We start from the raw sequence: 115,343 nt of genomic DNA on the forward strand, positions 1-115,343 counted from the left end.
GATAACCGCCCTCCTGCACGATCACCGTCGGCAACCCGAGCGCGCCGATCGCACCGCCGAGCCGCCCGAACCCGTCGGTCGTGACCGCCACCTGCGACTGCGGGTCGTCCTTGTAGATGTCGAAGCCGAGCGCGAGCACGAGCGCATCGGGCTGGAACCGGTCGAGCGCGCGCAGCGCGTCGTCGAGCCGCTCGAAGAACGCCGACTCCGGCGCGCCGTGCGGCATCGGCAGGTTGAGGTTGAAGCCGTCGCCGGCGCCCGCCCCCGTCTCTTCCTCGTAACCGGCGACGACCGGGTAGAAGTTGGTCGGGTCGCCGTGGATCGACACGTACAGCACATCGTCGCGGCCGTAGAAAATCTCCTGCACGCCCTGCCCGTGATGCATGTCGGTATCGAGGATCGCGACGCGGCGATGGCGGCCGAGCAGCGCCTGCGCGGCAATCGCCGCGTTGTTCAGGTAGCAGAAGCCGCCCGCCGCGTCGCGGCGCGCATGATGGCCGGGCGGCCGGCACAGCGCATAGGCTTCGCGGGCGCCGTCGTTGACGTCGGCCGCGGCCGCCAGCGCGCCCTGCGCGGACCAGTACGCCGCGCGCCACGTGTTCGCGCCCACCGGGCAACTGCCGTCGGCGAGATAACGCGCGGCTTTCGCGAGCACGCCGCGCAGCGGGTTCGGATCGCGCACGAACACGTTCGACATCACTTCGTCGCCCCAGTCGTCGGGCATCTGCTTCCAGTCGCGGTGCGCGTCCTCGAGAAAGCGCAGGTAGTTCATGTCGTGCACGGCCGCGATCGGCGCGGTGCCGCGGTCGGCCGGCTCGCGCACGTCGAAGTCGAGCGACCGGACGGCCGCGACGAGCCGCGCCGCGCGCTCGGGCACTTCCTGCGGTTCGCGCATCTGGCCGCGCGACAGGTAGCTGCGCGGATGGTGCAGCAGTTGTTCGGGATGGAAATAGGTTTTCATGGGGTCCTCGTCGATTCGCCGGATCAGGCGCCGTGCGCGGCAGCCGCCGCGTCGACGCGCGCCGCGATGCCGGCCCGCGCCAGCACCGCATGGAGCAGCACGTTCGTGCCGCGCGTCACGTCGTCGGGCAACGCATCCTCGGCTTCGTTGTGCGACAGGCCGTCGACGCACGGAATGAACACCATCGCGGTCGGGAAGCGGCGTGCGAGCAGGATCGCGTCGTGGCCGGCGCCGCTCACGATCCGTTCGTGCGTGTAGCCGAATGCGGCCGCCGCCTGCGCGACCAGCCCGACGCAAGCGCGGTCGAACGGCGTCGCCGGGCTGCGCCAGCAGTTTTCGACCGCCACCTGCACGCCGCGCGCGGCGGCGACGCGTGCGCAGGCGTCGCGCAGGTCGCGCTCCATCGCATCGACTTCCGCATCGTCGTGATGACGCAGGTCGACCGTGAACGTCAGGTCGCCGGCAATCGTGTTGCGCGACGCATTGCGGATGCCGACCTGGCCGATCGTCGCGAGCCCGCGCGGCGCATAAGCGGCGACGATCCGTTCGAGTTCGAGCGCGATCTGCGCGCTCGCGAAATACGCGTCCTTGCGATACGGCATCGGCGTCGTGCCCGCGTGCGCGGCCACGCCCGTCACCGTCACGTCGAGCCAGCGGATCGCCTGGCCGCCCGTGACGATGCCGATCGTCGTGCCGTTCGCCTCGAGCACGGGGCCCTGTTCGATATGCGCCTCGAAATACGCGTCGACCGCACCGCCCGTCGCACGCGTGCCGCGATAGCCGCACGCGTCGAGCGCCGCGCCGAGCGTGACGCCGTCGGCGTCCTGCTTCGCGAGCGCGTCGTCGAGCGGCAACGCGCCCGTGAACACCGCCGAACCGAGCATCGCGGGCGCGAAGCGCGCCCCTTCCTCGTTGGTCCACGACACGATCTCGAGCGGCTTGTCGGTCCCGATGCCGGCGTCGTTCAGCGTGCGCACGAGTTCGAGCGCGGCGAGCACGCCATAGACGCCGTCGAAGCGGCCGCCTTCGGGCTGCGTGTCGAGATGGCTGCCGATCAGCACCGGCGCGGCGTGCGCATCAGCGCCGTCACGCCGGGCGAACAGGTTGCCGACCGTGTCGACGCTCACCGTCATCCCCGCGTCGCGGCACCATTGCGCGAACAGGTCGCGCCCGCGCCGGTCGTCATCGGTGAGGGCGAGACGCCGCACGCCGCCGCGCGGCGTCGCGCCGACGCGCGCCATGTCGGCCAGGCTCTGCCACAGGCGGGCGCCGTCGATTTCCAGCAGATCGTTCATATGCATTCCGGATCAATTCGTTCGTTGAGGGTCAATGCGAGCCGAGCGCTTCGGCGGCAGCCGGCTGCGCGGCGCGGCGCGCATCGAGCGCGACGATGCAGAGCAGCGAAATGCCGGCGAGACACGTGTAGAACACCGCGAGCGGCCACCACTGGCCCGCGAAGCGATGCGCGAGCCACGTGCCGACGAGCGGCGTCAGGCCACCCGCGATCGCGCCGCAAATCTGATAGGCGAGCGAGATCGCCGAATAACGCACGTGCGCGGGAAACACGTCGCTGACGAAGCCCGCGATCACCGAATAGAAGCCCGCCATGCACACCACGGCGAGCGCGATGCCGGCGACCAGCGACGCGGACGTGCCGCCCTGCACGAGCATGAACATCGGATACGGCGACAGCATCGCGAGCAGCGCCGCGAGCTTGAGGAAGCGCGCGCCGCCGATACGCTCGGCGATCCAGGCCGCGAGCGGCTGCGCGAAGAACTGGATGATCGCGACCGCGAACAGGCTGTCGAGGATCAGCGAACGCGAGACGCCGACGTACTGCGTCGTGTACGCGATCATGAACGTGTTCGTGAAATAGACGCCCGCGATGCCGATCGTGTTCGCGCCGATGCAGAGCAGCACGAGCCCCGACGCGGAACGGAACACTTCCGCGACCGGCAGCTTCACCGTGCGGTTGGCTTCCTTCACCCGCGCGAATTCCGGCGACTCGTTCACGCCGAGCCGGATCAGGATGCCGACCACGAGCAGCACCGAACTCGCGAGAAACGGCAGGCGCCAGCCCCATGCGAGGAAATCGGCCTTGTCCATCGACGTGACCGCGCGGAACGCGATCAACGACAGGATCAACCCGGCCGGACTGCCGAGCTGCGCGAACGACGCGAAAAACGTGCGGCGCCCCTGCGGCGCATGCTCGCCCGCCATCAGCACCGCGCCGCCCCATTCGCCGCCGACCGCGATCCCCTGCACGACGCGCAGCGCGACGAGCAACACCGGCGCGAGGATGCCGACCTTCGAATAATCGGGCAGCAGCCCGACGCACACGGTCGCGACGCCCATCATCATCAGCGTCGTCATCAGCGCCTTCTTGCGGCCGATGCGGTCGCCGAGATGGCCGAAGATCACGCCGCCGAGCGGACGCGCGAAGAAACCGACCGCGAACGTCGCGAACGACGCCATCGTGCTGACGAAGCGGTCATGCGACGGGAAATACAGTTCGCCGAACACGAGCGCGGCGGCGGTCGCGTAGATGTAGAAGTCGTACCACTCGATCATCGTGCCGATGAACGCGGCCGTCGCGGCGCGTCCCGGCTGGCGGGCGGAAGGAAGGGACTGGGTCATGCGGGCTCCTGACGCGCGCCGCGGCGGGGCGACGCGCAATATCGTGATGACGGCCGTCTGTCGCGGCCTCGCGCCGCACGCTGCGGCGCCCCTCCTTTATCGGTGACCGCAAATCATTAGTCAAATTTCAAGTTATTATTCACCGTATAAATTCAACTAATGACTTACCCCCCGCCCGTCCGGAGACCCGATGCGCCCCGACCTCGCCCCGTTCCTGAACGACCGTCTCGACTGGAACCTGCTGCGCACTTACCTGGTGATCATGCAGGAGCGCAGCGTGAGCCGCGCGGCCGCCCGCCTGCACGTCACGCAGCCGGCCGTGAGCCAGGCGTTGCGGCGGCTCGAGGAGACGCTCGAGCGCCGGCTGATCGAGCGGCGCGGCGCGCACTTCGCGCCGACGCCGGCGGGCGAGGCCGTGTACCGGATCGCGAGCGACATCTACGGCGGCATCTCGCGCCTCGAAACCGAAATCGACGACAGCACGGCCGATCTGACCGGTTCGATCCGGCTGCTGACGGTGAGCCGCATCGAATCGCCCGTCTACGACGAGTTCCTCGCGGATTTCCATCGCGCGTATCCGCGTATCGACCTGCAGATCGAGGTGATGCGTTCGTCGGACATCCTGTCGTCGCTGCTGCAGAAGACGGCCACAGCCGGGCTCGGCCTGTGCCGCACGCCGCACGACAAGCTGGAAATGCGCTGCTTCCTGCGCCAGCGCTATGCGATCTACTGCGGCCGCCATCACCGGTTGTTCGGGCAGACACAGTTACGGATGGACGACCTGCTCGCGGAGAATTTCGTGTCGTTCACGAGCGACCAGATCGGCGACAGCCTGTCGCCACTCACCGTGTTCCGCGACCAGAAGGGTTTCACGGGGCGCATCGTCGCGTCGTCGCCGAGCCTGGAGGAAGTGCGGCGGCTGATCTTCGCGGGCTACGGGATCGGCTGCCTGCCCGAGCACATCGTGCGCGACGACATCGCGCAGCAACGGCTGTGGCGGCTGCCGCCCGACGACGGGCTCGTCGACGTCGACGTGTTCCTGCTGTGGCATCGCGACCGCAAGATGAATGCGGCCGAGCACGCGTTTCTCGACGCGATGGAGCGCTGCATGCAGCGCTACTCGCTCGCGGAGCGGCTCGGCAAATGACGGCGCGGGCGCGCCCGGTGCACGCGCCGGGCACACGCGGCCCGGCGCGTTGCGTGCGTCAGAAGCGATGCACGATGCCGAGTTGCACGCCGCGCGCATTCGCGCCCGGGTACGCGAGCGGCAGGCCGGGGTTCGCCGCACCGGCGAGCGTGTAGCCGGCCTGGTTGCGGTTGCGCAGGTACGACAGCGCGCCGTAGAAGCTCGTGCGCTTCGACAGGTCGTATTCGTACATCAGCCCGAGCTGGTCCGCATGATTGCCTTGCGACGACTGGTCGTGCAGGTACGCATAACCGAGCGCGATGATGTTGGCAGGATTGAACTGATACTTGACCGACACTCCGTATACGCGCGAATCGATCCCGAGGTCGGCCCACTTCACCGCGGAAAAACCGCCATACACGGTGGCCTTGCCGATCGCGTACGACGCGCCGGCCATGATCGTGCGATCGGTCGTGGTGGCCGCGGCGTTCTTCAACCACTGCCCCGCGACGAATGCGCCGAACGGGCCGTGTTCGTAGGTCAGGTCGAACTGCCGGCTGGAGCCGGCCGAGCGCACGCCGCCCGCGTCGCCGAACCCGACGTACAGCCCGCCCTGGAAACCGGCGATCTCCGGGCTCTGGTACGACAGCGTATTGCTCGTGCGGAAGGCGAACACGGTCAGGTTGTCCATGCCGGACGCCTGCGTGACGCCGCCGAACGCATCCTGCCCGCCCTGGTCGTTGAACAGCGGCGAGTTCTGCCGGCCCGCGCGCACCTTGCCCCACTGCCCCGCGATGCCGACCCACGCCTGCCGGTTGAACATCGTGCCGGCACTCGCGAGCGAGCCGTCGTTCGGGTTGAAGCCGTTTTCCAGCGCGAACTCGATCTTCTGCCCGCCGCCGATATCCTCGCCGCCCTTCAAGCCGAACCGGCTGCCCCACTGCCCGCCCGAGTCGATCGCCGCCGTATAGCCGTTGCCCGTATTCACGACCTGCGCGAATTCGTCGATCACGCCATACAGCGTGACGCCATCCTGCGCGAGCGCAGCACCCGAAGCCGCGAGGCAGGCGACCGCCACCGTGAAGCGAAGACCGGCGTGCGCCGGCCGCGCGCGGCAACCGCTGCCGTGCGCTTCATTTCTCTTAGTCATACTATTCAATAGGTCGAGATTGAAGCGATGCCGGACGCGGCGTGATGCCGCTCCGGTATCGCGGGATACGGAATCGTGTTGACGGAGCCGGCGCAGGCCGCGCCCGGCTCGGCGCTCAGGCCGGCGGCTTGCCGGCCCGATGCGCGAGACGTGTGGTCAGTGGTGAACTTCGCCGCGTTCGAGCGGCAGGATCAGGCGTTCCGGAATGCTGCGTCGCGACGCGCGGGCACCGACGTAATACAGCACGGCCGGCACGGCGAGGCCGAGAATCCACGAGATGTCGGTGCCGCCGAGCGCGTCGACGAGCGGCCCGGTGTAGATGTGCGTCGACATGAACGGCAGTTGCACCAGGATGCCGACCACGTAGATCGTGATGGCCATCACGTTCCAGCGGCCATAGCGGCCGTCCGGATCGGACAGCGCCGGCACGTCGTAGCGCGAACGCGTGAAGCAGTAGTAATCGACCAGGTTGATCGCGCTCCACGGCGTGAAGAACGCGAGCAGGAACAGGATGAACGCGGTGAATTCCTTCAGGAATGAATGACGGCCCGCTAGCGCGATCAGCGTCGACACGCAGATCATCCCGAAGATGTACACGAGGCGGCTCTTCGACGATACCGCGCCCTTGCCGCGAAAGCCGCTGACGATCGTCGCCATCGACATGAAGCTGCCGTACGCGTTGAGCGCCGTCACCGTCACCTTGCCGAACGCGATGCTGAAATACAGGAGCGCGGCCACGGCGCCCGTCGAACCCAGGCCGACGATGTACGACACCTCATGGTGCGCGAACTGGCTGCCGGCCAATGCGGCCGCGAACACGCCGAACACCATCGCCGCCTGCGCGCCGATCACCGAGCCGAGGCCGACCGCGACAAACGTCGCGACCGACGACGTCGAGCGCGGCAGGTAGCGCGAATAGTCGGCCACGTACGGGCCGAACGCGATCTGCCACGACGCGGACAGCGACATCGCGAGCAGGAAGCTCGCCAGCGAGAAATGCCGGTTCGCGAGCAGCGCGCCGATGTCGTGGTTCGCGAACAACTGCGCGAACATGTAGACGAACGCGACGATGCCGATCACGCTCGCGATCCGGCCGACGAAGTGGATCGCGCGATAGCCGAACACGGTCAGCACGACGATCACGGCAGCGAACAGCAGGATGCCGGCCGCGTCGTCGACGTGCAGCAGTTGCGCGACGGCCTGCCCGGCCAGCACCGAGCCGCTGGCGGAAAAGCCGATGTACATCAGGCACACCAGCACGATCGGGATCATCGCGCCGTACACGCCGAACTGCACGCGGCTCGAGATCATCTGCGGCAACCCGAGCTGCGGCCCCTGCGCGCCGTGCAGCGCCATCACCGCGCCGCCGACGAACTGGCCGAGCAGCAGCGCGACCAGCGACCAGAACACGTCGCCGCCGAGCACGACCGCGAGCGCGCCCGTGACGATGGCGGTGATCTGCATGTTGGCCGACAGCCACAGCGTGAACTGGCTCAGCAGGCCGCCGTGGCGCTCGGCGTCGGGAATGAAGTCGATCGAGCGTACCTCGATCAGTCCGCCGGCTTTTCCACTGGAATTCGTTGACACGGGTCAATCTCCAAAATACTCAGGACCACATATGGTTTGAACGGGACAGGAAGCTGCGAGCCGCTCTTTCGGCTCTGCGGGTGCGGGGCGCCGTGGATCGCCGGCATGCGCCACGCACGCACGGTCTGCACGCTGGCGCGCAACCGGCACGACGCGTGCCGACATTGCCAGCGGATGATCTTGTATATACAACTTGCGAGATATCGGTGATTACCCGGTATCGATCGACTTTCGAAATTGTCCGAGCAATCGCGGTACACCCGCGCAGTATTGCCGCAAGCCGGATGTCGGAAAAATGAAAGCCCGATCGGCGAAAGTCGCCGATCGGGCGTAGACGTCATGCGTCGGCGGAGGGAGCCCGGCCGGTATGCGCGGCCTCGATGTCGACACGCAGCGTCACGACGTCGCGTCGTCGGCGCGTATGCTGCAATGCCGCGCGTGCCTGGTCTGGCCACGCGGTTGTCCGGACCGGCAGACGCCGAGATCCGAACCACACATGCGATCAACCGCGCTGCCCGACCTGAAACGTGAGAATCTCGTCCCCCGCGTCGTCCAGTTCCCCGGTCGGTATCCAGCCGAGATGGCGATAAAACCCGTACGAACGCGATGCCGGATCGGTCGAGCAGCCGAGAAACAGCGACGTGAAGCCGTTCGCCGCGAAATCGTCGATCACGCGCCGCAGCAGCCGCTTGCCGATCCCCGCTCCTTCATACTCGGGCAGCATCGCGAGCACGACGATCTCGCCGGAACCGGTGTCGCCGAAGCAGTAGCCGACCATGCGTCCGCGCACGCGGCAGACATGGCCCGAGAACAGGCCGTCGCGGATACCGTCGTCCCAGCTTTCGACGGTGATGCCGAGCGCGCGCAACTGCGCTTCGGTGAACGCATTCTCGCGTGTGCGCGCCCGCAGCGCGATGCATTCGGCCGCGTCGCCGGGAACGGCCTTGCGCCAGGTGAGGTCATCCATCGATCGACGCTTCCTTTTTCTGCCGCCGGCGCGACGCATACAGGCAGATCAGTTCCAGCGCGATCGTCGCACCGGCCAGCGACGTGATTTCCGCATGATCGTACGGCGGCGACACTTCGACCACGTCCATGCCGACCAGGTTGATGCCGTCGAGGTGGCGCAGGATCTCGAACGCCTGATGGCTCGACAGGCCGCCCGAGACCGGCGTCCCGGTGCCCGGCGCGAACGCCGGATCGAGACAGTCGATATCGAACGTCAGGTACACCGGGTGATCGCCGACGCGCTCGCGAATGCGCGCGGCGACCGCGGCGGGCGTCGACCCATGCACGTGGCGCGCATCCTGGATGTCGAAGCCCATCGGATCGTCGTTGGTCGTGCGAATGCCGATCTGGGCGGATCGTTCGGGCACGACCCACCCTTCCCGCGCCGCGTGATAGAACATCGTCCCGTGATCGATGCGCTTCACGTCGCGGTCGGGCCACGTGTCGGTATGTGCGTCGAAATGCACGAGCGACAGCGGCCCGTGCACCTTCGCATGCGCCTTGAGCAGCGGATACGTGATGAAGTGATCGCCGCCGAGCGTCAGCATCGCGCAGCCGCGCGCGAGGATCGCATCGGCATGCCGCTCGATCGCGCCCGGCACCGCTTCGGGCTGCCCGAGATCGAACGCGCAATCGCCGTAGTCGACCGCGGCCAGCACGTCGAACGGATCGAACGACCACGGCCACGGGCGCTCCCACGCGATGCCCGTCGACGCGATCCGCAACCCGCGCGGGCCGAACCGCGTGCCGGGCCGGTGCGAGGCGGCCGAATCGAACGGCACGCCGGTGATCGCGAGGTCGACGCCGTCGAGATCACGGCTGAAACGCCGGCGCATGAAGCTCGTCGCGCCCGCGAAACTGGGTTCGGCCTGGGTGCCGTAGAGGCTGTCGCGCGTGAACGCGAAATCGTTCTGGCTCATCGTCGGATTCCTGTCTGAAGAGGACACGGTCGCACGGCCGGCGACCTCGTGCCCGATTCTGCCGCCGCGGTACGCAACGAAAAATATGAACTAACATAAGCCAACTTCACAAACTGCGATGTATCGCCATGCTGACCCGACTCAGAGACATGGATATGCAGTTGCTGCGGCTCTTTCTGACGATCGTCGAAAGCGGCGGCTTCAGCGCCGCGCAGGGCACGCTCGGCATGGCGCCGTCGACGATCAGCACGCACATGGCCAAGCTCGAGACGCGGCTCGGATTCCGGCTGTGCGATCGCGGCAAAAGCGGCTTCCGGTTGACGCCGAAGGGGGAACGCGTGCTGCAGTCGACGCGCCGCCTCCTGCACGCGATGGACGTGTTCACGCGCGACACGCAGCACGTATCGGGCACGTTGCTTGGCGAATTGCGCATCGGCCTGTCCGAGCGGCTCTCGCCGGACGTCGTCGAGTCGATCGCGGCGGCCGTCGGCCGCTTTCGCGAGCGCGCGCCGGACGTGCTGATCGAAATGATCGCGGTGCCGCCCGACGAGTTGGAGCGCCGGCTGCTGAAAGGCGAACTGCAACTCGCGATCGGCTATTTCTCCGGCCATCAGGCCGGCCTGCACTACGCGCCGCTGTTCGTCGAGCACCAGTCGCTGCATTGCGGCGCCCGCCATCCGCTGTTCGCGAAGAAAACCGTGTCGGTCAACGACATCGCACGCGCGAGCAACGTCGCGCGGCTCTACAAGACGAATACGTCGGGGGCGGCGCTGCGCAATGCGCAGCCGACCGCGTTTTCGGAAAACGTCGATGCCGACGTGATCTTCATCCTGTCGGGCGCGCATGTCGGCTTCCTGCCCGACCACGTCGCGGCGCCGTGGGTCGCTGCCGGGAAGATGCGTCGGCTGCTGGCGAGCAAGCTGAGCCACACGGTCGAGTTCCAGCTCGCGACGCCGCGGAATTCCGACGGGAGCGAAGCGCTGGAGGCGTTCACGGCGGCGCTCGCCGAGCAGTTCGGCGCGCTCGACGCGAACGCGGACGAATAGCCTGGCGGGCGCGCCGCCCGCGCGGCGTCAGACGAGCTGGTCGGACGCGACGACCTGCACACCCGGCCGTGCGTCGATCGCCGCGTCGAGCATCGCACGCGCAATCCGCGACGCGGGATTCACGCGCCATTTCGCCGGCAGCACCGGCCCGACGGCGCTCAGCGCGAACACGAACAGCCGCTCGCCGAACCGGAACTCGTCGCGGCTGCCGCCGATCAGGCCCGGTCGCACGTACGTGAGCGAATCGAAGCCGACACCGGCGAGCGCCTGTTCGACCTCGCCCTTCACACGGTTGTAGAAGATGCGCGACGCAGCGTCCGCGCCGAGGGCGGAATTCAGCACGTAGGTCGGCGTGCCGTGCCGGTGCGCGCGCCGCGCGACCGCGAGCGGATAGTCGTGATCGACGCGCCGAAAGGCCGCCCGCGAGCCGGCCGCCCGCATCGTGGTGCCGAGCGTGCAGATCACGGCGTCCGCGCGCCACCAGTCGGCCGCATCGGGCAACTGGTCGAAATCGACTTCCAGCGCACGCATCTTCGGATGCGGCGACAACGGCCGGCGCGCGAGGACGATCACCTGATCGACCCGCGCATCGGCCAGCGCGACGTCGAGGACGTGGCGCCCGACGAGCCCGGTCGCGCCGACGAGCAGCAGTTTCATGTCCGGTTCTTCCGTATGGAGCCTGCGTTGGCGGGCCCGAGGCGGCCCGGTTTCCGGCTATCGACATGATCGCCGGCCAACGCGGCGCCGACAACCCTCCGCTCGTCTCGAAAAATTACGGCCTTGTCAGGTGGGTTCCGGGCGATTCGATGCACGGCCCGGCCGCGCCATGCCGTCGCGCCCGTTCCGCACGAGCATGCGGAACGTCGGCATTGCATCATTCCGGATCGAATGAAACGACATGACGTACCTCCGCCGCCGCAAGCGCCGCCGATGCGCGCATCCCGCACCGGCGGCGCCCTGTCGGGCTCGCACGTCAGACATGCAGCGCGTGTCCGAGCGCGCGCAACGCCGCTTCCTGAAGCGCTTCGCCGAGCGTCGGATGCGCATGGATCGTGCCGCCGATGTCTTCCAGCCGCGCGCCCATCTCCAGCGACTGCGAGAACGCCGCGGCCAGCTCCGACACGCCGCGCCCGACCGCCTGCCAGCCGACGATCAGGTGATTGTCGCGCCGCGCGACGACGCGCACGAATCCGTCGGTCGCCTGCAACGTCATCGCGCGACCGTTCGCCGCGAACGGGAACGATGCGCTCAGACAATCGACGCCGGCCGCATGTGCATCGTCCGGCGACCAGCCGGCCGTCACGATCTCGGGATCGGTGAAGCACACGGCCGGAATCGCCGCGGGCATGAACTGGCGGCGCCGGCCGGCGATCAGCTCGGCCACCATCTCGCCCTGCGCCATCGCGCGATGCGCGAGCATCGGCTCGCCCGCGACGTCGCCGATCGCCCAGACGTTGCGCATCGAGGTCCGGCATGTGTCGTCGATCCGCAGCGCGCGGCCGTTGCGATCGAGCATCAGCGTCTCGAGCCCGAAGCCGTCGACGCGCGGCCGGCGGCCGACGGCAACCAGCACGCGATCGGCCGGCAGCGTCTGCTCGGCGCCGTCGGCCGCCTGCACGCGCACCGCGCCATGCTTGTCGAGCCCGAGCACCTTGTGGCCGAGCCACAGCCGCACGCCGAGCCGCGCCAGCGAATCGGCAACCGGCCGCACGAGTTCGGCATCGTACGCAGGCAACACGCGCTCGGCCGCTTCGACGACGCTGACGTCGACGCCGAGCTTGCGATAGACGATCCCGAGTTCGAGCCCGATATACCCGGCCCCGACGACGACCAGCCGCTTCGGCAGCGTCGCGGGCGACAGCGCGTCGGTGGACGACACGACGTGCCCGCCGAACGGCATCGACGGCAATTCGACCGGTTCGGAACCGGTCGCGAGCAACAGGTGTTCGCAACCGATCCGCACCGCGTGGCCGGCGCTGACGACTTCGACGGTCTTGCCGTCGATCACGCGCGCTTCGCCGTGCAGCACGCGCACGCCGCTCTTCTTGAGCAGTGCGCCGACGCCGCGCGTCAGCCGGTCGACGATGCCGTCCTTCCACGCGACGCTTTTCGCGATGTCGATCTCGGGCGCGCGCACGCGGATCCCGAGCGCGCCTTCGCCGGCATGGCCGCACGCCTGTTCGAATGCGTCGGCCACATGGATCAACGCCTTCGAAGGAATGCAGCCGATGTTCAGGCAGGTGCCGCCGAGCCGGTCGCGTTCGACGAGCACGGTCGGAATGCCGAGCTGGCCGGCGCGGATCGCGGCGACGTAGCCGCCCGGGCCGCCGCCGATGACGAGCAGTGTGGTGTGTTCGTTCTTCATCGGCTCACTCCACGAACAGCAGTGCCGGGCGTTCGAGCGCCGCGCGCACGGCCTGGATGAATTCGGCCGCATCCGCGCCGTCGACGACGCGATGATCGAACGACGACGACAGGTTCATCATCTTGCGCGCGACGATCGCGCCGTCGCGAATCATCGGCCGCTCGACGATCCGGTTGACGCCGACGATGCCCACCTCCGGATGATTGATCACCGGCGTCGACACGATGCCGCCGAGCGCGCCGAGGCTCGAGATCGTGATCGTCGACCCGCTCAGCTCGTCGCGCTGCGCCCGGTTCGCGCGCACCGCGTCGGCAAGCCGCGCGATTTCCGCCGAGATCGACCACACGTCACGCGCCTCCGCATGACGCAGCACGGGCACCGTGAGGCCGCCGTCCGTCTGCGTCGCGACGCCCATGTGCACCGCGCCGTAGCGCGTGACGATGCCCGCTTCGTCGTCGAACCGCGCGTTGATCTGCGGGAAGTCGCGCAGCGCGATCACCATCGCGCGGATCAGCAGCGGCAGCGGCGTGAGCTTGCCGCGCGTGTCGCCGTGGCGGCGGTTCAGCTCCGTGCGCAACGATTCGAGCTCGGTGACGTCGATTTCCTCGACGTAGCTGAAGTGCGGGATGCGGCGCTTCGCTTCCTGCATCTTGCGCGCGATCGCGCGCCGCAAGCCGATCACCGGCACTTCGGTTTCGTCGTGGCGTTCGTCGTAGCCGCGCGGTTGTGCCCCGTGCGCCGAGCCGCCGCCGGTGCGCGCATATGCATCGAGATCCGCATGCAGGATCCGCCCGGCTTCACCGGTGCCGCGCACGTAGCGCAGCTCGATGCCCATGTCCCACGCACGCTGACGCACGGCCGGCGACGCGAGCGGCCGTTCGCCCGGTGCCAGCGCCGCGCGCGGCTGCGCGACCGGTTCCTCGCGGCGCGGTTTCGCCGGTGCACGAGGCGCCGCCGGCTGCGCAGACGACTCGACCGATGCGTCGGTTACCGGTTTCGACGGTGCCGCCACCGCGACCGGTGCGGTTTCTACCTTTGTTTCCCGCACCGGTGCCCCGGCCTTCAGGTTGCCGTCGCCTTCGACTTCCAGCCGAATCAGCTCGCTGCCGACCGCCATCATCTCGCCGATCCGGCCGCCCAGCTCGATCACCTTGCCCGTCACCGGCGACGGAATCTCGACCGCCGCCTTGTCGGTCATCACGTCGGCGAGCGGCTGGTCTTCCTTGATCGTCTGCCCGACTTCCACATGCCAGGCCACCAGCTCGACCTCGGCGATCCCTTCGCCGATATCCGGCATCTTGATGACATGAATCCCCATCTCACGCCTCCATCACGCGTCGCAACGCTTCACCGACCCGGGTCGGCCCCGGAAAATACGCCCATTCCTGCGCATGCGGATACGGCGTGTCCCAGCCCGTCGTGCGCTCGACCGGCGCCTCGAGGTGGTAGAAGCAGTGTTCCTGGACCAGCGACACGAGCTCCGCGCCATAGCCGCAGGTGCGCGTCGCCTCGTGCACCACGACGCAGCGCCCGGTCTTGCGCACCGACGCGACGATCGTGTCGAGGTCGAGCGGCCACAGCGTGCGCAGATCGATCACTTCCGCGTCGATGCCGGTCTCCTCGGCGGCGGCGAGCGATACGTGCACCGTCGTGCCGTACGTGAGCACCGTCACGTCGTTGCCGGGCCGCACGACGGCGGCCGTATCGAGCGGCACCGTGTAGTAGCCTTCGGGCACCGCGCTCGCCGGATGCTTGAGCCACGACGTGACGGGCCGTTCGTGATGGCCGTCGAACGGGCCGTTGTACAGCCGTTTCGGTTCGAGGAAGATCACCGGATCGTCGTTCTCGATCGACGCGATCAGCAGCCCTTTCGCGTCGTACGGATTCGACGGCATCACGGTGCGCAGCCCGCACACCTGCGTGAACATCGCCTCCGGGCTCTGGCTGTGCGTCTGCCCGCCGTAGATCCCGCCGCCGCACGGCATCCGGATCGTCATCGGCGCGGTAAACTGGCCGGCCGAACGGTAGCGCAGCCGCGCGCCTTCCGACACGATCTGGTCGGATGCCGGATAGAAATAGTCGGCGAACTGGATTTCGCAGACGGGGCGCAAGCCGTACGCGCCCATCCCGACCGCCGCGCCGACGATCCCGCCTTCCGAGATCGGCGCATCGAACACGCGCGACTTGCCGTACTTGTTCTGCAGTCCTTCGGTACAGCGGAACACGCCGCCGAAATAGCCGACGTCCTGCCCGAACACGACCACGTCGCTGTCGCGCCCGAGCATCACGTCCATCGCGGAGCGCAGCGCCTGGATCATCGTCATCGGCTGCGTCGCCGTCCCTGTCTCGTGTTGCGCCATGATCACGCTCCCAGTTCCTGGCGCTGACGGCGCAGGTGCGCGGGCAGCTCCTTGTACACGTCGTCGAACATCGAGGCCGGCGACGGAATCCGGTCGTCGGCGAGCGTCCCGTACTTCTCCGCTTCCTTCTGCGCGGCGATCACCTCGGCCTCGAGCTCGGCCGTCAACGCGTCGTGCGCGCTGTCCGACCAGATGCCCTTCACGATCAGGTGGCGCTTGAAGCGCTCGATCGGATCGCCGAGCGGGAAATGCGACCAGTCGTCGCTCGGCCGGTACTTGGTCGGATCGTCCGACGTCGAATGCGCGCCCGCGCGGTAGGTCACCCACTCGATCAGCGTCGGGCCGAGATTGCGGCGTGCGCGTTCGGCCGCCCAGCTCGACGCCGCGTAGATCGCGAGGAAGTCGTTGCCGTCGACGCGCAGCGATGCGATCCCGCAGCCGACGCCGCGCCCGGCGAAGGTCGTGCCCTCGCCGCCCGCGATCGCCTGGAACGTCGAGATCGCCCACTGGTTGTTGACGACGTTCAGCACGACCGGCGCGCGGTACACGTGCGCGAACGTGAGCGCGGTGTGGAAATCGGCTTCGGCCGTCGCGCCGTCGCCGATCCACGCGGACGCGATCTTCGTGTCGCCCTTGATCGCCGACGCCATCGCCCAGCCGACCGCCTGGATGAACTGCGTCGCGAGGTTGCCGGAAATCGAGAAGAAGCCGGCTTCGCGGTCCGAGTACATCACCGGGAGCTGGCGGCCCTTCAGCGGATCGCCTTCGTTCGACATCAGCTGGCAGATCATCCGCTCGAGCGGCACGTCGCGCGCGATCAGGATGCTCTGCTGCCGGTAGGTCGGAAAGCACATGTCGCCGTCGCGCAGCGCCATCGCGTGCGCGGTGCCGATCGCCTCTTCGCCGAGGCTCAACATGTAGAAGGAGATTTTCTTCTGGCGCTGCGCGATCATCATGCGCGCGTCGAAAATGCGGGTCTTGAGCATCGCGCGCAGCCCGGCGATCAGTCGCGCATCGTCGAGATCGGGTGCCCACGGGCCAACGGCCTTGCCGTTGTCGTCGAGCACGCGCACGAGGCTGCGGGCGAGATCGGCGGTGTCCGCCGCGGCAACGTCGATCGGCGGGCGGCGAACGGCGCCGGCCGGCGATAGATGCAGATAGGAAAAGTCCGTCTTGCAGCCCGGGCGCCCGGTGGGCTCCGGCACATGCAGACGCAATGGCTCTGACAGGCTCATCGTGTCGTCTCCACGCTCGATTGTGTCTCACGCTGTTTGGGAACGCGCGGGCCGGTTGCCGGCCTGCGCGCGAGCTGACGCGCGGATAAGCACGTCAACCTTGGAAATTTATGCCTGGCAGCGGCGGGCGTCGATGCCCAAGCCGCTCGTTCGTGGTGAGCAGATTTGCCATGGCGGAGGGAGGCGGCGTGTGAGTGCGGCGCACGGTGGCGGCGCGGGAGAGGTCTGCTGCGGTGCGGGGTCGCCGAGCCAGCGGCGATCGGGCATCGGGGGACGGACGAACGGCGCGCCCGCTTCCTCTGAGGGTACGAAGCAAAAGACCCCGCGAAATCCTCGATCTCCGCGGGGTCTTTTCGGATTCGGGCGCTTCTGCGCCGATTGCCGGCCTACTGCGGCGCGCGATCGATCACGCGTCGGGCCGGAAGATGTCGAAGCGGCTGTCGGGCGTCACGTGCGCATAGGCCGACGGCCCACCCGCACGAAGAATGATGCCCGCGCCGAACGTGTCGAACACGCCGTCCTTCAGCAGGTCATGGCGGATATGGACCGCGACGACCTCGCCCAGCACCAGCGTAGCCGGCGTCTCGACACCGCGATGATCGCGCAGCCGGATCACGTCGGTCACCTTGCATTCGAAGTTGACGCCGCTTTCCGCGACGCGCGGCACGTCGACGAGGCGCGACGGCACGGCGGTCAAGCCGCCGAGTTCGAATTCGTTCACGTCGTACGGCACGGCGGCGCAGGTCTGGTTCATCCGCTCGGCGAGATCGCGCGTCGCGAGGTTCCACACGAACTCGCCGGTTTCCTGCACGTTGCGCAGGCTGTCCTTCGCGGCGGTGCTCGAAAAGCCGATGATCGGCGGGCGATAGTTGAACGCGTTGAAGAAGCTGTACGGCGCGAGATTCAGCGTGCCGTCGCTGCCGCGGGATGAAATCCAGCCGATCGGGCGCGGACCCACGATCGCGTTCAATGGATCGTGCGGCAGGCCGTGGCCTTGCGACGGTTCGTAATAGTGGTGGGTCGAGTCGGTCATGACGGGTGGTCTTGCGAGAGGCGAACGATGACGGAAGCGGTCGGCGGCACGCGTTTGCCGGGGGCGACGAAGGTGTCCGCTGCGACGTGCGTGCCAGTATCACATGGCGCCGTTTTCGGCGCAGTGAAGCGCAGAGACGGTGCAGCGCTTCAGGCCTCCAGTTCGCCCGGACGCGTCAGATGGTCGATCAGCCACTGCGTCGCGGGCCCGCTCGCGCGATCGGCCCGCCGGATCAACGACATGCCGTATCGAAACACATCGCGATCCGACAAGCGCACGACGGCCAGTCGGCCTTGCCGCAGATCGTCCTCGATCAAATGCATCGGCATCGAACCCCAGCCGAGCCCTTCGAGCAACAGTCGATGCTTCGCGCCGAGGTCCGCGGTCCTCCATGTGCGCGTCGCATACACGCCGAACGACTGCCCTTCGGTCAGTTTGCTTCGGTCGGTCAGCACGAGCTGCGTATATTCGCGGGCGTCGGACAGCGGCACACGCCCGCGGCGCTGCGCGAGCGGATGTGTGGGCGCGGCGACGGTGACCAGTTCGATCGCGCCCATGGACGTCGCATCGATCACGTCCGGCCAGTTTTGCACGGGCCCGCTGATGCCGAGCGCGCAGCCGCCGTCGACCACCAGCTTCATCACCCCGCCGAGCGCTTCGATGGTCAGGTTGAGCGCGACCGTGGGAAATTCGTCGGCGAACGCACGCAGCCCCTCGACGAGTCTGGCCAGCGGAAACATCACGTCCACCGCCAGCGACAGCTCGGCTTCCACCCCGCCGCGCAGCCCGGCGGTTTTCGCCAGCAACTGGCCCGTCAGCATGTCGAGCCGCCGTGCGTCGGCCAGGACGATTTCGCCGGCCGCCGTCAGCGTCGGCCGCCGTTTGCCCCGTTCGAAAAGCGGCACGCCCAGCAACGACTCCAGATTGGCGATCGCGTAGCTGACGACGGATTGCGCGCGCTCGAGCCGCCGTGCCGCGCCGGAAAAGCTGCCGGCTTCGACCACCGCGATGAACGCGCGCAGTTGCTCCAGATTGGGGCTTCGCTCCATGATCCATCAAGAAAATCGATTTTAACGATCCATTTTAGACGATTGTTTCGATCACGGCATTCTCCTAAATTCGTGCTCAGCAGCGTTCGACGCGTGCACGCCGGGCATCCCGGCTCGCGCGTCGACGACCCATGAACACGACAGGAAAATGGAATCATGACGATCGACCACGCTTCACCCGACCGGGCGGCATCGACCCGCGCCACGTTGTTCGACCCGCTCGAATTCGGCGGGATCACACTCGGCAACCGCATCGTGATGGCGCCGATGACGCGCAGCCGGGCCGGCGCCGGCGATGCACCGGGCGCGATCAACGCCACCTACTACGCCCAACGCGCGTCGGCTGGCCTGATCGTCACGGAGGGCACGCAGATCTCGCCGCTCGGCAAGGGCTATCCGTTCACGCCGGGGATCTACAGCGATGCGCAAATCGACGGCTGGAAACGCGTGACCGATGCCGTGCATCGCGCAGGCGGCCGGATTTTCGTCCAACTCGCGCACGTCGGCCGCATCGGCCATCCCGATCTGCAGCCCGACGGCGCGCTGCCCGTCGCGCCGTCGGCCATTCAGCCTGACGGGCAGGCATTCACGCCGGACGGGCCGAAGCCGCACCCCGTGCCGCGCGCACTCGACACCGATGAAATCCCCGGCATCGTCGAGCAATACGCACATGCGGCGCAGGCCGCGTTGCAGGCCGGTTTCGACGGTGTCGAGATTCACGCGGGGAACGGCTATCTGCTCGATCAGTTCCTGCGCGACGGTACCAACCGGCGCACCGACCCGTACGGCGGGGAGATCGACAACCGGATCCGGCTGCCGCTCGACGTCGTGCGGGCGGTCGGACGCGTCGTGAGTCCCGCGCGCGTGGGCGTCCGCATTTCGCCGGTCACGCCGCATTTCGGCGGCATCGCGGACAGCCAGCCGCAGGCGCTGTTCGAGCGGTTCGCCGACCGGCTGACCGGGCTCGCCACCTATCTTCACGTCGTCGAAGGCATTCCGCAGGTCGCGGCCGATCAGGCGCCGCCGTTCGACTACCGCGCATTGCGCCGTGCCTTCGGCGGGTTCTACATCGCGAACGGCGGCTACACGAAAGCACGCGCGCAACAGGCACTCGCCGACGGCCATGCCGACCTCGTGTCGTTTGGCTACCCGTTCATCGCGAACCCCGATTTCGTCACGCGCATTCGACACGATCGCCCGCTCGCGCACGCGGACATGTCCACCGCTTACGGCGGCGGTGAAGCCGGCTACACCGACTACCCGACGCTCGACGCGTAAGCAGGCCGTCACCCGGCCGGATCGACCGACCGCCCACTCATTCATTATGGATTCCCAATGATCAATTCGATCAACCGCGCACTGTACAAGACGACCGTGCGGACGCCCGTCGTCAACCTCGTGCTGTCCGTCCTCGTGCGCCTCCTCATCGCCGGCGTGTATCTCGGCGCCGGGATCAGCAAGATCTTCAACTATGCGGGTACCCAGCAGTACATGGAACACATGGGCGTATCGGGCGCGCTGCTTCCGCTCGTGATCGTCGTCGAGATCGCCGGCGGCCTGGCGTTGATCACCGGTTTCATGACGCGGCTCGCGGCGCTCGGGCTCGCGATCTTCTCGATCATCGCCGCGGTGATCTTCCACGGCGGCGGCGACCAGACGCAGCAGACGTTCTTCATGATGAACCTGTCGATGGCAGGCGGCCTGCTCGCGCTGTTCCTGCATGGCGCCGGCCGTCTCGCGCTCGACCGCGCGCAACCGGACTGATCCGTCACGTCTGCGGCAACACCCCCACTTGCGCGGCCGCATCGCGTCCGCGCTTCATTCATCCCCCCGGGGCGAACGCCCCCTTTTCAAGCGAGATGTTTCCATGAGCAGCATGCATGCCATCCAGATCGAGCGGGTCGGCGATCCTTCCGTCCTGCGTCCCGTCGTGATCGAGCGTCCGACGCCTGCCGCCGACGAGGTCCTCGTCCGCGTCACGCGCGTCGGGCTGAATTTCGCGGAAACGCTGCAACGCGCCGGCACCTATCCGGGCCCGGCGCTGACGCTGCCCGCGGTGCCCGGCTCGGAAGTCGTCGGCACCGTCGCCGCGGTGGGCGCGAACGTCCGCGACATCCGGATCGGCGCACGCGTCGCGGCGCCGCTGTTCGGCGCGATGCGCGCGACCGGCGGCTACGCCGAATACGTGACGCTCGGCGCCGCGCTGATTACCGCGATTCCCGACGAAGTCTCCGACGACGATGCGGTCGCCGTGATGCTGCAGGGGCTGGTGGCCCGCGTGCTGCTGCGCGAGACGCCGGTGGCCGCACGCACGGTCGCGATCACCGCCGCGGCCGGCGGTGTCGGGTCGATGCTGATCCAGCTGGCGAGACTCGACGGAGCGCGCTCGATCACGGGCCTCGCCGGCGCGCCGGCCAAACTGCATGCGGTGCGAACGCTGGGCGCCGATCGGGCCATCAGCTATCGCGACGCGCACTGGGCCGATCAATTGAGCGATGCCACCGGCCGGGAGGGCCCGGACGTCGTGTTCGATTCGATCGGCGGGACGGTCGCGCGCACATTGGTATCGGGCCTTGCGATATACGGCCGGTTCGTCAGCTACGGTGCCGCGAGCGGTCAACTCCTGACGGTCGACGACGCGCTGATGAATGCGTTGATCTTCGGCTGCCGATCGGTGTCCGGCTTCGCGCTGCACGCGTTCCTCAACGACGACGTCGTGCGCCGGACACTCGGCGAACTGTTCGGACTGCTCGCGACCGGCAAGCTGAAGCCGCTGATCGGCGGCAGCTACGGATTCGACGCGATTGCCGACGCGCATCACGCGCTCGAAACCGGCCAGACGACCGGCAAGCTGATCCTGCGCGTCGAATGAACGCGATGTACCGGCGCGTGACGGCACCGTCGTCGCGCGCCGACGATTTCGCCGGCCGTACGGCGATCATCCGCTTTCGCGCGGACGGCACGGAACGCGACGCGCGATTTCGCTCACGGAGCATCTGTTGAAAGACGACGATAACGAAGCAGGCATGCGCGTGTCGCGCCGACAGGTCATCGGCAATCTTGGCGCACTGGCCGCGATGTCCGCACTCGGCCCGTCCACCGCGCATGCCGTCGACGCGCCGCCCGCCGCGCAGGGCCTGACGAATCCGGTCGATCTGTACCCGAAGCCGCCGTTCCCGCATCAGGTCCAGGCGCCGCCGGGACTCGCGAGCCGGATGCAGCCGCGCCCCGACCACGGCGAGCAAAGCTATCGCGGCCGTGGCCGGCTCGTCGGCCGCAAGACGCTCGTCACCGGCGGCGACTCCGGCATCGGCCGGGCAGCGGCCATCGCGTTCGCACGCGAAGGGGCGGATGTCGCGATCGGCTACCTGCCTGTGGAGGAATCCGACGCGCGGGAAGTCGTTGCGCTGATCCGGGCAGCGGGACGCCAAGCCGTCGCGCTGCCGGGCGACATCCGCGACGAAACGTTCTGCCAGCGACTGGTCGCACGCGCGGCGGAAGCACTCGGCGGCCTCGACATTCTCGTCAACAACGCCGCCCGACAACAGGCGCTCGATTCGATCGGCGAGATGACGACCGAGCACTTCGATGCGACGGTCAAGACCAATCTTTACGGGATGTTCTGGATCACGAAGGCGGCGATCCCGCATCTTCCGCCCGGCGCGTCGATCATCAACACCACGTCGGTCCAGGCGGTCAGGGCGAGCGCCAACCTGCTCGACTATGCGACGACGAAAGCCGGCATCATCGCGTTCACGCGATCGCTCGCGAAACAGCTCGGGCCGCGCGGCATTCGCGTCAATGCGGTCGCGCCCGGCCCTTACTGGACGCCGCTGCAATCGAGCGGCGGTCAGCCACCGGAGACGGTCGTCAACTATGCGGCGGGCTCGCCGTACGGCAGGCCCGGGCAACCGGCGGAAATCGCCCCGCTGTATGTCGCGCTCGCGGCGTCGGAAACGAGCTATGCGAACGGGCAGGTCTGGGGCGCGGACGGCGGGCTGGGGATTTTCTGACACGCGACAAGCGGCGACATTCTTCACGTCCCGGCCAGCGGCGCAGCCCTGCGTCGATGGCGACGCCGGACCAATAAAAAACCCGCGAGCGCTGTATTTCTCGCGGGTTTTTCACACCTTCATCGAATCGAATCGCATCAACGCAATCGATGGTGGGGACCGGAACAGAACAAAACAACCAATCCCACAGCGCACAAGGCCCTCCTAGATACGCGCTCAATCTTATGCCCCCAAAAGTGCCCCCAACAGATACTTGCTGCGAATCCTTCAATCGGGTGGACTCTCTTGTATCGTGCAGGACAGCAGCGGACACAACGCTTCTAGTATGGCTCATGTTCGTGTCCGCTCAGTTCACAATGTTGCAATCGGCGAATGACCGCCACCGGTCACAAAGCATTGCAGTCGATCCCAAGCCACCAGATAGCGATGCTTCAGGATTACAGCCTGTTGTTCGTCATGTCCCATTCATCCAAGGCTCCTGCGGCACGATAACGAACCGGCGGCGGCAACCGAGCATAGTTCGGTTCGTCCGCCGCAGATGTATCCCTCAGCGTCGCCTGTACGGAGATTGCAAGAAACCCTTCGGGATTGTGAAAGACAAATTGACGACCTGGGTCCACTTGGGCGCCTCAATGCATGCGTATTCAGCTCGAAACGATTGGAACCAGGATAGCAAATCTCCGGCCGGACGCTTTCGTCACTGTATCGAGCACACCTGCGCAACCGCCCGGAAAATGGCTTGGCGGTAGATCACAGCGACCATGTCGTCCCACATCCCCATCGATCAGTACAAGCGTAAAACCACTTTTTCTTCGCCGGGTTGTACTGCTTAAAACCCAACCCGTGGTCACACTGAGGGCACTGCGGCGGCAGTTCCTGCGTTCCATTGAACAATACCGTTCCGTCCCGATGAGTGTGCAAGAGCTCCAAAACATACGGCGATGGGTATTGTTGCTGAGTCAACAATGCAACACGATGTTTCGCACGAGTCAGCGCAACGTAGAAGAGGCGACGTTCGTCAGCGTCGGATAGTGCCTCCTTCGGCGGCAGCACAAGTTGCAGCAGTGGATCATCCTCACGCTCGCTCGGGAAACAAAAAAAGTCATGCTCAGCTCGATACATACCGACAATCAACACGTAGTCAGCCTGCAACCCCTTCGACGTATGCATCGTCGTATAGAGACTCGGCGGCTCCTTGTCCTTCGTTTTGAGCAGCTCGATTCGATCAGCCCATTTCTCGTCCAATTCCGCAAGCTGCTGTGCAGTCAACCCGCCGGCGTGGTACTTCCCGTAACGGCCCAATATGAATACCGACGGCTTGCGGCCAGGTGGATGTTGTGAAACCCAGCTCGTCAATATCTCATTGATGAGGGCTTCGGGCTCCCGCTCGGCTTTGTACGTCCGCACGTCGATGACCGCCTCGCGCGTTCGATCGTATGCCTCAACGGTCTTTGGCATCTGACTCCCGTTGCGCAACACAAACGTTCGGCCGACGTCGGCAATCCCTTGATTGCTTCGAAAAGTCTGCGTTAAGGCACATTGTTTGTCCGCCGCCGCCCGGCGATTGAACATCGAGCCAAATTCGCGGAAAAAACGCAGATCGGACCCGGCGAATCGGTTGATGGCCTGCCAGTCATCCCCCACTGCAAAGAACAAACTGTCCTCGCGCGCATGTAGCATCTTGCGAATCATGTCACCACGCCCCGGCGCAGTATCCTGAAACTCGTCAGCCAGAATAAACCGATACGGCAACAAATCCGGCCTGTCATGCAGATAGCCCAGAGCCCGACGAATCATCTCGTCGTAGTCGATGCACTTGTCCGCCTTGAGCAATTCGTTCACCGCCATGGCAACGGGCCACACCACCTGCAAAAACAGTCTCGCGCGAGCGGGTTCGCTTTGCTCGGCAAGTCGTTCAACCAACGTTTGATGGTCCCAGCCGTTCTGACGAATCTGCGAGACCGCCCGCGCAACAAGATCAAAGTCCTCGAGTACGCCGATGTCCTTGAGCTTCGCAAGCACCTCCTCTGAGGAACGAGGACGCAACACGATCCCCGCTGCCAGCAACCGGACCCGAAGCTTGTCAAACAGCGTCCCATCCCTGAACTCAGCACTCGTTGTCCAGAAATGACGGGCGTCGAGCCCGCTCAATATCCGCTTCTTTCTATCTGCTTCCTTGGCGTATCCCTTTGGATTCTTGAAGAACTTCGGCGCCTCCCCGTTCTCATCGAGCGCGAAATGCTCGTGAACAATCAGCGACACTCCGGCTGTACCCTGCACGCCATATGTGAAATCCGGTGTCCATGTTGCTCCGGGACACAGTTTTTCTGCGCCTTCTGCATATGCGGCTTCGTATTCGAAGTCAATTCCGTTGACGAATAGCCAATTAGAAATGGCAACTTCCTCGAAGGACCTGACCGGTTTTGTACACCCCATAGTGAGAATGCCGTCAGCGAATTCCTTGTCCTTGTAGCCAAGCTTGCGCTGACGCCACATGCCGCGCAGGTATTCCAAGTATTCGACTTCCGAATGGAAACGTGACACTGGGGGATTGGGGAACCGCGCAACCGATTGCAGAAGCAACCAGTCTGCTGCGAACTTCGGCTCCTTCTTGCATCGCTCAACCGCTCTTTTTAGACGAACGGCATTCTCGGCAGACTCCGACAGGCGTAGACCGCGACCCTCGACTTGCTCGACAATCTTGCGGCCAAGCGAGTGAAATGTGCGCGACTCTATCCTTACTCCACTATCGACCAACACCCTGACCCGATTCTTGATCGCCGGATCGATCGGACATACGTCCGCGATCATTGCACGAAGTCGCGCGTTGGTCCTCACGGCAATCTCTGCGGCAGCTTTGCCGTTAAACGCCAGACACAGGATCTCCTCCGGCCGCACAATGCCCTTCACCAAGGCATAGGCAACCTTACCCACAACCGTGGATGTCTTGCCCGAACCAGCAGCAGCAATGAGCAGCGTATTTTCTTCGAACGTGATTGCCGCTCTCGCCTGTTCGTCCGTCAATGCCCGCTCTTCGCAATATGCGAAGAATCCGCGCCATCGCTCCAATTCGCGTTCCACGAATTCGTCATTGCGTTGTCTCAGCAACCGATCGCCATCGTGGTTCAGCGTACGCAAATACAGAATTGCCTGTTTCAACTCTTCGCTGATTGTGAATCGCTTTGCATGCGGGTTTCGGCTACGTGCAAACGCACCATCCAATCTCTCCTTTTCAGCTGCGATTCGATCAAGAAGAGTTGCTCGTTCACGCGCCGTGAGGTAGCGATCCGCCGAATGTTCTCGCACTACGTCCTGCCACAAGGGAACGAGCGTCTTCTCGTCTACCCCGAGATCGGCTTCCAGCCGTTTCAATGCGACTGCCTTCGCATGGGAGATCGCTGTAACAAATCGCGCAGCATCTTGATGCGACAGTCCACGTAACCGTCGGATCTCCGTCCCCTCAAAATGTAGCGACGACCAGATCCACCCTCGCTGAGCACGTAGCGACACATCAAGTACGGACGCACGGGCGTCATTCTCTGCGCGCACACGCACAATGTCCGCGTCGATTTCTGCGCTCCAACGCGTCGCCCAACCGAGCCGGCACGCCCAGGCCCGAGGCGAAAACGATTCCTTAATGCTTCTCAGTATTCTCTTTTCCGGCGTGGTATAGACCATCACATGCAGCCCGACTGAGTGACGTGGAACAGGTTCATCGTCTTCCCGTAACCTTTCTTAAAAGTCTGAAGGTTAGCGGCACCCTTCCTTCTTACACAAGCGCCTCGCAAAACTGCCAGTTCGACTCTGGTTCGATGAAACGAAAGCTCGAATCGAACCATTCAAAAAACTTTCAGTTCTATATCACCTGTCTGAGCACGGCCAGCTACGGCCCCTCCGCCGCTGCATTTCCGCATCGGCGCACTTCGCTCAGGAGATTTCGTGAATTCCACTCTCTACACCGCCGTACTGGTCGGCCTGGCATTCGTACTGGTCGCGATGTTCGGGCTCGGCTGCTATTGGCTCGCCACAAAAGATCGCCCCACTCCCCCTCGAACCCCAGCCCCATCCTCGCCGTCGTCCACCGTGATCGACGAACACGATGAATGGGAAGCACAAGCACCGTATCCCGATCATGCGCTAGACGCGCTACACAACGCGGCTTCGGTATCGTCAATCCATTCAACATCCCGCCAATCGTCGTTCACTCCGTCCGAGTTCGATGAATCTATTTTCGAACCCGCGTCACCTGCACGGGAAGCAGATCGCGCGCCGCCGCCCTCCGACTATTTCTCCTACGCGCCGCAAGCCACGACGGAAACAGCCTCGCCCCCAGCGGGTGCACATAGCTGCCCCCATTGCGGCTCAGCGCGTATTGAAACGCTCGATGTCGGTCGCAAGACCGGCGGTACGATCGGCAGCGTCGCGGGCGCGACGAGTGGTTTTGCCATGGCGTTGTCCGGCGCTGAAGCTGGCGCAGCCGTTGGCGCAGTCGGCGGACCGGTAGGTGCGGTGTTCGGCGGACTGGCCGGTGCGGTGATCGCCGGTCTGCTCGGCAGCGCGGCCGGATCTGTTGCTGGCTCCGCTGTCGGCCGTGTGCTCGACGACAACGTGTTCAACAACTATCGGTGTCTGACATGCGGCCACGGCTTCGGCTCCACCCTTCATTGAGACCGATCCTTGCCCTCCGATCCGCGCAAAAGGTCGAAAGCGCTCAATTGCCCAACGATCGGTCAGCGTCGGCAGGCCGTCGCATCGCTTCGCGTTCGTCCATCCTCAGGAAACCAACTATGCCCTCTCCCCTCGATTATCTCGCCGCTTTCGCGCTCGCATTCGTGGGCGGCGCACTCGTGGCCGTGTGCCACTGCAAATACGTCGGCAAGATCCGCAAGGAGGTTCCGGTCCATGCATGATCATCGCCCGTTCGACGATGACGAATTCGGCTCCGCCCACTCGTCGCGATCGGACGCCACTGAATCCGCTCAATACTGCTCTGGCTCGGCACCGATTTATCCGTGTCCGCAGTGCCAATCGCCCCGTACGGAGCCGCGCCATGTCGCACGACGTATTGGCGGTACCGTCGGTGCAGCGGCCGGCGCAACCGGAGCCGTCGCTATCGCTTTGTCTGGCGCGGAAGCCGGCGCAACGGCTGGATTGATCGCTGGTCCGATCGGCTCGGCATGCGGCGGCGTGGCCGGTGCGATCCTCGCCGGCCTGATCGCTGGTGCGGCTGGTTGTGCAACCGGGGCCGCCTTTGGCGAAGCCGTCGACCAAAAGATTCTCGACAACTGGCGATGCCTCGCCTGTGGACGCACCTTCAGCATCCAGCCCCTCTAGTCGGTCAGTCGCGTCATTCCCCTCACTGATTTCGTTCCGCTCGGCCTCGGCCGGGCTTTATGCACTGTGATTTTCGAATAGGAGTTTCGCTCATGCATCTCGTTCAATCGATGGCCTATGTCGACGCCGAACCCTGGCACGGTCTTGGCAACAAGCTCGCCCCCAAACAACCGCTCGAAGTCTGGGCTCGCGCCGCCTGCATGGACTGGCGCATCGAAGAAGCCGAAGTGCGCTTCGTCGCGGCCGGCAACCGCAGCCTCGGCTCGATTCACGCGTTTCCCGAACAGAAAGTACTGTACCGCTCGGACAACAAGGCGCCGTTGTCCGTCGTCTCCGCGCGCTATCAGGTCGTGCAACCCGAAGAGATTTTGGAGTTTTATCGAGACCTGACGGAGATCGGTGGTTTCCAGCTCGAGACGGCCGGCGTGTTGAAGGAAGGCCGCAAGCTCTGGGCGCTGGCGCGCACGGGTCAGTCCGGTTCGCTCAAGGGTAAGGACCAGATCAACGGCTACCTGCTGTTGGCCACGGCCTGCGACGGCACCTTGGCCACTACCGCGCAATTCACGTCGGTGCGCGTCGTCTGCAACAATACCTTGCAGATCGCCCTGGGCAACAGCGCTGGCGCAATCAAAGTCTCACACCGCTCGCAGTTCGACGCAGCGGCTGTCAAACGCCAGCTCGGCATCGCCGTCTCCACGTGGGACGCGTTCATGGTCCGAGCCAAGGCGTTGTCCGAACGCAAGGTGACCGACTCGGCGGCCGAGGCATTCCTGCGGCGCGTCTTGACGTACTCGACGACCAATCTTCCCGACCGTGAAGCAGTGGCTGTCAACGAGCGCGCGATCAAGGCGGTCGGCCTGCTCTATGGCGGACATGGAAAAGGCTCGGATTTGGCTTCGGCGTCGGGTACGGCTTGGGGGCTGCTCAACAGCGTGACTGAATACGTGGATCATCATCGGCGCGCGCGCAGCGATGACCACCGCATAGACGCAGCCTGGTTCGGCGCCGGAGCAACACTCAAGCAGCGTGCCTGGGACGAGGCGATGAAGCTTGTCGCATGATCAACCCCATCCCGCTTCTGGCAGTCGACATGCGCATTCAGATTCCGCGCGGAGCAGGGCTACGATTCGGCGGCCGTTACGCCACGATCCTGCAAATCAAGCCCCAGGGTACGACTGTCCACCTCGGAAACGGCAAGCTCGTGACATTCGCGCACGACGCATTGCAGGACGCCTTTCGCCGTATCGGTTCCGGATAGCCCACCCATTCCCTCACCTCTCGCCCGGCCAGATTCGCTCTGCCGGGCTTTTTTGTTTTCGGAGCAAACCATGACGACACCTCACCCTGAACCACCCCGTGCACGTAAGCCCGCGCTGAAGCTCGTCAAGACGCAAGAGCTGAGTCGCGACGACTGGCTCGCCGTGCGCCGAACCGGCATCGGGGGATCGGATGCCGCAGCTGCGGTCGGCCTGAACCCCTACATGAGCGCGTTGGAATTGTGGCTCGACAAGACCGGCCGTGCGGACGGCCTGCCCCGCCCCGATCCAGACGATACGACGTCGCCCACGTACTGGGGCACGCTGCTCGAACCCATCGTTGCCGCCTCGTACACGAAACAGACCGGCAACCGGGTTCGACGCGTGAACGCCGTGCTGCGGCATCCCTCGATCCCCTTCATGCTCGCGAACATCGATCGCGAGATCGTCGGCGCTCCGGACGTACAGATTCTGGAATGTAAAACGGCCGGCGAGTTCGGTGCGCGGCTCTGGCGAGATGGCGTGCCCGAGTATGTGCAGATCCAGGTGCAGCATCAGTTGGCCGTCACTGGCAAGGCGGCAGCACACGTCGCCGTGCTGTTGTGCGGACAGGCGCTCGAAGTGCATCGGATCGATCGCGACGATGCGCTTATCGGGCGCCTGGTCGAACTCGAAGCACGCTTCTGGCGGTTCGTGGAAACCGATACGCCTCCGCCGGCTGACGGGTCGGAGTCGGCCGACCGAGCACTCCGTCACCTGTATCCCGGCAACGGCGAAACGGTCGACTTCAGCGACGACCACCGCCTGTCGTCCGTCTTTGCCGATCTGGTCGCGGTACGGGCCGAGATCGAGACGCGTCAGCAGCTCGAAGCGCAGTTCAAGCAAACGATCCAGCAGGCCATGGGTGACGCAAACCGGGCCGTATTCCAGACCGGCGCCGTGTCATTCAAGCGCAGCAAGGATTCGTCTGGCGTCGATCTGGCGCGACTGCTGGCCGACCACCCCGAGTTCGAAACACAGTACGCCATCTCGAAGCCGGGTTCCCGGCGTTTTCTCGTTTCCACCTGATTCCAATCCCCATGACCAACCTCGAATGTCTCACGGAGATCATGACGTTCTCGCGATATGGCGCGCTCGCGCAAGCGTTCGTGATGGATGCGCTCAGCCAGCACGCGGAGCGCGTTGCGACAACACCACCCGATCAGTTGCAAGTCAACCCGATGATCAGTGCTCGCGCCTGGCAGGGCGTCGCCCTGGAAATCCACGCCAAGCTCGAAGCGCATTTTTCCCGATAGCCCGCATCGCTCGCAGTTCTCTTCCCCCATTTTCTATTTTGAGGACCACCATGCTCAAAGGTCTCGCCATCACGCCGCCCGTTGTCGGGCGAATCTCCATTGGGCGCATTGTCGAGAAGAATGGCAAGCGCGTTCCCGAAAAGGATGACCAGTTCACCCTCACCACCCAGGTGCAACAGCGCGGTGAATGGATGCTGCACCCGCTGAACGAAACGCTGCGCAAGGCAACGGCCGGCAAGCTGCGCGCCATTCCGATCCGTGTGCTGTTCAACGATCCTGATCTCAACCTGCGAGCCGAGTACTCGCTGTTCGATCGCGATACTGGACGGCCCGTGTGTGTCGGCAACGGAGAACAGTGTCGACGTGTGACCGACGCCGGTATCGAATCGTTGCCATGTCCGTCGCCGGATGGCTGCGCATTTGGTCGTCAGGGCAACTGCAAGCCCTATGGTCGAATGAATGTGATCATCGGTGACGATGACGAGATGGGTTCGTTCATCTTCCGCACGACGTCCTATAACAGTATCCGGACGCTGGCCGCACGCCTGCACTATTTCCGTGCCGTATCGGGCAACCTGTTGGCGTGCCTGCCGCTGGAGTTGAAGCTGCGCGGTAAGTCGACCGCGCAGAGCTACCGGTCGGCGATCTACTACGTTGACCTCGGCGTGCGTTCGGGCAATACGCTCGAACAGGTGCTGATCGAGGCGAAGGAACTGGACGCTCGGCGCCGCGCCGCCGGCTTCGATCAGGCCGCGCTCGATGCCGCTGCACGTGCAGGGTTCGCCAACGGCGCGTTCGAGGACAGTCCCGATGAAACGGCGGCTGTCGCGGAAGAGTTCTATCCAGGTACGACCAACCCCGATACCGGGAACGGTCACACCGACGAAACAACCGGAACGCCGCCGTCGACCCTACGCGACAAGCTCGAACGCAAGGCCGTGCTGCTCGGCGGCAAGGCAGCATGAGCGCGCGTCGCTGGGCGTTCGTCCTGGCGGTCTGCGCAACCGCCACTGCGCTCTGTCTGTCGGTGCTCGCCGGCTGGCAACGCGGCGGCACGTTTCCGGAACGGCTTATCTGGATCGCCATCGGCATGGTGCTCGTCACGAGCGCGCACCTGTTGCCGGCGCTGATCCGCGATATGCCGGTCCTCATTCGGGGTGTGGGTAGCCTGTTATGGGGGGCGTGTCTGGTGACGGCTTGCTACGGACACGCGGTGTTTTTCGCATTCGCCCAACAGCATGCCGGAGAGCAACGCGCGTCGACGGTGCAGGCGATCCCTGCTCCCTCACCCGCTCGCAGCCTCACCATCGTCATGGCGGACCGCGCGACGGTGACGGCGCAACTCGCGGTCGCGCAGGCACGTAACTGCATCGGAAACTGTACGACGCTCAAATCCCGTCGCGTGACGCTTGCCGCACGACTGGATGCGCTGAACGCCGAAGCCGATGACGTGCGACGCCAGCAGGCCGCAGTGGAGCGAGTCACGGCTCAACGTGACGCATTACTCGTCGATCCAGTCACGTCGCGACTCGCCGCGTTACTCGGGATCACGGCGATGCGTGTCGACTTGCTGTCGGGGTTGATTTTTGCCGCCGTGCTCGAAGGTGTGGCATGCCTGCTATGGACGGCGGCGCTTCGATCGCCGGGAACTGAGGCTGAATCCTCAGCGACCGGCGCCACATCACCGGCCGTCGCGACAGTCACGATGACGGGCGACGTGACCGCACCGGTAGTCGCGGCAGTCACGGACGCGACTGATCTCGGCGAGCCGGGGGTCACGCAAGTCATCGCGAGTCACGCCGGCAAGACCGTTAGTCGCAAAGATGTAACGCCCGGTCATGAGACGACGCCTCGTAGTCACACACCACGTGACGGCCCGATCACGCCGTTTCCCACTGCTCGCACCGACGACCACCTGTCGCAGCTCGTTCGAGACGTGACCGCCGGTTTGGTTCGGCCGACCGTCGCCGACATCAGACGGCATCTGGGCTGTTCTCAGGCCCGCGCGGCAGAGCTGCGTCGGCGGCTCGCTGAACACACATCGACAGCATAAGCGGCCGGGCTTCGTGCCCGGCCTTTTGCTGTCGCTTTCCCAATCACCTTCCCATCACCATGAAACATGGAACCGAATACGCTCGTCCCCAGCATCAGCATCGCCAATCTCGCCAACCAGCGCGTCGCCGTCGTCGAGCGCGTGCGCGCCGCCCTCGATCTGCTCGGCGAAGCCCAACGGCTTGCCAAGGCCGCGCATCTCGGCTTCCCGCGACTCGTTCTCGATGAAAGCTACGGCTGTCGCGGCCGACCGACCATTACCGGAGAGTACGCCAAGCGCGACGAAGCCGAAGCCGCTATGGTGCGCATCGTCGACGTGCGCGGCTGGGACTACCTGATGTCGGAGTCGGGCTTGCGCACCTTCATGGATGCGAAGGCCCGTGAACAATGGAGCAACCAGATTGCCGAAGGCGAGGTACCGGAACTGACGGCCGCCAACATCGAAGCCACCTTCGCTCAGCTCTACGGCGCACGCGGTGACATGTTCGAGCGCGGCGTGCTCCAGTGCTTTAAGCGGCTGTCGTGGGACTACAAAACGAACGAGCCGTTCAAGTTCGGCAAGCGCATCATCGTCCGGTATCTCCTCTCGCAAGGCAGCTCCAACTACCACGTGACGAACGAACTGGACGATCTGATGCGAGTGTTCAGTGTGCTCGATGGCAAGCCGGAGCCGGATCATCGGCATGGCATGTCGACGCTCATTTCGGAGGCACAGCGTCACCGGAAGACCGAGGCCGAGCACGGCTATTTCCATCTGCGCTGGTTCAAGAACGGCAACGGCCACCTGACGTTCAAACGCGCTGATCTGGTCGACAGAATGAACCTGATTCTCGCGAAGCACTATCCGAACGCCCTGGCGTCCGAAGCCCGGTAGTTCCGGGACGCGTCCTGCGTCTCGTCTTTCCCTTATTCATTCAGCGAACTCGGTATCCGGCTTATCCGGAGGCTCGTGTTCGTCCATCACCTGGAGAATTTCGTGAATTTGCCATCCACCGTTCACGCCGGCCCGCGCTTCAAGCTCGGCCGGATCTTAGCCACGCCCGCCGCACTGGTAGCCATCGCCAATGCAAGCGTCTCGATCATCGACCTGCTGATTCGCCACATGCGCGGCGACTGGGGTGATCTGTCCGAGTCCGATCGCCAGCAAAACGAGTTGTCCGTTGAGGCCGGTTTGCGCCTGCTGTCCAGCTACGTGTTGCCAGACGGTCAAACCGTTTGGGTCGTCACCGAATGGGATCGGTCCTCAACCACGTTCCTGTTGCCGGGAGATTATTGACATGCCGGATCGTTCGCCTCCTTCCAGACTCCGCGCGGCTGTTCGGTTTTCACCCGGCTGCGTCTTCGTTTCGCTCGGTGCACGTGCCGCGTTGGACGCAGTTCGCGTTCCAGTCGTCCACTTCCTGATCCGCCACATGCGCGGCGATTGGGGGCGGCTCACCGATGAGGACTGGCAACGCAACGAGCGCGCCCTCATAACCGGCGACTATCTGCTATCAAGTTACATCCTGTCGAGCGGACAAAAAATCTGGATACACACAATGCACAAACGGTCCGTGACATTTGTGCTATTGCCGTCCGAGGCGTTCCGGTTCGAGTCATCCCTACGCAACGCGCTACTCGGGCGTTAGCGGCGCCCGCCTACTGTTTCGCGACGAGTGAGACGGGTCGACAAACGCTCGAAGACTTCCAACAACATCGCTCGATCGCTGGTCGACAGACGTGACAGCAGCCGGTTCAGATGACTCGCTTGGTCGCTGGACCGATTGCTGGCCTCGGTTAGCAGGTCAGCAGCATCGCACGCGAAGATGTCCGCCAGTTCGAAAAGGCGCACCACAGTCGGGATAACCGTTCCGCGCTCCATCCGCGACACGGCCTCCAAGCCGATTCCCAGTCGCTCCGCAACCTTTTCTTGTGTCAGCCCGCTTGCAATGCGCTGCTTCGCAATGGCTTTGCCCACCGCGACAGCCAGATCTTCAGTGCCCGATTTCGGCATGGTCCCTCCCGGTCAACCGGAATGGTTGAGCACCATCCCTTTGACATGAAGGACTTTTAGGGTTGATATTCAACCTTTTGAGAGATTTGTCCACCTTGGAGGTGGACATCCCACAACAACAACCATGACCAAAACCCTTTCTGTACCGGCCACGGCGGCAGCCGGCACGCTCGTCTACCGGCCCGACATTGACGGCCTGCGCGCCTTCGCGGTGCTCGCCGTTGTCGTCTTCCATGCATTTCCGTCCGTGCTACCGGGCGGCTTCGTCGGCGTCGACATCTTCTTCGTCATCTCCGGCTACCTGATCACCGGCATCCTGCTCGCCGATCTAGGGACAGACCGATCCTCTTTCCGCCATTTCTACGCACGACGGATTCGTCGGATCTTCCCGGCACTGGTCGTCGTGCTGCTCGCGACCTACGGGATGGGGTGGTTCAGCCTGTACGGCGACGAGTATCGCGAGCTCGGCAAGCACATCGTTGCTGGCGCTGGATTTGTCTCGAACTGGGCGTCGTGGACCGAAGCCGGGTATTTCGACCAGACGGCCGAAGCCAAGCCACTGCTGCACCTGTGGTCGCTCGGTGTCGAGGAACAGTTCTACATCGTCTGGCCGCTCGTGCTGTGGGCCGCATACCGACTCCGACTCATCGGATGGGTGTGCGCCGTCGTCGGTCTCGCCTCTTTCGCGGCCAACGTCATCCTCATCGGACACCACGCGTCCGCTGCCTTCTACTGGCCAGTCACGCGGATGTGGGAACTGCTGGCTGGCGCCGCGTTCGCGATAAGCGCGGGCGCGGGTCGACCGATCACGGGCAACCGCGCGAATGCGTGGTCGGCCGGCGGCGCGATGCTGTGCGTCGCCTCCTTTGCGCTGCTCACCGCGCGTGACGCTTTTCCGGGCTGGTGGGCGGTGTTACCGGTCGTCGGCACAGTCGCACTCGTCGCGGCTGGTCGAGACGGCTGGATCAACAGGCACGTGCTCGCGCATCCCGTATCTGTCTGGCTCGGCAAGATCAGTTACGCGTTGTACCTGTGGCACTGGCCGCTGCTGTCGTTCGCGTTCATCGTGGCGGGTCGGACACCCTCGTCGGCCGTGCGAGGCGCGTTGCTGGTCATTGCCGTCGCACTGGCGTGGTTGACCACCACCATCATCGAGCGGCCGATCCGCTTCGGCCCTCCGAAGCGCTGGAAACTCATCGGGCCGTGCATGCTGATGATCGGCATCGTCTATCTCGGCGGCATGACGTACGTACGCGGCGGCCTCGGCTTTCGCAAGGGCTACAGCCCGGACGCCGACGTGACGACTGCCAAGCTCGGTGCGGGTCATGAGTTCGTCAACGCCATGTGCGGCGTGTCGCCTGACGAACAGCGATTGTTTCCGTTCTGCGCGACCGACAAGCGCGTGCGCTCCCATTTCGCCGTGTGGGGCGACAGTAAAGCCGACGCGCTGTATTGGGGGCTCGTGCGTGAATCGGCCCCCGGCGAAGGCTGGACGCTGATTGCGCGCCCGAGCTGCGCACCGATGGCGGGCGTCTGGCGCACGTCGTCGAACGCTGGCGACGATCCAAGCCTGTGCCGAGACGCAAACATCACGGCGCTACGTATGCTGCTGAACACGCCGGAACTCAAGACAGTGGTGCTCGTCATGACCGATCGCGACGTGATCGGACAGACCTTCGCTGACCGCGACCAAACTGCGCCTCGCACATCCGCTGCGCTCGATGGTCTCGACCAGGCCGTAACGGCACTTGAGCGAGCTGGCAAGCGCGTCGCGCTGGTCCTCGACAACCCGCGCCTACGCGATCCACGGCAGTGCATGGATCGCCGGCCGCTCGCGTGGCCCTTCGTGCGGCATGCGCTCGGCGTGACCGATATGGACGCGGCGCAGCGCTGCGCGATCGGCTACCGCGAACACGTTGCCCGAATAGCGCCATTCCACGCGCTCGTCGACGAACTCAAGCAACGCCACCCGACCCTGCTCGTCTACGACCCGGCTGCCGCGCTGTGCGACGCGAAGCGCGATGTCTGTCCGATGACGCTGGACCGGCACTACCTCTATAGCTACGGCGATCACCTGTCCGACTACGGAAACGGGCTCGTCGCCAAGCAGTTCCTGCCGCTCCTGCGCCGCTGACCGGTTGTCATGCAGCTGTCCGCATGCTCGCGTGGCGTTCAGTGCCTGTGGTTCTGGCACACATCAGCCTCGGATCGCCAGAACCATTTCGTCGGCCGGTTCGCCGGTCGGCGCTTTTTATTCCGTGGGCCGATCTCGTCCCGCAATCCACGTACTTCGCAATCGTCAACCAAGGAAGCTCCATGAAAAAGCTTATTGCCTCACTGTGCGCCGCACTCACGCTGACCGGCTGTTCGGACAGTCACCTGAAGATCAAGCTGACCAACAACCCTGCCTTTCCTGATATTCCCCGCCTGCGTCTCACCGCCGTCGACCAAGACGTGACCGTCAACGGTGTCGAGATCAATGACGGAGATTGCCCGCTGAACATGATCGAACGCTTTCCGCGAACCATCACGAAAGGCACAAGCGATACCGTCGACATCCTGTCGTCGTGCGAACGCGTCGCGAAGGCTGCGATTACCACGGAGGACGGCACGTTCAATTTCACGTTCCACTGACCGTCATCCGCAGTCTTTTTCTGCGCTCATCACGAGCGTACAACCCGGTCGGTCCGTCCTCGCGACGTAAGCCGCCCATCTTCAATGAACGTCACCATGAAAAAATCCACTGCCGCCCTTTCAATCGCCCTTGTTCTCTCGCTGCCCGCATACGCGGCAAACAACATCGGCCAGTGTGTGTATCCGAAAACCAAAGTCGGCTCCAATGGCAACCTCGTCTTCAAGCATCCGATCTATGTCCTCGATGCGCCAAATGCAACCGCCCCGAAACGCGCGCTAACCACGTTCGCGGCCTTCACTGTCAAGGCCGAAGCGCCCGGCGGCTTCGTGAAGCTTGTCACCGTGCCGAACTACGATCTGCCGAATCCGGACAGCGTCGCCGGCAAAGTCATCGGCTGGGCGAAACTGTCGGATTTTGACTTCCAAGAGTTGCGCAACTGCAACTGACGACCCAATAAACGATGGGGCGTGCCTGCCGGCACGCCCCCCTCATGCTGATCTTCATTTTTTTGCGATCCAATCGAACGATCATCATCCGATCGACAAGTCGCCGAAATTGATCGATAGTCGGACCGCGCACAGGAACACCACGGCAACGTTCGGCAGTCCGGCTATCCCATTCCAAGCAGTGAAGAAGTGAACGCGCCGGATCAACAACACTCGGCGTGGCGATGCTTGCATGTATGAAGCACCTCGTGCGGGTCGCGCTTCCACCAGTTGGAGGCGGAGAAAATCTCCACCTCATGAAACCCGCTGTAACCGGTGGCTTCCACCGCTTGCCTCCATCGTGAAATCTCTATCACACCGTCGCCCATCATGCCCCGGTCCAGCAGCATGTCGGCCGTCGGCACGAGCCAGTCGCATATATGAAACGCAAGCAGTCGTTTGCGTCCAGCCCGCGTGATCTGCGCCTCCAGCTCAGGATCCCACCACGTATGATAAAGATCGAGCGCGATGCCTAGGCCATCATCCCCAAGCTCGTCGCAGAGATCGTTAGCGTGACGCATGGTATTCACACAGGCACGATCGGCGGCATACATCGGGTGCAGGGGCTCGATGGCCAAGGGCATACCTCGCGGCCGTGAATAGTCGAGTAGGTCCGCTATTCCGTCGCGAACCTGCTCGCGCGCGCTGGCAATGTCTTTCGAGCCGCCGGGCAGCCCTCCGACTACCAGCACGAGGCACTGGGCGTGAATTTCTAGTGCCTCGTCCACCGCTCGGCGGTTATCCTCGCGAACCGCAAGGCGGTCTTTGGCGGACTCCGCTGGAAACATGCCGCCCCGGCAGTAGCCGGTAACCGTCAGCCCATTGAATTCGATGGCGCGTGCAGCGTCCCTGAGGCCAAATTTGGCGACCTGATCGCGCCAGGGCGAGATACCGCGAATGTCATGAAGCGCACAGGCGTCGGCAATCTGGCCCAGATCCCACTGCTCGCGCACCGTTGCAGTGTTGATCGACAAGCGAGAGGGGTCGGCCCGTCGATTGATAGCGGCCATTACGATACCCCCTGCACGGCGAGAAAGTGCCGCATTCTCGCGGCAGCGGCTTCGGGATCGTCGAACAGTGCGGCCGCGTCGGCTAGCCGGAACAACTGGCAGAAGTGAATTGCGCTGCGCGCGCTCTGCTGACCTCCGACCATCACGAAGTGATCCTGATGACCGTTGAGCCATGCGAGAAACACCACGCCCGTTTTATAGAAGCGCGTCGGAGCTGCGAAGATGTGCCGCGAAAGAGCCAGCGTGGACTGCAGGGTTTGCCGGAACTCTTCCGCATTACCATCCGAGAGTGCGGCCAGCGCGCTCGAAGCCGCCGGTGCGATGGCATCGAAAATGCCAAGGAGTGCGTGCGAATATCCGTGGGCATCCCCCTCGATCATCTCGGGAAAGTTGAAATCGTCGCCCGTGTACATTTTCACCAACGCAGGAAGGCGGCGGCGCATGGCGATCTCCTTGTCCTTGTCGAGTAAGGAAATCTTGATGCCGTCGACTTTAGCGGCGTTCTGACTGATTACCCGCAGGCAGACTTCCATCGCCTGATCCACGTCGGCGCTTCCCCAGTACCCCACGAGCGCAGGATCGAACATTTCGCCGAGCCAGTGCAAGACGACCGGCTCCCGGACTTGGCGCAGGATGGTCCCGTAGACGTGTTCGTAGTCGTCAGCCGAACGCGCGACCTTCGCGAGTGCGCGGCTCGCCATAAGGATGATACGGCCGCCCACAGCCTCGATCGCGCGGACCTGCTCTTCGTAGGCGGCAATTACGTCGGCCAGAGTCAGGTCAGGATGCGGCGCGAGCTGGTCCGTGCCGGCGCCCGATGCAATCCGGGCGCCTGGAAAATCCTTGGCGAGATCAACGCTGCGCCTGATCAATTCTAGCGACGTCGTCCAGTCGAGGCCCATGCCCCGTTGCGCAGTGTCCATCGCCTCGGCTACACCAAGTCCGAGTGAATAAAGATAGCGGCGATATTCGAGCGTCTTTTCCCAGTCCACCGCTGACGTGACCCACGGATCGCAGGCCTTGCGCGGATCTGCCACAACGTGAGCCGCAGAGTAAACGACGCGATTGAAGACCGGCTTTGCTGGTACGCGCCAGGTGCGCTCGCCAACCATTGCATACTCCGCGACGTATCCTGCGGCGTCCAGTAGCTTAATTGCAGGCATGGCTCAGACCTCCAGCGCCGGGATATCGATCCAGCGACGCTCCTTCCAGCTTTGCAGGCCCAGTTCAACGAGTTGCACGCCCTTGGCACCTTCCAGCAGATTCCATTTAAAATCACCCTCGCCCCACACGTGCTTCAGGAACAGCTCCCACTGCACCTTGAATGCATTGTCGTTGGAGCTCGTTTCCGGAACCGCCTGCCAGTCTTGTAGAAAGTCATGTGTGTTGCGCAGATCCGGATTCCAGACTGGCTTCGGCGTATTGACACGCGACTGCGTATAACAATCCGTGAGGCCTGCAACCGCCGACCCGAGAGTGCCATCCACCTGGAACGTGACCAGGTCGTCCCGGCGTACACGCACGCACCAAGAACTGTTCATCTGCACGACAACACCGTTCTCCAGTTCGAAGGTCGCATAGGCCGCATCGTCCGCCGTCGCTTGGTAGCGCTGTCCCTGTTCGTCGAGGCGCTCGGGGATATGTGTAGCCCCCAAGCAGGACACGCTCTTCACGGTGCCGAACACGTTGTCGATCACATATCGCCAATGGCAAAGCATGTCAAGAATGATGCCGCCGCCGTCTTCCTGCCGATAGTTCCAGGATGGCCGCTGGGCGGGCTGCAAGTCGCCTTCAAACACCCAGTAGCCGAACTCTCCACGCACCGAGAGCATCCGGCCGAAGAAACCGGCCTCGTTGAGCAATCGGAGTTTCTTGAGCCCTGGTAGCCAGAGCTTGTCTTGCACGACGCCGTGCTTCACGCCGGCCTTACGGGCAACAGCATAGAGATCGAGTGCTTCCGCGAGGTTTGTTGCGACCGGCTTTTCGCAATAAATATGCTTGCCTGCCTCAATGGCGCGCTTGAGTAGCGCCGGACGCGCCTGGGTCGTCGCCGCGTCGAAAAAGATCGTGTCGTTCGGATTGGCGAGCGCCGAATCGAGGTCAGTCGTCCAACGCTCGATTCCGTGCGCCCTCGCGAGCGCGGCGATTTTCTCCTCATTGCGTCCGACGAGGATCGGGTCGGGCATGAGCCGGTCGCCGTTCTTGAGCGCCACGCCGCCCTGATTGCGAATCGCGACAATCGAGCGCATCAGATGCTGATTCATTCCCATGCGTCCCGTAACGCCATGCATGACCAGACCGAGGCGATGTTGAGCCATAAAAATCTCCGAGCTGACAGATATTTTGAAAACACTAGCATTGGTTGCAAGTACAACGACGTGCCAGTGGATGAGTGACTCCGGTGTGACAACACCACCGACCGTATCGACGTGATACTCGCACATCACTAACTTTAATTCACGTTATCGTTAACCATTACAGAGTCCTTCCCCGATGTGCCGCCAAAGTGTAGCGAATTTTTGCCGTACTTCGCTCATTCCGGCCATGAATTCACCAGTCACCGCCTCATAAATGTTACTTAATCGGTAATTATTGGGGCGAGGAGGGAACGGGAGGGAGCCAGGCGTATGGTCCTGCGCCCCGATGGGGAGGTTCGATCAGATCGAACAGGCGCATGTTGGCCATTGGCCCGTTGGCTGGAGCGTATTCAGCGCAAGGGGCGAACGCGCCGTTCAACGGGCAATAACCGACGGCGAAGGCTGCGCGTCCAGGCCGCCTGCGCGAAGCACGCCTTCCGCTCCGCCCAACTGCGGCTTCGCCGCTGCCGGGATACCTGTGCGGGCCCTTGCTGAGTCAAGCTTAATGGCGTCCGCGAGCCGTTCGGCAAGCATGAGAGTCGGCAGATTCGTATTTGCGCGGGGAATGGAAGGCATGATCGACGAATCGCATACGCGCAGTCCCGCTATGCCGTGAACGCGCCCGACGCCGTCCGTGACTGACGTCGGGTCCACAGCAGCCCCCATCTTGCAGGTGCCCGAGGCATGCCAGACACCGCTCACAGAGTTGCCAACAAACTCCGTTAGTTTGCTGTCGTCGGCAAGCAAATCGTCGACCCTGTTTCCGAGCGCCACAACGCGATGGATGAGCAGGTCGCGCGCCGGCCCCGCCCAATCCAGTAGCTTTCCGAAGGCTGCCATCTGTATTGCATTCCACCGCCCCGGAGCGGAAACTTTCTTTACACGTTCTGAATAGCTGGTGGGAAAAACTGTGCCCCGCGTACGATTCAAGCGTGGATCGCGCAGCACGTTCGCCGCGAGCCGGAACCCCTTCTTCAGCCGATCCAGATCACGCGGATCGGAAAGCAAGCGAAAATCCACTTCCGGCTCCTCAAATGGATCAGCCGAGCGCAATGTCACCGAGCCGCGCGAATATGATTTGTTCACCCAGACCAGCAGAGTGCCCATGCGATGTCCGACAGCGTGCCACGCCGTTCTTCCAATGACCGCTATGTGCATATCGCCGGCGGCCGCGCCGGGCATATCGGAGGTATAGCGCAGCAACGCCTGGTCGTGATGCTCGGTCAGGTCCTCCATACGCGACCGAGCCGGCAGATAGGCGGACACCGCGATCAAGGGGTGCTCCATGAGGTTCTTTCCTACACCGCGAAGATCCTTGTGGACACGGATGCCAAGAGCCTTCAATTCGTCTGCCGGCCCGATCCCGCTTCGCAACAGCAGTGCGGCCGAGTGGATGCCACCGGAGCATACGATCGTTTCCCCGGCGCGAAGGCTTTGCGGCGCTTTCGATGCTGCCGTCAAGGACGACTTCGCCGCGACAACTTCCGCGCCCGCCACTCGCGCGCCCTCGAAAAGAAGTTTCGTAACGTGGGTGTCCGTGAGTATCGTCAGATTGTGCCGCTTTCTTACTTCGGGCGTGAGATAGGCAATCGACGCCGGCACGCGATGGCCGTCATCGCTCACGGCAATTGCCGTGGGAAAGACGCCGTCGGTCCATTTGCCATTCTGGTCCACGTGCGCGGGATAACCTCGTGCCCGCATGGTGTCGGCCACTGCGTTCACGAACGGAGAGCGACGCTGCGGCGGGAGCCGGCGTATCGGCACAGGCCCAGCCTTGCCGTGATACTCGTCATCGAAGTCGCAGTCGCGTTCAAGTTTGCGAAAGTAGTGCAGCGCGACTTCGCCGCTCCACCCTTCTGCGCCAAGCCGCCCCCATTCGTCGTAGTCGTCTGGCGCACCGCGATTGGCGACCATCGCGTTGATAGCAGAACCGCCGCCAAGCACTCGCGCCTGTTCGTAGCCGCGCGGGTCGCGATTGGGCTGCGAAGTTGGCGCGCCACTCACCGTCGCCGTCAGCGACCGCCAGATATTCTGCTTGTCCAGATACGCTAGACCTGGATAGCGGCTTCCGATGTTCTCCGGCATCGCGTCGATGCGAAGATCGCGCCCCGCCTCAACAAGCAGCACCGTTTTATTGGCGTCTTCAGACAAGCGCGCCGCAAGTGCGCAGCCGGCTGTCCCGCCGCCCAGAATCAGATAGTCGACCTTGTGCATAGATTGGTTCCTCCTGATGATTCTGCTGCGCGAAGCGCGCTCAGCGTTGGGAATAGCCGGGCAGCTTGTCGCAGCCGCACATTGAATAGTTCAGTGGTGCGACCTTGTCGCTCAGGTACTTTGGCAAATCCGCCTGGCTAATATCCGGTTGGGGCAAGATCCACTCCGGCGCGGGCGCTGGCTCACCCTTGAGCGCCTTGAGCGCCGCGACGACGGCCGTGCGCCACATGTAGACCGGGTAGGTCGGCACGATGCCCCTGAAACCATCGCGCTTCCAGGCCTGAAGGTAGCTCTGCTGGTCTCCCCCTGTGGTGACGGGATAAGGCTGCCCCGCGTCCTCGAATGCTTCGGCTACCGCCGTTGATGCGGTGCCGAAGTCCAACCAGGCTGCATCAATGTGAGTGCCGCGGCTCAGATTACGGGACCAAAGGACTTCTGAATCCCGCGCATCGCAAGACACTCTTTCTCTGGTTTCATCATCGGCCTTCAAATCGACGTTTCTGCCACTTAGCCACCCACTACCAGCTTTGCGTTTGCGAGTTCTCGTGCGCCGAGTGCACCCAGCTCCCGCCCGAATCCCGAGCCTTTTACGCCACCAAAAGGCGCCCGAGGGTCCGAGCGCACGAAGTCGTTGATGAATACCGCTCCCACTTCGAGAGCGGACGCGATCTTGTTTGCGCGTTGCACGTCGGCGGAGCAAACGGTCGCACCCAAACCGAATTCGGTCGCATTAGCCAGCGCGATCGCCTCTTCGTCGGTCCTGAACGTGAACAGCATGGCTACCGGACCGAAGATTTCCTCCTGCGCAATGGGGGCGTCGGAACTCAGCCCAGTGATAACGGTTGGCGGGTAGAAGTTGCCGGGACCATTGACCGGTGCACCGCCGGTCAGTAGCGTGCCACCCTGCTTGAGCGCGGAAAGTACCTGCCGATGGATTTCGTCGCGCAGGTCCGCCCTGGCAAGCGGCCCGAGTTGCGTGTCGACGCTCATCGGATCGCCCATGCGCAGCGCCGCAGCCTTTTCCACGAACTTCTTCTGGAACACTTCAGCGATCGGCTCCGCAACCAGAAAGCGTTTGGCCGCGATACAGCTCTGCGCGTTATTCGAAAAGCGCGAGGTAACCCCCAACTGAACTGCCCGGTCCAGATCCGCATCTTCCAGCACGATGAACGGGTCAGATCCGCCCAGCTCCAGAACGGCTTTCTTTCCGTACGCACCGGCTTCCTGGGCCACGGCGCGCCCCGCCTGCGTGCTGCCGGTTACGGTGACGCATCGCACGCGGGGATCGCGCACCACGCGCGCCACGCCGCCGCGGCGAATGGCGAGATTCAGGTACAGGCCTTCAGGCGCACCCGCGTCGAGGATCAATTGCTCGAGCGCGTGCGCACAGCCTTGCACTGTTTCAGCATGCTTGACCAGCACTGTGTTCCCGGCCATGGCCGTCGGAATGAAAAAGCGCAGCACTTGCCAGAAAGGCAAATTCCACGGCATCACACCAAACACAGGGCCGAGCGACTCATAGACGACCTTCGCGTTCATGCCTTCGATAGGCATCGGCGCGAGATAGCCGGCGCCATGTTCCGCGAAATGGCGCGCCCCCGCGGCCGCCTTCCTGACCTCCAGAACGGCTTCAACGAGCGGCTTGCCCATTTCCTGTGTGATGAGGCGGCCATACCGGTCGGCGCGCTCTTCGAGCAGCGCACCGAGCTTGCGCAGCACCTCGGTGCGCTGCTGCAGCGAAGCCCGCGACCAGCGCTTCCAGGCTGCAAATGACAGCATAAGCCGCGACTCGATATCGTCGGCCGAATGTTCGGTGAAGGCCTCGAGCAGTTCACCGGTTGCGGGGTTTCGCGATTGAAAGTGCATAGATAGCTCCTATTCGTGCTTCCCCAGGAAGCGAAGTCATAAGCGTCCACCGCAATGATTTCACAGAGGCACGATTAATTCACGATATCGTTAACACCTACTTACAACCCATCCGCCCGGGTGCATCCGTGATTCCTCCGTTCATAGGCACCCTTCCGGGTTATAGGAATCACGCCGGCACGAACAGCAGCGTCGATCATGAAATTTTATGTTACTCTTCCGTTAGTACTTGGCCGCCGACACATTCACTGACACGTACGAACATCAGGACACGCGCGAGATGTATGCGAGGGATATCTTCATTGCCGTGGCGGTGCAACGGATTGTGAAAAAGGTGTAAGCAATGGAGCTGGACAACATGACCGAGTCGCACGCAGCAGACGACAAGCCCACGAGAAACAAGGAGCGCACGCGCGCCCAGATACTTCAGGCGGCGTCGGACGAATTCGCCGAACGGGGGCTCGCTGGCGCACGAATCGAACATATCGCCAGTCGCGCAGAAACAAACAAGCGCATGGTGTACTACTACTACACGAGCAAGGAAGAACTCTTCGCTGCCGTACTCGAGCGGACCTACAAGTCGATTCGTGAAGCGGAACGCGAACTGAATCTGCTCGACTTGGAGCCAGTCGAAGCTGTCAGGTCGCTGGTTGCTTTCACCTGGAACTACTATCTTGAACACCCCGAGTTCATTAGACTGCTGAACATGGAGAACGCCATCGGCGCAAGCCATGTGACCGTATCCCCAAATCTCCAGGCGATGAACTCTCCCGTGATCGATACGTTGCGCGAAGTGCTTTTGAAGGGCCAACAGCAGAAAACCTTCCGCAGCGGTGTGGACGCCTTGCAGCTTTACATCTCTATTGCTTCGTTAAGCTACTTCTACCTGTCCAACGCCGATACGCTGACTGCCGTGTTTGGGCGCAATCTCCTCTCGGCGCGAGCCAAGGTCGAACGGCTGCACCACATACAGGACGTAATCATCGGGTATCTGGTCATCGACTAGTTTTCCCATGTGCAATCAGGTGGGCTGCCTGTGCCCGCGCGCCGGTTTTAGGCTTCTACCCAAACCACCCTGCCCGTAGGGCAGGAATTATTTCGCAGTGCATAGAATATTTTAAACATGGCCTCTCGATCCGCCCCAGTCATCGTTGTCGCCCCGGACTCCTTCAAGGGATCGCTGAGCGCGCTGGAGGCGGCGCAGGCGATGGCTCGCGGAATCCGGCGAGCGATACCTTGCGCCGTCGTCTTGACACGCCCCATGGCGGACGGCGGCGAAGGCACGCTCGACGCTATGATGGGGCGCGCTAGCGAGCGCGTGAGCCTCACGGTGCGGGGAGCATCCGGCCGCCCTCAGTCGATCGAGGTGGGGCTCACAAATGCGCATACGGCGATTGTCGAATCGGCCTGCATCCTCGGGCTGACCGACATTCTGGGCGTATCGGTTTCAGTCGAAGAGCGCAGTTCTCATGGAGTCGGAGAAGTGGTACGTCATTTGCTGGATCGTGGCGCGCGCAGGTTCCTCGTTGCGTTGGGCGGCACGAGCACGAACGACGCCGGTGCGGGTTTCCTGGCCGCACTCGGAATCAGGTTCCTCGACGCAAACGACCATGAAGTCACGCCGCTTCCCCGCGATTTCGACAAGATCGTAAGGGTCGACGCTCCCCGCATCGATCCCAGATTGAGCGAGACCAGCTTCCTCGGCATGACCGACGTAGACAACCCGCTCACTGGACCCCGCGGCGCGACATGCGTCTTCGGACCTCAGAAAGGGCTCACCGCAGAATCCTCCGACAAACTCGACAATTCGCTGCTTCGAATAGCCAATCTGCTCGAGGAAACACTCAGCGCCTCCTGTCTCGCGAATCCCGGCGCAGGTGCCGCGGGAGGACTGGGATTTGCAATCCTGCTTCTAGGTGGCTCCTTGCAATCTGGGGCCGATGCCGTTGCCCGTGAAATTGGCCTTCGCCCCGCCGCGGACGAAGCGGACTGGCTAATTACGGGCGAAAGGCGGTCCGATACACAAACCCTCGGCGGAAAGGCACCTTTCGTGGCGTCGGCGTATGCTCGCGCCGCAGGCATACCATGCACGCTGCTCTCCGGATCGGTTGCCATGGAAGCGCTGCCGTCCCTGTCCGAGCACTTCGCGGGCTGCTTTTCCGCGTCGATTGGTCCAATGTCTCTGGAGAATGCCATAGACAACGCCGCCGCCCTGCTCGAGAACGCTGCGCAGCAACTTGCCAATCTCCGCTACACGTGCGCAGTTGAACATCATCGCTGACACCGGCCCAAAGAAGCGCGGTGCGCGCCGGACGCATTGAACAGCTGTCTCTTTGCTGGATGGGTCGCTCGCGCTTTTACCGCCGAAAAGAAAGGCCACAAGCGAATTGAAGCCCCACAAGCAGGTTGGGGGGATCCTGGGTGACAAGCAGGGGGACTTTCCGGCCGATCTTGTCGCAGAGGCCAACGTTGAGAGCAACGCGCTTAGAGGAACATGGATAACATTTCGGAATTCGCGCTCTTTCGCGCGATCGTTCAATCCGGCGGCATCAGTGCAGGCGCGTTCGCACTGCATTCCTCGCCGCCCGTGGTGAGCCGCCGGCTGGCAGCCCTTGAAAGACGCCTAGGCGTACGCCTGGCGCAGCGAAGCTCGCGGCGCTTCAAGCTCACAGATGAAGGTCTTTTGCTCTACGAACGCTGCTGCTCCATCCTGGACCAGATCCGCGACGCTGAAGCGGAAGTCGCCTCGCGCGGCGGCGCTGCGCGAGGGCTGCTGCGAATCGGCGCGCCCGCCGATTTCGGTCGGCACCACATTGCGCCCCTCCTCGCGGATTTCACCTCGCGCCACTCCGGCCTCTACACGCAGCTGCTGCCGTCCGACGCTGGTCTCGAAGTCGGCGTGGACCCGTGTGATGTCATATTGCGATTCGGTTTGCCAAACGATCTTGGCGTGATTGCCCGAAAGCTGGTCAGCACGGCGTCCGTTCTTTGCGCCGCACCCGCTTACCTCGCAAAACACGGTGCCCCAATGCAGCCCGCGGAACTGGGGGATCATAACTGCCTGCGTTTGCAGGGCAGGCACCGCCTGAACGACGTCTGGCATTTCGACAACGAGGGCACGAGGCAAGACGTGCGGGTCGACGGGACGTTGTCCAGTACCAGCGGCGAGGTGCTGCTGCAATGGGCACTGGCAGGTGAAGGCATTTCCCAGGAAGCGTACTGGGACGTCGCGGAGCACATTGCCAACGGGCGTCTCGTACGCGTCTTGCCCGAATACACCTGCCCCGCGCTGGATCTTTACGCGATCTACGCATCAGGCTCGCCGATTCCCCCGCGCATCCGCCTTTTCGTCGATTATATCGATCACGTGCTTCGCGCTCGGATGCCGCGCGCCGCGTAACACCCATCGAGCCACATCAGTCACTGATAGCCCCTTTATGGACCTGCCAGACTGTCAACGCTTTGGGCACTGCGCCTGCGCCATGTTTTCATCTCGAGGAAATAAAGCTTCCCGGTCAACGCCTTTCGAAGCCTTGCGGGAAGAGGCATCATGACCACCATGTGATTCAAATGCTTGAGGCCCTTCGAGATGGACAAGTTCCGCGCAATGCGTACTTTCGTCAAGGTTGCGCAAACCAGCAGCTTCATCAAAGCCGCCAACCTGCTTAACATGTCGGTGGGCGTGGCAAGCCGCCACGTGGCCCTGCTCGAAGACGAGCTTGGGGTGCGCCTGCTGAACCGCACAACCCGCAAGGTATCGTTGACGGAGGCAGGCGCCCTGTTCACCGAGAGTTGCCAGCGGGTGCTCGACGAGCTCGATGAGGCGCTCTCCATCTCGACATCTACCACGCGACCGGCGACGGGCCGCCTACGTGTCAGTGCACCCACCGTCTTTGCCATCAGCCGACTCGCTCCGCTGTTGACGCTGTATCGAACAAGCTATCCCGACGTGACTATCGACCTGATGCTGGTCGATCGCCCGGTCGATCTCGTCGAGGAACAGCTGGATGTCTGCATCGTGCCCGCGCACCATGTCAAGAGCCTCAATGTCGTATCCCGACCGCTTACGATCAGCGAATTCCATATTTGCGCGACGCCGTCGTATCTAAGTGACCATGGTGCGCCTCTGCATCCCTCGGACCTTGCAGACCATGCTTTTCTCGCATACCGCTCGGACCATCGCGAAGAGGTAATGGTATTTAAGGACGCCGCGGATGTCGCGGTAGAGGTATTGCCGAAATCGGCCGTCACGTCGAATAATTTTGGGTTGCTAAGAGAAAGCGCCCTCGCCGATCTTGGTATCGCCATGTTGCCGGCGTACATCGTTCAACACGACATCGCGGAAGGCAGACTGGTGCAAGTTCTTAACGAATTCCAGCTACCAGTCTCGGAGCATCGCATCGTCTACTCGACGCGCCGGCATTTGAGCGCCAAAACGCGTGGCTTCATCGATCTTGCCCTTGAGCTTTTCCAAGCCGAAAGCAATCACCCCTCCGCCGCTTCTCCCCCCTGCCTTAGGGTCCCCCTGAACTGCGGCGCCTGTTCTTCGATCAACCATATTGCTCCGTTTAGTCGACTGGAATCATGACCGTGGCCCGATTTTTCGGCTTAATCGCTATCTTATACTTCGCAGTACTTAGTGGATGCGCTGACATGCGTGGAATCGGACCATTATCGAATCTGCAGGACGCCGACGAGCTGGACGCGGGAAGCGCGATCCGCACGGCTCGCGCCCCCTCGCCCCTACCCACCGGCGGGTGGTGGCGGGCTTATGGTGACACTCAACTCAATCGGCTGATCGATACGGCACTTGCGCACAATCCCTCGCTTTCAGCTGCCCACGACCGCGTGCGTGTCGCACAGGCCATGGCTCGCGCAGCGCACGCCAACGAACTGCCGAAGGTGGACGGATCTCTCAGGCTATTGCGGCAGCATTGGCCCGACGATGCCTACTACGGACCTGGCGCGCTCGGCAACAGCAATACTTGGAACAACACGGGTGGGATGAACCTCGCCTGGCACATCGACCTATGGGGTCGCGACAAAAACATCGCTTCAAGCGCACGCGACCGTTTTCGCGCGAGAGAAGCGGACGAGCTGGCGGCACGGCTTCAGTTGCAGACGAACATAGTCTATGCCTATATCGATCTGGCTCTTAATATCGCTTTGCTCGCCAATGAACAGGCAAATACTGAACTCCAGCAGAAGACCGTGGAGCTGGTTCGCAAGCGTCTGAAGGCCGGTATCGCCACGCAACTCGAACTGAGCGAAGCCGAGTCGCCACTTCCCGGCTACGTCAAACGGATCACGGCCTGGAAAGCTGCCGTCGAACTGAACCAACATCAGCTCGCCGCGCTCATCGGCGAAGGGCCCGGCGCAGGGACGACGATCCAGCGTCCGCAGATCGTGTTTGAGAAGCCAATTGGGCTGCCTTCGACGCTGCCGAGCGAACTGGTCGGCCGCCGGCCCGACGTCATTGCCGCTCGCTGGGAAGTCGAGTCGAGAGCGCGAGGTGTTGATGTCGCGAGGGCGGCGTTCTATCCAAACATCGACCTGCTGGCTTCAATCGGTAGCTTTGGCGCAGCCGCCGGTTTCATCGATTTCCTGCGCGCCGCGAACGGCGGATGGTCGGCCGGACCGGCGCTGACACTGCCGATCTTCGAGGGCGGCCGCCTGCGTGCGCGGCTCGCTGCCGCGACTGCGGAATACGACGAAGCCGTTGACCGGTATAACCGGGCAATTATCGAGGCGATCAAGGACATCGCCGACAACGTCGTTCGCGTGCGCTCGCTCGCAACGCAGATGGACGCCGACAGAAGGTCCATCTCCGTCGCCGCGCGTTCGTTGGATCTGGCGCGCATCAGTCAGCGCCGTGGACTGGTCAACTACAAGAATGTTTTGGTCGCCCAGGCCAATCTGCTCCAGGCACAGAACAGTGCGATCCGGACCGAAGTCGACCTGCTGAAAGCTCACGCCGCTTTGATGGCCTCGCTCGGAGGCAGCGACCCGACGCCTCGACGTGCAAACACCGACGCTAGTCGTTGATTCGATGGCCGCTGACAATCACCAACCGGCGCGAATGAAGCGCTGTCCGACCTCACACAGGATTCGATCATGCCGCATACACGAACACGACTGCTTTCCACGTTAGGAAGCGAGCTTTCGATTGCGCTGTGGGACTGGCGGCGCGACGATATGAAAGGCTGGCTCTACGTCGCGAAGGTGTTGACAGCCGCATTCGTGGCGCTGGGCGTCTCGACGCTGCTCGACTTACCAACGGCAAAAACGGCCATGACCACCGTTTTCATCGTCATGCATCCGCAAAGCGGCGCGGTGCTTGCGAAAAGCTTCTATCGTTTGATTGGTACGCTCATTGGCTTCCTTGCGACCGTCACAGTGGTAGGTGCGTTTCCGCAGCAGCCGCTGCTCTTCATCTTTGCTCTTGCCTTCTGGGTTTCGCTGTGCGCGGCATTCGCGAAGTTCAACCGGGGCTTTCGCAGTTACGGGTTCCTGATCTCGGGATACACCGTCGCGCTTGCCGGCATACCCGCATCACAGCATCCTGAGGCAACTTTCCTGATCGCCATGACGCGGGTAACGGGCATCGCGATCGGAGTTCTGTGCGCGACGGCAGTCAGCGCATTGATTTTTCCCGACCGGGTTAGTTCGCGATTGTCGGCGTCCAACAAGCAGCGCTACGTGGATTTTCTCAATTTCGTCGTTCAGGCCTTGATTGGAAAAGACGGCGCTTCGGCAGCCTCCAGGGAGCAATTGCGATTTTTCAGCGACGCAGTCGCCTTCGAGATGAATCGCACTCTCGCTGCATTTGAAGGTGCACAAGGGCGGCATTGGAGCGGGCGGCTCTCGAAAATCAATGCTGCCTTCATGAAGGCGTCCAGTCGCCTGAATGCGTTCTGCCGGATGCGCGCCTATCTTGAAGCCTCACGCTCGGACGCCTATCGCGCGATCGGGCCGCTCCTCCAGGAAACCGCGGCATGGATGACACGCGCCGAAAGCCTGCGCGACGCATCGCCCAACACCGCGAAACGAATTGCCGACGACCTGCACCGGTACGCAGATGCGCTGCCTGGCATGATCGAGGCGACGCGTAGAGGCAGCGATAAACTGGCCGACTTTTCGGCCCCCGAGTTCGAAGCGACCGCACGCGCACTTCAGTACCTTGTCGCGGATCTGGCGGCGTATTTCTCCGAGTATGCGAGACTTGACGACCGCAAGGACGTGCACGACCGGCAAGCCGATCGCGTAGCGCGATTTCCTCACCACAATAGCTACACCGACGCGCTGATCGCGTCGGCTCGCGTGTTCATCACCATCTTCGCGTGCGGCTTTTTCTGGGTCGCGAGCGCGTGGCCAAGCGGCGTCGACTTTCTTCTCAACGCGGCGGTAACGAGCGCGCTCATTTCGGGTCTGCCTCATCCGGTCAAGGCTTCCATCAATCTGGGCATTTCAACGGTCTTTTCAGCGATCTTCGGATTTGTTTTCATTGCCTATGTGGAGCCTCGCGTTGACGGAATCCTGATATTGTGGATCTCCCTCGCCCCATTTCTCGCGATCGGAGCGTGGTTCGCGACGAAGCCTAAGTACTTTCGCCAAGCTTGCGACTATCTGATTTTCTTCAGCCTGCTGGTGAATATCGATACGCTCGGAACCTACGAACAGACCACATTCCTGAACGAAGGTATCGCATTTGTGTTCTCCAATTTCGTGCCCGCACTTTTCTTCGCCTTGATCATGCCGCCCACCTCACGATGGCTGAAAAATCGTCATCTGGTCAGGATGCGCGAACTGATCCTCCATGTTGCTTCACGGCCTACCGCCGGACCACGAACGACACTCGAAGGCCAGGCGCGCGACCTGACATTCCAGATCCAGCAGCTCTTTGCCGACAGTCCCGTAGAGCGCCAGGAAGCGATTCGATGGGCCTATGCCATCCTTCAGATCGGCAACACGCTGATCGACCTACAAAATGCGCTCGCCCTGGTACCGTCCACCAGCGTCGCCTCGCCAGCTCCCACGTGGCGACTAGCGATCTTGCGCGCGAGATCGTCAATCGCCGCACTCACGGAAAAACCAACCGCCTCACGTCTTGAAGTAGCGCGTGATCTGACGCGTCAGGCAATCACCGGGATAGAGGCAGCGGTGGACGCATGCCCACCAAGCAAAGAAAGACGGCAGTCGCTGCTGCACGTGCTGAGCTTGCTGAACATCGTTGATATCACGCTGCTCGACGCGGAATTGCCATTCGCTGATGCCGATGTCGATGCCACGCCGCTGGACAAGATCACTTAGACCTCAACTCATGACCTCGCGAGAAATTTCCGTATTCGGCGTCTATTTTCCTGCGGTGATGCTTACTTTCATCGCTGGTGCGCTCATTTCCTTAGTCGCAAACCGCTTGCTCAGCCGCACGAGATTTTGCGAGCACGTCTGGCATCCGTCACTCTTCCGCGCCAGTCTGATGCTCTGCATCTGCTGCGCACTGGGACTCACGATTTATAGCTAAACATGAATCGCCAATTACTCACCAAGAAGCTCGTCAGTCTTATCGCTTCCGCAGCCATCATATTTGCGGCGTTCCTCATGGGACACACCCTTTGGTCACGCTACGTGGACTCGCCGTGGACGCGGGATGGCCGCGTGCGTGCGGAAATCGTTAACGTCGCGCCCGATGTGTCCGGCGCGGTGGTAGACCTGCGGGTCCATGACAACCAGCATGTGAAGAAGGGGGACCTCATCATGGAGATCGACCCTTCTCATTACCGCATTGCCGTGGACCAGGCTCGAGCCGTCGTGAGCGAGCGTCTCGCCGAGCTTCAGATGCGGCAATCGGAAGCGGCGCGCCGCGCGGACTTGAACGCCGAGGTCGTATCGAATGAAGCGCGGCAAAATGCGGCCAAGGCTGTTTCGATTGCCGAGGCTCAGTATCGTCAGGCAGCGGCGCAACTGGAGTCAGCGAAACTCAATCTTGCGCGAACCCTCGTGATCGCGCCCGTCGACGGCTACGTCACCAATCTGAATACCTTCGTCGGGAATTACGCCATTGCCGGCATCGCGAAACTTGCAATTGTCGACACCAACTCGTTTTGGGTATATGGATACTTTGAGGAAACCAAAATTCCGCGTATCGAGGTAGGCAGTCGGGCCGAAATTCAGCTCATGAGCGGCGGCGTACTGCGCGGATACGTCGAGGGCATTTCCCGTGGAATTTACGACCGCGACAATCCCCAAAGTCACGAGCTCGTAGCCGACGTGAATCCCACCTTCAACTGGGTGCGGCTCGCCCAGCGCGTGCCAGTTCGCATTCGTATAGATGCTGTACCGAAAGGCGTATTGCTTGCCGCCGGGCTCACCTGCACGGTAGTCGTCGATGACAATAGCCGGCGCCAGTCGACGATCACGCAAAAAACGAACGCTTGGCTCGACGGCATCCTGCGCTGGTGGTCTTGACGTACTTTGAATGACCGCGACACGCGGTCAACCGTAAGCCTGTCCCCAGCACCGTCTCGACGATGTGAAAGGGAGTTGCCAGAGTAGTCCCCACCAAAGTACTGGGGACCAAAGTGGCAACAGATACCCCAAAGAGAACTTCAGGCAAAGGCATCCTGAATGTAAGCACGAGACCAGTACCGTCTGTGAACGCTCGGTGACGAGTGCCATGATGTCCTGTGAAGGACACGAATGACCGGTCGTGTCCACGATAGGAGTTGTGGACAGAGTGACTCAGACAGTCGAGATCCCGCCGAAACGGCAAACTCGCCGACATCCGACGGAATGGAAGCGGACCATCGTCGCGCTGACATTCGAGCCCGGCGCGTCGGTCGCCCGTGTTGCTCGCGAGAACGGCATCAATGCCAATCAGGTGTGGGCATGGCGCCGCCTCCATGCGCAAGGCCTGCTAACGGACGATGCGATTCCAGACGCAATGCTGCCGGTTGTCGTCAACGAACCGTCTCAGCCGTCGATGGCGCTCGAGGTGCCGACTGAGACCGACAACATACCGTCCGGCTCGATCCAGATTCAGCATGGCAAGACGTCGATTCGCATCGAAGGCGCGCCGGACCCCGACGTGCTGCGTTCTGTTCTCGATCGCATTCTACGATGATCGGTCTGCCTCAAAACACGCGGATCTGGATCGCGGCGGGCGTCACCGATATGCGATGCGGCTTCAATTCGTTGGCCGCGAAGGTACAGACGGTGCTGGAGAAAGATCCGTTCTCTGGACACGTGTTCGTGTTCCGGGGCAAGCGCGGTGACCTGCTGAAGTGCTTGTATTGGAGCGACGGCGGGCTATGTTTATTGGCGAAGCGGCTCGAAAAAGGACGCTTTGCTTGGCCCCGTGCCGACTCTGGTGTGGTCGCGCTGACAACCGCGCAGCTGTCGTTGTTGCTCGAGGGCTTCGATTGGCGACAGCCGGTCGAAGCCGTGCGTCCACGTAGCGCGCTGTAAACCATTGTTAACTGGCGTTCGCGTGATCGCGGGCAGTCGTAAACTGTCCTCATGGAATCAACCTCGACCGCGCTGCCCGACGACATCAACGCTCTGAGAGCGTTGCTGCTTGAGCGTGATGCTCAGGTAGCTGAGCTGCGAAAGCAGCTCTCGTCGCGGGCTCTCGAAATCGAGCATCTGAAGCTCACGATCGCGAAACTGCGCCGAATGCAGTTCGGCCGGAAATCGGAGAAACTAGATCTCCAGATCGAACAGCTCGAATTGCGGCTGGAGGATCTGCAGGCTGACGAAGGCGCCGCCGATGCGTCTGCCGCTCCCGAGGCAAAGCGGCCGCGCCGCGAAGGTGCGAGCCGCAAGCCGCTACCCGGACATCTTGAACGCGAAGAGCGCGTCCATCTGCCCGCCGATGATGACTGCCCCGATTGCGGTGGGCAGCTCAAGCCGTTGGGCGAAGACATCGCGGAGCAACTCGAATACGTGCGTGCGCACTTCCGTGTGATCCGTCATCGCCGCCCGAAGCTGGCCTGCGCGCGCTGTGACCGCATCGTGCAGGCCGCGGCGCCGAGCCGCCCAATCGATCGGGGCATCCCGGGTCCGGCGCTGCTCGCCCACATCGCCGTGTCGAAGTTCGCATACCACCTCCCGCTGCACCGCCAGGCGGTGATGTACGCGCGTGACGGCGTCGAGATCGATCCCGGCGCGATGGGCTACTGGATGGGTAGCATCACGGCGCTGCTCGCACCGTTGGTCGACGCCGTGCGCCGCTACACGTTGGCCTGCGGTAAGGTGCATGCGGACGACACTCCGCTACCGGTGCTGGTGCCGGGCAACGGTCGTACGAAGACAGGACGCCTCTGGGTCTACGTGCGCGATGATCGGCAGAGTGGCTCCGACGAACCGCCGGCGGCCTGGTTCGCCTACACGCCTGATCGCCGTGGTGAGCATCCGCAGCGACATCTCGCTGACTTCGCCGGCGTGCTGCAGGCTGACGCGTTCGCTGGCTATGCCGAGCTGTATCTCGACGGCCGCGTCCAGGAAGCCGCATGTATGGCTCACGCGCGCCGGAAGATCCACGACCTGCATGCGGTGCGCCCCAACGCCGTGACGGAGGAGGCGCTGCGGCGGATCGGTGCGCTCTACAAGATCGAAGAGCAGATCCGCGGCAAGCCGCCCGACGAACGGCGCAGTGTGCGCCAAGCGCGGGCGGTGCCGCTACTCGACGACATGAAGCGCTGGTTCGAAGCGACGCTTGCCACGCTCTCTGCAAAATCTGACACGACCAAGGCGATTCGGTACGCGCTGAATCGCTGGCCGGCGCTCGTCTACTACTGCAGCGATGGGTGTACGGAGATCGACAACCTGATCGCCGAGCGAGCATTGCGAGGCGTCGCTCTCGGACGGCGGAACTATCTGTTCGCCGGCGCCGACTCTGGCGGCGAACGTGCCGCCGCGATGTACAGCCTGATCGGCACGGCACGTCTGAACGGCCTCGATCCCGAGGCGTATCTCGCCTACGTGCTCGAGCGCATCGCCGACCATCCGGCCAACCGGGTCGACGAACTGCTCCCGTGGAACGTCGCACCATCGCTGCCGCCTACTGCTCGCGTCGAGCCCATCCGATAGCGTCGCGGAGCTCCGCGGTCAACAACCTGCACTACGGTACTGCTCGGGCGCTTACTCCTGAATCACCCGATCGAATTTCGACGGCGTCTGGCCAAGCTGGCCAGCGGGTCGGACGTATCCGTGGCGCGTTTGGCGATGGAGCATGGGGTGAATCCGAACCAGCTGTTCCACTAGCGCGAGCTGTACCAGGACGGGGCCGGTCAGCGGTCAAAGCTGGCGAGTATTGATGGACCACCTATCATTCAATCTCCATCGGCACAAACGAACTCGGTGCCGGACCATCTGTCCGAAGCCCTTCTCCTGCGCAGGGAACGCAACTGGGGCAGTAGGCGCCCTCAGATGACATCCCATGTTCGCCGCGCCAGATCAGCCAGAAGCATTTGCCGCCTCTCGATTGCTGCGGCACTCCAGCTGTCGAATGGGTCTAACTCGGCGACAGCCAGATCAATTCGCGTGCTAGAGCCGATTTTTGGCCTTTCAGACAGGGAGCGCGTCAGTAGCAGTTGCGACTGGAGGTACACCGGCCGCTTCTTCGAATATGGCCGATTGCCTAAAGAAGCGTTGATGGATTTCTCTGCCAGAACAAGGTTGCCCAATCGCTGGGCCAATTCGTTCAGATCTCCGTCACCAAACTCTGATACGGCCTCGCTGCTGGGGTTCTCGGGGAGGATGTGCTCTATTTCGTAACCGCCGCTGATATACCGGCTGAGCCAACGTGTCCCCTCAGTTTCCCCGTATGCCTCAAGTTCAATGAATTGGGTCAATTTTGCCAAGATGTAACGCAAGCGGTATTTCTGGACCGAATCCGAGGTTAAGCGACGTATAGCGTCGTAAAATCTGGAAGACAGCCCGGTCCGGGCACCAGCAAACCGGATCGCGACAAATGCTTCGAATTGTTCGGAAGTCTGCACACGCCTCAATTCAGCCGCCCACCGCGCAAAATCCCGCTCGAAGTCGCGTGTCGGCTCGCGGGTGACGACGTAGCAGAAAAACAGGTTTTCAACCTCCTGGCACAGGCGGTCAAAAAGGTCTCCGGAGAGATGTCGCCCGGCAAGCAGCAAGATCAGGTGCTGACGCGCGGCCTTGCCACCGAGACATTGAATGTTGCCGAGGAAACGATTGGCGTTGCCATCCTGGTCTTTCCCTAGAAGAAAATGGCGATACGCGGATGCTGATGACACCAGCTCCTTGGCGAACCCGAGAGGATTCTTGGCGTAGCCACACACGGCTTCATTCTTGGTCAACCAACCGTAGATCTCATCTTCCCGCAACACGTCAACGTCGTAGCTACTGAAGATGAAATAGCGCAAGAACCGCAGAGGCTTCTCGCCCATCGCAAAAATCGTGTCTTGAAGCTCTTTCCACGTGACTTTCAGCTTCTCAAATTGATCTCGGTTGGCCTTCATGAACAGCAGGTTCTTGAGCAGATCCATGGAGTCCAAGCCAACGCCTCGATCGTTGATCGTTTCAAAAACCTTGAGCGCCTTGGCAACATCCTGCGTCTGGATCCGGATAAGCTTGACCCGATTGGTTAGATAGCCGTAGAAACCTCGCGTCTCATCAGCACTCTCACCGAATTCGCGATGCAGGAAGCTCCGTGCTACCTGATAGGCGTTGTAGATATTTGCCATCGACCGTGTCAGTTGGCCGGAAGGACGCTTATCGCTATCTCCTGTCGCCAGCCGTTGCAGCATGTCGCCACTATCCTCATACTGAAGGTCCAGTCGGTACCGAAAATGATCCTGCCCACTGGCATCCGTGGAGGTTGCAGCAATTTGCGGCTCAAGGGCGCCGGGTGGATTTTGCCCGAGTTTTTTCAAATGATCGCGAACAGCGCACAGGGTGACATAAAGCGTCGTCATCCGTTGTTGGCCATCGATAAGCTCTAGAACACCGCTATGGCCTAGGCAAACTACGATGCTGCCGATGAAGTATTCCGGCGCGGATCCGGCGTCGCGACTCCCCAATTCCCCAAAGATATCTCCAAGCAATTGCTCGACTTGGTCAGTCTCCCATACATATTCGCGCTGGTAGTCGGGAACAACGTAAAAGCTTTGCAGAACGCCAGCTATCGTCAAGTCCTGACTCTCAATGGTCGGGATGGTCAATTTTGGGCCTCGGTGTGGTGAGTTAGAAATAGCCTATCGCTTGCCAGCGGTCCATTAACCATCAAACACGCCTGTTAGCCAAGAAATGAAAGGGACTTCACGTATCCGTTCAGTGCGGAACGATGAAAGCCTTTGTCACGAGGGCTGCGACACTAGAGCCAGGCTGTCGAAGAGCTGAGACAGTGATACCGGCCGAACCATCCGGCATACAACCCTCAAGCGGCGGATCAAACTGCAAAGTAGCTGTGCCAGGCAGCTGCAAGCCGCTCCACTGAACCTCACGGCGGTCGTTCACCTGCCTGATCGTTTGTCCGATCAGCTTGCTTCCCTTCGGAATGGCAACGTTGCCAAAACGGTCATAGACGTTGAGCGACACGATGCCGATCATCATGCTGACCTGCCCCCTGCAAACAGGGCCAGCCGGAGTCTAGTAAAGTTCGTTTTCGGAGAAGAAGACGAACATGAAGAAGCGCTTTACGGAACAGCAAATCATCGGGTTTCTGAAGGAAGCCGAGGCCGGTATGCCGGTCAAGGAACTGTGCAGGAAGCACGGGTTCAGTGATGCGTCGTTCTACACTTGGCGTGCGAAGTTCGGCGGCATGGAGGTCTCGGAAGCCCGCCGGCTCAAGAACCTCGAGGTGGAGAATGCCCGGCTGAAGAAGCTGCTGGCCGAAGCAATGCTCGATATGGAAGCGTTGAAGGTCGTCGTCAAGGGAAAGCCCTGAGCCCGCAAGCCAAACGCGAAGCAGTATCGGCGATTCGGGGGAAGGTCAACATCTCCGAGCGCCGCGCCTGCCGGCTTGTCGGGCTTTCTCGCAGCGTGCTGCATTACGACGCGAAGCCAGACCACGAGAATGAGGTGCTAGCGGCGCGTCTGGTGGAGTTGGCACACGAACGTCGTCGATTCGGCTACCGCCGATTGCACGCCCTAGTGGAACGCGAAGGCACGCACGCCAATCACAAGCGCATCTATCGCCTGTACCGTGAGGCAGGGCTGGCTGTGCGGCGCCGTCGCAAGCGCCACGGCGTAATGATTGAGCGCGAGCAACTGGCATTGCCGGGCGCCCCCAACGAGGTGTGGTCAATCGATTTCGTGATGGATGCGCTTTCCAACGGCCGGCGCGTGAAGTGCCTGACCGTCGTCGACGACTTCACGAAAGAGGCTGTCGACATCGTTGTCGACCATGGCATCTCAGGTTTGTATGTCGCTCGGGCATTGGACCGCGCAGCTCGCTTCCGTGGCTATCCCAAGGCGGTGCGAACAGACCAGGGCCCCGAATTTACGAGCCGCGCGCTTGACCAGTGGGCGTATGCGAACGGCGTCGCTCTGAAGTTGATTCAGGCGGGCAAGCCAACGCAGAATGCGTACATCGAATCGTTCAACGGCAAGTTCCGCGACGAATGCCTTAACGAGCACTGGTTCACGACGCTCGCGCATGCTCGGGCAGTCATCGCGGCATGGCGTCAGGACTACAACGAGCAAAGGCCGCACAGCGCACTGAACTACCTTGCGCCGTCAGAGTTTGCGGCGAAACATCGGGCAACCGCGGATACTCCTGCCGCTTTCCAGGAGTTGGTTTAAAGGGACTTTGCTAGAAGCCCATTGGCCCTATTGATGGGGGCAGGTCAATGCCGCCAATTCCGGGATCACCCGTTTCCAAGCCAACAGCGATGGGAGTGTCCTCCGTGATTTCGTACGGCCGGATGTGATGGAATTTCGCCACGATGGGCGCATCCGGATCCGTGCCATCGGTGGCTTGGGCCCGCGCTCCATCCGAGAGCATCAACATCACCACGCACGACAGGATGATCAGGGGCAACTTCACGGCGAACTTTTCCGTTGCTGAAGGGTCGGTGCCAGCCACAGGCGAGCAAATACAGTGTCTTGATCCGATCATACGAGACTCGATATCAGGTGACAGCCACATGTGGCGCGATGGCCGTGCTGTGCGATCGGAATGCCATCATCAGTCATTGACGGGTCGCCTTCCTCTATGAGGTTAGGCGACACATCGGGATGCTGGGGGCACGAGACGCGATCACCCTTGCGTGCGACGTAGCGGCCGTCGAAACGCATCGTATTTGAGCCGGTTTCAACCTTGCCGCCGTGATCGGTGTCGTCACCCACGCGGATTAAATTCATCATAGGAAGTCCCCTTTAAGGGTACATATATTCGGTATGATGTCCGACGAATTTATCGCCAACAAATTCGAAACAGAAATTTCCTTCTTCAAATGATCTGTAGACCAGCATCGCACCACTAATGCATACTTTGTTGCTCTTTATGGAATAGCTGATCTTTCCTTCATCTTTGGCAGCCGGTCGGCCGTGCATAAATCCAGAAAACGCATCGATCGGAAGTGGATACACTACCCCAGTTTGAGTGTCGATTGCGACAACTGACCTTTGGTGATAATTTTTGAATTCAGGGTAGGTCAAAAGAATATAGTGGCCGTTAAAGTCCGGCGCTTGCGTTTTGAGCGTGTCGTTGTATGTGGCGACGTGCTTTTCGTCGCAAAAATCAACAGGGCTGTACTGGAAGGAGCATTTTGTTAAATCCGATGTTGCGTAAGAAATTTTCACCTCAGTGTATGGATGATTTTTTACGCTATCTATCTTCGGTTGCTTGGCAAAAATTCCAAACGACAAAATTGCGAGGGATGCCAAAAAAGTCGAAATAAATATTTTTTTCATGTCGATTGCCTATCTTGAATTCTGGATTTCCTCAAGAATTTCTCGTAGCTTACCAGTAGAAGTCATGCTGGCCTTATTGGCTGCACCTTCATTTTGAAAGTATGTCAAAGTTCCATCTGACAGGAGTTTCTCTTTTGTCCCATCTGGGTGTTTAATTACCTTGTTCGTCGGATATCCTTTGGGGACAGCGATTGACGCCCACTCTTGGGATGCGGAAAACACGGCATCGTCGATAGTTCCTTTCCCATGTTTTACAAATGCAGACAGTCGACCGCCGCCAGCCTTGTTAAACAGATAGTCGCGAAACATCCGCTCCTGCATATCGGCATCGTACTTTTCATTTCCACTCAAAGATAGGCTCGCTTTTCCGGCACTAAGTGTAGGGAAGATGGTTTGGTATTTCCCGGTGGCAAACAATCGATTTGGGTTGGTCCCTGGTAGAGGTTCAGTCGCAAGAATCTCGTTGATGGTCTTACCTGTAACGGGGCCACCGGGTCCCCCGTGTATATAGGAATGACCGACGTGGCCACCCGGAACATCTTTTGTACCCGTGTTATAGGCGTCATATCCGCCTTCGCCACTCGCAATAATATCGCCGATCTTCTTTATCAGTTCATCCAATGCGGTGCTGCTACTTACTTTGAAATTTCCGATAATTCCAACCGGATGGAAATGCCATGGATTCGGTTCCTTAGGGAAACCTTCTACGCTGGTGACTTGCTCCCACCACTGCAATTTTCCGATCCGTTCGATCTCAGTTTTCCACAGCCACAGTAGCTTCTTCATCAACGGCGACAATGCTTCCCACTTACCCAGGCCACCGCCCCATTCGCTTTCACACCGCACGACGAGGTGGGAGAGGGCTTCAGCTATCCACGGCGTTTCCTGCGCGTGCTTCAACTCCTGCGCTGTCACCTTTCCGTCGTGATTCGTGTCAATCGCCTTCTCGAGCTTTGTGATGAGCGGGCTCGCATTGACCGTTGCGGCGCTCGCCTCGAATTCGGTTTTGCTTTCATCGGCCAGAAATTGTTCGGCGACATGGATGTACCGCTTGAGCATGTCGACCGGCATGATGCTGCTGTTGTCGACCAGTTCGAAGCCCGGCCAGTCCCACGGCCCGCACATTCGCACGAGCGGATGGTCCTGCTCGCACACCCATCCGTTGCGGGTACTACCGTCCTTGGTACCGATCTCCACGTAATACCAGTGACGCCCCTTGTCATCTTTCGCGATGCTCCCCGGACCGTTCTTCTCCAAGTCGACGCTCCGGAACACGTCACGGAAATCCGCGCCTGGCCCCTTGGCGTTGGAGAAGCTCAGCGGGAAATCCTTCCAGCCCGGCGCGATCGCGGTGGTGGTCGTGTTGGCGAGGCTGCTGTCCACCCAAACGGGCGCACCGGCGTCGTTGAATACCGGCTTCGTGTGTCGGCCACCATGTACTGGTGCGGCTGTTTTCGGTTGCACCTTGACCCATTTGCCCTTTGCGTCGGCGGCGAAAGGTACAAGTTTGGTACCGGGCTGCAGTTTCTGGTCCGGTTCTGGGAGGTCGGTTACGAGCCGCGCACCCGGCGAGATTTCTAGGAATGCTTTGGATGCAGGTAACTGCTTTGCCCGCTCGCGGCTCTTCTGGATGAATGCTTCGAGTTCGGGGCCTGCGAACACTTCCAGGTGCAGCAGTGGCCGGGTTGGCTTCGCTGGCAATAGCTTCGCGTCCGGGTAGCGCAGATAGTGGCCGAACTGGCCGATGACGTCGCCAGCCTTCACCGCATAAGGCTGCTTTAGCACGACGACTGTATCCAGCGGTTTCGGATCGACGATCGGATCAAGTTCTCCGAGGAAGACGTACCCGTATGGCGCGTGCGGCGATACGGACTGACCGACAACGGCCGCAGCCGGAGTGCCGGACTTGATCGCCTTGATTTTCGCCCAGCCGGGGTTCGCTTTTGTTTGGTCGTCCGTGTCCGAGACGGTCAACTCCGTACCTTGCGGCAAGATACCGAGGATTTTGCTCTTGCCGTTCGGCAGCTCACGGATGCGGAGGCCCGTGACCGGGGGCGGGAGCGGTGTCGTGTCTTTCGTGTCTTCTTCCGGTTCTGGCACCTTCTTGAAATCGCTCTGGATGAACTCTCCGAGTACATCGCGATTGATCGTGTCACGCAATGATGGCACGGGCACCTTTGGCAGCGGGACCTCTTGCTTGTCTTTCGCCTTGTCGCCGACCCGATAGTAACGATCGCCTTCCCAATACGGCATTGGCCCCATGTTCAGCTTGAAGCGGTCGACCTGAGCGACTCTCGCCTGTTCTGCCGCCGACTGGTAGCTATTGTGGTCCATCGTGTGCATGTACAGGCTGAAGAACGTGAGCGTTTCGTTCTTGCCGGGTGGTGTAGTGCTCGACGTTGGAGCTGGCGTCGCCGTTGCTGGCGCTGTGGATGACGTTGCCGGTTGGGTTGCAGCATTCTTGGCTGGCTCCGGCTTTGCGGGCGGAGGAAGTTTCAGCCGATGGCGGATGAGCACGAAGCCCGTCGAATACAACGCGTGGCGGCCGTCTTGGTAGTCCTGTTCCGGATACTTGCTGTCGAGCCGGTACGCGACGACTTCCCCGTCGGCGATTGCGCGGATGCCGTCGCCTTGCTTCAACTGCGCAGCCGTGTTCTGGTCGAAGTGGATGCCGCCATGCCACATGCCATTCGCACCCAGTGGATAGAACCCATCTTCGGCGGATGCCAGCGCCTTCATATAGGTCATCGGGTTGGCCGGGTCATCTTTGCCGACCGGTGAGAACGGAAAGGCCCAGTTTAGCGCCGTGTACGGTGCTGTCGCAGGTGCACTCGGGGCGGTCGCAGGCTTGGCCGGCGCGGCTGGCTTCGTGGTAGGGTGGCTATTGCTCATGTTTCTCGGAATCTCTCGTTTCTCGTTTTTCTTGCTGCTCAGATGCTGTCCGGCTTGGCATCAGCCGGAGAAAAGCGAGCCGCGGCCGCCGTCGGTCGATACCGGCGTCGCCTTCAATGGATCGCGAATCGTCCCGCTCGCACCACTTGGCTTGTCCCAACTCCCGCATTTTTCCAGAATCTGTCCGGTCGTCACGTTTTCGATCAGACCGCCCTTGATGCTGATGTATGAGCCGCCCGCGCCGATCCACACTTCCTTCGCGGCCGTCAGAATCAGGCGTCCGTCCGCGCTTTCGATCTTCACATCCTGCAGCCCTACCAGCGAGGCCGAGCCGCTTTGCGCCTGAATGTCTACCGATCCCTTTGCCGCAAAAATCTTGATGCCGAGGTTTTGCGCGAACAGGCTGATCTTGTCGAGCACACTGACCAGTAACGCCTTACCGGCGGCCAAGTTGACGTTCTTGCCTGCAACGACGTTCGCGTGCTGGTTCGCCGTGACATGCACCGACTGCTGCGTCGACGCGGCGATGCCTTCAGGGCTCGACAGCAGCATCACCGGCTTCGCAAAACCGTTCGCATTGCCCGTGCCGCCGCCCGCTGTACGGCCGCCGCTGGCAGAACCGGCGACAGTGCGCTGCGTTGCGTCGGTGAACGACTTCAGCGCGGCCTGACCGTCCTGGAGGCTTTCGGCGCGGTTCGTTTCACTCGCCTTCGACACGGTCTCGAGCACGGCTTCCGCGCCGGCAAGCGGATCGGTGGCGGCCGTTACGTTCAGTGGCTGGGCAGTGGCTGGCTGCGTCGATACATAGAGCCCCTGCTCGGCGCGTACCGCGCCGTACGCGCCAGACTTCAAGTCGAATCCGTTGCCGAGGAACGAGCCGCGCGTGTTATCGGATTGCTCGATCAGGTAGCCCAAATGCAGGTGAGAACTGTAGCTCGACGAGTAGAGGTGGACCCGGTTCTGACCGGTAGCGTCGTCCATGACAAGCTGGTTGAAGCCATCACCGCCGTATTCGCGAGAACGGAAGCCGGACAGCAGGCCGTGCGTGTGCCACACCGGCATCGTTACGCCGCCGTGCAGTCGCGAGATGATTACCGGCCGGTCGCAGTCGCCATTGACGAACCCGAGGAGCACCTGATCATCTTTGCGTAACGGGAAGTAGCCGCCGCGCTTCGAGCCTGCGTCCGGCATCGCTGCACGAATCCACGATGTGGACTTCGTATTGCGATCCTTTCGACTGTTCGACGTCCGGACCCGCACACGATTGCCGTCGTCCGTGTGGATTTCCTCGTCGCTGTCCGTCACGACGATCGCCGTCTGCAAGTGCATCTCGGGCTTCTCGTGCTCGAACGGGCTGCGGAATGGCGTCTTGCGGCGTTGCGCTTCGATCTCGACGTGAAAAAATCCGATACCGCCATCGCGATGGCTCACGGTCGTACCGACCCCGGTCGCGTGGACCTGCTCGATCTCGCTGCGCAGGCTGCGCGGGAATCGTGTGAGGGCGTCCATGCCGGGCAAGTTATTCTGGATCAACCAGTCGCTCGCGATGATTGACAGTTCGCGCTCCTCCTCCGGCAACGCATCGAAGAGGGGATGTCCCGACACCTTGAACCAGTAGCCGGGCAATGCATAGCGGGGACTGCCGATCGCGAAATAGCGCTTTGCTCGCGAAGCCCATTCCTCGGTGCGGATGCGGGCCTGTTGTTGTCCAGCATCAGACTCGGCCCATGTCTGCGAGCCGGTATAGAGATACTCTTCGCCTTGACCGGGTAACTCATCCAGGTCAGCCGCTGGCGTGCTGGTCTGTTTGTCGAGGTCTGGCCGCTTGTAGTCAACGGTGCCGAGCGTCAGCGTCGCACTTTGGGCGTCCTGCTGTTCGCTCAACTGGGTAAGTCCGTCGAAATCCTCGTCGGTACCCGCGTGGCTGAACTTCATCTCCGAATTCGGCAGCGACGGCCCAAAGTAGAGGTCGTCCATCATGACGACCTTGTGCGACTTGCCATCCTTCGCGAAATCGAAGCGCGGGAACACACCGACTTCCTCGAGGCTGCGGTGCACGAAATTCCAGTCGGTTTCCCACTGCACGCGGTGCGAATACGAGCGCATCGCCGTGCGCAGCTCCTGTCCATAATTGCCGGAGGCCTGTGGATGCTTGTCGAATACGTCGGTGAGAATCTGCCAGCCGCTGGCTTCCTGCCAATCGCGGCGATCGCTGCTGAGCTTGAGGAAGCTTAACCACGAAGCGAAATGGAGCTGAAAGTACGACAAAGTGCCATCGTTTCCTAGGCGGCGAGCCTGTTGCACGTAGCCATGGATTGGCAGATAGCCGCCGTCCGTCTGGCGGATCCAGAGCGTGACGGGCTGCAGCATCAGGGCGCTGAGCTTGATCTTGTCGCCGACGACCGATGAGGCATCGACAGTCACCTCGAAATTGCGCCCGAGCCGCGCTTTAATCTTGACGTACAGTGGCGTGAGCCAGTTGTCGCCGAGCGGAGTGTCAAGTTTGACGATACGATCGAACTGCGCGTAACCGCCGCGCAGCACCTTATCCAGCATGTCCGATGCCATGCAACAACCCCGTTTAGGGAAACACGTCTATTGCTCTCAGACAATTCGACGATAATGTTAATGTAAAATTCCGGAAAGCAAACAGAAATAAAATACCGATTCGATTTCGTTATTAGAGCATAGCAAAGGTTAGTGGAAAACGCGCTCGCTCGTCGCCTTATAAAGGCACTGCTTTCAGAAAACTAACGAAGATTAACTTCGTGAGCCGGTACTTCCCTCCAAAGCCAGACAGTCACATGCCAACGCGCTCGACGAATCTATCCGTCGTAATATAACGTCGAGCAGTCGCTGCGTCCGGCTTCGCTTTCACGAAGCTATCGGCCATTCCGTTACTTTGTGCGGCCATCAAGCGATGAATCCCCGATGCCATGTATCTACGCGAGCATCCGGTTCAAGAACGAACTCGTGCGCCCCCTGGTTCTACCGCTGCGGTCGATTCTAAAAAGATTCATCCATATATCACTTTCCCGAGCACGGCCCACGATGGCCGCTCCGCCGCTGCACTCCCGCATCGGTGCACTTCGCTCAGGAACTCTCCATGCATCCCACTCTTGCCTTCGCGATTGGTAATGTCGTTGCCGTTATTCTTGTATGTACTGGCGTCGCTCTGTTTTTCAGACGGCGCGCTACTCCAGCTCCCACCTCAGAGTCGCCTACACCTACTGCCGTTACCTCTTCCGTTCAGTACGAGCTTTTCGATCCAACTATCGATGAATGGGGGGCCCAAGCCCCCTACCCCGATCACGCACTACATGCAGTCAGACATACGACGCCGACGTCCTCCAGGACATCAGACTATCCGACTCGCCGTTCGCCCGATCCGTTTCTCGACGATGGCGAGCCGGTCGAAACCGAATCGTGTCGACGCCGTTTTGAATTGCCAGCACGCGCCGAACCGCTCGACTTTCCATCAGCGTTGTCAACCGAGCCGCGTCCATCACCAACAACTGTTGCCGAACCGGATCACTTCTCGTACGCGCCATCGTGGGCGTCGGTAAGCGGCCAGCCAACCCATCTTGACGAGCGAGTTTAGGCGGCGGCCGAGAGTGGCTGCCAGCGATGCGGCAGCAGCGCGTCGATGTCGTTGGCCTTGTGGGTCGGCAAGCGCGTCAGCACGTCCTTCAGATAGGCGAGAGGCTCGAGCCCGTTCAGTTGTGCCGAGCGGATCAAGCTCATGATGGCGGCCGCGCGCTGACCCGCACGCAGTGATCCGGCGAACAACCAATTGGACCGCCCGACTGCCCACGGACGGATCTGGTTTTCGACCCAGTTGTTGTCGATCGGCACATTCCCGTCATCGAGATAGCGCGTGAGTGCATCCCATCGTTTCAGGCTGTAGTCCAGCGCCTTCGCAATCGCCGAGCCCTCCACAACGAGTTTGCGCTGCGCCATCAGCCATTCATAGAGGGCGTCGCACACCGGCTTGGCCCGACGCTGTCTAAGCCGCTGCCGTTCGTCGGCATCCAGTGCTGCGGCTTCGCGTTCGATGTCGTAGAGCGCGGTAAAGAACGGCAGGGCCTGCCCCGCAACCTGGCTGCTGTGGTTGGCGTGCAATTCAAAGAACTTGCGTCGGGCATGGGCCGCGCATCCGATCTCGGTGATGCCGTGCTGGAACGAGGCTTTGTACCCGCTGTAGTCGTCGCATACCAGCTTGCCGTGCCAGCCCTTCAGGAACGTGCGAGCGTGCGCACCGGCGCGGCTCTCGGCGAAGTCGTAGACCACCGCGCGCAGTTCGCTGAACTGAGTCGACGTATACGCCCACAGGTATGCCCGGTGCGTTTTACCCTTGCCGGGACTGAGCATTTGCACCGGCGTCTCGTCGGCGTGCAACACCGCCTGTTGCCGGATGGCCTGGCCGAGTGCGTCGACCAACGGCTGCAACTGCACGCCACACCGGCCCACCCAGGCACCCAGCGTGGATCTCGGGATGGCCAGTCCCGCACGACCAAAGATCTGTTCCTGGCGATACAGGGGCAAGTGGTCGCCGTACTTAGCGACCAGTACCTGCGCGAGCAACCCGGCGGTGGGCATGCCCTTGTCGATCACATGCGGTGGAACCGGCGCCTGGATCAGCGTCTCGCACGCCTTGCACACCCACTTGCCGCGGATGTGCCGTTCCACCGTAAACACGCCCGGCGTGTAGTCCAGCTTCTCGCTCACGTCCTCGCCGATCCGTATGCGTTCGCAACCGCACTGGCACGTTGTGCTGTCCGGTTCGTGATGGACGTCGGTGCGTGGCAGTTGCGGCGGCAGCAGTGCCCGTTTCGGTTGCTCGCGTTGCCGTTCAGCTCGCGTCGGCTCGAGTTGCTCGAGTTCCATCTCGATGGCAACCAAGTCGCCATCGATGGCCTCGTCGAGCAGGTTCATCTGCTCGCTGTTGAGCTGTTCGCTGCGCCGGCCGAACTGCTGGCGCTTGAGGATCGAGACCTCATGGGTGAGTTGATCGATACGGGTCTGCCGGAAGCGTAGCTCCCTGTCTCGTTCACTCGCTTCCCGCTCCTTCTCCTTGACCTCGGCAATCAGTTGCGCGGCAAGGGCGCGCAACTGTTCCGGGTTGAGTGCGTCGAGGTCGGCGGGGTTCATGCGGGTCAGTCTGCCAGAACCCTGCCGACGGAGGAAGCGTGACTGTTTACCTCCCCGCCGGATTTAGACGACACGGATCACGCCATCCTCGCCGATGCGTTGCCAGGGCAAGCCCAGCACCAGGCCGGCCAGTTGTTCGTGCGTCAAGACACGCTGCTTCGGTTCGCTGCCGATGTGCGGCCACGCGAACTGCCCTTGATTCAGGCGTCGCGCGGCCAGCCAGATGCCGATCCCGTCGTGAATCAGGACCTTCATGCGGGTGGCGCGCCGATTGGCGAACAGATAGGCATGGTGTGGGTGCGCGGCGCCGAACACCTTGACCACACGTGCCAGGGCCGTGTCGAAACCGGCCCGCATGTCCAGTGGATCGACCGCCAGCCAGATCTCGTCGACACGAATCACCGCAGCCACTCGCGCAGCCAGACGGCACACTGGGTTGCCTCGGATACCGGCCAACTCACCGTGATCGACTGATCTCCTCGGCGAATCTCAATGCGGATCTCCGGCGAATGCGGACTCGGCGCTCCCAATGCCACCGGCACAAAGGCTGGCAGCGACGGTGGCGTGGCCGGCGGACGGCCCAGCGGTCTCTTGGGAAGTCGGCCTTCCGCCTGATCGATCCAGCGCCGCAGCAGATTCGCGTTGAGCCTGTGTTCCAGAGCGACCGCCGCAACCGATACGCCGATTCCCTGGCAGGCCGCTACCACCTGCGCCTTGAACTCCTCACTATAGCGTTGCCGACGACGACGCTCCGGGAGTGATTCCGATTCGATAGTGTTCACGTGTCCGCTTATTCGTTAAGTGGACACGATACTCCCAAGCGCCTCGGCCAAACTCAAGACGGGTTGGCTGGCCGCTTACACACGAACGCCATACTCCATGGCCGGGTTCTCGGTACGCCACCGCCGCGATCAGCACTCCCTGGTCGACCGCACAATCGATGTGGTAGCCACGCTGCTCATATCGAAACGTCATTACCATTCCCGGATCCGGGACATATAAAATGATTGTTCCGATTTACGTAGCGCGATCTCTCCAGACTCGCCATTTTCATCACATCAACACTCCGCGACGTCAGACGTGGTGCAGCGAACGTCGCCTTCTTGGCGATGGATAACGCGGGCATTGTCTCGATCCGTCGCGTGAGCGTACTGCTAAAAGTTTTCGTATCAGCCGTCAACTGAACCAAATTCCGACCGCGTTTTTAGTGCGCATTCTAAAACATCCTATAGACTCCTAATTTATTGTATTTTTGAGTGGGTCATGCCGATGAAATCCAGGCCGAATAGCCAAAATTGTATACTCGGCCCGCGCGGCAAAAGCGCTCAGCCGATTGAAATTTCATGGAAAATGTAAGGTCCGCGAGGAAGGGATATTACCTAGCCGAAACGCGGCCGAGTCGTTCCGAAGGCACGAAAGCAAGGCGGAAAGACGAATTTTCTTCCGACACGATCACAGGATTTCGGGCCAAGAATCGTCATAATTTTCCGGCGTTGGGATTTACCCACTTCGATAACGTCTGCTATCACGCTCGACAAAATTGCATCGGGCACGAAGCTTGCGTGAGCGGGACAACGCTCCTCGTTAGGTAAGTTGATATTTTTCGTGTCTTCCGTACGGCGGTCGACATTCGGTCCCCGCATCCGGACGGCTTGGTCCGCGATCCAGAATACCGAATCCAAAATATCGGCAACGTTCGTTTCATTACATGCAGGATAGGATTATTTTAAAAACATGTTTTCTATAAATTCTTTCAATTTTGTGAAAATTGACGTAGCCCTACTTTGCACACCGTAGCGGCTTGCACTACTACCGCACGGCCTTACTACCTACGCGAAGCGTGCATTCCCCACTCGACAGACCGGAACCAGCCATTACCCCGCGATTCCGGTCGAGCGAGTCTAGCGGCGGAGCGGCAGCGCCTAGCAACCCTTGCAGGTCGCCCACCGATACCGGACCACCGCGCCTTCCTCGGATCGGGAGATCGTCGTCACCAGCGTTGGCTGCGGCAATGCGCGAGTAGGCGCCACGTAACGGGGTCCTCTCTCTGCCGTACATGCCGCAGATCGCACGATCGAGGTGACCGTGCGGAATCGGATGTGGCGGATGGACCCTTCTGGGTTGTGCCGATTGCGCCATCTCGAAGAGGAAAAACGCGAAGCCGAAACGGATCGTGGCGGACTCGAGCATGGACAACGCCATGTTGCGGAACGTACTCGTAAAAAATGTATGGTCCGCCCCGGCTTTGCAAGGCGAGCGTTGTCGATCCGACGCATCTCAGTCCGGCCCCAAACGAATCGCATCCTTTTGGCGTTTAGGTCATGATGAACTCTCCGCAACCCGCCCGCATTTTGGCGAGCGAGGCGGATAACCAACGCATTATCCCCGCGCCTGCACGAATCGCTCGCAGAACAAAATAGCAAACTGGTTCATCGCTTGTTTCGAGTCGTAGACCGTGCAGGGATGCCGACGGTTTGCGAAGCAAAGACGTCGCTTCACCGGTGCTAACATGCGTCGATCGAAAGCGACTCCGCGCAAACTCCGCATGAGCAAAACGACAACCCCGACCAAATCGCGCCCGACCCGCAGCGACGCACAGCGGCAGGCGATTCTCGATGCCGCATCGCTGCTGTTCATCGAGAAAGGATTCGGCGGCACCAACATCAACGATATTGCCGACGCGGTCGGCATGACGCGCACGGCGCTGTATTACTACTTCCCCAGCAAGGAATCGATGCTGGAAGCGTTGACGCGGGAAGTCACCGAACGCGCCAGCGATCTGACGAAGGAAGTCGCGCAACGCGCGGAGCTGCCGCCCGACGAGGGGCTTCGGCAACTGATCCTCGGCCACGCCGGGCTGATCCTCACGCATCCGCTGCAGTTCCGTGTCGCCGAACGCAGCGAAAGCAGCCTGCCGGACGCGCAGCGCAACGCTGCCCAGACAGCGCGGCGCGCCGTGCGAGACGATTTCGTGAACGTCATCCGGCGCGGCATCGAGCAAGGCGTCTTCCACGCGGTCGACGCCGATGTCGCGGCCTTCTCCATCATCGGCATGTGCAACTGGTGCGCGTGGTGGTTCGACGCTCGCCGGCACACGTCCGTCGACGCGGTCGCCGAACTCATCGCGTCGCTCGGCCTGCGCATGCTTCGCGTCGAAGACGTCGTCGACGGCACCCGGCCGCCCGCCACGCGCGCCGACGTCCGTCGCGCGCTGGCCGGCATGCACGAAGCGCTGGCCACCCTCGAAAGCAGCCTCCACGGCAGGGACTGACGTACCGGCCGTTCACCGTTCCCGTTCGAATCGGCGTTTACACTTACGTCAAAAATTTGACGTTATTGTCAAATCTACCTAGCATTGGCATATGGTCAATGTCAGGAGCGCGCACGCGCGATTCGTCCGATGAACGGTTTATCTCCCTCCAGCAAACCGGCCGCCCAGGCCACCGCGGGCTTTCTCAATACCGACTGGAACCCGCGCGACGTTCCGCCGGGCACGGTCACGACCAATGTCGTGCTGCGCACCGCCGACCAGGCGGCCACCGGCGGTTCGCTGTACCGCCCGTCGACGGCGACGGACACCGTGGTGTGCGTGATGCACCCGCGCGAGTTCATGGCCTGCCATTACCTGATTCCGGATATCGTGGAAGCCGGCTACGCCGCTTGGTCACAGTCGCCGCGGTCGGTCGGCAACGACCTGCGACTCGAACACGAATTCGCGCTGCACGACGTGGCCGCCGGGCTGCAATACCTGCGCGCGGCGGGGTTCCGGCGCATCGTGCTGCTCGGCAATTCGGGCGGCGCGGGACTGTATGCGCTGTATGTGCAGCAGTCCGCGCTGCCTGGCGCGCAGCGCATCGCACGCACCCCGGGCGGACGCCCGACGCAACTGGCCGAACTCGACATGCCCGTCGTCGACGGTTTCGTGCTGGTCGGCCCGCACCCCGGCCAGGGCGCGCTGCTGCTCAACTGCATCGATCCGAGCGTCACGGACGAGAACGATCCGCTGTCCGTCGATCCGTCGCTCGATCCGCTGTCTCCGGCCAACGGCTATGCGGGCAAAGGCAACACCCGCTATAGCGCCGAATTCGTCGAACGATACCGCGGCGCCCAACACGCACGCGTGGCCCGCCTCGATGCGCACGCCCGAACGCTGATCGCGCGGCGGCAAGAAGCTCGCCGGCGTGTGAAGGAAAGCGGCGCGAATGGCATCGCCGTCACGCCGGAAGACCGGCGCGTCGCCGCCCACACGCCGATCTTCAACGTCTGGCGCACAGACGCCGACCTGCGTTGCTTCGATCTCGGCCTCGATGCATCGGACCGCAAGTTCGGCTCACTGTGGGGCGCCGACCCGTATGCGTCCAACTACGGCGCGGTCGGATTCGCGCGGCAGTGCACACCGGAAAGCTGGCTGTCGACGTGGTCGGCGCTGTCGTCCAACGCGTCGCTGGCCAGCACCGCGCCCTCGATCGTCCAGCCGGTGCTCGTCATCGAATACACCGGCGACCAGGCGTGCTTTCCGGGCGACGTGCAACGCATCGTCGATGCGATCGCGTCGCCGTCCAAACATCACCACCGCGTACGCGGCGATCACCACGGCCGCGCGTTGAGCGCCGACGAAGCACCTGGACGGCTCGAGGCCGGCCGGCTGCTCACGCAATGGTTGCGCGAGCAATTTTCGCTCTGATCGGGCCGCCTGCCGTTCCCGGCCCTTCTTCGTCATCACGACCCTTCACGGACGACACGACTCATGCCTGCTCACCCTCTTCCCCCGCTGACGCTGCACGGCGTCGACCACACCGCGCGCCCGACCTGGCGACTGCGCGAAACCGTCGAGTTCTACCGCGACAAGCTCGGCCTGCCGCTCGTGCATGTGATTTCCGCACGCGGCTGGGGACCGGCGACGCACCCGGACTTCCTGCATTTCTTCTTCGACAGCGGCAACGGCAGCACCATCGCGTTCTTCTACTACCTCGGCAGCGACGAGCCGGCCGAGATGGCGGCGCGAGCCGCCGCCCGCCCGCTGCCGGACGACCACGTCGCCGATGCAACGCATACCGCGTGGCTCGTCGATGGTCCGGACGCACTGCGCGCGTGGAAACGGCATCTCGACGCGCAAGGGCTGGACGTATCGGTGGAAACCCGGCACGAAGTGATCGAATCCGTCTACGTGCGTGATCCCAACGGCTACTTCGTCGAGTTCACACACAAGCTTCGCCCGCTGACGACCGTCGATGCCACCGACGCGCAACTCACGCTCGAAGCGGCGATGACGCTGGAAGACGCCGCGCGCGCGGCCGAACGTCCGCTGGATACCGTCGACGCGATCTGGAACCGCAAGGCGGAACTGGTGGCTGAACGCGGCCACGCCACCGGCGCGCCGGTGCGCATCTCGGTGCCTCGCGTGGCGGAATTCGCACCGCTCGTACGCGCGGCACTGCAGCATCCCGCTTGCCGCGTGCATGAAGGTAAGGAATACGATTCAATCGAAGCCGACGGCCCGATCGAGTTCGAGCGCCGGGCGCTCGGCTTCAAGCCCGCGCTCTGGTACGGCATGCTGACCGGCGGCCTGCACGGGCGCATCGAGCGGTTCGACCGCGACGTCCTGCGCATCGCGCCGGTACGGTCCTGAGCCGCGACGGGAGGAGACATGATGGAGACTCGAGTCGAACAGCCGATTGCCGGCGTCGTCTACCCTGGCCGCGTCAGGGCGGAAGCCGCACTGGCCAGCGGCGCGTGGATCGCCAGCACCGTCGGCGACGCGCTGCGCACCACCGCGCAGCGCCATCCGGAGCGCATCGCGTTTATCGGTCACGACCGCACGATCGGCTTCGCCGAACTCGACGAGGCCACCGAACGCCTCGGCGCCGCGCTGCTGGCGCTGGGCCTCGCGCCCGGCGACCGCGCGATCTTTCAACTCGGCACCACGGTGGAAACCACGATCGCGCTGCTGGCCTGCTTCAAGGCCGGCATCGTACCGGTATGTTCGCTGCCGCAACATCGCGAGATCGAAATCGGTCAGCTCGCGCAACTGTCCGGCGCACGCGGCTACTTCGTTCAGGCGGATTTCAGCACGCGCTTCGACCTGCCGGCCTTCGCCGAATCGATGGCGGCGCGTCATCCGTCGCTCGCGCATCGCGTGATCGTGCGCGGCGAACGTGCCGGTGCAGTCGGCATGCAAGCGCTGATCGACGATATGCCGCTCGCGCAGGCTCGCGAACGCCTCGGGCGCGTGCGGATCGGCGTATCCGACGTGCTCAGCTTCCAGCTCTCCGGCGGCACCACGGGCGTCCCGAAGATCATTCCTCGGTTTCACGCCGAGTATCTGGGCCACTCGGCCGGCTGGATGCGGCGCTATCGCGTCGACGCCGACAGCCGGCTGATCTGGTCGCTGCCGCTGATGCACAACGCCGGCCAGCTGTACGCGCTGATTCCGGCCGCGCTCCTCGGCGTGCCGGTGGTCCTGATGCCGCAGGTCGACATTCCGCTGATGCTCGACCTGATCGGCAGGCACCGGATCACGCATGCGCTGTCGATCGGCCCGATCGCGCCGCAACTGATGGCCTACCCGGATATCGCGCGTCACGACCTGTCGTCGCTCGAGCTGTTCTCGACGATGAGCCGCGCCGATACGCTGGAGACTCACCTGGGCGTGCCGTGCTCGAACCTGTACGGCATCACGGAGGGCCTGCTGCTCGGCTCGCCGGCCGATGCGCCGGCCGAGGTGCGCCATCGGACGCAAGGACGCTCCGGTTGCGCCGACGACGAGATCCGTCTGCTGGAACCCGGCTCGGAGCAGCCCGTCCCGCCCGGCCAGATCGGCGAGCTGTGCTTTCGCGGGCCGTCCACGCTAACCGGGTACTTCGCGAACGCCGAAGCCAACGAGCAATCCTTCACGTCCGACGGTTTCTACCGCACCGGCGACATGGCCACTGCGCATGCGGTGGACGGCGCGCTGTACTACACGTTCGAAGGGCGCTTGCGCGACAACATCAACCGCGGCGGAGAAAAGATCGGCTGCGAGGAAGTCGAAAGCCACGTCAGCCAGCATCCGTCGGTCGCCGATGCCAAGCTGGTGCCGATGCCCGACCCGTTCTACGGAGAAAAAGGCTGTATCTTCATCATCCCCCGCCCGGGCATGCAGGCGCCCGACGTACAGGCGCTCGGGCAATTCCTCGTCGAACGCGGGCTGGCCCGATACAAATGCCCCGAGCGGGTCGAGGTGGTCGACGCATTTCCCGTCACGCGCGTCGGTAAGGTCGACAAGCCGGCGATGAAGCGGCTCATCGTCGATCTCCTCGCGCAGGAGGCCGGACAATGAGCGCGCCCGCACCGATCGAATACCTGCTCGGCGAACGGCCGCTCACGGTGCGCCGCCGAGTGAAATGGGGCGAATGCGATCCGGCCGGCGTGGTGTATACCGCGACCTTCGCCGATTACGTGATCTGCGCAGCCGAACTGTTCTACGGAGCGTTGCTCGCCGATACGCCACAGCGTGCGAAGCGCGCGCTCGGCTTCGGCACGCCGAGCCGGGCGCTGTCGTTCGATTTCATCGGCTCGCTGCGACCCGACGACGAATTCGACATGACCGTGCAGGTGGCGGACGTGCGCCAGCGCTCATACGTGCTGGACATCGTCGCCCGTACGCCGCAGGGCGCGGCCGTCTTCAACGCACGCTTGACGCCCGTCTGCGTCGCGCACGACGAACGCAGGTCGATCGACATCCCGCCTGCGTTCCGCCAAGCGTTGCTGGACTACCAGCGCGACTGTGCCGGCGCCGATTCGAATCCATTCATCTAGGACGACGCATCATGAAAATCGACATCGTCGGCGCCGGCCCTGCCGGTATGTATTTCGCACTGCTTGCAAAAAAGCACGATCCTTCGCATCGAATCACCATTTACGAACAGAACCCGGAGGGGGCGACCTACGGCTGGGGCGTGGTGTTCTCCGATATCGGGCTATCGTTCCTGAAGGAAGCCGATCCGGCGTTTTTCGACGAATTCATCGCGCATCACGAACGTTGCGACTACATGGAAATCGTTCACCGTGGCACGCACGTTCAAGTCCACGGCAATCATTTCTCGCGCACGTCGCGCATCGAGATGCTGCGAGTCCTGCAGCGCGCGTGCGAACGCGAAGGCATCCGGATCGAATACGGCCGGCGCATCGAGGATGCGCGCGCGCTCGCGTCTGGCTGCGACTTGCTGGTGGCTGCCGACGGCGGCAACAGCGCGATACGCACACAGTTGACCGAACACTTCCGCCCGGAATTCGTCCGGCGCCGCAACAAGTTCGCGTGGTACGGCACACACCAGCGCTTCCATCCGGTTTCACTGATCTTTCGCGAAACCCAGCACGGCGTGTTCATCGCGCACTGTTACCAATACAGCCCCGACCTGTCGACCTTCCTGATCGAAACGGATCCCGACACATGGCGGCGTGCCGGGCTCGACCACGCCAGCGAGGACGAAAGCCGCCGCTTCTGCGCCGACGTGTTCCGCCCCGAGCTCGGCAGCAACGAACTGCTGACCAACCGCTCGCTCTGGTTCGAAGCCAACATCGTCAGCAACGCGAACTGGCATCACGACAACATCGTGTTGCTCGGCGACGCATTGCGCACTGTGCACTTCTCACTCGGCTCCGGCACCCGCATGGCGATGCAGGACGCGATCGCGCTGCACCGCGCCGTGGCGGCGACGCCCGGCGACCCGCCGGCTGCGTTCGCCGCGTTCGAGGCCGAGCGCCGGCCCGCGTCGTCCCGCTTCCAGGGCGCGGCGGCAAAGAGCCTCGACTGGTACGAGAACGTCGCCGGCAAGCTGCATCTCGATCCGGTCAGCTTCGCCTACGACTACATGTGCCGCACCGAAAAGGTGACCCACGACGATCTCCGGCAACGCGACCGGTTGTTCGTCGACGCCTACGACGCACTGCCGGCCAGCGCCCGCTGAAGGACTGCACCATGACCCCAACCACCGTCAATGTCGTCGACGTCATCGGCCGCAGCCGTCTTGGCGCCTTGCAGTACCTCGTACTCGGTCTGTGCGCACTGTGCCTCGTGATCGATGGTTTCGACGTGCAAGCGATCGGCTATGTCGCGCCGGCCATCATCAAGCAGTGGGGCGTCGCCCGGGCCGACCTCGGACAAGTGTTCGGCGCGGGCCTGGTCGGCATGACGATCGGTGCCATGCTGCTTGGCCCCGTTGCAGACCGCATCGGCCGCCGTCCGGTGCTGATCGGCGCGATGCTCTGTCTGGCCGCGTGCATGTATGCGACGGCACAAGCCGGCTCGGTGCCGCAGTTGCTGCTGCTGCGCTTCGCGGCCGGGCTGAGCATGGGCGCGATCATTCCCAACGCAGTCGCGCTCGCGGGCGAGTTCAGCCCGACACGCATTCGCGTCACGACGATGATGATCATCTCGTCCGGATTCATCGTCGGCGGGGCAATCGGCGGCGCGATTGCCGCAGCGATGATTCCGGCGCTCGGCTGGCGTTCGGTGTTCATCGTCGGCGCGGCAGCCCCGCTGCTGGTGGCCCTCGCGATGATCGCGGGCATGCCGGAATCGCCGCAATTCATGGCGATGCAGCAGCGCGGCCGGGACCGCGTCCGGGCGCTGTTGCGGCGCATCGACCCCGCGCTCGCAATCGATGCGCACGTCGAATTCGTCGTGCCCGACAAGAAGACGAGCGGCGTGCCGTTCGTGCATCTGTTCCGTCATGCGCTCGGCACCGGCACCGCGCTGCTGTGGATCCTGAATTTCATGAACCTGCTCGCCGCCTACTTTCTCGCGAACTGGCTCCCGATGATCATGAACGGCGCAGGCCACGCCACGTCGCAGGCCGTACTCGCCGGCATGATCTTCTGGGTTGGCGGCATCGCCGGCAACCTGCTGCTCGGCTGGCTCGTCGACCGGTATGGTTTCGGACCGACGCTGGCGCTGACCTTCGTCGGCTCGGCGCTGGCGGTTGCCGCGATCGGTCAGGTGGCTGGTTCGCTGGCAACCGCGTTCGTCGCGATCGCGATCGCCGGCTTCTGCGTGCTCGGCGGGCAAACCGCGCTGAATGCGCTGGCCGCCGTGTATTACCCGACCGCGCTGCGCTCCACCGGCATGAGCTGGGCGCTCGGCGTCGGCCGGCTCGGCTCGATCCTGGGCCCCGTGATCGGCGGCGAACTGGTGCGACTGAACTGGCCGTCCTCCAGCCTGCTCGTCGCCGCAGCCGTGCCGTGCGTCGCGGCACTGCTCGCGACTCTCGCCTTCTGGCGCGCCGGCGACCTGCCGGCGCCGGCGCGCGCGGTCGAACCGGCGCCGCGTGACGCCACCTCCCGCATCTGATCTCCCCACCCCGCAAGAAAAGGAACATACCGTGACCAGACACTTCCGTATCGGGCAGATCGTGCCCAGTTCCAACACGACGATGGAAACCGAGATTCCCGCGATGCTCCGCGCTCGCGAGGCGGTTCGCCCCGACGAACATTTCACCTTCCATTCCAGTCGCATGCGCATGCACAAGGTCACGCAGGAGGAACTGGCCGCGATGAACAGGGAGGGCCTGCGCTGTGCAGCCGAACTGGCCGACGCGCGCGTGGACGTGATGAGTACCGCGTGCCTCGTCGCGATCATGGCCATGGGCCTCGGCTATCACCGCGAGACCGAGCGGGAACTGACCGAGGTCGCGCGAGCCAACCATTGCCTCGCACCGGTCATGACGTCGGCCGGCGCGCTAGTGGATGGGCTGAAAACGCTGGGCGCCCGCCGCATCGCGCTGATGGCGCCGTACATGAAGCCGTTGACCGACCTGGTCGTCCAGTACATTGAACACGAGGGCATCGAAGTCGTCGACGCGATCTGTTTCGAGATTCCCGACAACCTCGAAGTCGGCAGGCGCGACCCGTTGCAATTGCTGGACGACGTCAAACGCCTGGATACCGCCGGTGCCGACGTGATCGTCGCCTCCGCTTGCGTGCAGATGCCGTCGCTGCCCGCCGTGCAACGCATCGAGGATGCGACCGGGATTCCGACGGTCTCGACCGCAGTGTGCACCGTCCGCCGGATGCTCGACCATTTGGGCCTGGAACCCGCGATCCCCGGCGCTGGCGCCCTGCTGCAGGCACGCTGACCCGTCGCAAGCCGACATTCCGACCGGCACGAAGCCGGGCTCGTCTCCCCGGTGAGTCACGATCGATCCGGACAGCTCGCCCGGATCAAATTCAATTGTACTAATTGATAGGCAGGTGCATGCGTGAGCCGTACACGCACCGAACGCGCAAGCCAACCCGCATATATTTCAAACAGGGCGTTGCGGCGCCAGAATGGAGACAGGACCGTCATGAAGATCAAATGGAGCGCCGCCGGGTTGGTGGCGGCGTCAGGGCTCGCATACGGGCAAAGCAGTGTCACCCTTTACGGCATCGTCGATACCGGCGTGTCGTATTACAACCACGCGACCGCACACGGTGGATCATGGGTCGGCATGCCCGTTCTGACCGGCGAATTACCGTCCCGCTTCGGCTTCAGGGGCCGCGAAGACCTCGGCGGCGGCTACCATGCGTTCTTCGTGCTCGAGTCGGGTTTCCAGCCCGGCACCGGCGCCCTGAATTACGGTGGCCGCCTGTTCGGCCGGCAGGCCAACGTCGGGGTCGGCAGCGATGACGGTGCACTGACGCTCGGCCGCCAGATGAACATGACGACGTACGCGCTGGCGAAAGCCGACGTGATCGGGCCGTCGATTCACTCGCTGTACGTATTCGACGGGTATCTGCCGAACGCGCGCAGCGACAATGCTATCGGCTATCTCGGCCGTTTCCGCGGCATCACCGTCGGCGCGACGTACAGCTTCGGGCGCGACGCGGCCGGCCCCGCCGGCCCGGGCGCGACGAATTGCGCCGGGCAGGTACCGGGAGACATCCTCGCATGCCGGCAATACACGGCGCTCGTCGCCTACGACACCGCGAGCTTCGGCGTGGCGGCGTCCTACGACGTGATGCGCGGCGGCACCGGCGCTTCCGCGCCATTGAACCGAAACGCGTATACCGCGACGCGCAATATCGTCGACGGCTATCTGGTCACGGGCCCCGTCAAGGTCGGTATCGGCTGGATACGCAACAACATGGCAGCCGCCACCCACCTGCAGTCGGACATCTTCTTCGCCGGCGCAACGTATTCGAGCACGCCAGCCCTCTCCATCGACGCCCAGGGCGTCCGCTACCTTCAGCGCGGCCGGGACGAAGGGGCCCACAGCGCGCAGTCGACGCTGCTCGTCGCGCGGGCGAACTACGCATTGTCGAAGCGCACGATCGCGTATACGTCGCTCGGATACATGTTCAACAGCAAGCTGGCCGAGAATTCGGTCGCCGCAGGCGGGACCGTCGGAACCGGGATGAATCAACTCGGCGCCATGGTCGGCCTCCAGCAGAAGTTCTGACGAAGCGGCGTCCGTTTGCCGTGGTCGCGGTCTTGCGCAGTTGGGCAGTTGGACGCTGAACGCCGACAAATTCCCCCTTCCTTCCGATATCGCCCCGCACACCCGGCCTGCGCGCATGCGCGATAGACGTTTTGGCAAGAATGCACCGACGCTGGCCAGCCGATGGTAGCGACCGGGGCCGCACGAGCCTAACTTGACGTCTGGTTCGAGCAACGACGGCGCCACGCCGAGAACCTCGAGCACCACACCCTCGAACAGACGATATCAAGGAGACGACTTCAATGACCGCGACCACCCCCTTCCACGCCCCTGCCGGCGCAGGCTTTCTTCACGAATATGGCCAGTTCATCGACGGCAAGTGGACGCCGGGCGATACCGGCAAAACGATCGATCTGCACAATCCGGCGACGGGCGACGTCCTCGCTTGCATCGCGGCCGGAAACGGCAAGGATGCCGAACGGGCCATCGATGCGGCTGCGCGCGCGTTCCCGGGCTGGGCGCGCACGCAGCCCGCCGCGCGTCAGGAGATCCTGTACGAGATCATGCGCCGCCTCAAGGCCCGGCAGCAGTACTACGCGCTCATGGATACGCTGAACAATGGCAAGCCGATCAGTGAATCGATGCACTTCGACATGCCGATGGCGATCGAGCAGTTCGCGATCTTCTCCGGCGCGCCGTGGCAACTGCACGGCGAATCGATGCGCCACACGTCGTCGCTCGGCACGGACTCGATCGGCATCGTGCATCGCGAGCCGCTCGGCGTGGTCGTGCAGATCATTCCGTGGAACGTGCCGATGATCATGCTCGCGTGCAAGATCGCGCCAGCCCTCGCCGCCGGTAACACGATCGTGCTGAAGCCGTCCGAGATCGTATGCCTGTCGGTGCTCGAATTCGCTCGCGAGATGGCGGACCTGCTGCCGCCCGGCGTCCTGAACATCGTGACGGGCTACGGTCCGGATCTCGGCGAGGCGCTGGTGACCGACACGCGCGTGCGCAAGGTCGGCTTCACCGGTTCGCGGCCGACCGCGCGCAAGCTCGTCCAGTACGCTGCGGCCAACATCATCCCGCAAACGATGGAACTCGGCGGAAAATCGGCCAACATCGTCTGCGAGGATGCCGACCTCGACGCCGCCGCCGAAGGCGCGGCCATGTCGACGGTACTGAACAAGGGCGAAGTCTGCCTCGCGGGCTCGCGCCTGTTCGTCCACGAAAAGGTGCGCGATGATTTCCTCGACAAGCTCCAGCGCATTCTCGCCGGCATTCGGATCGGTGACCCGACGTCGCCGGACACGCAGCTCGGCCCCCAGGCATCGCGGATGCAGATGGACAAAATCCTCGGCTATCTGGAAGAAGGCCCGCGCGAAGGCGCCCGGGTGCTGACGGGCGGTGGCCGCGCCCGCGTGCCCGGCTACGACAACGGACTCTTCATTCAACCGACCGTGTTCGTCGACGTGAAGAACTCGATGAAGATCGCGCAGGAGGAAATCTTCGGCCCCGTCACGAGCGTGCTCACCTGGAAGGACGACGACGAGGTCGTACGGTTGGCCAATGCATCCGTCTACGGCCTGGGCGGCGGCATCTGGACCGCCAACCTCGCGCGCGCCCATCGCATGGCCTGCGCGCTGGAAACCGGCACGGTGTGGATCAACCGCTACTACAACTTTCTCGGCGGCATGCCGATCGGCGGCTACAAGCAAAGCGGCTTCGGCCGCGAATTCGCGCACGAGGTGCTGAACCACTACACGTTGACGAAGAGCGTGATCGTCGACCTGCAGCCCGGCGCACTGGGCATCTTCGGCGCACGGCAATAGCCGGCGCACACAAGGGGATTCCCATGTCCTTTCCACTCGGTCGCGCAGCGGCCGGCATCGTCGCGCTGGCCGCTGCGCTGGGTGTGCGGCCCGCCGTTGCGACGGAGGGCGGCGGCTCGGTCTATCCGTTCGGCGCGGAGAACTACCTGACCGGTGCACTGCCGCCGCCCGGCCTCTACGCGCTGTTCTACGGGGAAGCGTACTTTGCCCGCCGATTCGTCGGCAACGACGGACAGGACGCCACGCCGCCCGGCTTCAGGCTCAATGCCAATGCATTCGTCAGCCGCCTCGTCTGGGTCACGCCGCAACGGGTGCTGGGTGGTGACTTCCTGTTGAGCCTGATCGTGCCGATGGTCAACCTGCACGTGGAAGCCTCCGGCCGCGGCCAGACCCGGACCGGGCTCGGCGACATCACGCTGTCGCCAGGCATCGGCTGGCATTTCAGCCCCAACCTGCACGTCATCGGCGCATTCGATTTCTTCGCGCCGACGGGTGGCTACAACAGGAACGACCTCGCCAACATCGGGCGCAATTACTGGGCCTTCGGCCCCGTCTATGCGGCGAGCTGGGCCGATCCTCGCGGGCTGAATGCGGACGTGAAGCTCGGCTACCTGTTCAACCAAACCAATCATGCGACGGGTTATGCGTCCGGCAACGAACTTTATGCCGACTATTCGCTCGGCTGGGCCGCCACACCGCGGTGGGTACTCGGTGTCGGCGGCTACATGACGGTTCAGACCACCGACGACCGGGACGACGGGCAGACCGTCGCCGGCAATCGTCACCGGGCATTCGCGATCGGCCCGAGCCTCAAGTACGCGAGTCGCCAGGGCTGGTTCGTGACCGCCAAGTGGCAACGCGAAATGGCCGTCCGCAACGGCGCGGAGGGCCATGCTTTCTGGATCAGGGCGGTATTCCCGCTTTGAAGTGTCCGCGGTACCTCATTCACCTCTATCGAAGGAGACATCATGAACAACACCCACGAAGGACGCGTGGCCGTGGTCACCGGCGCCGGCCGCGGCATCGGTCGGGAAGTCGCCGTCCGGCTGGCCGCGCGCGGCGCGCAACTGGTATTGATCGACCTCGACGTCCCGTCGGAAACGCGCGCGCTGATCGACGGCGATCCGCTCGTGCTCACCGGCGACGTCAGCGATCCGCAGGCATGGACGGGCTTCGCGCGGGCCGTCGACGAGCGTTACGGGCGCGCCGACATCGTGGTGAACAACGCCGGCATCTATCCGTTCGCCGCGTTTGACGATCTCGATTTCGACCTGTGGTCACGCACGCTTCGGGTGAACCTCGATTCGCATTTCCATTCGGCGAAGGCATTCGTCCCGCTGATGCGCGCAAACCGGTGGGGGCGCTTCGTGAATTTCTCGTCGAATTCGATCGGCACGCCGCTCGCGGGGCTCAGCCACTACATGGCGGCGAAGATGGGCGTGATCGGTTTCGTTCGCGGACTGGCCAACGAACTGGCCGGCGACAACATCACCGTCAACGCGATTCTGCCGGCGCTCACACGCACGCCCGGCACGAGCGGCATTCCCGATGAGCTCGCGCGCAGCGTATGGCAGCAGCAGGCCATCAAGCGTTTCGCGACACCGGAAGACATCGTCGGGCCGATCCTGTTCCTCACGAGCGACGACGGCGCCTTCGTGACCGGCCAGGCACTGGCCGTCGACGGCGGGATGTACAAGATATCGTAACCCGATCGCTAGCGCTGGAACGCACCATCGCGAGCCCGCTTGCGGGTTTGCGATGGCGTTTCGCCGTAACGGCGCCGGTATTGCTGGTTGAATGCGCTCAGGTGACCGAATCCGTATCGCAGCGCGATCGTCGAGATGGTGGTCGCGGCATCGGCGTCCGACAGCAGCTCGCTGCGTACTTTTTCCAGCCGCAGATGATTCAGGTGCTGCATCGGCGTCGTCTGGCGGAATGCGCTGAACGCGCGCGACAGCGAACGGATGCTGCAATCCGCCGCCTCGGCGATTTCGGCGAGCGTCAGCGCCTGTCCGAGCCGCGCCTCCATGAATTCGACGGCCCGACGCAACTGCTTCGGCGCGATCACGCCGCTCGATCGATGCAGCTCGGCCGTGTAGTTGTGCGGTTGCGTATCGAGCAACGTGACAGTCAGCATTTCCTCGATGCTCGGCGCAAGATACTCGCGCAGCGCGGCATCGCTTTCGTTCAGCGTCGTCATGACGAAATCCAGCAGCATGAACCAGCGCGTCAACGCGTGCGAATCGCGCATCGCCGCATCGAAGCGCAGCGGCGCGCGGCCCGGATGCCGCATCATGCGCCAGCACGCCGCGGACACGCGCCGATGATCGAGTTGCACCTTGAGCACTTCAGTGGCCGGATCGTAATGGAATCGCGGCCGGTCCGACGCCACGCTCAGGACGGTCGTGCCCGGGCCGCCGCCGTAGTGCGCGTGGCCGGCGGTGATCCCCGCCCGGCCATTCGTGGTGGTCGTGACGAGCAGGCAAGCGCCCAGGTCGTCGGGCTCGATTTCGATGTCGCGCCCAAAGGTCAACGTCGATATCGCTATCGCGCCGCATGCCGCGCCATGCAGAACGACCGGCGCGATCGCGCCGCCGCCGGGGCCGCGCTCGCGATACGCGCAATACCGGTTGGCAATCGCCGCATGGGCCGCCGCGGGCTCCGCGACGGAAATTTCGAGGAATCGTGCGTCGAGTCGGGTCGAAGGAATGGTCTGCATGCCGAAATCGGTAGGGCGCGGCTGAGGTGCGCTGACCGGTACAGGCCTGGATGCGAGCCGCCGCACATCGGGCCGGCCTTGCGACATACGGGTCTCGCGGAGGCCGGACGGGGTCTGGCGCGTCCGGGTCGTCCGGAGCGTGATGGGTCGCGACAGCGCATGCGACCGGACGCGGCGGGTTTTGATTCGACTCGAGTATAGATTTTTTGACACCCATGTCAAATCATCGAAAACCCGGTCCCACATGAGCCGATGCTTGCCATGAGCGCGTGTCGGCGCGTGTTTTCGCACTAACCGACGATCCAAGCAACGATCCCGATCAACTCCGCCACGAGCAGCATGGTCGCCCCGATCACAAGCGCGGCGAGCCAGCCGCCCCGGCGTCTGCTGCGCGTCGTCATCGGCCCTCCTCCGGATTCGACGCAGCGTGTACACGGCCCGCATGCACGGCATCTCCGCTGGCCGCGCGATACATGACGAGCGACTCGTGCTTATCGCCCAGCCGGGCCCCCTGCCAGAATGGCGTCCACGATTCGCCCGGATCCGGCACCGCGCCGCGCACACCCTGGACGATCAACCAGCGGCACGACCGCGCATGCGGGTCGTTCGCCGGCACGTAGCGAATGCCGGCGAAGTAGTCGAGCATCGGCGCCTCCGATTCGCCAAGTCCCGGGCTGGCGACGCAATCGGTCTCGCGCCACTCGCTCGCGAGCCGAGTCTTCAAATCGACGAACGGCGAACGGTAGCTCTTCGCGACATCGATCCACGGCAGCAGCAGTGTGTACACGAGGCCCCACGCGAGCACCGCACCGCTCGCCCACGACAGCACGCCGCGCCATGGACCCGCTCTGCCCAACAACGGCAGTGCCGCGAGCCAGCCCGCGCTGAGCATCAGTGCCGCGCAGAGCGCCGCCGGTTGCAGCGGGATCGTCCAGTCGAGCGGCAGCCACACGTCGAGCCATGCGACGACTTCGCGCGGCAACGTATCGCCCGTCATCGTGAACCACACGTACCAGACGAGCAACGCGAACGCGCCGAACAGGCACCGGCTCGCGTAATCCCATCCCGTATGCCATCGTGCGTCGATACGCTCGATGCTGCGCGCGGCGATCAGTGACAGCGGCCCGACGAACGGCAGGATGTACAGCTGCCGCGACGTCGCGGCGACATGCAGTACGACGAGCCCAAGCGCGGCGAATGCGACCGGCAGCGCGATCGCCGGATTGCGCCAGCCGCGCAATACGCCACCGGCGATCGCGACGACCGAGAGCGGACCGACCGGGAATCCGACCGTCAGCAGCGCGCGCCAGACAAACAGCGGCTTGTCGTTCTCGGCACCGAGCATTGGTACCGAAAAGCCGAGGAAGCGACCGACATTGTTGTCCCAGAACCAGATCGCAAAGAGTGTCTCCGATCGCAGATAGAGCGCGACGGGCCACACGAGCGCGAACGGCGCAACGATCGCGGCGGCCACCGCCAGCGCCCGCGCGCATGCACGCGTGCGGCATGCCGGGTACAACGCGAGCGCCACGCACAGCGTCGCGCCGAACACGAGCGGCACGAACAGGCCCTTCGACATCAGCGCAATGCCGACGCCGGCACCCAGCCGCACTGCGGCACGACGGTCGGGACGACCACCGCGCGTGCACGCAGCGACGAGCTCGAGCAGGCCGCTGAAGCCGATCGCCGTACCGGCCATCAGCGCGACGTCGGTCATCATGTCGTGCGTATGCTTGATCACGACGAGCGTGCCCGCGCACAGCGCGACCGGGCCCGTCACGCCCGGATCGAGCCAGCGTGTCGCGCCGGTCGCCACGCGCGCGGCGTACGCGGTAAAGCCGAACGCAAGCGCCGCGAAGAATCCGCTTGCGAGGCGGGCCGCATCGTGCAGCGGCAGCAGCCCGCCGAACAGTCGCGCGAATGCGACGGCGACCCAGTCATACAACGGCGGTTTCTCGAGAAACGGCACGCCGGCGTTGGTCGGCACGATCCAGCCTCCGCTATCGAGCATGTGCCGAATAATCCCGAACGTGTACGTTTCGTCCTGCTTCCACGGGTCGTGCCCGACAAGTCCCGGCACCAGATACGCGATCCCGAGCGCGACGAGCATCAGTACGCGGGCTGCCGGCCGCTCGAACCAGCGCGTGTCGAACGCAGTGGCAACGCGCGCGGCGTCCGCGACGGACGTATCGCGCCTCACCGGAAGAATCGCCCGATGAATCGCACGATGCCGCGCCCGCCCGGCACTGCCAGCCGGGGCAGCAAAAATGGGTCGGTGCACGCTGTCGCGCGGCCGCGCGCGGTCGTCGTCGCATTATGGAAACCCGCTTCGACGATGAGCCGCCTCACTATCGTATCGAACGATCCGTACGGATAGCAAAACGACACGACGGCGCGTCCGGTCGCCTCCTCGAGCTGCGCTTTCGAGTGCGCGATCTGCCGCCGTGCAGTCTGTGCTGAGACTTCCGATAGTGCGACGTGATCGACGGTATGCGCACCCACTTCGTGTCCGTGTGCGAGCCATTCGCGCATCGCACCGCGATCCATCAACGCCGCCTCGGCCGTCGCGAGCCCACGATCCCAGTCGTTGCTTCGTCCGAGCTTTCCCGACACGAAATAACAGGTCGCGGTGAAGCCGAGTTCGTCGAGCACGGGCAACGCGTGGTCGAATACGTTGCGAAAACCGTCGTCGAATGTAATCGCGAACAGCTTCCCGCCCCGCGCCTGCGCCTGTTGCCGTTGCAGTTCAGCGACCGACACGCCGCGATAGCCGAATGCCTTCAGCACGCGCATCTGGCGGCGAAACGCACGAGGGTCGACGCTCAGCCCGCGCAGGACGTCCGAACGTGGCGGCAGCGGCCGAATCTGGTGATACATCAGGATCGGACAAGACGCAGCAGGTCGGATCGGCGCCGGCGCGCTCGACGGCACCGGTGGTTGCGTCGAGCGATCGTTCATGTGCGCGTCGCCGCTTTTCGAACCAACGCGCGATAAACGGACGCGGTTTCGTCGATGAATCGCTGGAAACCGAATTCGTACTCGCTCCTTGCCCGAGCGGCGCGGCCCATCCGCACCGCTCGCTCCGGATGTGCGGCGATCTCGAGCAGCACGGCTGCCACCGCATCCGGCGAGCGCGGCGGGACGATCCATCCGTCGACGCGATCGCTCACGTTCTCCGGCAGGCCGCCGACCGCCGTCACGATTACCGCCCGGCCCATCGACATCGCTTCGCGGCACGCATACGACAGGCTCTCGTGATACGACAGCACGAACGATACGTCGCATGCCTCCAGCACGTCGTGTGTGCGATCCGTTGGTCCGACGAACGCGACCAACTCACCCACGCCGCTGCGCTTGACGAATGCGCGCTGTTCAGGCGAAGGCCAGTCGCCGGCCAGCATGACACGAAACCGCGCGCGCAGCGCGGGCGACAGTCGCGCCAGCGCGATGACCAAATCGCTCCAGCCCTTGTGCTCGGCCGTGCCGGCCACGCTGCCGAGCACGATCGCATCAGCGCCCTCGTTCCCAAAGTATTCGGCCCTGCGGCGGTGAATCTCGGCATGCCCGAGCGCCTGCGACGGCGGTTGAACGCCATGCTTGATCACCGTGATGTCGTTATAAGGCGATTGCCGTTCCAGCATTCCCCGCACATAGTCGCTGACGGCGATCGTGCGGTCCGTCGCAAACCGCGCACGCAGGAAATTGCCAACGCTGCCGGCCGCATACGTATTGTGTTTCGTGAAGACGACCGGCGGCCGTTTGCGGTAGCCCGCCAGGGCGAGCATGATTTGCCGATGGTCGGCCGACCCGTTCACGTGTATCACGTCGAACACCGATTGCGCGATCAGATGCCGCAACCGCAACAGTTTCGGAACGAACGCGCGCCAGCCCGGCTTGAACTGCATATCGACGACGCACACGCCCGGCAACGTGTCGACCATCCGCGACAGCCGACTGCCGGCCGGCGACGCTACCGCCACGCGATACCGGCAGCCCAAGCCGGCTGCGAGTTGATAGATATAGGTGTCGTGTCCGCCACCATTGCCGCCATGAAAGTTGGTATAGAGAATGTTCATCGCTCGTCTTCTGCGGCTGGTGCAGCGCAAGCGCGCCCGTACTGGACGACGGACACGCCCCCTTTCACGGACTCAGTGAACCGGTTTCATTCGGTCGCACCAAATAACGCCGCATTTTTTAATTGAGTCATTCATACAATTCCGGCTGCATTCGCCCAGCATGAACTGTAACGATTGGCATCATTGTATTGACTATGTAATAATATTTATTTCAAAATATTGACGGAATTTCTCTAAAATCATCGATTCTAGGAAAGTCGATTGGAGCGTTTTTTGCACTGTCGGGCCGAGTTGTTTCGCCCCGCGTCAGTTTCGTTGTCGATACGCGTGCCGCCGGTTGTATACCTCGTATACGGTCTGGCGGCTTATCGAACGGCTCACATTTCCCTACGATATCGGACGCGAATGCGCTGCTTCCGGCCCTGATTGATTCCTTGAGGAATTCAATCGAGACACTAAAATCCCGACCAAACATCATGATGAGCGAATCATCGATTCTGACGCATAGTTTCCACAGCGACGATCCGGATGAAGTGTCCGATTTCATCGAAAAAATTTATGCGGATAACCGCTTTCGCGCACAGCATGCGGACCGAAAGGCCGTAAATATGGGCGGTCAGGAATGGAACGGAATCGGCATATACGACGTCGATTACGAGATGCCGTTTCATTTTCATTCACCGGAACCGCGGCCGAATTACTTGTTCCTGTCATGCCGCCGCGGCGGTTCGACCTATACGAGCGGCGCAACGGTCGCTCAATGTACGGTCGGCGACGTAATGCCGATTTCGTCGACCGGCATATCGACCTGCGTCACGCAACCCGAAGGCATCGGCCATCTGTCGGTCATACTCGATGCCGGCGATCTCAACGACTTCGTATCGCAATGGATCGGCCGCCCCCTCGCGACGCCGGTCCGGTTCGACATGAAACCGGTCGCGACGGAAGCGGCCATTGCATGGAACGCCGCAGCCGACTGCCTGCGCCGTATGATGATGCTGACGCCTGCGCCGGAGCCGGCTATCCGCGCACTGTACGAGCACATGCTGAAACATATGATGTTGCGGCACGGAAACAACTACAGTGCGCTGTTCGCCACGGATGCCTGTGCGACCGAACACACCGCGCGTTCCGCGGTGGCGCTGATCGAAACCGATCCGATGCGATGGAAAACACTCGGCTCGATCGCGCATGCGCTCGGCTGCCCGACCGGTGCGCTGGACAATGCGATCCGCCGACTCACCGGCCGCCCCTCGGCCGCGCTGTTTTTAGACGGACGGCTCCATGGTGTGCGGCGCGCGCTCGCGAACGGCGACGACAGTTTCAGCGATATCCTGCGCGCGTTCGGCTTCACACCGTCCAACCGCTTCGCGAGCGCTTATCTTGAGCGTTTCGGCGAACCACCGACCGCGACTTACCGGCGCAATTCGAACGCCGACCTCCATCACGATCTCCGCGGGTTCGCTGATACGTTGTGCGAAATGCAGATAAATCGGTTCATCGACGAATCGCTCGGCAAACCGATCGGCCTCGCCGATCTGGCGCGCCTGGCCGGCCTGAGCGAACACGCGACGATCGCCGCGTTCAAGGCGCAGTTCTCCCGCACGCCGATGCAGTACGTCATCGAACGGCGTCTCGAACGGGCGCGCTGGCGCCTGTGTAACACGTCGGCGAGTATCCTGTCGATCGCGCTCGATTGCGGATTCGGCAGCCAGAGCTATCTGACGACGCTGATCAAGCGACATTACGGCGTCACGCCGCGCCAGCTTCGCCTGTCGGCCAACACACCGGCCCGCAGCGACAACCGCAGCCGATGAACCGCACGCGCAAGCGCTTCGAGCGGATCGTCATGCGTTCATTCCGCCGGCTTGATCGCGATAGGATTCCTGCGCCGCGTCACTGGATGGCACCCGCGTCCTGCGCACGCCATGCGCGTCGCTGTCGCGACAGCCGTGCCGCGGCCACCCGTGCGGCCTTCCACCATGCGAACGGCCGCGGATCGGCGAGCATGCTAAGTGCGCGGGCGTAGTCGAGCGCGAGACCCGGCGTCCATGCCATCGTCACCGCACGCTTGCGAATCTGTGCGGCTACCCAGAGCTCGGGCGTGACGAGCACGCGCAGAAAGCTGCTCCATCCCGTTCCGCTGCCGCGCAACCGGCCGACCGCGCCGTCGATCGCGGCCTCGAGCGCATAGGCGACAGTGCTCGAACAGTTCCGGTGCGTGAGGTTGTAGGTCGGATTCGCGCGATAGCGCTCCCAGAACGCATGCAGCTTCACCGGATCGTAATTGCGGATCCGCACGCGCACCGTTGACGGGCACCATGCCTCCGACTCCGTCGCGTAGTCCGGTTGAAACATGCCCGGTACGTCGTTCTCGTGTGTCGCACGCAGGATGCGCCCGAACTCCGACGGGGAGCGGTCGATCTCGGCGGCAGGATACAAGCTGATGTAAATTCCTTCCGGAGATTCGAGCGCCGCGTGCCCGGTCGAGATCGTTCCGTTGATATCGACGGCCGCGATGTAGCGGTCGACCACCGGATGATGCTGCGCCTGCGCCTTCGACGAGCCGGTAGGCGTCCACACGTGCACGGTCAGCGCGCTCTCGTGGTCGTCCGGCGGGCCGTCCCATTCGGTGCGATCGAACTGGCTCGCGCGCGTGGTCGAATCTGCGTCGGGCAGCAACGCGGATCGCCGCGACATGTCGAATGCTGGATTACGGTCGAGACGCCGCACGCGTGCGGCGAGCGCTAGCATGTTCGTGCCGCCGAAGACCAGGAACAACCCGAGACAGTACGGCAGCGTGCCCATGTAATGCGTCGGATACGGCTGATAGAAGAACACCGCGATCAGCAGCTCGAAGGCGCCCCAGGCGAAGGCAGCCTTCCAACGACGATACCGGACGATCCATGCGGATATGCACTGCAGTAACCCGTCGACAAGAAACAACGTCCCGAAGATCATCGATAGGATCAGGTTACCGTGATGGTGTCCGGCGAAGATCAGTACAGACGCGGCCACAACGGCGAAGCCTTTCACGTAGCGCAGCGCGCGTTGTCCACCGACGCCGGTCCACGCAACCGCGAGCGTCGCCAGCCCCTCGAGCAAGAACAGCCACGCGAACAACGTGATCGGGAAATGCATCGCGCCGTCGAGCGCGTCGACGAATACGACAACCCCCGCGACCGCCCACGCTACGCCGATCCAGCCAATCCCTGTGGCGCGCGTGCGCAAATAGTCGACGCCCAGCAACAGCATGACCAGCCTTACCATGGTTCCTTACCTCGTCGTCAACGGCCGCAACCGCACGATAGACATGTCGCGAGCGAGCGGGCGGCCGGGCGTGGGCTTCATTTCGCGTGCGTCGGGGCGAACGGCAGCGACGCGCGGATCGCTATTGAGAAATCGTCGTCGATCACCGCGCCCGGCGCACGTCGAATCAGGCTCGCCGACTTCAGTGCATCGAATGGCATCGATGCATCGAGCAGGCCGAGATCATGCCCGTATCGGTCCGCATAGCCGCTCAGCAAGACCTTCCAGCTGTACCCGACATCAGGCGCAACCGCCCGGATGTGACGCAGAATGTTCGTCGTGCAGTTGTTGAGCAGCGTGTTGTAGAACTCCGGACGACCTTCAAGCGAATGCACGCGACGCAGGTAATCCACAAACAATGCGCGCGCGGTTTCAGGCGTGACGTGCGCACGGAACAGATAGACCCGCTCCCTGCGGACGTCGCTGCGTACGCCGATCAAGTCCCGCTCGTCGGCAACGACGTACACAAGGTCGTACAGCGGCAAGAAACCCGCATATGGCGAATAGCGTTGCCCGTGCCGTCGGCGCGTCTCGATCGAGATCGCAACGTATCTGCCGTCGTCCAGTCCGAAACTCACGAACACGTGCGCGATCGCTTCAGCGGTCCAGCGCGACACGACCAGATCGACGGTCGTCACCGCATCCAGCGCGAACATGGCGTCGTAGTAGGCCGGCATGCAGTCGTTGCGCGTCCGGTATCTGAAGTTGCGTACGTCGCGCACGGTAACCTGTGATCCGCGCCATTCGATCCGCGCGGCGCGCGCGTATTCCGGCACCCACACAGCCGGCGCGCGCGCAAATCGAATCAGCGACGACAACGGGTTCATGCCGGCCCGGTCGTGGCGTCCGGTTGCAGCACAGCAACGGGGCGAGTTGTCGTCGATGTCGTCGATGTCGTCGATGTCGTCGATGTCGTCGATGTCGTCATGTTGATCCATCCGGAACCCGATCGGCGAACGCCCAGAAATACCGATGCCCCACGATGCAGTTTCGTATGCACGACGATCACGTCGCATCTGCCGCCAATTCTACTTCGACCGGGGCCTCGTTTTTTCCAGGAATTTTAGAAAAGAAAATGACAAGCTCGGCGCGGGGTTTCGTGGTGTCCCCACCGTTGATTAGAATGGCCTGGCCGCGATCCACAAGCCGTCACTCACTAAATGGCGGACGAACGGCACGACGTCCTTGCTATCGAAGAGGCTCGTCGTGCTGAGCAGCACAGCGCGGTAGTCGTCTTATGATCTTTGCCCGCGTCAGCACAACTTCGGCACGATAAAAGCATGGTGTATCTGTCGCCACGGTCCGATGGCGGTCACAGACGCGCTATATGCTTCACATTATGTCGTCCGGCGCAAACGATTGATGCGGCTTGTACTATCGGTCCCAAATGAAGCATTGGTGACGTCTGCATTCGCTGAAAATGACGCACTACCAAAGTGCCGCCAAAGTATTTCGTACGGTAGCATACCCATCACAGAGATAACGTGCACCTCCCGGCGTCAAGTGCGGTGAATCCCCCCACTTCGGGGCCGTGAGAGTCGTTGTTAACAGGATAGGATAGCCCGAATTTCCCCGCCCGAATCGAAGTTATAAAGTAGGCCGCTATCGATTCTGCCCCTTAAATTCGGATGCCTGACGTCCAGATGGCTCAAGATTCGCTACGAACGGCATACGTGCAGGGCACTCCTCTCGCTCACGTGCCGCTTGATTGGCTGGAATCAACTCAAGACAGCATCCAACTAATTTTGCAACAGCTTCTTAGTCTTACTGTGTCAATAAATCACTCTTTGGCGCTGAACAAAACGGACATCGCTGGAGCCGGCGCGCGATGTATGCAGCGATACGCCAGCGCAGCGTGGTAATGGAATTAGCCACGTGGCGCTGCGCGCGCTGGGGACCCGCGTGGCACGTAATCTGAGGGTAAGGCAAATGGGTCGCGTATCGCGGAGTTTTTTTTACTATCACCTTGAATGAGGCGTTGAGCGACAAGAAACCCATAGGCAGCAATACACAACGATGCATGGTGATGGAATCCACGCCAGCCACGTCCTTCGAAGTGTCCCAAGCCGAATTCCTGCTTGAGATCCTGATAGTCCCGCTCGATACGCCAGCGCATCTTGGCGACATGAACCATGCGTTCGAGCGTCGTGTCCGGGGGCATAGTCGAAAGCCAATATTTGAGTGGCTCCGCATCACCTTCGGGCCATTCGACTAGCAGCCATTCCTCATCGCGCAGTGTGGACCGCTAGTAATCGTGAGGCTGGCCCAATTTCCGTCCCGGTCTTAGTTGGAAAATTCCGGCTCTTCGGGGCGGGCCGGATCGGCCCGATCGGTGCACTGGCGGGCGAATTCCGCCGGTGTCATCCACTGCAGCGCAGAATGAGGGCGCGCCTCGTTATAGTACTCGCGCCAGACCTCGATTTTGCGTCTGGCGTCCTCGAGCGACAAGAACCAATGTGCGTTGAGGCATTCCTCCCGAAAGCGTCCGTTGAATGATTCATTCTTCGCGTTGTCGGTCGGCTTGCCAGGACGCGAGAAGTCAATCTCCACGCCGTTCTCGTACGCCCATTTGTCGAGCGTCTTCGAAATGAACTCGCTGCCATTGTCTGCCTTGATATAGCGGGGAAGCGGACGATGCTGCGCAAGCCGGGTCAGCGCGGCGACAACGTGCTCGCCACGCAATGAACCGTCGACTTCAATCGCTAGGCATTCTCTCGTGTAGTTGTCCACGATCGTGAGCGTGCGCAAGCGTCGACCATCAAACAGCGCGTCAGCGACAAAATCCATACTCCAGATTTCGTTGATTGCGCTCACTGACTGCTTTGGCTGCCGGCGCCGGGCCGACTTGTTCCGTCGAGGTCGTTTGTGGCGCAACGAAAGCCCCAGTTCCCGATACACGCGTTCGACGCGTTTATGGTTGTCTCGCCAGCCTTCCCGGCGAAGCATCACGTACACGCGGGGCGCACCATAATGCACCCGCACTTCCGTGATCTCCTTGATGCGCATCTCCAGCGCGCTTTGATCCCGCGCGACCGATTCGTAACGGTAGACCGTGCGGGACAACTGCAACAATGCGCAGGTTTGCCGCTGGCTCGCGCCGAAACGCTGCATCAAGTCCGTGACCAGATCACGGCGCCGGGAAGGCTTCAGAGCTTTTTTGACAGCACATCCTGCAGCATGGCCTTGTCCAGCGACAGATCGGCCACGAGCCGCTTGAGCTTCGCGTTCTCTTCCTCAAGCTGCTTCAGCCGGCGCAGTTCCGAGGGTGACAGCCCGCCGTACTTCGTCCGCCAGTTGTAAAACGTCGCGTCGCTGATCCCCATCTTGCGGCAGACCTCCGCGACAGGCGTACCCAGCTCGGCCTGCTTCAGCGCGTATGCGATCTGCTCTTCGGTGAACTTGCTCTTCTTCACGGCATGACCTCCTGGTCTCGATGACAACGTCATGCCGGAATTTTCCACTTTCAAATGGGACAGTTTTGTGGGCTAGGGTCACCGGCTCGGCCGTTCGTATCGAATCGCAGTGGCGTCAGCCTGACCTCTCGACTTCACGCGTATGCGCGGCGAGATCAACGGGGGTCGTAGTCGCTCGTTGGCAGATCCAGAGCCACGCCCCGCGTCAGTTCGTAGCGCCCGCTCTTAGGTACTACACAGTCGGAGTCGCACTACGATGCAGTGACATCTTCTTCTCGGTCGACGGGAAAATGATTCACGACGGCATGATCAGCGTCGGATCTGCTCACGTCACTGCACCGGGCCAAACCGCCGAAGCGGTGTTCCGCCGTCCCTGTGACGTCCTCCATCTCTTTTTTGAAGACTCGTTTCTTGATCATTGCGGCAGTGAGACGATAAGGTTGCTATCGCGCGCGGAGGCGCGTCCACAACCATGCATTCAGCACGATCCTGCGATCGCGAAACTCGCGTTCGCGTTGACCGATGCAACCCATATCGAATCATCCTACAGCGAGTTGTATACCGAGAGCCTGAGCTTGGCTATCGTTACCCGATTGCTCGCGCGGGCGACTGGAGGAACTGTCGATACAACCGTATCGCGTGGCCTCAGTCGACATAGACTCAATCTCATATTCGAATACATTGACGCTCACCTCGACCACCAACTCTCATTGGCGGAGATGTCGCGCGTGGTCGGGTTGACCAGCATGCACTTCGCGGCTCAGTTCCGTCTCGCCACGGGCTCCCGTCCTCACGAATACCTCCTGCGGCGGCGCATCGAATACGCTCAGGACATGTTGCGTCGATCCGACGCACCTTTACCCGATATTGCACTCTCGGCGGGATTTCGCAATCAATCGCATTTCACTGCGGTGTTCAAACGCTTTACGGGCGATACGCCAGGACGATGGCGAAACATGCATGCAGCCAGCGTAGCGATGACGCCGAATGCGACATGCGTCTGAGATACGCTCGAAAAAATTTTCCGGCGACAACGCCGACGCTCACCACTCCAGGAGATTGATATGACGACTGCAGCACGTACCTCCATTCCGTCCGTGTCCATCAAGACCATCGAAGCCGATGGCGTCAACGTGTTCTACCGCGAGGCCGGCCCCGCCGACGCCCCGGTCATCCTGCTGCTACACGGCTTCCCCTCGTCGTCGCACATGTTTCGTGAACTGATCCCGCGCCTGGCGTCGCAATACCGCGTCATCTCCCCCGACCTGCCCAGTTTCGGCTTTACGACCGTCCCCGAAGCACGCAACTACACCTACTCGTTCGATGCACTCGCCGGCACCGCCGAAGCCTTCGTCGATGCGCTCAAGCTCAACCGCTATGCGATCTACGTGTTCGACTATGGCGCGCCTGTCGGTTTCCGACTCGCCGTCAAGCATCCCGAGCGCGTAACCGCCCTCATCTCCCAGAACGGCAACGCCTACGAGGAAGGCCTCGGCGATGCATGGGATCCGATCCGCCGCTACTGGGCCGACCCTACTCCCGAGAACCGCCAGACCATCGCCGACGCGATCCTCAATCTCGAAGGCACCCGCTGGCAGTACGTACACGGTGTCGCCAATCCCGATGCCGTCGCGCCCGAAGCCTATATTCTCGACGCGGCCCTGCTCGAGCGCCCCGGCATCAAGGAAATCCAGCTCGACCTGTTCCTCGACTACGCGTCGAACCTGAAGCTCTATCCGCAGTTCCAGGCCTTCTTCCGCGACTTCAAGCCGCCGACGCTCGCCATCTGGGGCAAGCACGACCCGTTCTTCATTCCGCCCGGTGCCGAGGCCTACAAGCGCGACAACCCCAACGTGACCGTCACGATGCTCGACACTGGCCACTTCGCTCTCGAAACACACGTCGATCAGATCGCTAACGAAATCCACCAACTGATGGTGAAAGTAGCCAACTAAAAGACGCCTCACGTGACCGCAGACCTCTGCCGCTACCAGTGCAGATGGTCTGCGACACGCGCCCAACGGGCGGCACGCGAGCGTAACCCTTTAAATCGAAATTTTTGGGTTACGATTCGGCGGAAGGAGCAGCTCACCATGGATTTGACAGACACCTCGACCGAAAGCACTTCAAGCACCGACTTTCTCGGAGGTCACAGTGCGCTCGATGCGCTGAATACGTTGCAGCTTATCGATGGTTCATTGACGGACATGTGGGCGACAGACACGGACGTCGAGACATGGATGGCGCGTCATAGACTCGCTGCAGACGCGCAACAGCGCCGGTTTCCCGAACGTGCACTAGTCGATACCGCACGCGAATTGCGTGAGGCCACTCGCAAGTTGGTCCTGGCCCGCAAGTCCGGCAATAAGCTCGAGTTGCGGACGATAAATCGCATGCTAGCCAGTGCGCGGCGAACATCGCAGATTCTGATCACAGAGGACGGCGCTCCGAAGATCGTCGAACGATACGAGGACCGCACCCCCGACGAGTTTCTGGCACCGCTTACGGAAGCCGTCTCTCAGCTGATTTGCGATACCGACTTTTCTCTGGTCAAGAAATGCGAGAACCCCGACTGCATGCTGTGGTTCCTCGATCGTACAAAGTCACATCGACGTCGGTGGTGCAGCATGGCTTTGTGCGGGAACCGTCTGAAGGTCGCGGCTTTTAGACGGCGGCACAGCAGCTGATGTATAGGCTAAGCTGAGAGAAATTACACATACGAGCATCGCGTCGACAAAAAAACTGGTCGAGCGCACGGTCACGTGTGTACGACACTGATACCCGTTCGAGCCTTACCCGATGGAGAAATGGGTTTGCGGTCTGAATTTTTGGGTGCAATCCAACCACAAGGATTATTTCTTCGCCATTGTCGATGACCTGAGCACCAGCTGATCGCAGCCGCAAAGTGTGAATGACGAGATTGGCCCTGCGAAGAAGATCATCGCCAACCTCAGACAGGTTAAGAGAAGTGGCATGCAAGTGAAGGCAGAAACCGAGATCAGGCGGCTATTCCGACTCTGATCTATCGCACAATCAGGGGATAGACGTATATGTTCGAAGCGCGACAGTACTCCACCATCATCGCTACCACGTCGACCATCACGATACGAACGCTAACCAGGCGCGACTCGCTGTCACGAGAATGCGCTCAAAGCTTGAGAAGCGCCTTGATCGAGATCCATTCCTGCGAAATAGAAGGGTTTAATTTATCGAACGTCCTCGACGAAAGGGTGACACCCGCCGTGGACTTCGCCGCTTCATACGAGGTCAACGAATCGAGGGCCATCGCAGCGAACGTCGTGGCAGCCGGACGAGATTGAAACAATCGGTACACGTCGTCGTATGTCTTCTCGAATCGCATCCTCAACCACTCGAGTCGCAACCAGCGGGATACTAGTTGCTCGCTGAAGACCACCTGCGACGCGGCCAGAATCACGCCGAGATCAGACTGGCGGTTAATTACACAGACGAGCCAGAGCACTGCATATACGAGAAGCTTGATGCGCTCGAAGCGCACCATCGATAGAGCGATGGTCTTGCTGAAGAGACTATTTTCGAGCAACTGTGCCGCGAGCCTCCTATTCGGATCGCGTGCATCATTGTTGTAGTACCCGTCTGTCGCTTGGTGATTAAGAGACGGTTTCAAAAAGGCCCGGTGGGGCTGTTAACTTGCGCGGCGAGCTGTTAACCTCAGGCATCGGAACAACTGAGACCGAGGAGATGGCCAAGCCGATCATTGACGACGAACTGTGGACATTGATCGAGCCGTTATTGCCGCCACCCAAGCCGCGGCGCGAGAAAAACCCAGGCCGCCTGCCTGTTTCGAATCGCGCCGCGCTGACCGGCATCCTGTTCGTTCTCAAGACCGGACTGCGCTGGCGCGACCTGCCCGCCGAGATGGGCTGCGGCTCGGGCGTGACTTGCTGGCGACGGCTACGCGATTGGCAGGCTGCGGGCGTATGGGATCGCCTGCACGAATTGCTGCTTGCGAAGCTGCGAGCAGCAGACCAAATCGATTTCTCGCGAGCCGCAGTCGATTCCTCATCGATTCGCGCCGTTGGGGCGGGCCAAAAACTGGGCCAAACCCCACCGATCGCGCGCGACCAGGTTCTAAGCACCACATCGTCACCGACGCCAATGGCACGCCGCTCGCGGCGATCCTGACCGGCGCGAACGTTCACGATGTCACGCAGCTGCTGCCGCTGATCGATGCGATTCCGCCAATTCGTGGGTTGCGCGGCCACCCACTGCAGAGACCGCGCGTGGTCTACGCCGATCGCGGTTACGACTCTGAGCGGCATCGACGCGCGTTGCGCGATCGCGGTATCGAGCCGGTTATCGCCAAGCGCCGCACCGAACATGGCAGCGGCCTTGGAAAATATCGCTGGGTCGTTGAACGCACGCATGCCTGGCTGCATCACTTCCGTCGTCTCCGCATTCGTTTCGAGCGCCGTGCAGACATTCACGGCGCGTTCCTCAAACTCGGTTGCTGCCTGATCTGCTGGAATACCCTTCGGCGGGCCGACCAGTCTTTATGAAACCGTCTCTAAGACTGACGTAGAACGCGTGGCCGAAGAAGTCCTGACGGCGCTTATCCTCAGCTCGAGGCGCCAGATATAAACGGGAAACTTGACCGAGGACAAACAGGACGATGGCATCAATCAAAAAACAGACCTGAACCCAATCGTAGATTCTCGGGTACACGCTTTTGTCAAGCAGCAGCGACAGAATCGACAAGACCGCACCGACGTAAAACAGCCAGTCCGTCGCGGTATCGGCAAGCTCGACATCATCGAAATAGCGTTTTCGTATCGGGTCTGCGTTCGACATTTTTGTTTCAGAGAAAGCGTTCAATAAACCCGCAAGTCGTGTCGCGCTATGCCTGCCCGAAAGGTCCTCAAGCGGCCTCTCGTCCGACGCCATACCGTCGACGGGCGGCCGACGGTGGATGTTCACCACCGCCCGTCCATTTTCCCGTCGCCAGCCATTCCTCGAAATACCCCAGCCACTCGACGGCCCACGGAATGTACGTCTCCGACAACTTCATGCCTGTAGACCATTCCTGCGCCTTCGGCCACCACAGGCAGAGCTTTGTACCCCGCCCGTCGTGCGAGTAGGTATGCGGCAGCCGCTTGCCGTTTGCGAGAGCACTCAGGTCGGGCTCCAGTACCAAGAGATCCGGCACCTTGCGGCCGGCCTTCAGCCGAAGAAGGCATCGGTATCTGCGCGCATACGGTCCGGGGGAAACAACGAACACGAAGCGCAACTCCTTGCCGGAACACAAGGTAAATGAACTGTCCGCCAGCTGCAACGACGCGAGATCCAGTGCCCGCGCGGCAAGACTCGGTGGTGGCGGGACGCGTCGCATTCAATCACCGTAGAACGTGTGCGGCTTCGATCTGGCAATGACGGAAGACGGGGCCGCACCGCCGCCCAGGATTGCCACGCGCCCTGCTTTCCGGTCAGCTTCCCGCCGCGCGCGATCATCCCTCAGAATCTCTGCTCGCGCGCGCTCCCCGAAAACTGCGGCCACGACGCGAACGACAGCGTCCAGACCGGCATTTGTTTCGATCACGTCGACAAGCATGCGCAGATCCCGACAGATACGAGCATGCCACTGGTCAAATGCGCCTTGGCGCTCTCGCGTGTTCATGCTGCTTGCGAGGTTGTCGTAAGGCGACGACGGGTTTTGGAGGTACCAGACCTCCCCGCCGCCGAAATCGCGCTCCCGCGTAAAGTACTGCGGCATCGCCTCGACGATATCAAGCAAAAGATCCAGCGGCGTGGAATGGGGTTTCGGAGCCAGGTCGACATACGCTGCAGCCGCGAGCGTAGTGATGAATACGGACGAGGGTGCGAAGTCCTGGTGACCGGTAGTAGCCTTCCCGAACGCTACGTTCCGATGTAGTTTAAGCAGTTGTACCAGGCGGCTCAGCAATCGCTCGAAAACCTCGTCGGCCTTCGGAAGGGGCGAAATGGATTTGCGTACCGAGTCGGCCGCGAATATCAGATGCTTGACGGCGGTGAAGACCGGCGCAATCGCTGCTGCTTGTGCAAAGCTGCGGGTCAGCCCACGTGGATTCGTGGGTTCGTACGTCCGCAACTGGCGATCTGGGACACGGCCATGCGTGTCGCCGTACGCAGCCCAGGATAGCGGATCGTCGACAACCGGCGTGATATCCGCGAACATGCCGCCAGCATATTCAAGCGTAACGCACCGTTCCCAGCGCTTGACCTTCAGATTATGAGCGCTCGCATATCGTGACAGAACCGCGTGCAGGTGATTGATCAGCAACCCGGGACCACCGTCTCCACCGTATCTCGACATCGCACGCTGATCGAGCCGGGCGACCAGATCGATGTCGAAGCCTTCCCGCGATTCATCCGACGGCCTGAGCAACGTCCCGAGTGCCCTGGAGCCGTGGCCATGAATGTTCGTCGTCAGACCGGCGAACTCGTCACTTTCAGCTAGATACTCCGCGGTGCTGATGTACGAGGACTCGAGCGCCAGAAGTTGCGTTGACGTGGGTTCGTGCGAGCGCGCGATCGTATCGGCAAGGTGAAAAAATTGCGTCTCGGCACGGTACGAAAAGAAAGGCCGCCGTTGCGGCACCTGCGACGTTGCTCCGTGCCCCTCTTCCCGGCCACCGCCCAGGGAACTAATAGTCAGTGCTGGTGTACTCATTTCGCCGTCTCCCGCTCTCGAATTAGCGCTTATGTTTCGCGGGATCGACCAGGGTGTAGGTCTGGTGACGCCCGGGCGTATGCGGCAGCGGACGGCCTTTCACTCCCGTCACTTCGGTGCGAGTCGCGTTATTGCGGTACAGCCCCGAGGACAGTGCCGGCGTCCCCGGTTTCAGTGCTTTCGGCATGATGCTCTCCTTCCGCTCAAGAGCCTCGCGCCGAATCCGACCGTCGGATTCGCACGCGAAAAGGCGTTCGGTCTTCTTGCCTTTTCGGTTCGGAAGTCCGACAATGAAAATACTGGACTTCAGAATGACTGAAGTCAAGCATTTTTTTTATCGAATTTCCGAACATCATGCCAACTCTAGGCGAAAAGATCCGCACGTTGCGGAAACGGCAAGGGCTCACGCTTGATCAGCTGGCCCTTCAGGTCAGCGCGTCCAAGTCATCGATCTGGGAGCTGGAGAACAAGGAAAAGGCACGCCCGTCGGCTGACAGGATTGACGCGATCGCGCAAGCGCTCGGCGTCACCTCCGCGTTTCTGCTGGACGACACGCAAGCCGAGCCTTCCAGGAAGGTCGCCGACGAGGCGTTCTTCCGAAAGTATGAACAGCTAGACGAGCCCGTTAAACGGCAGCTCCAGGACATCCTCGAAGTTCTCGACCGGAAACGTGACTAATCAGCCTCTGTCGCCGCAGCGCGAAGCAATGAAGCTGGTGCAGCTTTGGCGGGCTGTACATGGCGAGGCATTTCCGATCCGGACTGGCGAACTGGCCATTGAATGGTCGCGGCAGGTATCGCCGGCTCGACCCATCGGCGAAGTTCTAGCCCGGGATCTCGATGGCTTTGAGGGCGGACTGTTCTGGTTGCCCAAGAGGGAAGAATGGGTGATTCTGCATGCCCCCAACGAAGACGCTCCCGGGCGGGCGAACTTCACCATCGGCCACGAGTTTGGTCACTACGTACTGCATCGCACTCGTGAGGAGGCGTTCCGCTGCTCGCAGAGCGCGACGCTCGGAGTGGCGGCAAAGGCTATTGAACGCGAAGCCGATTTGTTCGCCTCGTATCTGCTCATGCCGATTGATGATTTCCGGGACCAAGTGAAGGGCAAACACATTACCCTTAACGTTCTCGGCGAATGCGCCGCCCGATATGGGGTTTCTTTGACGGCGGCGATTCTGAAATGGATCGACTTCACCGAGCACTCCGCGATCATCGTTTTCGCGCGCGAAGGCATGCTTCACTGGTGGAAGGGCAGCACGAGTGCGAAGAAGTTCGGCTTCAACCATCTTCACGAAGGCATGGAACTACCGGTGCAATCGCTGGCGATGCAACCTCGCTCAGGGACCTTCGACGTCGACTCCCGCGACGGAATCGAGCATGAACGCGGAATCTGGTTTCCCGACACAAAAACTCGCGAGATGGTCGTGATTTCTGATCGTTACGACATGAGCATTTCCCTGCTGATGCTCGAAGGCGCGACGTGGGACGCCAGTGACGATGAGCTGCTGGCCCCACTCACCGGAACTCCCAGCTTCTGAGCAGCCCCATTCGTTGCCGTCAGCAATGCTGTGACTACCATCCCTCGTAATCATCGCGCTCTTCTGACCGTGCGCCCTGACCACCGCTCCGCCTCTTGAGCCCTTGATTATCGCTGAGCCGCCCAAATCTTCATACCTAAGGCAGACAACGCAAGTCACGCCGAATACGTCACGCTGCAGAAGAAGAACTCAAAGAGGTGTATATGGATTCAGCGCAGGACAAGATCACCGGCGAAATCGTCGAAGCCGAACAACTCTGGCTCATCCCCGAGGTCGACAAGGACCGGTACGTCTGCCGCGGATGTGGAATCAAGCTCACGCCCGCCGCTTATCGACCGGAGAATGTGGTCCGGCCATACTTCACTGCGCGAGACGGCGATCACAAGCTGGGGTGCGATGTCAATGGGGAGAAAAAGCTCGTCACCAAGGGCAAGAAGAATCGCGTAAGCACGCCGAAGGAAGGGTTTCCTGCGCCATATCCGTCGAAGCTCGTCCTGCGCGATCTCCGGGCAATCACGGGCGAACCGGGCGGCGGCGACAATGACGGAACGGGAGGCAGCGGCACCAGACGGAGGGGCGACGGCGAGCGCGGCACATCTACGTCGAACCGTCGCCGCGTCGCGAACACGATTCGCCGGATCTGTCGGACCTTCATCAATTTCCCGTACGATCGGGATCTCGAACTGGAAGTGCCTGGCATCGACGCGACGAAATATCTGTCCGTATTCAAGAAACTGAAATGGGACGAACTGGCTCGCTACCCGGACACCCGGATTTTCTATGCCGCGATTCGGTGGAGCAAGCCCTTAGAGACTGACGAATTTCTCGAAGTCACCGTTGACGCCGGCGAGCGCGATCAGGAAAAGCGGCTTGCGCGTGGTCACCGTGTTCGCGTCGAATGGGCTGACTGGAGCAAGGCGAAGCGCACATACGTGCGCAACGAAATCGAAGCCGCCCGCAAAGAGGCGATTGCAGCAAAAGACAAAGAGACGGTTTCAAAAAGGCCCGGTGGGGCTGTTAACTTGCGCGGCGAGCTGTTAACCTCAGGCATCGGAACAACTGAGACCGAGGAGATGGCCAAGCCGATCATTGACGACGAACTGTGGACATTGATCGAGCCGTTATTGCCGCCACCCAAGCCGCGGCGCGAGAAAAACCCAGGCCGCCTGCCTGTTTCGAATCGCGCCGCGCTGACCGGCATCCTGTTCGTTCTCAAGACCGGACTGCGCTGGCGCGACCTGCCCGCCGAGATGGGCTGCGGCTCGGGCGTGACTTGCTGGCGACGGCTACGCGATTGGCAGGCTGCGGGCGTATGGGATCGCCTGCACGAATTGCTGCTTGCGAAGCTGCGAGCAGCAGACCAAATCGATTTCTCGCGAGCCGCAGTCGATTCCTCATCGATTCGCGCCGTTGGGGCGGGCCAAAAACTGGGCCAAACCCCACCGATCGCGCGCGACCAGGTTCTAAGCACCACATCGTCACCGACGCCAATGGCACGCCGCTCGCGGCGATCCTGACCGGCGCGAACGTTCACGATGTCACGCAGCTGCTGCCGCTGATCGATGCGATTCCGCCAATTCGTGGGTTGCGCGGCCACCCACTGCAGAGACCGCGCGTGGTCTACGCCGATCGCGGTTACGACTCTGAGCGGCATCGACGCGCGTTGCGCGATCGCGGTATCGAGCCGGTTATCGCCAAGCGCCGCACCGAACATGGCAGCGGCCTTGGAAAATATCGCTGGGTCGTTGAACGCACGCATGCCTGGCTGCATCACTTCCGTCGTCTCCGCATTCGTTTCGAGCGCCGTGCAGACATTCACGGCGCGTTCCTCAAACTCGGTTGCTGCCTGATCTGCTGGAATACCCTTCGGCGGGCCGACCAGTCTTTATGAAACCGTCTCAAAGGCAACAAAGAAAAGGGTTACCTGTTCTTTGTAGGGGAGCAAGACAACGACGACGCGACGCTGTTCCGTGTCACCGATCACCGGCTGATCTGTTGCCTGGTCGACGAAATCACATACCCGACGTTGAGCAAACAGACCGGCTCACGCCCATCAAGAGTCGTGGCGTGAACCGCCAGCGCATCGGCGCGAGATACATGCAGAGCGCCGCCACGAGCGACTTCGCAACGGTACAAATTTGCTCCGTCACCGTACCGGCACGAAGCATCCCGGCGTACACGTTGCCCCCAGGGAGGTAGCGGGGGCGAATAGCGCCGCCGCCAACGCGATCGCCCACGTCATGCGCGGCATCGCGCCGGCGCTGCCGTCGCTCGTGTCCAGCGATTCGTCTGCGACAACCGCACACCGAAGCCTCCCGTTGCCTGACCTTGCGCCTTCAGTGCATGCCCAACAGTTCGTAGATTGCGCTTGCTGCGCCACCCCGAAGAGGCAGCCAACATCAGCGACGAAAGCACCATGGACCCAAGCCCGGATGAAGTGACCGCCAGGAGGCTGTTAATCACCTCCTGGCGGCCTTCGCAAGACATCATCTACTACACCCACTCGATTCATTGAGCCTGTTGTAGCCCGATTTATTCATTCTGGTCCTTATCCAGCTTACCCGTGTTCGCATCAGTCACGCCGTGCGACGAAGGTTCAATCAACTCGGTACTGGTCCCGCTCGCTTCCGAATCAACACGAGGACGACCTGAAGACGACTTCTTCGGCACTTGGCCCATGTCGAACGTTCGGATACGATCGGCACTCTTGAGCATCAGGTACTGCTCCGACTTGGCGAGATACACGAGGTTCTTACGCAGCGCTTCTCGCTTCTTCGTGTCCTTCCAGTCGATCTGCCCCACACCAACACCGTGGCCGCGCTTCTCGTAACTCTTCTTCAACTGAGCCCTGTTGCTGTTCCAGTAATCGCCCTTTCCTTCAGTGACTACGTTCGCCCAATACTCACCGATCAGCATGGCGATGTACTCGTCGTGGTTGTGCTCTGCCGAGTAGAACAAGATCACATGCAAATGCAACCCCGTGCCCTCGCCTTGTTCGATAGCCCATACGTAGTTCGCAATACCTGACATCAACGTGTTAAACCGACGAGCGGCGAAGAAGCGGTCACGATGCTGCTGGATCACTTCTGGCGTAATCCAACGGCGAAACTGAGGCTTGTAGCGCAGCGTCAACGCCAGGACCAACCAACGCGATCTACCGGTCTCTGCCGAGAACATCTCCTCTTCCAATGTCAATACGTTTGCCCTGTTCTTCTCAGCGTTTGCTTCTCTCAGTCGTTCACGCTCCCTGAATGCACGCGACTGACAACGCTCACGAATCTTCTCGATGAGCAGGTCGAACAGGTCCATGTATCGCATGCCATCAGCTCGTACGACGTCTCCCGGCTTATCGAAAGCAAAAGGATGCCGATCGCCGATCAAGCCCAGTTCCTTACAAACGTCGTAGAACACCTCTACGCGTGCCGTGTAGTGGTAGACCTCAGCGTAGCGCTCCAACCACTCGTTCACCAAACGATAGTAGCGTTTGCCAAAGTAGAGTTCACGGATGCGCTTGATACCGCTGTATCGAGCAGTCTCCTCAATGAACGAGCCTTTACGTCCCTTCTCGATTTCTTGAACGAACTTCTCAATGGCAAAGAGATAGCGGGAAGCGTAGCCTTTGTGAATGACCACTTGCCTACGTCCATCTATATCGATTTCTTCGAGGTTCATACGCTCATCGAGGCGAGCGATTACCTCCAGTGCTTCCTGGTCTTCATTAACGTTATTCATGGTCGAGTGATGATATGTCGTCACCCCGAGGGTGACATGGTTGATGTTCCGCCTCTTGTTCAGACTTAGCTGAGTAGCCTGCTAGCGAATCTCAGCTATACGAAGAGCAAGAGACGTTCTTTTTTAGTGTTGATCAGTCGATTACTTCTCGTTATTCCATCCGTTTCGTGCAGACGAGAGAGTGTCTTGTTACTCACGTCGCTTAGTCTATGGACAGCTCATGCTTGTGAGATGGATGCACCTTGTCTTTCGCATTGGAGCCGACGTAGATCTTTGACATGAATATCGCCATCTAATCATGATGAATCATTCAATTATTTTGATATTCCATAGGAAGCAAAAACCAAGCATCATCCAATCACACGAGAAACACGGCAATTTGATCACCCAAACCCGAGAGAACCACGGTTATTCACGATACTCCTCATATACATACTTACGCACGCAATAAAAAAGCATATGGAACATGGATATAGCGTGGTGCAGACGCCAATAGTCGAGAACAAAACCGCTCGCCAGGACTGCGCGCACGGCGATCTGATTAGGATTGCTTTTCCGTGCTGAGCGTGCTAGTAAGGCATCGATGCTCGGTGTGTTTCGCTGTCGTCCAAATTGGTAACGGTGGAAATTGACCGCGACTTCTGCGACTGTCGCGGAAGTCGCAACGGATTTGACGACCCAGCAAAAAAACGCCACCCGAAGGTGGCGTGTAATCAATAATAGTTCAACGAACCGAAGCGATATGCAATAAAGCCGATCATGACCTTATTAGTACCCTGATCCTTGAACACACTGATCGATCCTTGAGCCGTCAGAGCTTCAATCACTGGCTCTAGCGCGGCCTTAGACCGAAGATGGTTCGGACCATTTCGCAGCACGTGATTCTTGGCTACGCATTGCAATCCCGCTTTCCAGTAGTTGAGGAACAGGAACCGCTCTAACTCAGTCATGCTCTGCTGCATCGAGAATGCACTGAACTGCGGTGAGAACAATCGCTTGTACTCGTGCAAGTGCCAGTTCACGATCGCGACCGCATAGTTCAGCGTCGCTTTCGTAATCTTTCCCTGCTGCTTCGTGAAGTAATGAAGGATCGCAGCGACACGAGCAAGCATCTCATTCGCCTTGGATGCAAAGTCATGGACGTCGCTCAGGTACTTCCAAGGTTGGATTTGCTCCTCTAGGTTATTGAACAATCTCACCCATTCCGCTGCTGCCTCGGGGCTGAACTCAAGTATCTCGCGCTTCACTACACCTGACTTCCTTTGTGTAGCATAGCTATCCAGCAACTCCTTCAAACGAGTATGGAACGCGGGAAGCTCGCGCCATTCTTCATCGATGTAGTTGATGAATCGAAAACCTTGAGTAGATTGCGGTGCACCTACCAGGTATCGCGCCCAAAAGCCTGAACCGCGTGCAACGGCACCACGATCTTGCTGATATACATCGAGTACGGCATCTTGCACCATGAGGTTAACCGTGATGCGAGGCTGCCTGGCGATGATGCTACCGGTGCTAAGCCGATCGAACACCAGCAGCTTTGCACCATCCCAACCTTTGTTACGCAATCCTGGTCGGCTCATCAGGCCACCCTTGAGCACAACTTCACCTTCGTCTGTCGTGATGGCAATAGATCTGCCTTCACCCTCCAGACTCTTCATCAATGCTGGTTCAGTTGCAACCTGATGAATGAATCGGTGCGCTTGAGGTGGTGCCGGCTCGCTCTTGATATGCTCATCCAGCCGCTGACGTAGGACTTCGGTATCCTCCCCTTGCCGGATTGCCTTGGCGATCATGCTCCTGATTGTTGATTCGACGGTCTTCCAGTAGCGATGATCCGCCTTGTACTGGATCAGGTCTTGCTGATGTTGACCAATGCTTGCCTCGTCGTGCGCATAGATCGGCTCCCCAACGATCTTGTCAGTGGCAGTTTTCCGCTCCCCAGACTCAGCTTTGATCAGTATGTTTAGCGACACCGGAACGACTGCACCGAATGGAAGCTTGACATCGACTAGCCCTTGGCATGCAATCGACATTGTCGCAAGAAAAGATGTGGCGATGAGTGCATCCGGCGCCTTGATCTTTTCCATCACTTCGTATATCGCCTTCGCAATCTCTGACGGAAACACATAGATCGGATATGCAGGCGGATTATAAATTGCAATGGCATTCATCGTGAAATCTCAAAATAGTGGGGCGCCGAAGCGCCCCTAAATTAGTCAACCGTGTTCTGCGTGTGCTCTCACAAGCTCGTCCCATTTCTTCCTGAACGTGACCGGTGAGTATTTCGCTCCTAGCTTTTCGTAATGCTGGCGTATCTTGGACAAGCTCACGCCCGCATTGAATCGCTCCAGGGCTTTCAAGAAATGCTCTTTTAGAATCGCTTCTTTTTTAGTCTTATTTCCTGAGCTGAGTTCGTCCCAGCCACCATCAACCTCGATGGATTGGCTTTCCGAGCCCTCCTTCCCTGAAGCCGCATTCACTTGCCGAGTGAGCTGCTCTCGTTCAGTGAATGCATCTGCTATTGATTTCCTATCGTCGCTCATCTCTTATTCCCGATCTGGATTGGATTTCTTCTTGAGATAATTGGCCGTCGCTTCACCCAAGATGCGGGTTGCGCTACCAATCTTGAACGGCTTCGGAAGATCGCTTCCTTCGCGTTTCCACTCTTCGTAGATCCACGACTTGGATTTGGCGATGATTGAGCAAAATTGCTTGACACTCAGAACCGGTGGAATTTCATCCAACGTCATAAAACACCTTTCGTTTACATGGACGACAGCAGATCGCGCTAGAGCGCGTCAGTAGTGCTGCGTCGATTATTAAAGAGCGACGGTGTGGCCCAGCTACCATCCGTGAACCCCACCTGACCTGCCTGCATCGACCTGTGCTGTTCTGCACTGCACTGAATCGATGAGGCGATGGTAGAGACGCAGCTTCTCCAGGTCTGCACAGCCACTAAAATAAAAATTTGGGCACAAAAAAGCCCCTCATCGAGGGGCTTGGGGAAGATACGGAATGAGGCGTCAAGCCTTGCTCTGCCTAGGCTTGACGCAGTGCGGGAACCTTTCCGGCTCGTCGTCAAGCCATTGCTTGATGGTACGAGGGAGATTCTCCAGCTTCAAATGACACGATTCGACGTCATGAGAATGATTATCATTTAAATACGAGGCAACGGTGTCAATTGCAATCTGGGTCGACCCCCACCCTTCTTCCGGCGCCAGCGATTTCAGCAATTCAGCGACCTTTTCCTTCACCGGCTCTCGAAGAAGCCCCGTCGCGGTACCGCCAGTCCCTGCACGCTCCGTGAAGCGGCGGGTCGGGTCGACAATCAGCATCTCGTCACGTGACCAATAGACGCCCCGCTCCACACTCCGCGACGCCTGGTCCAAGTCACCCCTCGTCAATGCATCCGTCCCCTCGAGGACATAGGCCATCGCCATGACGGGCGCAAAAAAATGTGCGCCATATCCATAGCTAGCGATTGCTCTCACTGGAATTTCACTGCGAAATTCCAAATCTTCGGTCGAGCGTCCTGATTTCATCGCCTCTTTAAGTGCACCCAACCATTCCCGCCACTTCTCATCGAGTGAATGTGCTGAAATGTATTTATTGATGGATGCCTCAATAGCTCCCAGCTTTTCCTTCAACTCGGCAGGCGATTCAAGAGGACCGATACGCTTGCTCGGCGGTGGCTCTAGGTTCCAGCCTCCGTTTTCAGCTCGTGTACCTTCCATCGTCATCACGACGGGCTCTTCCCCCTTCTCTCGATACATCGTCACTGTCAACCTGAATCGGACAGCATCTGTATTTTTGAGAAGATCCCAAAGCACCTTGAGCTTCTTCTCGGCCTCCAACAAAAAAGCCGGCTTCTTGATTTTCACGTCAATCCCATGTCGTTAGTTCGATGCCCCTCGGTGCCCTCCCAGCTACAGTCGCATAGCAGCTAGTCAGTTGGTGTGCGCGCCAATATCTGCCTTGAGTTTTTCGAGGTAGTCGGCCCACTTCTGCATCATCGCTCGCCGTTCCTTGATGAATTTCGTCCGGTTGTACGCTTTGCCGAGATTGTCGGGAACCGCGTGGGCGAGCTGATGCTCGATTACCTCCGGCTTTTGCTCCAGTTCTTCATGAAGAATCGTGCGCGCCATCGCTCGGAAGCCGTGCCCCGTGATTTCGGTACGTGTGTCATAACCCAGTCGACGAAGGGCCGCATTGACAGCTGCATCGCTCATTGGACGCAGGGCTGAGCGAGCCCCTGGAAACACGTATCGTCCACTACCCGTCAGCGCATGAAGTTCTCGCAAAATCTGAATAGCCTGTTGGGCAAGCGGCACTAGATGCTCCGTCTTGGTCTTTGTCACGAGATAACGCCACTCGCCCTTATCCAAGTCAAATTGCGCCCATTCAGCCTTGCGGAGTTCGCCCGGTCGAGTGAAGAGCATGGGCGCCAGCTTAAGTGCACATAAGACCGGAAACGTGCCAGAGAAGCCATCAAACGCTCGCAACATGGCACCGACCTTCTCGGGATCGGTAATCGAAGCAAAGTGAGTGGTTTGAGCCGGCGGGATTGCGTCTGTCAGGTCGCGCGCCGCGTCGACCTTGCAGTACCCTTCCTTAATTCCATAGCGGAACACTCGGCTGATCTCGCTACGCACCTTGTGAGCGGTAAACCGGGCACCTCGGCTGTCGATGCGCTTGAGAACAGTCAGAACTTCAGGCGCATCGATTTCTGCTATCGGACGCTTGCCCAACCAAGGGAATACATCCTTGACGAATCGCGCCTTGGTTTTTCCCCACGAACCCGATGTGACGTAGGGCTTGCGCTCCTCCATCCAGCCCAGCGCAACTGCTTCGAACGAATTGGTTGCGGCAAGAAGCGCAGCTCGCTTTTCGGCCTTCTTCGCCTCACCGGGATCGACCCCTCCGGCAAGTGTCTTTCTCGCCTCATCTCGCTTCTCTCGCGCGGCGGCAAGCGGAACATCGGGGTAGACACCCAGGGCCAGACGCTTCTCCTTACCAGCAAAGCGATATTTGAATCGCCAGTATTTGCCCCCTGATGGAGACACTTCGAGATACATGCCGCCGCCATCGGCGAGGCGGTACGGCTTTTCGCGGGGAGAGGCCTTTCGGATAGTGACGTCAGTCAGCGGCATAGTGCACCTTACAGCCCCAAGGGGGCACTTTTTGTCAGGGGCATCAACCATCGACAAAGATTCCCCCGGAAGTGCCCCCGCATGCCCCCGGATTCACACGGGCTAGACTGGACAAATCAGGAATAAAAAAACCCGTGAAGCCTTATCCTATCACGGGTTTCTGGATTTCCAAGGATGGCCTTGGAAGGGTATTTGGTGCCGGGGACCGGACTCGAACCGGCAAGCCAGTTAAGGCGGCGGATTTTCGTCACACTGCTTCTTTCAAAGCCGGCGTCGCGTGCGCGAACCGTTCGTGCGCTGGACTATGCCTTCACCGTCGCGCGCGGGCGTGACCGCTGCCCGTGCGCCTTAGGCGCCCCCCGTCTAGTCTCTACACCTTCCTCGCGGATGCCGCGAGGCTTGGCTCGGCGTTGCCTCGATGCGCACATCAGGGGTTTCGCCGAATTTGAAGGGTTCTGCACCGACCGTTTCCGACCGGGCACTCAATCGTTTAAGTCCGCTATGTTTACCAATTTCATCACCCCGGCAAGAGGGCGGACGCGATTCTACCATTGCTTGCGCATGCG

The 115,343-nt window shown here is 61.8% G+C and carries 102 protein-coding genes and 3 pseudogenes (1 of these 105 cut by a window edge); 53 read left to right on the forward strand and 52 right to left on the reverse strand.

What is annotated here, in order from left to right; all coding sequences use genetic code 11:
• The 3 genes in view from DTA15_RS29045 to DTA15_RS29055 are tightly spaced (at most 31 nt apart) and all read right to left on the reverse strand, a layout consistent with a single transcriptional unit that may run on beyond the window.
• Positions 1-961, reverse strand: the 5' portion of a protein-coding gene (locus tag DTA15_RS29045; protein ID WP_006481821.1) for a histone deacetylase family protein. It extends 62 nt beyond the left edge of the window; only the first 961 of its 1,023 coding nucleotides appear in the window; its start codon is at positions 959-961; its stop codon lies off the left edge, out of view.
• A 23-nt stretch (positions 962-984) separates the two neighbouring features.
• The gene (locus tag DTA15_RS29050; RefSeq protein ID WP_034178352.1) at positions 985-2,256 is read right to left on the reverse strand and encodes a Zn-dependent hydrolase; all 1,272 of its coding nucleotides are present in this window, start codon (positions 2,254-2,256) and stop codon (positions 985-987) included.
• Positions 2,257-2,287: 31 nt separating this feature from the next.
• Positions 2,288-3,598, reverse strand: coding sequence for an MFS transporter (locus DTA15_RS29055; protein ID WP_006481843.1), 1,311 nt, complete (start codon positions 3,596-3,598; stop codon positions 2,288-2,290).
• A gap of 190 nt (positions 3,599-3,788) precedes the next feature.
• Here DTA15_RS29055 and DTA15_RS29060 point away from each other — a divergent pair, with 190 nt between their 5' ends.
• Positions 3,789-4,745, forward strand: a complete 957-nt coding sequence (locus tag DTA15_RS29060) for a LysR family transcriptional regulator (RefSeq protein WP_006481805.1) — start codon at positions 3,789-3,791, stop codon at positions 4,743-4,745.
• A 58-nt stretch (positions 4,746-4,803) separates the two neighbouring features.
• On the opposite strand, the gene DTA15_RS29065 is transcribed toward DTA15_RS29060, so the two are convergent.
• The 4 genes from DTA15_RS29065 to speB form a co-directional block, all read right to left on the reverse strand.
• Entirely contained in the window at positions 4,804-5,874 is a 1,071-nt protein-coding gene (locus DTA15_RS29065; protein WP_006481840.1) for a porin, read from the reverse strand.
• Between the two features lie 156 nt (positions 5,875-6,030).
• Entirely contained in the window at positions 6,031-7,461 is a 1,431-nt protein-coding gene (locus DTA15_RS29070; RefSeq protein WP_006481800.1) for a purine-cytosine permease family protein, read from the reverse strand.
• A 502-nt stretch (positions 7,462-7,963) separates the two neighbouring features.
• Complete coding sequence (locus DTA15_RS29080; RefSeq protein WP_006481835.1) at positions 7,964-8,428, reverse strand: GNAT family N-acetyltransferase; 465 nt, start codon at positions 8,426-8,428, stop codon at positions 7,964-7,966.
• Positions 8,421-9,389 (reverse strand): agmatinase, encoded by a 969-nt coding sequence (gene speB / locus DTA15_RS29085; RefSeq protein WP_006481752.1) that lies wholly within the window; start codon positions 9,387-9,389, stop codon positions 8,421-8,423. Before speB ends, DTA15_RS29080 begins: the two co-directional genes overlap by 8 nt.
• Positions 9,390-9,517: 128 nt before the next feature.
• Between speB and DTA15_RS29090 the strand changes: the two genes are divergently transcribed.
• Complete coding sequence (locus DTA15_RS29090; RefSeq protein ID WP_006481829.1) at positions 9,518-10,435, forward strand: LysR family transcriptional regulator; 918 nt, start codon at positions 9,518-9,520, stop codon at positions 10,433-10,435.
• A gap of 27 nt (positions 10,436-10,462) precedes the next feature.
• Here DTA15_RS29090 and DTA15_RS29095 read toward each other — a convergent pair whose 3' ends face one another.
• The 7 genes from DTA15_RS29095 to DTA15_RS29125 all read right to left on the reverse strand — a co-directional run bounded on the left by DTA15_RS29095 (position 10,463) and on the right by DTA15_RS29125 (position 18,477).
• A complete protein-coding gene (locus DTA15_RS29095) occupies positions 10,463-11,092 on the reverse strand; it encodes an NAD(P)H-binding protein (protein WP_006481785.1) in 630 nt (209 codons plus the stop codon).
• Between the two features lie 316 nt (positions 11,093-11,408).
• Positions 11,409-12,800 (reverse strand): dihydrolipoyl dehydrogenase, encoded by a 1,392-nt coding sequence (lpdA, locus tag DTA15_RS29100; protein WP_006481751.1) that lies wholly within the window; start codon positions 12,798-12,800, stop codon positions 11,409-11,411.
• Positions 12,801-12,804: 4 nt separating this feature from the next.
• Positions 12,805-14,118: a dihydrolipoamide acetyltransferase family protein gene (locus DTA15_RS29105; protein WP_006481784.1), complete on the reverse strand. Its 1,314-nt coding sequence runs from the start codon at positions 14,116-14,118 to the stop codon at positions 12,805-12,807.
• A gap of 1 nt (position 14,119) precedes the next feature.
• Entirely contained in the window at positions 14,120-15,160 is a 1,041-nt protein-coding gene (locus DTA15_RS29110) for an alpha-ketoacid dehydrogenase subunit beta (protein ID WP_011545040.1), read from the reverse strand.
• A gap of 2 nt (positions 15,161-15,162) precedes the next feature.
• Positions 15,163-16,395 carry a 3-methyl-2-oxobutanoate dehydrogenase (2-methylpropanoyl-transferring) subunit alpha gene (locus DTA15_RS29115; RefSeq protein ID WP_006476388.1) on the reverse strand — a complete coding sequence of 411 codons (1,233 nt, stop codon included), beginning with the start codon at positions 16,393-16,395 and terminating at the stop codon, positions 15,163-15,165.
• Between the two features lie 406 nt (positions 16,396-16,801).
• The gene (locus DTA15_RS29120) at positions 16,802-17,428 is read right to left on the reverse strand and encodes a flavin reductase family protein (RefSeq protein WP_006481755.1); all 627 of its coding nucleotides are present in this window, start codon (positions 17,426-17,428) and stop codon (positions 16,802-16,804) included.
• Between the two features lie 149 nt (positions 17,429-17,577).
• Positions 17,578-18,477 (reverse strand): LysR family transcriptional regulator, encoded by a 900-nt coding sequence (locus DTA15_RS29125; RefSeq protein WP_006481749.1) that lies wholly within the window; start codon positions 18,475-18,477, stop codon positions 17,578-17,580.
• 156 nt (positions 18,478-18,633) lie between these two features.
• Here DTA15_RS29125 and DTA15_RS29130 point away from each other — a divergent pair, with 156 nt between their 5' ends.
• From DTA15_RS29130 to DTA15_RS29145, 4 genes are all read left to right on the forward strand, one after another.
• Positions 18,634-19,755: an alkene reductase gene (locus DTA15_RS29130; protein WP_006481845.1), complete on the forward strand. Its 1,122-nt coding sequence runs from the start codon at positions 18,634-18,636 to the stop codon at positions 19,753-19,755.
• A 57-nt stretch (positions 19,756-19,812) separates the two neighbouring features.
• Positions 19,813-20,241 (forward strand): DoxX family protein, encoded by a 429-nt coding sequence (locus DTA15_RS29135; protein ID WP_006481794.1) that lies wholly within the window; start codon positions 19,813-19,815, stop codon positions 20,239-20,241.
• 103 nt (positions 20,242-20,344) lie between these two features.
• Positions 20,345-21,349, forward strand: coding sequence for a quinone oxidoreductase family protein (locus DTA15_RS29140; protein ID WP_006497650.1), 1,005 nt, complete (start codon positions 20,345-20,347; stop codon positions 21,347-21,349).
• A 154-nt stretch (positions 21,350-21,503) separates the two neighbouring features.
• Positions 21,504-22,490: an SDR family oxidoreductase gene (locus DTA15_RS29145; protein WP_006481801.1), complete on the forward strand. Its 987-nt coding sequence runs from the start codon at positions 21,504-21,506 to the stop codon at positions 22,488-22,490.
• Between the two features lie 750 nt (positions 22,491-23,240).
• On the opposite strand, the gene DTA15_RS29150 is transcribed toward DTA15_RS29145, so the two are convergent.
• Positions 23,241-26,168: a UvrD-helicase domain-containing protein gene (locus DTA15_RS29150; RefSeq protein WP_006481745.1), complete on the reverse strand. Its 2,928-nt coding sequence runs from the start codon at positions 26,166-26,168 to the stop codon at positions 23,241-23,243.
• A 261-nt stretch (positions 26,169-26,429) separates the two neighbouring features.
• Between DTA15_RS29150 and DTA15_RS39235 the strand changes: the two genes are divergently transcribed.
• The 11 genes from DTA15_RS39235 to DTA15_RS29200 all read left to right on the forward strand — a co-directional run bounded on the left by DTA15_RS39235 (position 26,430) and on the right by DTA15_RS29200 (position 33,703).
• On the forward strand, positions 26,430-27,158 hold the full coding sequence (locus DTA15_RS39235; protein WP_006481770.1) for a hypothetical protein: 729 nt from the start codon (positions 26,430-26,432) through the stop codon (positions 27,156-27,158).
• Positions 27,159-27,277: 119 nt separating this feature from the next.
• On the forward strand, positions 27,278-27,400 hold the full coding sequence (locus tag DTA15_RS39240) for a hypothetical protein (protein WP_006481757.1): 123 nt from the start codon (positions 27,278-27,280) through the stop codon (positions 27,398-27,400).
• Positions 27,393-27,824, forward strand: coding sequence for a hypothetical protein (locus DTA15_RS39245; RefSeq protein WP_012492479.1), 432 nt, complete (start codon positions 27,393-27,395; stop codon positions 27,822-27,824). Before DTA15_RS39240 ends, DTA15_RS39245 begins: the two co-directional genes overlap by 8 nt.
• 92 nt (positions 27,825-27,916) lie before the next feature.
• Positions 27,917-28,885 (forward strand): DUF932 domain-containing protein, encoded by a 969-nt coding sequence (locus DTA15_RS29165; protein ID WP_006481790.1) that lies wholly within the window; start codon positions 27,917-27,919, stop codon positions 28,883-28,885.
• Positions 28,882-29,082, forward strand: a complete 201-nt coding sequence (locus tag DTA15_RS29170; RefSeq protein WP_006481830.1) for a hypothetical protein — start codon at positions 28,882-28,884, stop codon at positions 29,080-29,082. Before DTA15_RS29165 ends, DTA15_RS29170 begins: the two co-directional genes overlap by 4 nt.
• A gap of 70 nt (positions 29,083-29,152) precedes the next feature.
• Positions 29,153-30,148 (forward strand): YqaJ viral recombinase family nuclease, encoded by a 996-nt coding sequence (locus DTA15_RS29175; protein ID WP_012492478.1) that lies wholly within the window; start codon positions 29,153-29,155, stop codon positions 30,146-30,148.
• Positions 30,149-30,159: 11 nt separating this feature from the next.
• Positions 30,160-30,375 (forward strand): hypothetical protein, encoded by a 216-nt coding sequence (locus tag DTA15_RS29180; protein WP_006481811.1) that lies wholly within the window; start codon positions 30,160-30,162, stop codon positions 30,373-30,375.
• Between the two features lie 50 nt (positions 30,376-30,425).
• Positions 30,426-31,340 (forward strand): recombination directionality factor, encoded by a 915-nt coding sequence (locus tag DTA15_RS29185; protein WP_006481839.1) that lies wholly within the window; start codon positions 30,426-30,428, stop codon positions 31,338-31,340.
• On the forward strand, positions 31,337-32,428 hold the full coding sequence (locus DTA15_RS29190; RefSeq protein WP_006481748.1) for a hypothetical protein: 1,092 nt from the start codon (positions 31,337-31,339) through the stop codon (positions 32,426-32,428). The genes DTA15_RS29185 and DTA15_RS29190 overlap by 4 nt, the downstream gene beginning before the upstream one ends.
• Before the next feature lie 66 nt (positions 32,429-32,494).
• Positions 32,495-33,301, forward strand: coding sequence for a DUF4942 domain-containing protein (locus DTA15_RS29195; RefSeq protein ID WP_006481767.1), 807 nt, complete (start codon positions 32,495-32,497; stop codon positions 33,299-33,301).
• Positions 33,302-33,403: 102 nt separating this feature from the next.
• A complete protein-coding gene (locus DTA15_RS29200) occupies positions 33,404-33,703 on the forward strand; it encodes a hypothetical protein (protein WP_012492477.1) in 300 nt (99 codons plus the stop codon).
• A 348-nt stretch (positions 33,704-34,051) separates the two neighbouring features.
• On the opposite strand, the gene DTA15_RS29210 is transcribed toward DTA15_RS29200, so the two are convergent.
• Positions 34,052-34,420: a helix-turn-helix domain-containing protein gene (locus DTA15_RS29210; RefSeq protein ID WP_012492475.1), complete on the reverse strand. Its 369-nt coding sequence runs from the start codon at positions 34,418-34,420 to the stop codon at positions 34,052-34,054.
• Between the two features lie 124 nt (positions 34,421-34,544).
• Between DTA15_RS29210 and DTA15_RS29215 the strand changes: the two genes are divergently transcribed.
• From DTA15_RS29215 to DTA15_RS29225, 3 genes are all read left to right on the forward strand, one after another.
• Positions 34,545-36,554 (forward strand): acyltransferase family protein, encoded by a 2,010-nt coding sequence (locus tag DTA15_RS29215; protein WP_006481793.1) that lies wholly within the window; start codon positions 34,545-34,547, stop codon positions 36,552-36,554.
• A 182-nt stretch (positions 36,555-36,736) separates the two neighbouring features.
• Positions 36,737-37,054 carry a hypothetical protein gene (locus DTA15_RS29220; protein WP_006481776.1) on the forward strand — a complete coding sequence of 106 codons (318 nt, stop codon included), beginning with the start codon at positions 36,737-36,739 and terminating at the stop codon, positions 37,052-37,054.
• Positions 37,055-37,150: 96 nt separating this feature from the next.
• Positions 37,151-37,501: a hypothetical protein gene (locus tag DTA15_RS29225; RefSeq protein WP_006397382.1), complete on the forward strand. Its 351-nt coding sequence runs from the start codon at positions 37,151-37,153 to the stop codon at positions 37,499-37,501.
• Between the two features lie 203 nt (positions 37,502-37,704).
• Here the strand turns inward: DTA15_RS29225 and DTA15_RS29230 are convergent, their stop codons facing one another.
• The 6 genes from DTA15_RS29230 to DTA15_RS29255 form a co-directional block, all read right to left on the reverse strand.
• Positions 37,705-38,550, reverse strand: coding sequence for a sugar phosphate isomerase/epimerase family protein (locus tag DTA15_RS29230; protein WP_006481799.1), 846 nt, complete (start codon positions 38,548-38,550; stop codon positions 37,705-37,707).
• Entirely contained in the window at positions 38,550-39,713 is a 1,164-nt protein-coding gene (locus DTA15_RS29235; protein WP_006481782.1) for a dihydrodipicolinate synthase family protein, read from the reverse strand. The genes DTA15_RS29230 and DTA15_RS29235 overlap by 1 nt, the downstream gene beginning before the upstream one ends.
• Positions 39,714-39,716: 3 nt before the next feature.
• On the reverse strand, positions 39,717-40,868 hold the full coding sequence (locus DTA15_RS29240) for a Gfo/Idh/MocA family protein (protein WP_012492474.1): 1,152 nt from the start codon (positions 40,866-40,868) through the stop codon (positions 39,717-39,719).
• Positions 40,869-41,282: 414 nt separating this feature from the next.
• On the reverse strand, positions 41,283-43,121 hold the full coding sequence (locus DTA15_RS29245) for a GMC family oxidoreductase (protein ID WP_006481819.1): 1,839 nt from the start codon (positions 43,119-43,121) through the stop codon (positions 41,283-41,285).
• A 40-nt stretch (positions 43,122-43,161) separates the two neighbouring features.
• A complete protein-coding gene (locus tag DTA15_RS29250) occupies positions 43,162-43,611 on the reverse strand; it encodes a type 1 periplasmic-binding domain-containing protein (RefSeq protein WP_020979817.1) in 450 nt (149 codons plus the stop codon).
• A 17-nt stretch (positions 43,612-43,628) separates the two neighbouring features.
• The gene (locus tag DTA15_RS29255; protein ID WP_006481750.1) at positions 43,629-44,987 is read right to left on the reverse strand and encodes an NAD-dependent succinate-semialdehyde dehydrogenase; all 1,359 of its coding nucleotides are present in this window, start codon (positions 44,985-44,987) and stop codon (positions 43,629-43,631) included.
• Between the two features lie 343 nt (positions 44,988-45,330).
• Between DTA15_RS29255 and DTA15_RS29260 the strand changes: the two genes are divergently transcribed.
• The 12 genes and pseudogenes from DTA15_RS29260 to DTA15_RS29320 all read left to right on the forward strand — a co-directional run.
• Entirely contained in the window at positions 45,331-45,993 is a 663-nt protein-coding gene (locus tag DTA15_RS29260) for a TetR/AcrR family transcriptional regulator (RefSeq protein ID WP_006481763.1), read from the forward strand.
• Positions 45,994-46,110: 117 nt separating this feature from the next.
• Positions 46,111-47,268: a glycerate kinase family protein gene (locus DTA15_RS29265; RefSeq protein ID WP_006481791.1), complete on the forward strand. Its 1,158-nt coding sequence runs from the start codon at positions 46,111-46,113 to the stop codon at positions 47,266-47,268.
• Positions 47,269-47,481: 213 nt separating this feature from the next.
• On the forward strand, positions 47,482-48,387 hold the full coding sequence (locus DTA15_RS29270; protein WP_006481743.1) for a LysR family transcriptional regulator: 906 nt from the start codon (positions 47,482-47,484) through the stop codon (positions 48,385-48,387).
• A 189-nt stretch (positions 48,388-48,576) separates the two neighbouring features.
• On the forward strand, positions 48,577-49,575 hold the full coding sequence (locus DTA15_RS29275; protein ID WP_006481762.1) for a LysR family transcriptional regulator: 999 nt from the start codon (positions 48,577-48,579) through the stop codon (positions 49,573-49,575).
• Positions 49,572-51,032, forward strand: coding sequence for an efflux transporter outer membrane subunit (locus DTA15_RS29280; protein ID WP_012492472.1), 1,461 nt, complete (start codon positions 49,572-49,574; stop codon positions 51,030-51,032). The genes DTA15_RS29275 and DTA15_RS29280 overlap by 4 nt, the downstream gene beginning before the upstream one ends.
• A 69-nt stretch (positions 51,033-51,101) precedes the next feature.
• Positions 51,102-53,297, forward strand: coding sequence for an FUSC family protein (locus DTA15_RS29285; RefSeq protein ID WP_006481812.1), 2,196 nt, complete (start codon positions 51,102-51,104; stop codon positions 53,295-53,297).
• 10 nt (positions 53,298-53,307) lie between these two features.
• The gene (locus tag DTA15_RS29290) at positions 53,308-53,511 is read left to right on the forward strand and encodes a DUF1656 domain-containing protein (RefSeq protein ID WP_012492471.1); all 204 of its coding nucleotides are present in this window, start codon (positions 53,308-53,310) and stop codon (positions 53,509-53,511) included.
• 2 nt (positions 53,512-53,513) lie between these two features.
• The gene (locus tag DTA15_RS29295) at positions 53,514-54,455 is read left to right on the forward strand and encodes an efflux RND transporter periplasmic adaptor subunit (protein ID WP_006481754.1); all 942 of its coding nucleotides are present in this window, start codon (positions 53,514-53,516) and stop codon (positions 54,453-54,455) included.
• Positions 54,456-54,723: 268 nt separating this feature from the next.
• Positions 54,724-55,110 carry an IS66-like element accessory protein TnpA gene (gene tnpA / locus DTA15_RS29305; protein ID WP_006481758.1) on the forward strand — a complete coding sequence of 129 codons (387 nt, stop codon included), beginning with the start codon at positions 54,724-54,726 and terminating at the stop codon, positions 55,108-55,110.
• A complete protein-coding gene (gene tnpB / locus DTA15_RS29310) occupies positions 55,107-55,454 on the forward strand; it encodes an IS66 family insertion sequence element accessory protein TnpB (RefSeq protein ID WP_006481825.1) in 348 nt (115 codons plus the stop codon). Before tnpA (DTA15_RS29305) ends, tnpB (DTA15_RS29310) begins: the two co-directional genes overlap by 4 nt.
• A gap of 51 nt (positions 55,455-55,505) precedes the next feature.
• Positions 55,506-57,077: an IS66-like element ISBcen14 family transposase gene (locus tag DTA15_RS29315; protein ID WP_006482547.1), complete on the forward strand. Its 1,572-nt coding sequence runs from the start codon at positions 55,506-55,508 to the stop codon at positions 57,075-57,077.
• Positions 57,078-57,116: 39 nt separating this feature from the next.
• Positions 57,117-57,245: pseudogene (locus DTA15_RS29320) on the forward strand (transposase); the annotation flags it as partial.
• A gap of 167 nt (positions 57,246-57,412) precedes the next feature.
• On the opposite strand, the gene DTA15_RS29325 reads toward DTA15_RS29320, so the two are convergent.
• Positions 57,413-59,185: a DUF262 domain-containing protein gene (locus tag DTA15_RS29325; RefSeq protein ID WP_006481764.1), complete on the reverse strand. Its 1,773-nt coding sequence runs from the start codon at positions 59,183-59,185 to the stop codon at positions 57,413-57,415.
• Between the two features lie 109 nt (positions 59,186-59,294).
• Positions 59,295-59,576: a TraB/TrbI/VirB10 family type IV secretion system protein gene (locus DTA15_RS29330; RefSeq protein ID WP_080002281.1), complete on the reverse strand. Its 282-nt coding sequence runs from the start codon at positions 59,574-59,576 to the stop codon at positions 59,295-59,297.
• Between the two features lie 70 nt (positions 59,577-59,646).
• Here DTA15_RS29330 and DTA15_RS29335 point away from each other — a divergent pair.
• Positions 59,647-60,767 (forward strand): IS3-like element IS407 family transposase gene (locus DTA15_RS29335; protein WP_102896096.1). Its coding sequence is split into 2 segments (ribosomal slippage): positions 59,647-59,905 and positions 59,905-60,767, totalling 1,122 coding nucleotides; the frame shifts between segments, so codons are not numbered across the junction.
• Positions 60,768-60,777: 10 nt separating this feature from the next.
• Here the strand turns inward: DTA15_RS29335 and DTA15_RS29340 are convergent.
• The 8 genes from DTA15_RS29340 to tnpA (DTA15_RS29380) all read right to left on the reverse strand — a co-directional run bounded on the left by DTA15_RS29340 (position 60,778) and on the right by tnpA (DTA15_RS29380) (position 70,705).
• On the reverse strand, positions 60,778-61,011 hold the full coding sequence (locus DTA15_RS29340; protein WP_041494516.1) for a hypothetical protein: 234 nt from the start codon (positions 61,009-61,011) through the stop codon (positions 60,778-60,780).
• 68 nt (positions 61,012-61,079) lie between these two features.
• Entirely contained in the window at positions 61,080-61,331 is a 252-nt protein-coding gene (locus DTA15_RS29345; protein WP_012492470.1) for a PAAR domain-containing protein, read from the reverse strand.
• A 12-nt stretch (positions 61,332-61,343) separates the two neighbouring features.
• Positions 61,344-61,880, reverse strand: a complete 537-nt coding sequence (locus DTA15_RS29350; RefSeq protein WP_012492469.1) for a hypothetical protein — start codon at positions 61,878-61,880, stop codon at positions 61,344-61,346.
• 9 nt (positions 61,881-61,889) lie between these two features.
• The gene (locus DTA15_RS29355; protein ID WP_006481774.1) at positions 61,890-64,772 is read right to left on the reverse strand and encodes an SH3 domain-containing protein; all 2,883 of its coding nucleotides are present in this window, start codon (positions 64,770-64,772) and stop codon (positions 61,890-61,892) included.
• A gap of 60 nt (positions 64,773-64,832) precedes the next feature.
• On the reverse strand, positions 64,833-67,328 hold the full coding sequence (locus tag DTA15_RS29360) for a type VI secretion system Vgr family protein (RefSeq protein ID WP_006481813.1): 2,496 nt from the start codon (positions 67,326-67,328) through the stop codon (positions 64,833-64,835).
• 1,041 nt (positions 67,329-68,369) lie between these two features.
• Entirely contained in the window at positions 68,370-69,923 is a 1,554-nt protein-coding gene (locus DTA15_RS29370) for an IS66-like element ISBcen19 family transposase (protein ID WP_006484960.1), read from the reverse strand.
• A gap of 63 nt (positions 69,924-69,986) precedes the next feature.
• Positions 69,987-70,325: an IS66 family insertion sequence element accessory protein TnpB gene (tnpB, locus tag DTA15_RS29375; RefSeq protein WP_006481817.1), complete on the reverse strand. Its 339-nt coding sequence runs from the start codon at positions 70,323-70,325 to the stop codon at positions 69,987-69,989.
• Entirely contained in the window at positions 70,322-70,705 is a 384-nt protein-coding gene (gene tnpA, locus DTA15_RS29380; RefSeq protein ID WP_012492467.1) for an IS66-like element accessory protein TnpA, read from the reverse strand. Before tnpA (DTA15_RS29380) ends, tnpB (DTA15_RS29375) begins: the two co-directional genes overlap by 4 nt.
• A gap of 1,673 nt (positions 70,706-72,378) precedes the next feature.
• Between tnpA (DTA15_RS29380) and DTA15_RS29390 the strand changes: the two genes are divergently transcribed.
• From DTA15_RS29390 to DTA15_RS29445, 12 genes are all read left to right on the forward strand, one after another.
• Positions 72,379-73,194, forward strand: a complete 816-nt coding sequence (locus DTA15_RS29390; RefSeq protein ID WP_227743230.1) for a TetR/AcrR family transcriptional regulator — start codon at positions 72,379-72,381, stop codon at positions 73,192-73,194.
• A gap of 129 nt (positions 73,195-73,323) precedes the next feature.
• The gene (locus tag DTA15_RS29395; protein ID WP_006492256.1) at positions 73,324-74,607 is read left to right on the forward strand and encodes an alpha/beta fold hydrolase; all 1,284 of its coding nucleotides are present in this window, start codon (positions 73,324-73,326) and stop codon (positions 74,605-74,607) included.
• A 63-nt stretch (positions 74,608-74,670) separates the two neighbouring features.
• Positions 74,671-75,552, forward strand: a complete 882-nt coding sequence (locus DTA15_RS29400) for a VOC family protein (protein ID WP_006481769.1) — start codon at positions 74,671-74,673, stop codon at positions 75,550-75,552.
• A 21-nt stretch (positions 75,553-75,573) separates the two neighbouring features.
• A complete protein-coding gene (locus DTA15_RS29405) occupies positions 75,574-77,241 on the forward strand; it encodes an AMP-binding protein (protein WP_006481832.1) in 1,668 nt (555 codons plus the stop codon).
• Positions 77,238-77,720 carry an acyl-CoA thioesterase gene (locus tag DTA15_RS29410; protein ID WP_006481807.1) on the forward strand — a complete coding sequence of 161 codons (483 nt, stop codon included), beginning with the start codon at positions 77,238-77,240 and terminating at the stop codon, positions 77,718-77,720. Before DTA15_RS29405 ends, DTA15_RS29410 begins: the two co-directional genes overlap by 4 nt.
• 11 nt (positions 77,721-77,731) lie before the next feature.
• Positions 77,732-78,871, forward strand: a complete 1,140-nt coding sequence (locus DTA15_RS29415; protein ID WP_006481824.1) for an FAD-dependent monooxygenase — start codon at positions 77,732-77,734, stop codon at positions 78,869-78,871.
• An 11-nt stretch (positions 78,872-78,882) separates the two neighbouring features.
• The gene (locus DTA15_RS29420) at positions 78,883-80,253 is read left to right on the forward strand and encodes an MFS transporter (protein WP_006481780.1); all 1,371 of its coding nucleotides are present in this window, start codon (positions 78,883-78,885) and stop codon (positions 80,251-80,253) included.
• A gap of 82 nt (positions 80,254-80,335) precedes the next feature.
• Positions 80,336-81,037: a maleate cis-trans isomerase family protein gene (locus DTA15_RS29425; protein ID WP_043033214.1), complete on the forward strand. Its 702-nt coding sequence runs from the start codon at positions 80,336-80,338 to the stop codon at positions 81,035-81,037.
• 210 nt (positions 81,038-81,247) lie between these two features.
• A complete protein-coding gene (locus DTA15_RS29430; RefSeq protein ID WP_006481808.1) occupies positions 81,248-82,342 on the forward strand; it encodes a porin in 1,095 nt (364 codons plus the stop codon).
• 281 nt (positions 82,343-82,623) lie between these two features.
• On the forward strand, positions 82,624-84,153 hold the full coding sequence (locus DTA15_RS29435) for an aldehyde dehydrogenase family protein (protein ID WP_006481775.1): 1,530 nt from the start codon (positions 82,624-82,626) through the stop codon (positions 84,151-84,153).
• 23 nt (positions 84,154-84,176) lie between these two features.
• Positions 84,177-85,079, forward strand: coding sequence for a SphA family protein (locus DTA15_RS29440; protein ID WP_006481747.1), 903 nt, complete (start codon positions 84,177-84,179; stop codon positions 85,077-85,079).
• 42 nt (positions 85,080-85,121) lie between these two features.
• Entirely contained in the window at positions 85,122-85,859 is a 738-nt protein-coding gene (locus tag DTA15_RS29445) for an SDR family NAD(P)-dependent oxidoreductase (protein WP_006481806.1), read from the forward strand.
• 8 nt (positions 85,860-85,867) lie between these two features.
• On the opposite strand, the gene DTA15_RS29450 is transcribed toward DTA15_RS29445, so the two are convergent.
• Genes DTA15_RS29450 through DTA15_RS29465 form a run of 4 tightly spaced genes read right to left on the reverse strand, consistent with a single transcriptional unit; the run spans position 85,868 to position 90,948 of the window.
• A complete protein-coding gene (locus DTA15_RS29450; protein ID WP_227743231.1) occupies positions 85,868-87,316 on the reverse strand; it encodes a helix-turn-helix transcriptional regulator in 1,449 nt (482 codons plus the stop codon).
• Positions 87,270-89,072, reverse strand: a complete 1,803-nt coding sequence (locus DTA15_RS29455) for an ArnT family glycosyltransferase (RefSeq protein ID WP_006481742.1) — start codon at positions 89,070-89,072, stop codon at positions 87,270-87,272. Before DTA15_RS29455 ends, DTA15_RS29450 begins: the two co-directional genes overlap by 47 nt.
• Positions 89,069-89,830 (reverse strand): polysaccharide deacetylase family protein, encoded by a 762-nt coding sequence (locus DTA15_RS29460; protein ID WP_006481834.1) that lies wholly within the window; start codon positions 89,828-89,830, stop codon positions 89,069-89,071. Before DTA15_RS29460 ends, DTA15_RS29455 begins: the two co-directional genes overlap by 4 nt.
• On the reverse strand, positions 89,827-90,948 hold the full coding sequence (locus DTA15_RS29465; protein ID WP_006481741.1) for a glycosyltransferase family 4 protein: 1,122 nt from the start codon (positions 90,946-90,948) through the stop codon (positions 89,827-89,829). The genes DTA15_RS29460 and DTA15_RS29465 overlap by 4 nt, the downstream gene beginning before the upstream one ends.
• Before the next feature lie 476 nt (positions 90,949-91,424).
• Here DTA15_RS29465 and DTA15_RS29470 point away from each other — a divergent pair, with 476 nt between their 5' ends.
• Positions 91,425-92,765 (forward strand): AraC family transcriptional regulator, encoded by a 1,341-nt coding sequence (locus DTA15_RS29470; RefSeq protein ID WP_006481739.1) that lies wholly within the window; start codon positions 91,425-91,427, stop codon positions 92,763-92,765.
• Positions 92,766-92,844: 79 nt separating this feature from the next.
• Here DTA15_RS29470 and DTA15_RS29475 read toward each other — a convergent pair whose 3' ends face one another.
• The 5 genes and pseudogenes from DTA15_RS29475 to DTA15_RS29495 all read right to left on the reverse strand — a co-directional run bounded on the left by DTA15_RS29475 (position 92,845) and on the right by DTA15_RS29495 (position 97,670).
• A complete protein-coding gene (locus tag DTA15_RS29475; RefSeq protein ID WP_006481833.1) occupies positions 92,845-94,218 on the reverse strand; it encodes an HdeD family acid-resistance protein in 1,374 nt (457 codons plus the stop codon).
• Positions 94,219-94,295: 77 nt separating this feature from the next.
• Positions 94,296-95,033 (reverse strand): Lnb N-terminal periplasmic domain-containing protein, encoded by a 738-nt coding sequence (locus DTA15_RS29480; RefSeq protein WP_227743232.1) that lies wholly within the window; start codon positions 95,031-95,033, stop codon positions 94,296-94,298.
• Between the two features lie 319 nt (positions 95,034-95,352).
• Positions 95,353-95,588 (reverse strand): annotated as a pseudogene (locus tag DTA15_RS39250) (SDR family oxidoreductase); the annotation flags it as partial.
• A 536-nt stretch (positions 95,589-96,124) separates the two neighbouring features.
• Positions 96,125-96,502, reverse strand: a pseudogene (locus DTA15_RS29490) (transposase); the annotation flags it as partial.
• Between the two features lie 38 nt (positions 96,503-96,540).
• Positions 96,541-97,670, reverse strand: a protein-coding gene (locus DTA15_RS29495; protein ID WP_085964349.1) for an IS3-like element ISBcen15 family transposase whose coding sequence is annotated in 2 segments (ribosomal slippage) — positions 96,541-97,418 and positions 97,418-97,670 — 1,131 coding nt in all. Because the reading frame shifts where the segments join, the coding sequence is not laid out codon by codon here.
• 290 nt (positions 97,671-97,960) lie between these two features.
• Here DTA15_RS29495 and DTA15_RS29500 point away from each other — a divergent pair.
• The 3 genes from DTA15_RS29500 (at position 97,961) to DTA15_RS29510 (ending at position 100,357) form a co-directional block, all read left to right on the forward strand.
• Positions 97,961-98,674, forward strand: a complete 714-nt coding sequence (locus tag DTA15_RS29500) for a helix-turn-helix domain-containing protein (RefSeq protein WP_158305052.1) — start codon at positions 97,961-97,963, stop codon at positions 98,672-98,674.
• A 60-nt stretch (positions 98,675-98,734) separates the two neighbouring features.
• Positions 98,735-99,625, forward strand: coding sequence for an alpha/beta fold hydrolase (locus DTA15_RS29505; protein ID WP_006481826.1), 891 nt, complete (start codon positions 98,735-98,737; stop codon positions 99,623-99,625).
• Positions 99,626-99,763: 138 nt separating this feature from the next.
• Positions 99,764-100,357 carry a CGNR zinc finger domain-containing protein gene (locus DTA15_RS29510; RefSeq protein WP_006492364.1) on the forward strand — a complete coding sequence of 198 codons (594 nt, stop codon included), beginning with the start codon at positions 99,764-99,766 and terminating at the stop codon, positions 100,355-100,357.
• A 461-nt stretch (positions 100,358-100,818) separates the two neighbouring features.
• Here DTA15_RS29510 and DTA15_RS29515 read toward each other — a convergent pair whose 3' ends face one another.
• Positions 100,819-101,190, reverse strand: coding sequence for a hypothetical protein (locus DTA15_RS29515; RefSeq protein ID WP_256604948.1), 372 nt, complete (start codon positions 101,188-101,190; stop codon positions 100,819-100,821).
• Positions 101,191-101,390: 200 nt separating this feature from the next.
• Here DTA15_RS29515 and DTA15_RS29520 point away from each other — a divergent pair.
• Positions 101,391-102,208 (forward strand): IS5-like element IS402 family transposase gene (locus DTA15_RS29520; RefSeq protein ID WP_085964347.1). Its coding sequence is split into 2 segments (ribosomal slippage): positions 101,391-101,739 and positions 101,739-102,208, totalling 819 coding nucleotides; the frame shifts between segments, so codons are not numbered across the junction.
• Here DTA15_RS29520 and DTA15_RS29525 read toward each other — a convergent pair.
• The 4 genes from DTA15_RS29525 to DTA15_RS38735 form a co-directional block, all read right to left on the reverse strand.
• Entirely contained in the window at positions 102,147-102,500 is a 354-nt protein-coding gene (locus tag DTA15_RS29525) for a hypothetical protein (RefSeq protein WP_006481844.1), read from the reverse strand. The genes DTA15_RS29520 and DTA15_RS29525 overlap by 62 nt on opposite strands.
• 67 nt (positions 102,501-102,567) lie before the next feature.
• The gene (locus tag DTA15_RS29530; protein WP_012492462.1) at positions 102,568-103,038 is read right to left on the reverse strand and encodes a type II CBASS E2 protein; all 471 of its coding nucleotides are present in this window, start codon (positions 103,036-103,038) and stop codon (positions 102,568-102,570) included.
• Entirely contained in the window at positions 103,039-104,355 is a 1,317-nt protein-coding gene (locus DTA15_RS29535; protein WP_006481816.1) for a nucleotidyltransferase domain-containing protein, read from the reverse strand. It abuts the gene before it with no gap.
• A 22-nt stretch (positions 104,356-104,377) separates the two neighbouring features.
• On the reverse strand, positions 104,378-104,542 hold the full coding sequence (locus tag DTA15_RS38735) for a hypothetical protein (protein ID WP_006481809.1): 165 nt from the start codon (positions 104,540-104,542) through the stop codon (positions 104,378-104,380).
• Positions 104,543-104,709: 167 nt separating this feature from the next.
• Here DTA15_RS38735 and DTA15_RS29540 point away from each other — a divergent pair, with 167 nt between their 5' ends.
• The 3 genes from DTA15_RS29540 to DTA15_RS29555 all read left to right on the forward strand — a co-directional run bounded on the left by DTA15_RS29540 (position 104,710) and on the right by DTA15_RS29555 (position 107,786).
• On the forward strand, positions 104,710-105,033 hold the full coding sequence (locus DTA15_RS29540) for a helix-turn-helix domain-containing protein (protein WP_006481786.1): 324 nt from the start codon (positions 104,710-104,712) through the stop codon (positions 105,031-105,033).
• A gap of 28 nt (positions 105,034-105,061) precedes the next feature.
• Entirely contained in the window at positions 105,062-105,895 is an 834-nt protein-coding gene (locus DTA15_RS29545) for an ImmA/IrrE family metallo-endopeptidase (RefSeq protein WP_227743233.1), read from the forward strand.
• A gap of 1,073 nt (positions 105,896-106,968) precedes the next feature.
• Positions 106,969-107,786, forward strand: a protein-coding gene (locus tag DTA15_RS29555; protein ID WP_085964347.1) for an IS5-like element IS402 family transposase whose coding sequence is annotated in 2 segments (ribosomal slippage) — positions 106,969-107,317 and positions 107,317-107,786 — 819 coding nt in all. Because the reading frame shifts where the segments join, the coding sequence is not laid out codon by codon here.
• A 641-nt stretch (positions 107,787-108,427) separates the two neighbouring features.
• Here DTA15_RS29555 and DTA15_RS29560 read toward each other — a convergent pair.
• From DTA15_RS29560 to DTA15_RS29585, 6 genes are all read right to left on the reverse strand, one after another.
• Complete coding sequence (locus DTA15_RS29560; RefSeq protein ID WP_012492458.1) at positions 108,428-109,627, reverse strand: YagK/YfjJ domain-containing protein; 1,200 nt, start codon at positions 109,625-109,627, stop codon at positions 108,428-108,430.
• A 713-nt stretch (positions 109,628-110,340) separates the two neighbouring features.
• Positions 110,341-111,798 (reverse strand): YfjI family protein, encoded by a 1,458-nt coding sequence (locus tag DTA15_RS29565; RefSeq protein ID WP_006481815.1) that lies wholly within the window; start codon positions 111,796-111,798, stop codon positions 110,341-110,343.
• A gap of 45 nt (positions 111,799-111,843) precedes the next feature.
• Positions 111,844-112,170 carry a hypothetical protein gene (locus DTA15_RS29570; RefSeq protein ID WP_012492456.1) on the reverse strand — a complete coding sequence of 109 codons (327 nt, stop codon included), beginning with the start codon at positions 112,168-112,170 and terminating at the stop codon, positions 111,844-111,846.
• 3 nt (positions 112,171-112,173) lie between these two features.
• Positions 112,174-112,377 (reverse strand): helix-turn-helix transcriptional regulator, encoded by a 204-nt coding sequence (locus DTA15_RS29575; protein ID WP_006481798.1) that lies wholly within the window; start codon positions 112,375-112,377, stop codon positions 112,174-112,176.
• Between the two features lie 273 nt (positions 112,378-112,650).
• A complete protein-coding gene (locus DTA15_RS29580) occupies positions 112,651-113,508 on the reverse strand; it encodes a hypothetical protein (RefSeq protein ID WP_006481795.1) in 858 nt (285 codons plus the stop codon).
• Between the two features lie 66 nt (positions 113,509-113,574).
• Positions 113,575-114,777, reverse strand: a complete 1,203-nt coding sequence (locus tag DTA15_RS29585; RefSeq protein ID WP_012492455.1) for a tyrosine-type recombinase/integrase — start codon at positions 114,775-114,777, stop codon at positions 113,575-113,577.
• Between the last annotated feature and the right edge of the window lie 566 nt (positions 114,778-115,343).

Origin of the sequence: Burkholderia cenocepacia (assembly GCF_900446215.1) — a bacterium.
In the GTDB taxonomy this organism is placed as follows: Bacteria; Pseudomonadota; Gammaproteobacteria; order Burkholderiales; family Burkholderiaceae; genus Burkholderia; species Burkholderia cenocepacia.

Excerpts from the sequence above, each read along its gene's own strand:
- DTA15_RS29050 (WP_034178352.1), bottom strand. The coding sequence starts at position 2,256 with ATGAACGATCTGCTGGAAATCGACGGCGCCCGCCTGTGGCAGAGCCTG.
- DTA15_RS29055 (WP_006481843.1), bottom strand. The coding sequence starts at position 3,598 with ATGACCCAGTCCCTTCCTTCCGCCCGCCAGCCGGGACGCGCCGCGACG.
- DTA15_RS29060 (WP_006481805.1), top strand. The coding sequence starts at position 3,789 with ATGCGCCCCGACCTCGCCCCGTTCCTGAACGACCGTCTCGACTGGAAC.
- DTA15_RS29065 (WP_006481840.1), bottom strand. The coding sequence starts at position 5,874 with ATGACTAAGAGAAATGAAGCGCACGGCAGCGGTTGCCGCGCGCGGCCG.
- DTA15_RS29080 (WP_006481835.1), bottom strand. The coding sequence starts at position 8,428 with ATGGATGACCTCACCTGGCGCAAGGCCGTTCCCGGCGACGCGGCCGAA.
- speB (WP_006481752.1), bottom strand. The coding sequence starts at position 9,389 with ATGAGCCAGAACGATTTCGCGTTCACGCGCGACAGCCTCTACGGCACC.
- DTA15_RS29090 (WP_006481829.1), top strand. The coding sequence starts at position 9,518 with ATGCTGACCCGACTCAGAGACATGGATATGCAGTTGCTGCGGCTCTTT.
- DTA15_RS29095 (WP_006481785.1), bottom strand. The coding sequence starts at position 11,092 with ATGAAACTGCTGCTCGTCGGCGCGACCGGGCTCGTCGGGCGCCACGTC.
- lpdA (WP_006481751.1), bottom strand. The coding sequence starts at position 12,800 with ATGAAGAACGAACACACCACACTGCTCGTCATCGGCGGCGGCCCGGGC.
- DTA15_RS29105 (WP_006481784.1), bottom strand. The coding sequence starts at position 14,118 with ATGGGGATTCATGTCATCAAGATGCCGGATATCGGCGAAGGGATCGCC.
- DTA15_RS29110 (WP_011545040.1), bottom strand. The coding sequence starts at position 15,160 with ATGGCGCAACACGAGACAGGGACGGCGACGCAGCCGATGACGATGATC.
- DTA15_RS29115 (WP_006476388.1), bottom strand. The coding sequence starts at position 16,395 with ATGAGCCTGTCAGAGCCATTGCGTCTGCATGTGCCGGAGCCCACCGGG.
- DTA15_RS29120 (WP_006481755.1), bottom strand. The coding sequence starts at position 17,428 with ATGACCGACTCGACCCACCACTATTACGAACCGTCGCAAGGCCACGGC.
- DTA15_RS29125 (WP_006481749.1), bottom strand. The coding sequence starts at position 18,477 with ATGGAGCGAAGCCCCAATCTGGAGCAACTGCGCGCGTTCATCGCGGTG.
- DTA15_RS29130 (WP_006481845.1), top strand. The coding sequence starts at position 18,634 with ATGACGATCGACCACGCTTCACCCGACCGGGCGGCATCGACCCGCGCC.
- DTA15_RS29135 (WP_006481794.1), top strand. The coding sequence starts at position 19,813 with ATGATCAATTCGATCAACCGCGCACTGTACAAGACGACCGTGCGGACG.
- DTA15_RS29140 (WP_006497650.1), top strand. The coding sequence starts at position 20,345 with ATGAGCAGCATGCATGCCATCCAGATCGAGCGGGTCGGCGATCCTTCC.
- DTA15_RS29145 (WP_006481801.1), top strand. The coding sequence starts at position 21,504 with ATGCGCGTGTCGCGCCGACAGGTCATCGGCAATCTTGGCGCACTGGCC.
- DTA15_RS29150 (WP_006481745.1), bottom strand. The coding sequence starts at position 26,168 with ATGGTCTATACCACGCCGGAAAAGAGAATACTGAGAAGCATTAAGGAA.
- DTA15_RS39240 (WP_006481757.1), top strand. The coding sequence starts at position 27,278 with ATGCCCTCTCCCCTCGATTATCTCGCCGCTTTCGCGCTCGCATTCGTG.
- DTA15_RS39245 (WP_012492479.1), top strand. The coding sequence starts at position 27,393 with ATGCATGATCATCGCCCGTTCGACGATGACGAATTCGGCTCCGCCCAC.
- DTA15_RS29165 (WP_006481790.1), top strand. The coding sequence starts at position 27,917 with ATGCATCTCGTTCAATCGATGGCCTATGTCGACGCCGAACCCTGGCAC.
- DTA15_RS29170 (WP_006481830.1), top strand. The coding sequence starts at position 28,882 with ATGATCAACCCCATCCCGCTTCTGGCAGTCGACATGCGCATTCAGATT.
- DTA15_RS29175 (WP_012492478.1), top strand. The coding sequence starts at position 29,153 with ATGACGACACCTCACCCTGAACCACCCCGTGCACGTAAGCCCGCGCTG.
- DTA15_RS29180 (WP_006481811.1), top strand. The coding sequence starts at position 30,160 with ATGACCAACCTCGAATGTCTCACGGAGATCATGACGTTCTCGCGATAT.
- DTA15_RS29185 (WP_006481839.1), top strand. The coding sequence starts at position 30,426 with ATGCTCAAAGGTCTCGCCATCACGCCGCCCGTTGTCGGGCGAATCTCC.
- DTA15_RS29190 (WP_006481748.1), top strand. The coding sequence starts at position 31,337 with ATGAGCGCGCGTCGCTGGGCGTTCGTCCTGGCGGTCTGCGCAACCGCC.
- DTA15_RS29195 (WP_006481767.1), top strand. The coding sequence starts at position 32,495 with ATGGAACCGAATACGCTCGTCCCCAGCATCAGCATCGCCAATCTCGCC.
- DTA15_RS29210 (WP_012492475.1), bottom strand. The coding sequence starts at position 34,420 with ATGCCGAAATCGGGCACTGAAGATCTGGCTGTCGCGGTGGGCAAAGCC.
- DTA15_RS29215 (WP_006481793.1), top strand. The coding sequence starts at position 34,545 with ATGACCAAAACCCTTTCTGTACCGGCCACGGCGGCAGCCGGCACGCTC.
- DTA15_RS29220 (WP_006481776.1), top strand. The coding sequence starts at position 36,737 with ATGAAAAAGCTTATTGCCTCACTGTGCGCCGCACTCACGCTGACCGGC.
- DTA15_RS29225 (WP_006397382.1), top strand. The coding sequence starts at position 37,151 with ATGAAAAAATCCACTGCCGCCCTTTCAATCGCCCTTGTTCTCTCGCTG.
- DTA15_RS29230 (WP_006481799.1), bottom strand. The coding sequence starts at position 38,550 with ATGGCCGCTATCAATCGACGGGCCGACCCCTCTCGCTTGTCGATCAAC.
- DTA15_RS29235 (WP_006481782.1), bottom strand. The coding sequence starts at position 39,713 with ATGCCTGCAATTAAGCTACTGGACGCCGCAGGATACGTCGCGGAGTAT.
- DTA15_RS29240 (WP_012492474.1), bottom strand. The coding sequence starts at position 40,868 with ATGGCTCAACATCGCCTCGGTCTGGTCATGCATGGCGTTACGGGACGC.
- DTA15_RS29245 (WP_006481819.1), bottom strand. The coding sequence starts at position 43,121 with ATGCACAAGGTCGACTATCTGATTCTGGGCGGCGGGACAGCCGGCTGC.
- DTA15_RS29255 (WP_006481750.1), bottom strand. The coding sequence starts at position 44,987 with ATGCACTTTCAATCGCGAAACCCCGCAACCGGTGAACTGCTCGAGGCC.
- DTA15_RS29260 (WP_006481763.1), top strand. The coding sequence starts at position 45,331 with ATGGAGCTGGACAACATGACCGAGTCGCACGCAGCAGACGACAAGCCC.
- DTA15_RS29265 (WP_006481791.1), top strand. The coding sequence starts at position 46,111 with ATGGCCTCTCGATCCGCCCCAGTCATCGTTGTCGCCCCGGACTCCTTC.
- DTA15_RS29270 (WP_006481743.1), top strand. The coding sequence starts at position 47,482 with ATGGATAACATTTCGGAATTCGCGCTCTTTCGCGCGATCGTTCAATCC.
- DTA15_RS29275 (WP_006481762.1), top strand. The coding sequence starts at position 48,577 with ATGGACAAGTTCCGCGCAATGCGTACTTTCGTCAAGGTTGCGCAAACC.
- DTA15_RS29280 (WP_012492472.1), top strand. The coding sequence starts at position 49,572 with ATGACCGTGGCCCGATTTTTCGGCTTAATCGCTATCTTATACTTCGCA.
- DTA15_RS29285 (WP_006481812.1), top strand. The coding sequence starts at position 51,102 with ATGCCGCATACACGAACACGACTGCTTTCCACGTTAGGAAGCGAGCTT.
- DTA15_RS29290 (WP_012492471.1), top strand. The coding sequence starts at position 53,308 with ATGACCTCGCGAGAAATTTCCGTATTCGGCGTCTATTTTCCTGCGGTG.
- DTA15_RS29295 (WP_006481754.1), top strand. The coding sequence starts at position 53,514 with ATGAATCGCCAATTACTCACCAAGAAGCTCGTCAGTCTTATCGCTTCC.
- tnpB (WP_006481825.1), top strand. The coding sequence starts at position 55,107 with ATGATCGGTCTGCCTCAAAACACGCGGATCTGGATCGCGGCGGGCGTC.
- DTA15_RS29315 (WP_006482547.1), top strand. The coding sequence starts at position 55,506 with ATGGAATCAACCTCGACCGCGCTGCCCGACGACATCAACGCTCTGAGA.
- DTA15_RS29330 (WP_080002281.1), bottom strand. The coding sequence starts at position 59,576 with ATGATGATCGGCATCGTGTCGCTCAACGTCTATGACCGTTTTGGCAAC.
- DTA15_RS29345 (WP_012492470.1), bottom strand. The coding sequence starts at position 61,331 with ATGATGAATTTAATCCGCGTGGGTGACGACACCGATCACGGCGGCAAG.
- DTA15_RS29350 (WP_012492469.1), bottom strand. The coding sequence starts at position 61,880 with ATGAAAAAAATATTTATTTCGACTTTTTTGGCATCCCTCGCAATTTTG.
- DTA15_RS29355 (WP_006481774.1), bottom strand. The coding sequence starts at position 64,772 with ATGAGCAATAGCCACCCTACCACGAAGCCAGCCGCGCCGGCCAAGCCT.
- DTA15_RS29360 (WP_006481813.1), bottom strand. The coding sequence starts at position 67,328 with ATGCTGGATAAGGTGCTGCGCGGCGGTTACGCGCAGTTCGATCGTATC.
- DTA15_RS29370 (WP_006484960.1), bottom strand. The coding sequence starts at position 69,923 with ATGAACCCCGCCGACCTCGACGCACTCAACCCGGAACAGTTGCGCGCC.
- DTA15_RS29395 (WP_006492256.1), top strand. The coding sequence starts at position 73,324 with ATGAACGGTTTATCTCCCTCCAGCAAACCGGCCGCCCAGGCCACCGCG.
- DTA15_RS29400 (WP_006481769.1), top strand. The coding sequence starts at position 74,671 with ATGCCTGCTCACCCTCTTCCCCCGCTGACGCTGCACGGCGTCGACCAC.
- DTA15_RS29405 (WP_006481832.1), top strand. The coding sequence starts at position 75,574 with ATGGAGACTCGAGTCGAACAGCCGATTGCCGGCGTCGTCTACCCTGGC.
- DTA15_RS29410 (WP_006481807.1), top strand. The coding sequence starts at position 77,238 with ATGAGCGCGCCCGCACCGATCGAATACCTGCTCGGCGAACGGCCGCTC.
- DTA15_RS29415 (WP_006481824.1), top strand. The coding sequence starts at position 77,732 with ATGAAAATCGACATCGTCGGCGCCGGCCCTGCCGGTATGTATTTCGCA.
- DTA15_RS29420 (WP_006481780.1), top strand. The coding sequence starts at position 78,883 with ATGACCCCAACCACCGTCAATGTCGTCGACGTCATCGGCCGCAGCCGT.
- DTA15_RS29425 (WP_043033214.1), top strand. The coding sequence starts at position 80,336 with ATGGAAACCGAGATTCCCGCGATGCTCCGCGCTCGCGAGGCGGTTCGC.
- DTA15_RS29430 (WP_006481808.1), top strand. The coding sequence starts at position 81,248 with ATGAAGATCAAATGGAGCGCCGCCGGGTTGGTGGCGGCGTCAGGGCTC.
- DTA15_RS29435 (WP_006481775.1), top strand. The coding sequence starts at position 82,624 with ATGACCGCGACCACCCCCTTCCACGCCCCTGCCGGCGCAGGCTTTCTT.
- DTA15_RS29440 (WP_006481747.1), top strand. The coding sequence starts at position 84,177 with ATGTCCTTTCCACTCGGTCGCGCAGCGGCCGGCATCGTCGCGCTGGCC.
- DTA15_RS29445 (WP_006481806.1), top strand. The coding sequence starts at position 85,122 with ATGAACAACACCCACGAAGGACGCGTGGCCGTGGTCACCGGCGCCGGC.
- DTA15_RS29450 (WP_227743231.1), bottom strand. The coding sequence starts at position 87,316 with ATGCGGGCCGTGTACACGCTGCGTCGAATCCGGAGGAGGGCCGATGAC.
- DTA15_RS29460 (WP_006481834.1), bottom strand. The coding sequence starts at position 89,830 with ATGAACGATCGCTCGACGCAACCACCGGTGCCGTCGAGCGCGCCGGCG.
- DTA15_RS29465 (WP_006481741.1), bottom strand. The coding sequence starts at position 90,948 with ATGAACATTCTCTATACCAACTTTCATGGCGGCAATGGTGGCGGACAC.
- DTA15_RS29470 (WP_006481739.1), top strand. The coding sequence starts at position 91,425 with ATGATGAGCGAATCATCGATTCTGACGCATAGTTTCCACAGCGACGAT.
- DTA15_RS29475 (WP_006481833.1), bottom strand. The coding sequence starts at position 94,218 with ATGGTAAGGCTGGTCATGCTGTTGCTGGGCGTCGACTATTTGCGCACG.
- DTA15_RS29500 (WP_158305052.1), top strand. The coding sequence starts at position 97,961 with ATGATTCACGACGGCATGATCAGCGTCGGATCTGCTCACGTCACTGCA.
- DTA15_RS29505 (WP_006481826.1), top strand. The coding sequence starts at position 98,735 with ATGACGACTGCAGCACGTACCTCCATTCCGTCCGTGTCCATCAAGACC.
- DTA15_RS29510 (WP_006492364.1), top strand. The coding sequence starts at position 99,764 with ATGGATTTGACAGACACCTCGACCGAAAGCACTTCAAGCACCGACTTT.
- DTA15_RS29515 (WP_256604948.1), bottom strand. The coding sequence starts at position 101,190 with ATGGTGCGCTTCGAGCGCATCAAGCTTCTCGTATATGCAGTGCTCTGG.
- DTA15_RS29525 (WP_006481844.1), bottom strand. The coding sequence starts at position 102,500 with ATGTCGAACGCAGACCCGATACGAAAACGCTATTTCGATGATGTCGAG.
- DTA15_RS29530 (WP_012492462.1), bottom strand. The coding sequence starts at position 103,038 with ATGCGACGCGTCCCGCCACCACCGAGTCTTGCCGCGCGGGCACTGGAT.
- DTA15_RS29535 (WP_006481816.1), bottom strand. The coding sequence starts at position 104,355 with ATGAGTACACCAGCACTGACTATTAGTTCCCTGGGCGGTGGCCGGGAA.
- DTA15_RS38735 (WP_006481809.1), bottom strand. The coding sequence starts at position 104,542 with ATGCCGAAAGCACTGAAACCGGGGACGCCGGCACTGTCCTCGGGGCTG.
- DTA15_RS29540 (WP_006481786.1), top strand. The coding sequence starts at position 104,710 with ATGCCAACTCTAGGCGAAAAGATCCGCACGTTGCGGAAACGGCAAGGG.
- DTA15_RS29545 (WP_227743233.1), top strand. The coding sequence starts at position 105,062 with ATGAAGCTGGTGCAGCTTTGGCGGGCTGTACATGGCGAGGCATTTCCG.
- DTA15_RS29560 (WP_012492458.1), bottom strand. The coding sequence starts at position 109,627 with ATGAATAACGTTAATGAAGACCAGGAAGCACTGGAGGTAATCGCTCGC.
- DTA15_RS29565 (WP_006481815.1), bottom strand. The coding sequence starts at position 111,798 with ATGAATGCCATTGCAATTTATAATCCGCCTGCATATCCGATCTATGTG.
- DTA15_RS29570 (WP_012492456.1), bottom strand. The coding sequence starts at position 112,170 with ATGAGCGACGATAGGAAATCAATAGCAGATGCATTCACTGAACGAGAG.
- DTA15_RS29575 (WP_006481798.1), bottom strand. The coding sequence starts at position 112,377 with ATGACGTTGGATGAAATTCCACCGGTTCTGAGTGTCAAGCAATTTTGC.
- DTA15_RS29585 (WP_012492455.1), bottom strand. The coding sequence starts at position 114,777 with ATGCCGCTGACTGACGTCACTATCCGAAAGGCCTCTCCCCGCGAAAAG.